The organism is Necropsobacter massiliensis (genome assembly GCF_000827595.2).
GTDB classification, from domain to species: domain Bacteria; phylum Pseudomonadota; class Gammaproteobacteria; order Enterobacterales; family Pasteurellaceae; genus Necropsobacter; species Necropsobacter massiliensis.
In genome coordinates this window covers 57139-172481 of record NZ_LN776189.1, presented here as the reverse complement: position 1 = coordinate 172481, position 115343 = coordinate 57139, and the positions used below count along the sequence as shown (strand labels likewise).

The 115343-nt window shown below is 47.6% G+C and carries 114 protein-coding genes and 3 pseudogenes; 48 read left to right on the top strand and 69 right to left on the bottom strand.

The genetic code is table 11. The features are described 5' to 3' along the window. Positions 1-37: 37 nt before the first annotated feature. The 25 genes from BN3349_RS09505 to ubiE all read right to left on the bottom strand — a co-directional run bounded on the left by BN3349_RS09505 (position 38) and on the right by ubiE (position 23452). Entirely contained in the window at positions 38-565 is a 528-nt protein-coding gene (locus tag BN3349_RS09505) for a DUF1523 family protein (protein ID WP_040977056.1), read from the bottom strand. A gap of 36 nt (positions 566-601) precedes the next feature. Continuing rightward, positions 602-1384 (bottom strand): TatD family hydrolase, encoded by a 783-nt coding sequence (locus BN3349_RS09500; RefSeq protein WP_040977054.1) that lies wholly within the window; start codon positions 1382-1384, stop codon positions 602-604. A 71-nt stretch (positions 1385-1455) separates the two neighbouring features. Continuing rightward, positions 1456-2439: a DNA polymerase III subunit delta' gene (locus tag BN3349_RS09495; protein WP_040977053.1), complete on the bottom strand. Its 984-nt coding sequence runs from the start codon at positions 2437-2439 to the stop codon at positions 1456-1458. A gap of 1 nt (position 2440) precedes the next feature. After that, positions 2441-3073: a dTMP kinase gene (gene tmk, locus BN3349_RS09490; RefSeq protein WP_040977051.1), complete on the bottom strand. Its 633-nt coding sequence runs from the start codon at positions 3071-3073 to the stop codon at positions 2441-2443. A gap of 11 nt (positions 3074-3084) precedes the next feature. Continuing rightward, positions 3085-4125: an endolytic transglycosylase MltG gene (mltG, locus tag BN3349_RS09485; protein ID WP_040977050.1), complete on the bottom strand. Its 1041-nt coding sequence runs from the start codon at positions 4123-4125 to the stop codon at positions 3085-3087. 133 nt (positions 4126-4258) lie between these two features. Next, the gene (gene serA / locus BN3349_RS09480) at positions 4259-5491 is read right to left on the bottom strand and encodes a phosphoglycerate dehydrogenase (protein ID WP_040977048.1); all 1233 of its coding nucleotides are present in this window, start codon (positions 5489-5491) and stop codon (positions 4259-4261) included. Positions 5492-5516: 25 nt separating this feature from the next. After that, positions 5517-6176 (bottom strand): ribose-5-phosphate isomerase RpiA, encoded by a 660-nt coding sequence (gene rpiA / locus BN3349_RS09475; protein ID WP_040977047.1) that lies wholly within the window; start codon positions 6174-6176, stop codon positions 5517-5519. Positions 6177-6277: 101 nt separating this feature from the next. Beyond that, on the bottom strand, positions 6278-7426 hold the full coding sequence (gene hemW, locus BN3349_RS09470) for a radical SAM family heme chaperone HemW (RefSeq protein ID WP_040977046.1): 1149 nt from the start codon (positions 7424-7426) through the stop codon (positions 6278-6280). Next, the gene (rdgB, locus tag BN3349_RS09465; RefSeq protein ID WP_040977044.1) at positions 7426-8022 is read right to left on the bottom strand and encodes an RdgB/HAM1 family non-canonical purine NTP pyrophosphatase; all 597 of its coding nucleotides are present in this window, start codon (positions 8020-8022) and stop codon (positions 7426-7428) included. Before rdgB ends, hemW begins: the two co-directional genes overlap by 1 nt. A gap of 108 nt (positions 8023-8130) precedes the next feature. After that, positions 8131-8454, bottom strand: a complete 324-nt coding sequence (locus BN3349_RS09460; protein ID WP_040977043.1) for a ComEA family DNA-binding protein — start codon at positions 8452-8454, stop codon at positions 8131-8133. Positions 8455-8691: 237 nt separating this feature from the next. Then, on the bottom strand, positions 8692-9636 hold the full coding sequence (gene ispH / locus BN3349_RS09455) for a 4-hydroxy-3-methylbut-2-enyl diphosphate reductase (protein WP_040977042.1): 945 nt from the start codon (positions 9634-9636) through the stop codon (positions 8692-8694). Further along, positions 9633-10136, bottom strand: a complete 504-nt coding sequence (gene lspA, locus BN3349_RS09450; RefSeq protein ID WP_040977041.1) for a signal peptidase II — start codon at positions 10134-10136, stop codon at positions 9633-9635. The genes ispH and lspA overlap by 4 nt, the downstream gene beginning before the upstream one ends. A gap of 61 nt (positions 10137-10197) precedes the next feature. Beyond that, positions 10198-13005 carry an isoleucine--tRNA ligase gene (gene ileS / locus BN3349_RS09445; protein ID WP_040977040.1) on the bottom strand — a complete coding sequence of 936 codons (2808 nt, stop codon included), beginning with the start codon at positions 13003-13005 and terminating at the stop codon, positions 10198-10200. Positions 13006-13136: 131 nt separating this feature from the next. Continuing rightward, a complete protein-coding gene (locus tag BN3349_RS09440) occupies positions 13137-14012 on the bottom strand; it encodes a DMT family transporter (RefSeq protein ID WP_040977039.1) in 876 nt (291 codons plus the stop codon). Next, a complete protein-coding gene (gene ribF, locus BN3349_RS09435) occupies positions 14000-14953 on the bottom strand; it encodes a bifunctional riboflavin kinase/FAD synthetase (protein WP_040977037.1) in 954 nt (317 codons plus the stop codon). The genes BN3349_RS09440 and ribF overlap by 13 nt, the downstream gene beginning before the upstream one ends. Before the next feature lie 99 nt (positions 14954-15052). Further along, positions 15053-15613 carry a manganese efflux pump MntP gene (locus tag BN3349_RS09430; protein ID WP_040977196.1) on the bottom strand — a complete coding sequence of 187 codons (561 nt, stop codon included), beginning with the start codon at positions 15611-15613 and terminating at the stop codon, positions 15053-15055. A gap of 113 nt (positions 15614-15726) precedes the next feature. Beyond that, positions 15727-17082, bottom strand: a complete 1356-nt coding sequence (mnmE, locus tag BN3349_RS09425) for a tRNA uridine-5-carboxymethylaminomethyl(34) synthesis GTPase MnmE (protein WP_040977036.1) — start codon at positions 17080-17082, stop codon at positions 15727-15729. 119 nt (positions 17083-17201) lie between these two features. Continuing rightward, a complete protein-coding gene (locus BN3349_RS09420) occupies positions 17202-17570 on the bottom strand; it encodes a DUF4870 family protein (protein WP_040977035.1) in 369 nt (122 codons plus the stop codon). Positions 17571-17579: 9 nt separating this feature from the next. After that, positions 17580-18602 carry a porphobilinogen synthase gene (hemB, locus tag BN3349_RS09415; RefSeq protein ID WP_040977034.1) on the bottom strand — a complete coding sequence of 341 codons (1023 nt, stop codon included), beginning with the start codon at positions 18600-18602 and terminating at the stop codon, positions 17580-17582. A gap of 56 nt (positions 18603-18658) precedes the next feature. Continuing rightward, complete coding sequence (tatC, locus tag BN3349_RS09410; protein WP_040977033.1) at positions 18659-19411, bottom strand: twin-arginine translocase subunit TatC; 753 nt, start codon at positions 19409-19411, stop codon at positions 18659-18661. 6 nt (positions 19412-19417) lie between these two features. Further along, on the bottom strand, positions 19418-19957 hold the full coding sequence (tatB, locus tag BN3349_RS09405) for a Sec-independent protein translocase protein TatB (protein WP_040977031.1): 540 nt from the start codon (positions 19955-19957) through the stop codon (positions 19418-19420). Positions 19958-19960: 3 nt separating this feature from the next. Next, a complete protein-coding gene (gene tatA, locus BN3349_RS09400; protein ID WP_032109274.1) occupies positions 19961-20191 on the bottom strand; it encodes a Sec-independent protein translocase subunit TatA in 231 nt (76 codons plus the stop codon). A 102-nt stretch (positions 20192-20293) separates the two neighbouring features. Then, positions 20294-21931 (bottom strand): ubiquinone biosynthesis regulatory protein kinase UbiB, encoded by a 1638-nt coding sequence (gene ubiB / locus BN3349_RS09395; RefSeq protein WP_040977030.1) that lies wholly within the window; start codon positions 21929-21931, stop codon positions 20294-20296. 86 nt (positions 21932-22017) lie between these two features. Next, positions 22018-22635 carry a ubiquinone biosynthesis accessory factor UbiJ gene (locus tag BN3349_RS09390; RefSeq protein ID WP_245853786.1) on the bottom strand — a complete coding sequence of 206 codons (618 nt, stop codon included), beginning with the start codon at positions 22633-22635 and terminating at the stop codon, positions 22018-22020. A gap of 28 nt (positions 22636-22663) precedes the next feature. Beyond that, a complete protein-coding gene (gene ubiE / locus BN3349_RS09385) occupies positions 22664-23452 on the bottom strand; it encodes a bifunctional demethylmenaquinone methyltransferase/2-methoxy-6-polyprenyl-1,4-benzoquinol methylase UbiE (protein ID WP_040977028.1) in 789 nt (262 codons plus the stop codon). Positions 23453-23849: 397 nt separating this feature from the next. On the opposite strand from ubiE, the gene BN3349_RS09380 reads away from it, so the two are divergent. The 5 genes from BN3349_RS09380 (at position 23850) to BN3349_RS09360 (ending at position 30928) form a co-directional block, all read left to right on the top strand. Then, positions 23850-25400: an ABC transporter substrate-binding protein gene (locus BN3349_RS09380; RefSeq protein WP_370738139.1), complete on the top strand. Its 1551-nt coding sequence runs from the start codon at positions 23850-23852 to the stop codon at positions 25398-25400. A 168-nt stretch (positions 25401-25568) separates the two neighbouring features. Further along, positions 25569-26522, top strand: a complete 954-nt coding sequence (locus BN3349_RS09375; protein ID WP_040977026.1) for an ABC transporter permease — start codon at positions 25569-25571, stop codon at positions 26520-26522. Then, positions 26522-28477, top strand: a complete 1956-nt coding sequence (locus BN3349_RS09370) for a dipeptide/oligopeptide/nickel ABC transporter permease/ATP-binding protein (protein WP_040977025.1) — start codon at positions 26522-26524, stop codon at positions 28475-28477. The genes BN3349_RS09375 and BN3349_RS09370 overlap by 1 nt, the downstream gene beginning before the upstream one ends. A 3-nt stretch (positions 28478-28480) precedes the next feature. After that, on the top strand, positions 28481-29287 hold the full coding sequence (locus BN3349_RS09365; protein WP_040977024.1) for an ABC transporter ATP-binding protein: 807 nt from the start codon (positions 28481-28483) through the stop codon (positions 29285-29287). 48 nt (positions 29288-29335) lie between these two features. Continuing rightward, positions 29336-30928: an FAD-binding protein gene (locus BN3349_RS09360; RefSeq protein WP_040977023.1), complete on the top strand. Its 1593-nt coding sequence runs from the start codon at positions 29336-29338 to the stop codon at positions 30926-30928. Positions 30929-30997: 69 nt separating this feature from the next. On the opposite strand, the gene BN3349_RS09355 is transcribed toward BN3349_RS09360, so the two are convergent. The 3 genes from BN3349_RS09355 to BN3349_RS09345 all read right to left on the bottom strand — a co-directional run bounded on the left by BN3349_RS09355 (position 30998) and on the right by BN3349_RS09345 (position 34038). Beyond that, complete coding sequence (locus tag BN3349_RS09355) at positions 30998-32386, bottom strand: DASS family sodium-coupled anion symporter (RefSeq protein WP_040977194.1); 1389 nt, start codon at positions 32384-32386, stop codon at positions 30998-31000. A gap of 192 nt (positions 32387-32578) precedes the next feature. Continuing rightward, entirely contained in the window at positions 32579-33079 is a 501-nt protein-coding gene (gene rraA / locus BN3349_RS09350) for a ribonuclease E activity regulator RraA (RefSeq protein ID WP_040977022.1), read from the bottom strand. Between the two features lie 53 nt (positions 33080-33132). After that, complete coding sequence (locus tag BN3349_RS09345) at positions 33133-34038, bottom strand: 1,4-dihydroxy-2-naphthoate polyprenyltransferase (RefSeq protein ID WP_040977021.1); 906 nt, start codon at positions 34036-34038, stop codon at positions 33133-33135. Positions 34039-34146: 108 nt separating this feature from the next. On the opposite strand from BN3349_RS09345, the gene tsaA reads away from it, so the two are divergent. Then, positions 34147-34902, top strand: a complete 756-nt coding sequence (tsaA, locus tag BN3349_RS09340) for a tRNA (N6-threonylcarbamoyladenosine(37)-N6)-methyltransferase TrmO (protein WP_040977020.1) — start codon at positions 34147-34149, stop codon at positions 34900-34902. A gap of 146 nt (positions 34903-35048) precedes the next feature. Here the strand turns inward: tsaA and kdgR are convergent, their stop codons facing one another. Then, positions 35049-35840 carry a DNA-binding transcriptional regulator KdgR gene (kdgR, locus tag BN3349_RS09335; RefSeq protein ID WP_040977019.1) on the bottom strand — a complete coding sequence of 264 codons (792 nt, stop codon included), beginning with the start codon at positions 35838-35840 and terminating at the stop codon, positions 35049-35051. A 246-nt stretch (positions 35841-36086) separates the two neighbouring features. On the opposite strand from kdgR, the gene kduD reads away from it, so the two are divergent. The 8 genes from kduD (at position 36087) to BN3349_RS09295 (ending at position 45327) form a co-directional block, all read left to right on the top strand. Continuing rightward, a complete protein-coding gene (gene kduD / locus BN3349_RS09330; RefSeq protein ID WP_040977018.1) occupies positions 36087-36842 on the top strand; it encodes a 2-dehydro-3-deoxy-D-gluconate 5-dehydrogenase KduD in 756 nt (251 codons plus the stop codon). 54 nt (positions 36843-36896) lie between these two features. Continuing rightward, positions 36897-37538: an RpiB/LacA/LacB family sugar-phosphate isomerase gene (locus BN3349_RS09325; RefSeq protein WP_040977017.1), complete on the top strand. Its 642-nt coding sequence runs from the start codon at positions 36897-36899 to the stop codon at positions 37536-37538. Between the two features lie 60 nt (positions 37539-37598). Then, positions 37599-38540, top strand: coding sequence for a sugar kinase (locus BN3349_RS09320; protein ID WP_040977016.1), 942 nt, complete (start codon positions 37599-37601; stop codon positions 38538-38540). Positions 38541-38549: 9 nt separating this feature from the next. After that, a complete protein-coding gene (locus BN3349_RS09315) occupies positions 38550-39188 on the top strand; it encodes a bifunctional 4-hydroxy-2-oxoglutarate aldolase/2-dehydro-3-deoxy-phosphogluconate aldolase (protein WP_040977015.1) in 639 nt (212 codons plus the stop codon). 10 nt (positions 39189-39198) lie between these two features. Further along, a complete protein-coding gene (locus BN3349_RS09310; RefSeq protein ID WP_040977014.1) occupies positions 39199-39525 on the top strand; it encodes a cupin domain-containing protein in 327 nt (108 codons plus the stop codon). A gap of 373 nt (positions 39526-39898) precedes the next feature. After that, on the top strand, positions 39899-42115 hold the full coding sequence (locus BN3349_RS09305) for a right-handed parallel beta-helix repeat-containing protein (protein WP_040977013.1): 2217 nt from the start codon (positions 39899-39901) through the stop codon (positions 42113-42115). A gap of 234 nt (positions 42116-42349) precedes the next feature. Next, a complete protein-coding gene (locus BN3349_RS09300) occupies positions 42350-44086 on the top strand; it encodes a sodium:solute symporter family protein (protein ID WP_040977012.1) in 1737 nt (578 codons plus the stop codon). A gap of 77 nt (positions 44087-44163) precedes the next feature. Next, on the top strand, positions 44164-45327 hold the full coding sequence (locus tag BN3349_RS09295; protein ID WP_040977011.1) for an oligogalacturonate lyase family protein: 1164 nt from the start codon (positions 44164-44166) through the stop codon (positions 45325-45327). 614 nt (positions 45328-45941) lie between these two features. On the opposite strand, the gene clpB is transcribed toward BN3349_RS09295, so the two are convergent. After that, entirely contained in the window at positions 45942-48512 is a 2571-nt protein-coding gene (clpB, locus tag BN3349_RS09290; protein WP_040977010.1) for an ATP-dependent chaperone ClpB, read from the bottom strand. A gap of 229 nt (positions 48513-48741) precedes the next feature. Between clpB and dapF the strand changes: the two genes are divergently transcribed. The 4 genes from dapF to BN3349_RS09270 all read left to right on the top strand — a co-directional run bounded on the left by dapF (position 48742) and on the right by BN3349_RS09270 (position 52036). Then, positions 48742-49566: a diaminopimelate epimerase gene (gene dapF / locus BN3349_RS09285; RefSeq protein ID WP_040977009.1), complete on the top strand. Its 825-nt coding sequence runs from the start codon at positions 48742-48744 to the stop codon at positions 49564-49566. Between the two features lie 156 nt (positions 49567-49722). Beyond that, complete coding sequence (locus BN3349_RS09280; protein ID WP_101430492.1) at positions 49723-50424, top strand: DUF484 family protein; 702 nt, start codon at positions 49723-49725, stop codon at positions 50422-50424. Next, on the top strand, positions 50424-51311 hold the full coding sequence (gene xerC / locus BN3349_RS09275) for a tyrosine recombinase XerC (protein WP_040977008.1): 888 nt from the start codon (positions 50424-50426) through the stop codon (positions 51309-51311). The genes BN3349_RS09280 and xerC overlap by 1 nt, the downstream gene beginning before the upstream one ends. An 8-nt stretch (positions 51312-51319) precedes the next feature. Further along, positions 51320-52036 (top strand): HAD-IA family hydrolase, encoded by a 717-nt coding sequence (locus tag BN3349_RS09270; protein WP_040977007.1) that lies wholly within the window; start codon positions 51320-51322, stop codon positions 52034-52036. A 7-nt stretch (positions 52037-52043) separates the two neighbouring features. On the opposite strand, the gene folB is transcribed toward BN3349_RS09270, so the two are convergent. Continuing rightward, positions 52044-52400, bottom strand: a complete 357-nt coding sequence (folB, locus tag BN3349_RS09265) for a dihydroneopterin aldolase (protein ID WP_040977006.1) — start codon at positions 52398-52400, stop codon at positions 52044-52046. Between the two features lie 101 nt (positions 52401-52501). Here folB and plsY point away from each other — a divergent pair, with 101 nt between their 5' ends. Next, complete coding sequence (gene plsY / locus BN3349_RS09260; RefSeq protein ID WP_040977005.1) at positions 52502-53101, top strand: glycerol-3-phosphate 1-O-acyltransferase PlsY; 600 nt, start codon at positions 52502-52504, stop codon at positions 53099-53101. Between the two features lie 18 nt (positions 53102-53119). Here plsY and pgeF read toward each other — a convergent pair whose 3' ends face one another. Next, positions 53120-53860, bottom strand: coding sequence for a peptidoglycan editing factor PgeF (gene pgeF / locus BN3349_RS09255; RefSeq protein WP_040977004.1), 741 nt, complete (start codon positions 53858-53860; stop codon positions 53120-53122). 1 nt (position 53861) lies between these two features. Then, positions 53862-54836: a 23S rRNA pseudouridine(1911/1915/1917) synthase RluD gene (rluD, locus tag BN3349_RS09250; protein WP_040977003.1), complete on the bottom strand. Its 975-nt coding sequence runs from the start codon at positions 54834-54836 to the stop codon at positions 53862-53864. Positions 54837-54940: 104 nt separating this feature from the next. On the opposite strand from rluD, the gene bamD reads away from it, so the two are divergent. Continuing rightward, complete coding sequence (gene bamD, locus BN3349_RS09245; protein WP_040977002.1) at positions 54941-55732, top strand: outer membrane protein assembly factor BamD; 792 nt, start codon at positions 54941-54943, stop codon at positions 55730-55732. A gap of 352 nt (positions 55733-56084) precedes the next feature. Here bamD and yidC read toward each other — a convergent pair whose 3' ends face one another. Genes yidC through rpmH form a run of 4 tightly spaced genes read right to left on the bottom strand, consistent with a single transcriptional unit; the run spans position 56085 to position 58442 of the window. Then, positions 56085-57707, bottom strand: a complete 1623-nt coding sequence (gene yidC, locus BN3349_RS09240) for a membrane protein insertase YidC (protein ID WP_040977001.1) — start codon at positions 57705-57707, stop codon at positions 56085-56087. After that, positions 57707-57967 carry a membrane protein insertion efficiency factor YidD gene (gene yidD, locus BN3349_RS09235; protein ID WP_032109229.1) on the bottom strand — a complete coding sequence of 87 codons (261 nt, stop codon included), beginning with the start codon at positions 57965-57967 and terminating at the stop codon, positions 57707-57709. Before yidD ends, yidC begins: the two co-directional genes overlap by 1 nt. After that, a complete protein-coding gene (gene rnpA, locus BN3349_RS09230) occupies positions 57931-58290 on the bottom strand; it encodes a ribonuclease P protein component (protein ID WP_040977000.1) in 360 nt (119 codons plus the stop codon). Before rnpA ends, yidD begins: the two co-directional genes overlap by 37 nt. A gap of 17 nt (positions 58291-58307) precedes the next feature. Then, positions 58308-58442 carry a 50S ribosomal protein L34 gene (gene rpmH, locus BN3349_RS09225; protein ID WP_005539760.1) on the bottom strand — a complete coding sequence of 45 codons (135 nt, stop codon included), beginning with the start codon at positions 58440-58442 and terminating at the stop codon, positions 58308-58310. A gap of 359 nt (positions 58443-58801) precedes the next feature. Between rpmH and dnaA the strand changes: the two genes are divergently transcribed. From dnaA to BN3349_RS09170, 11 genes and pseudogenes are all read left to right on the top strand, one after another. Continuing rightward, complete coding sequence (gene dnaA / locus BN3349_RS09220) at positions 58802-60157, top strand: chromosomal replication initiator protein DnaA (protein ID WP_040976999.1); 1356 nt, start codon at positions 58802-58804, stop codon at positions 60155-60157. Positions 60158-60168: 11 nt separating this feature from the next. Then, positions 60169-61269 (top strand): DNA polymerase III subunit beta, encoded by a 1101-nt coding sequence (gene dnaN / locus BN3349_RS09215; RefSeq protein WP_040976998.1) that lies wholly within the window; start codon positions 60169-60171, stop codon positions 61267-61269. 8 nt (positions 61270-61277) lie between these two features. Continuing rightward, positions 61278-62357, top strand: a complete 1080-nt coding sequence (recF, locus tag BN3349_RS09210; RefSeq protein WP_040976997.1) for a DNA replication/repair protein RecF — start codon at positions 61278-61280, stop codon at positions 62355-62357. 126 nt (positions 62358-62483) lie between these two features. After that, positions 62484-63191: a 7-cyano-7-deazaguanine/7-aminomethyl-7-deazaguanine transporter gene (locus BN3349_RS09205; protein ID WP_040976996.1), complete on the top strand. Its 708-nt coding sequence runs from the start codon at positions 62484-62486 to the stop codon at positions 63189-63191. Between the two features lie 23 nt (positions 63192-63214). After that, the gene (locus BN3349_RS09200; protein WP_040976995.1) at positions 63215-64522 is read left to right on the top strand and encodes an MFS transporter; all 1308 of its coding nucleotides are present in this window, start codon (positions 63215-63217) and stop codon (positions 64520-64522) included. Positions 64523-64727: 205 nt separating this feature from the next. Further along, the gene (gene rbsD / locus BN3349_RS09195; protein ID WP_040976994.1) at positions 64728-65147 is read left to right on the top strand and encodes a D-ribose pyranase; all 420 of its coding nucleotides are present in this window, start codon (positions 64728-64730) and stop codon (positions 65145-65147) included. Positions 65148-65162: 15 nt separating this feature from the next. Continuing rightward, positions 65163-66659, top strand: a complete 1497-nt coding sequence (gene rbsA, locus BN3349_RS09190; protein WP_040976993.1) for a ribose ABC transporter ATP-binding protein RbsA — start codon at positions 65163-65165, stop codon at positions 66657-66659. A 12-nt stretch (positions 66660-66671) separates the two neighbouring features. Further along, positions 66672-67646: a ribose ABC transporter permease gene (gene rbsC, locus BN3349_RS09185; protein WP_040976992.1), complete on the top strand. Its 975-nt coding sequence runs from the start codon at positions 66672-66674 to the stop codon at positions 67644-67646. Positions 67647-67690: 44 nt separating this feature from the next. Next, positions 67691-68557, top strand: a pseudogene (rbsB, locus tag BN3349_RS09180) (ribose ABC transporter substrate-binding protein RbsB); the annotation flags it as partial. Positions 68558-68627: 70 nt separating this feature from the next. Further along, positions 68628-69548, top strand: coding sequence for a ribokinase (gene rbsK / locus BN3349_RS09175; protein WP_040976990.1), 921 nt, complete (start codon positions 68628-68630; stop codon positions 69546-69548). Between the two features lie 22 nt (positions 69549-69570). Beyond that, the gene (locus BN3349_RS09170) at positions 69571-70566 is read left to right on the top strand and encodes a substrate-binding domain-containing protein (RefSeq protein ID WP_040976989.1); all 996 of its coding nucleotides are present in this window, start codon (positions 69571-69573) and stop codon (positions 70564-70566) included. A gap of 16 nt (positions 70567-70582) precedes the next feature. Here the strand turns inward: BN3349_RS09170 and cpxA are convergent, their stop codons facing one another. The 4 genes from cpxA to yejK form a co-directional block, all read right to left on the bottom strand. Continuing rightward, positions 70583-71980 (bottom strand): envelope stress sensor histidine kinase CpxA, encoded by a 1398-nt coding sequence (gene cpxA / locus BN3349_RS09165; RefSeq protein ID WP_040976988.1) that lies wholly within the window; start codon positions 71978-71980, stop codon positions 70583-70585. 31 nt (positions 71981-72011) lie between these two features. Beyond that, positions 72012-72719, bottom strand: a complete 708-nt coding sequence (cpxR, locus tag BN3349_RS09160; protein WP_040976987.1) for an envelope stress response regulator transcription factor CpxR — start codon at positions 72717-72719, stop codon at positions 72012-72014. A 69-nt stretch (positions 72720-72788) separates the two neighbouring features. Then, a complete protein-coding gene (bamE, locus tag BN3349_RS09155; RefSeq protein WP_040976986.1) occupies positions 72789-73202 on the bottom strand; it encodes an outer membrane protein assembly factor BamE in 414 nt (137 codons plus the stop codon). A 65-nt stretch (positions 73203-73267) separates the two neighbouring features. Continuing rightward, a complete protein-coding gene (gene yejK / locus BN3349_RS09150; RefSeq protein ID WP_040976985.1) occupies positions 73268-74287 on the bottom strand; it encodes a nucleoid-associated protein YejK in 1020 nt (339 codons plus the stop codon). A gap of 165 nt (positions 74288-74452) precedes the next feature. On the opposite strand from yejK, the gene BN3349_RS09145 reads away from it, so the two are divergent. The 3 genes from BN3349_RS09145 (at position 74453) to BN3349_RS09135 (ending at position 77725) form a co-directional block, all read left to right on the top strand. After that, positions 74453-74674, top strand: a complete 222-nt coding sequence (locus BN3349_RS09145) for a YejL family protein (protein ID WP_032109212.1) — start codon at positions 74453-74455, stop codon at positions 74672-74674. Positions 74675-74679: 5 nt separating this feature from the next. Then, positions 74680-76431 carry a DUF3413 domain-containing protein gene (locus BN3349_RS09140; RefSeq protein WP_040976984.1) on the top strand — a complete coding sequence of 584 codons (1752 nt, stop codon included), beginning with the start codon at positions 74680-74682 and terminating at the stop codon, positions 76429-76431. A gap of 307 nt (positions 76432-76738) precedes the next feature. Beyond that, positions 76739-77725 carry an amidohydrolase family protein gene (locus BN3349_RS09135; protein WP_040976983.1) on the top strand — a complete coding sequence of 329 codons (987 nt, stop codon included), beginning with the start codon at positions 76739-76741 and terminating at the stop codon, positions 77723-77725. Positions 77726-77810: 85 nt separating this feature from the next. On the opposite strand, the gene yjjG is transcribed toward BN3349_RS09135, so the two are convergent. The 6 genes from yjjG to rph form a co-directional block, all read right to left on the bottom strand. Then, positions 77811-78482, bottom strand: coding sequence for a pyrimidine 5'-nucleotidase (yjjG, locus tag BN3349_RS09130; RefSeq protein WP_040976982.1), 672 nt, complete (start codon positions 78480-78482; stop codon positions 77811-77813). Next, positions 78479-79423, bottom strand: coding sequence for a tRNA dihydrouridine(16) synthase DusC (gene dusC / locus BN3349_RS09125; protein ID WP_040977191.1), 945 nt, complete (start codon positions 79421-79423; stop codon positions 78479-78481). Before dusC ends, yjjG begins: the two co-directional genes overlap by 4 nt. Before the next feature lie 5 nt (positions 79424-79428). Next, a complete protein-coding gene (locus BN3349_RS09120; RefSeq protein ID WP_040976981.1) occupies positions 79429-80040 on the bottom strand; it encodes a DUF2238 domain-containing protein in 612 nt (203 codons plus the stop codon). Continuing rightward, positions 80040-80918 carry a co-chaperone DjlA gene (djlA, locus tag BN3349_RS09115; protein ID WP_040976980.1) on the bottom strand — a complete coding sequence of 293 codons (879 nt, stop codon included), beginning with the start codon at positions 80916-80918 and terminating at the stop codon, positions 80040-80042. Before djlA ends, BN3349_RS09120 begins: the two co-directional genes overlap by 1 nt. 117 nt (positions 80919-81035) lie before the next feature. Beyond that, positions 81036-81680, bottom strand: coding sequence for an orotate phosphoribosyltransferase (pyrE, locus tag BN3349_RS09110; protein ID WP_040976979.1), 645 nt, complete (start codon positions 81678-81680; stop codon positions 81036-81038). Positions 81681-81686: 6 nt separating this feature from the next. Next, the gene (gene rph / locus BN3349_RS09105; protein WP_040976978.1) at positions 81687-82403 is read right to left on the bottom strand and encodes a ribonuclease PH; all 717 of its coding nucleotides are present in this window, start codon (positions 82401-82403) and stop codon (positions 81687-81689) included. Positions 82404-82654: 251 nt separating this feature from the next. On the opposite strand from rph, the gene BN3349_RS09100 reads away from it, so the two are divergent. Continuing rightward, positions 82655-83518, top strand: a complete 864-nt coding sequence (locus BN3349_RS09100) for a YicC/YloC family endoribonuclease (protein ID WP_040976977.1) — start codon at positions 82655-82657, stop codon at positions 83516-83518. A 9-nt stretch (positions 83519-83527) separates the two neighbouring features. Continuing rightward, a complete protein-coding gene (gene ygfZ, locus BN3349_RS09095) occupies positions 83528-84385 on the top strand; it encodes a CAF17-like 4Fe-4S cluster assembly/insertion protein YgfZ (protein WP_040976976.1) in 858 nt (285 codons plus the stop codon). Between the two features lie 37 nt (positions 84386-84422). Here ygfZ and murJ read toward each other — a convergent pair whose 3' ends face one another. Further along, positions 84423-85997, bottom strand: a complete 1575-nt coding sequence (murJ, locus tag BN3349_RS09090) for a murein biosynthesis integral membrane protein MurJ (RefSeq protein ID WP_040976975.1) — start codon at positions 85995-85997, stop codon at positions 84423-84425. 278 nt (positions 85998-86275) lie between these two features. On the opposite strand from murJ, the gene rpsT reads away from it, so the two are divergent. Then, a complete protein-coding gene (gene rpsT, locus BN3349_RS09080) occupies positions 86276-86539 on the top strand; it encodes a 30S ribosomal protein S20 (RefSeq protein WP_040976974.1) in 264 nt (87 codons plus the stop codon). 90 nt (positions 86540-86629) lie between these two features. Here the strand turns inward: rpsT and BN3349_RS09075 are convergent, their stop codons facing one another. Further along, positions 86630-87310, bottom strand: coding sequence for a YtjB family periplasmic protein (locus BN3349_RS09075; RefSeq protein ID WP_040976973.1), 681 nt, complete (start codon positions 87308-87310; stop codon positions 86630-86632). A 68-nt stretch (positions 87311-87378) separates the two neighbouring features. Here BN3349_RS09075 and serB point away from each other — a divergent pair, with 68 nt between their 5' ends. Next, entirely contained in the window at positions 87379-88332 is a 954-nt protein-coding gene (gene serB, locus BN3349_RS09070; RefSeq protein ID WP_040976972.1) for a phosphoserine phosphatase, read from the top strand. 8 nt (positions 88333-88340) lie between these two features. After that, on the top strand, positions 88341-88832 hold the full coding sequence (locus BN3349_RS09065; RefSeq protein ID WP_040976971.1) for a YajQ family cyclic di-GMP-binding protein: 492 nt from the start codon (positions 88341-88343) through the stop codon (positions 88830-88832). Between the two features lie 133 nt (positions 88833-88965). Here BN3349_RS09065 and BN3349_RS09060 read toward each other — a convergent pair whose 3' ends face one another. Next, complete coding sequence (locus BN3349_RS09060; RefSeq protein ID WP_040976970.1) at positions 88966-89586, bottom strand: endonuclease III domain-containing protein; 621 nt, start codon at positions 89584-89586, stop codon at positions 88966-88968. 323 nt (positions 89587-89909) lie between these two features. On the opposite strand from BN3349_RS09060, the gene BN3349_RS09055 reads away from it, so the two are divergent. Then, positions 89910-90740, top strand: coding sequence for an FkbM family methyltransferase (locus BN3349_RS09055; protein ID WP_040976969.1), 831 nt, complete (start codon positions 89910-89912; stop codon positions 90738-90740). 142 nt (positions 90741-90882) lie between these two features. Here BN3349_RS09055 and BN3349_RS09050 read toward each other — a convergent pair whose 3' ends face one another. Next, positions 90883-91773: a LysR family transcriptional regulator gene (locus tag BN3349_RS09050; RefSeq protein ID WP_040976968.1), complete on the bottom strand. Its 891-nt coding sequence runs from the start codon at positions 91771-91773 to the stop codon at positions 90883-90885. A 140-nt stretch (positions 91774-91913) separates the two neighbouring features. On the opposite strand from BN3349_RS09050, the gene BN3349_RS09045 reads away from it, so the two are divergent. Next, positions 91914-92573: an NAD(P)-dependent oxidoreductase gene (locus BN3349_RS09045; RefSeq protein ID WP_040976967.1), complete on the top strand. Its 660-nt coding sequence runs from the start codon at positions 91914-91916 to the stop codon at positions 92571-92573. Positions 92574-92691: 118 nt separating this feature from the next. Here the strand turns inward: BN3349_RS09045 and BN3349_RS09040 are convergent, their stop codons facing one another. Then, positions 92692-93540 carry an aldo/keto reductase gene (locus BN3349_RS09040; RefSeq protein WP_040976966.1) on the bottom strand — a complete coding sequence of 283 codons (849 nt, stop codon included), beginning with the start codon at positions 93538-93540 and terminating at the stop codon, positions 92692-92694. Positions 93541-93597: 57 nt separating this feature from the next. Continuing rightward, positions 93598-94413 carry an SDR family oxidoreductase gene (locus tag BN3349_RS09035; protein WP_040976965.1) on the bottom strand — a complete coding sequence of 272 codons (816 nt, stop codon included), beginning with the start codon at positions 94411-94413 and terminating at the stop codon, positions 93598-93600. Positions 94414-94532: 119 nt separating this feature from the next. Here BN3349_RS09035 and BN3349_RS09030 point away from each other — a divergent pair, with 119 nt between their 5' ends. Then, a complete protein-coding gene (locus BN3349_RS09030; RefSeq protein WP_040976964.1) occupies positions 94533-95408 on the top strand; it encodes a LysR family transcriptional regulator in 876 nt (291 codons plus the stop codon). A 61-nt stretch (positions 95409-95469) separates the two neighbouring features. Here BN3349_RS09030 and BN3349_RS09025 read toward each other — a convergent pair whose 3' ends face one another. From BN3349_RS09025 to BN3349_RS08995, 7 genes and pseudogenes are all read right to left on the bottom strand, one after another. Next, entirely contained in the window at positions 95470-96078 is a 609-nt protein-coding gene (locus BN3349_RS09025; protein ID WP_040976963.1) for an FMN-dependent NADH-azoreductase, read from the bottom strand. Between the two features lie 12 nt (positions 96079-96090). Further along, the gene (locus BN3349_RS09020; RefSeq protein ID WP_040976962.1) at positions 96091-96999 is read right to left on the bottom strand and encodes a nuclear transport factor 2 family protein; all 909 of its coding nucleotides are present in this window, start codon (positions 96997-96999) and stop codon (positions 96091-96093) included. Between the two features lie 86 nt (positions 97000-97085). After that, positions 97086-98138, bottom strand: coding sequence for a TIGR03571 family LLM class oxidoreductase (locus tag BN3349_RS09015; protein ID WP_082024906.1), 1053 nt, complete (start codon positions 98136-98138; stop codon positions 97086-97088). A gap of 254 nt (positions 98139-98392) precedes the next feature. Further along, positions 98393-98856, bottom strand: a pseudogene (gene tnpA, locus BN3349_RS09010) (IS200/IS605 family transposase). A 195-nt stretch (positions 98857-99051) separates the two neighbouring features. After that, positions 99052-99705, bottom strand: a complete 654-nt coding sequence (locus BN3349_RS09005; RefSeq protein WP_040976961.1) for an NAD(P)H-binding protein — start codon at positions 99703-99705, stop codon at positions 99052-99054. 30 nt (positions 99706-99735) lie between these two features. Further along, complete coding sequence (locus tag BN3349_RS09000; protein WP_040976960.1) at positions 99736-100572, bottom strand: isocitrate lyase/PEP mutase family protein; 837 nt, start codon at positions 100570-100572, stop codon at positions 99736-99738. A 90-nt stretch (positions 100573-100662) separates the two neighbouring features. Continuing rightward, the gene (locus BN3349_RS08995; RefSeq protein ID WP_040976959.1) at positions 100663-101112 is read right to left on the bottom strand and encodes a winged helix-turn-helix transcriptional regulator; all 450 of its coding nucleotides are present in this window, start codon (positions 101110-101112) and stop codon (positions 100663-100665) included. A gap of 168 nt (positions 101113-101280) precedes the next feature. Here BN3349_RS08995 and BN3349_RS08990 point away from each other — a divergent pair, with 168 nt between their 5' ends. Then, positions 101281-102063, top strand: coding sequence for an SDR family NAD(P)-dependent oxidoreductase (locus BN3349_RS08990; protein WP_040976958.1), 783 nt, complete (start codon positions 101281-101283; stop codon positions 102061-102063). A 14-nt stretch (positions 102064-102077) separates the two neighbouring features. Then, a complete protein-coding gene (locus tag BN3349_RS08985) occupies positions 102078-102497 on the top strand; it encodes a tautomerase family protein (RefSeq protein ID WP_040976957.1) in 420 nt (139 codons plus the stop codon). 209 nt (positions 102498-102706) lie between these two features. On the opposite strand, the gene BN3349_RS08980 is transcribed toward BN3349_RS08985, so the two are convergent. Next, entirely contained in the window at positions 102707-103276 is a 570-nt protein-coding gene (locus tag BN3349_RS08980; protein ID WP_061363642.1) for a TetR/AcrR family transcriptional regulator, read from the bottom strand. Between the two features lie 233 nt (positions 103277-103509). On the opposite strand from BN3349_RS08980, the gene BN3349_RS08975 reads away from it, so the two are divergent. Together BN3349_RS08975 and BN3349_RS08970 are read left to right on the top strand one after the other, a co-directional pair. Beyond that, positions 103510-104109 (top strand): hypothetical protein, encoded by a 600-nt coding sequence (locus BN3349_RS08975; protein ID WP_218971815.1) that lies wholly within the window; start codon positions 103510-103512, stop codon positions 104107-104109. A 10-nt stretch (positions 104110-104119) separates the two neighbouring features. Then, positions 104120-105193 carry a lipocalin-like domain-containing protein gene (locus tag BN3349_RS08970; RefSeq protein WP_040976955.1) on the top strand — a complete coding sequence of 358 codons (1074 nt, stop codon included), beginning with the start codon at positions 104120-104122 and terminating at the stop codon, positions 105191-105193. 97 nt (positions 105194-105290) lie between these two features. Here BN3349_RS08970 and BN3349_RS12250 read toward each other — a convergent pair whose 3' ends face one another. Beyond that, positions 105291-105746, bottom strand: a complete 456-nt coding sequence (locus BN3349_RS12250; protein WP_245853784.1) for a DUF5655 domain-containing protein — start codon at positions 105744-105746, stop codon at positions 105291-105293. After that, positions 105704-107269: pseudogene (locus tag BN3349_RS08965) on the bottom strand (DUF262 domain-containing protein). Before BN3349_RS08965 ends, BN3349_RS12250 begins: the two are co-directional and overlap by 43 nt. A gap of 514 nt (positions 107270-107783) precedes the next feature. Between BN3349_RS08965 and BN3349_RS08960 the strand changes: the two are divergent. Then, complete coding sequence (locus BN3349_RS08960) at positions 107784-108443, top strand: HXXEE domain-containing protein (protein ID WP_040976954.1); 660 nt, start codon at positions 107784-107786, stop codon at positions 108441-108443. 10 nt (positions 108444-108453) lie between these two features. Next, complete coding sequence (locus BN3349_RS08955; RefSeq protein ID WP_048736409.1) at positions 108454-109119, top strand: HXXEE domain-containing protein; 666 nt, start codon at positions 108454-108456, stop codon at positions 109117-109119. A gap of 110 nt (positions 109120-109229) precedes the next feature. Here BN3349_RS08955 and BN3349_RS08950 read toward each other — a convergent pair whose 3' ends face one another. The 6 genes from BN3349_RS08950 to BN3349_RS08925 all read right to left on the bottom strand — a co-directional run bounded on the left by BN3349_RS08950 (position 109230) and on the right by BN3349_RS08925 (position 115160). Then, positions 109230-109472, bottom strand: a complete 243-nt coding sequence (locus BN3349_RS08950; RefSeq protein ID WP_052461935.1) for a Rossmann-fold NAD(P)-binding domain-containing protein — start codon at positions 109470-109472, stop codon at positions 109230-109232. Then, positions 109473-109733 (bottom strand): SDR family NAD(P)-dependent oxidoreductase, encoded by a 261-nt coding sequence (locus tag BN3349_RS08945; RefSeq protein WP_052461934.1) that lies wholly within the window; start codon positions 109731-109733, stop codon positions 109473-109475. A gap of 11 nt (positions 109734-109744) precedes the next feature. Beyond that, positions 109745-110053: a helix-turn-helix domain-containing protein gene (locus BN3349_RS08940; RefSeq protein ID WP_082024909.1), complete on the bottom strand. Its 309-nt coding sequence runs from the start codon at positions 110051-110053 to the stop codon at positions 109745-109747. Positions 110054-110286: 233 nt separating this feature from the next. Then, positions 110287-111936 carry a UvrD-helicase domain-containing protein gene (locus BN3349_RS08935; protein ID WP_040976953.1) on the bottom strand — a complete coding sequence of 550 codons (1650 nt, stop codon included), beginning with the start codon at positions 111934-111936 and terminating at the stop codon, positions 110287-110289. Further along, positions 111933-113861, bottom strand: a complete 1929-nt coding sequence (locus BN3349_RS08930; protein ID WP_040976952.1) for an ATP-dependent nuclease — start codon at positions 113859-113861, stop codon at positions 111933-111935. The genes BN3349_RS08935 and BN3349_RS08930 overlap by 4 nt, the downstream gene beginning before the upstream one ends. 78 nt (positions 113862-113939) lie before the next feature. After that, positions 113940-115160, bottom strand: coding sequence for an ATP-binding protein (locus tag BN3349_RS08925; protein WP_040976951.1), 1221 nt, complete (start codon positions 115158-115160; stop codon positions 113940-113942). Between the last annotated feature and the right edge of the window lie 183 nt (positions 115161-115343).

The following is a 115343-nucleotide window of genomic DNA, read 5'->3' as shown; positions in this document are numbered from 1 at the left end:
CCAATTGAAATCGCGCATATCGCGCGTTGTACTGAAATTATTTTTCGCTGTCAAACCAGCCGCGCACAAATTGTACGGAGAAAAACAGCGTAATCAGCAGGAAGAAATAGAAAATATACGCCAAAATCGGGTGCGAGGCGCCCTCGTCCAAGGTCACTTCCTTAATAGAAGTGGCATTGCGGAACTCATCCAACATGACTATCCGCCAGCCGTAATATTTCACCTGCACCAATTTATGCTCCACCGAAAAACTCTGCGCTTTCGCCTGCAAATCCGCTGAACCGAATTTAAAATAAAACGGAAATCCCCAGCGGGTATCTTCGTTGCGGTAAACCATCACTTTGCTTTCATTCGGCTTCTGAGTATAAATATAATACACATCACGAGTCGGTCCGTCCGCCGGATTGGATTTGGTAATCGGCCCGTCTTTGTCCACCCGTTTCACTTCAACGCCGGTCACACGGGTGATTTCATAATGCGGCATCACATAACTGATCACCGCAAATAAAAATCCATGAAAGGCAAAAATGGCGATAAGGAAAAAATACTTTAACAATTTTCTCATGCGACTTTCCTTCATTTATCAACTATTAGCGCTAATTTATTGTACATTAATTTTAAATAAACGCTCGAAATTTCGTGTGGTAATCTGCGCAAACTGCTCGACGTCCATACCTTTTAGCGCTGCCACATATTCGCACACTTCGCGCACATAGGCAGGTTGATTTTGCTTGCCACGATAAGGCACCGGCGCAAGATACGGGCTGTCAGTTTCCACCAGTAGACGATCCAACGGCACTTGGCGCACCACTTCGCGCAACGCCTGCGCATTCTTAAAGGTAATAATCCCCGATATGGAAATATAAAACCCCATATCCAGTGCCCGTTTCGCCATCTCCCAGCTTTCAGTAAAACAGTGCAAAACACCACCGCACTGTTGCGCCTGATGTTCTTGCAGTAGGGCAAGGGTATCTTCCCGTGCGCAACGCGTATGCACAATCAGCGGTTTATTCAGTTGATTTGCGATTTGAATCTGTTGCGCAAACACCGCCTGCTGTAAGGTTTTATTCTGTTCGCTGTAATAATAATCCAGTCCAGTTTCGCCGATTGCCACCACTTTTTTATCCGCTGCCAAACGCAGCAGCCGCGCAGAATCGAAAGGTTCGTCATCCAGATCGAGCGGATGTACGCCGCACGCCAGCGAAACGTTCGCAAAAGACTGAAGCTGCGCATACATTTGTTCAAACCGGCTTAAGGTTACGCCGACCGCAAGCAGATGTTTCACCTCGCGCTGCTTTGCTTTTTCCACCACATCAGCGATATCGGCATGCAAATTTTCATAATCCAGCGCATCCAAATGACAATGACTATCTACGATAAACACATTGATTCCTTATTTATTATTGACGTTAAATATTATCCGTTGCGGACAAACCGCAGCCGCTGATTTCGGCTTTAGGCTTCAAATACTTCGGTGATTAAACGGGTGAGCCCATCCAGTAGGATCAGTTCCTGATTTACACCGTTAATCCGCAACAAATCGAACCGCACTTGCTGCACAATTTCGTTGGCTTTCAGCAAACCAAGGGCGCTTTGCTGTGCGCTAAACTGTTCAATGCCGCGCACCAGATCGGCATTAATCCAGCCCTGATGTACGCCCAGTTTCGCCTTTAAGCTGTCGGATAAAAACGATGCCAGCCAGTCCAACTGCTGAAAAACCAGTTCTTTATCAAAATGCGCTAATAATTCCAGCGGCGAACGGCGGGTATAAAACAGCCAAAATCGGCGCAAGAAATCTTTACGCTGCGCCAACCATCCTTGCTGCAACGCCGCCAGCGCCGTTAACGGGCGCCCATAATTAATGCGCAGTGCGGTGCAAATATCCTCACTTGGAGCCGAACACTGCGCCTGTAGCCAATGCAGTGCCGTTTCCTCTGCTGGCAGCGGAATCAACCATGTTTGACAACGGCTGTGAATCGTGGCTAACAACGGTGCGGACAGCGCCGCCAGCAACAAAAAATAAGTATTCGGACGCGGTTCTTCCAACGTTTTTAACAGGGCGTTCGCTGCCGCGTCGGTTAACCGTTCCGCCGCAGCGATATACACCACTTTATTGCCCTGTTGCTGAGCATGCTGGGTGATTTTTTCATTGACGTCGCGCACCTGCTCAATACTGATGTCTTTATTATCCAGCGGCGCCAAAGTATAAAAATCCGGGTGATTGCTCGCCGCGAACAAGCGACAGCTGTGACACTGCCCACAACGCTGTAACGCCTGCGGATTCCGACACAGCAGCCAAGCGGCAATATCATTGATCAGACGTTCCGTTCCCAGCCCCGGTTCGGAGCGGAACAGCAGCGCATGATGGCCATGACCTTGCTGAAAAGTGCTGATAATCTCGGCGTAACGTTCGCCAAGCCACGGATAATCTACGGACATATTATTGATTGTGTTCCACAAAATTTCTGACTGCCGCCTGAATATCTGCGCCGACTTGCGCAAGATCCCGCCCGGCATCAATCATCACGACTTTCGGATTTGCCTGCACTAATTCTAAATAACGCGCTCTGGTACGATGAAAAAAATCCAATTGCTGCCGCTCAATTCGATCCAGCTCGCCGCGCCCTTTGGCACGCGCCAGCCCGACGGCAGGGTCAATATCCAGATACAGGGTAAAATCCGGTTCAAAATCCTGCAATACGGTGTGCTTTAAAGTTTGTAATAGCCTTTGATCAATTTGACGACCGCCACCCTGATAAGCCTGCGAAGATAAGTCATGCCGGTCGCCGATCACCCACTTACCCTGCGCCAGAGCTGGTTTAATCACATTTTCTACCAGCTGAATACGGGCAGCATACAGCATCAGCAATTCCGCTTTATCGGTTATCGGTTCCTCACTTTCATACTTAATCAGCTGGCGCAGTTTTTCCGCCAACGGCGTGCCGCCCGGCTCACGGGTAAACACTAAATCCGTTACGCCTTCGGCATGCAAAGTTTGCACTACGGTTTGCAGTGCGGTAGTTTTGCCTGCGCCTTCCAGCCCCTCAACCACAATAAATTTCCCCGATTTCATACATCACCCTGTTATTTCTGTCCCTGCTGAGTACGATACCAGCGCAAATATTCCTGCACCGCGCGATGATGTTCTGTCAACGTGCGACTGAATTTATGCCCGCCGCTACCGTCCGCCACAAAATATAAAAAATCATGTTTTTCCGGCTGCGCTACCGCCATTAAAGCACTTTCACTCGGCATGGCGATCGGCGTCGGCGGCAATCCGTCAATCACATAGGTATTGTAAGGCGTTGCCTGTTCCAAATCCTTACGCCGGATATTGCCCGTATAATGCTCGCCCATGCCGTAAATCACGGTCGGATCCGTCTGTAATTTCATATTATTATTCAAGCGGTTAACAAATACGCCAGCGATTTTGCCACGCTCGGTGGTCAATGCGGTTTCCTTTTCCACAATGGACGCTAAAATCAGCATCTGGTACGGATTTTCCAGCGGCAAGGCGTTATCTCGCTGCGCCCAAGCCTGCGCCAAGCGTTTTTTCATTTGCGCCGCAGCACGTTGCAACAGCTCAAGATCGGAAGAACCGGGGGTATAGTGATAAGTATCGGGATACAGCCAACCTTCGATTTTCGCTGGCGCCGCAAAATCCTGCGGCAGTGCCAGCAGGTGATAAATCTCCGCTTCGTTTTTTCCCTGTAGGGTTTGCGCTAAGTGCGGTGCGTTTTCCAGTTTTTTTCGCCAGCTTTTAAAGGTATCTCCTTCAATAAATTGAACACTGAACTGCGCCTCTTTGCCCGCATTCAGCACCTGTAATAAGTCGGCGACGGTATGCACGCCGTTTAATGAATAAGTTCCCGCTTTGACTTTATTCAGCTGCGGCTGTAGTTTCAGCAACCAAGGCAGCAGACGCGCATCTTGCAGCAAGCCTTGTTGTTCCAACAATGCCGCCAGTTTAGTGCCGGTTACACCGCGTTCAACGGTCAAGAGCTGATCCGAATGTGCCACCTGCACCGGTTGTGCGGCAAAGCCTAACAGCTGTCGATACCCCCACCACGCACTACCGCTGGCAAGCATCAGCAAAATCAAAAGAACAGAAAAACATTTCTTCATACAAACAGTTAACCACCGATAAAAATTATCGGCAAGTGTAACACAGGACAACAAAAAAGTGCGGTCAATTTTTTACTAAAAAATCAACCGCACTTTGCTGAAAAACGGCGGCTAATCAAAACCGCCGAACAGATTAGAACAGCACGCGAGCGCGAATAGTACCGTCAATTGCGCGTAATTGCTGGAGCAATTCACTGCTGTCATCGGTTTCTACGTCAATGACCACATAACCGATTTTCGAATCGGTCTGCAAATATTGTGCCGCCACGTTAATATTGGCATCCACAAATAATTGGTTGATTTTATTCAAAATACCCGGGCGATTTTCATGAATATGCAGCAACCGTTTGGCGGTACGATGCTCCGGTAAAGACACTTCCGGAAAATTCACCGCCGATAAAGTGGAACCATTGTCAGAATATTTGACGAATTTGGTCGCCACCTCAGTACCGATATTTTCCTGTGCTTCCGCCGTGGAACCGCCGATATGTGGGGTCAACAGAACATTGTCAAATTCACGCAACGGCGAAACGAATTCTTCATTAATCGACGCCGGTTCCTGCGGGAATACGTCAATGGCGGCACCGCGAATGCGACCTTCTTTCAACGCCTGCGCCAGCGCATCAATATCCACCACCGTGCCGCGTGCCGCATTGATAAAAATACAATCCTGTTTGAGCTGTGCGATACGCTCCGCGCTCATTAAATTCTTGGTTGAGGCATTTTCCGGCACGTGCAGCGAGATCACATCGCAGCCGGACAACAGCTCTTCCAACGTACTCACCTGCTGCGCATTACCAAGCGGTAATTTGGTTTCCAGATCATAGAAAAAGACGTTCATGCCCAGCGATTCAGCAACGATACTCAGCTGCGAACCGATATGTCCGTAGCCTACGATCCCCAGTTTTTTGCCGCGCACTTCGTGCGAACCAACGGCGGATTTGTTCCATAACCCGCGGTGTACTTCCGCATTCGCCTGCGGGATATTGCGCATCAACAGCAAAATTTCACCCAGCACCAGCTCGGCAACCGAACGGGTATTGGAAAATGGCGCATTAAACACTGGAATACCGCGCGCTTTTGCCGCCTCCAAATCCACCTGATTGGTACCGATACAAAAACAACCGATGGCAATCAGCTTACCGGCATGTTCCAAAATTTCGGCGGTCAGATGCGTGCGCGAGCGCAGCCCGACGAAATGTGCATCTTTAATCGCCTCTTTCAGTTCTTCCGGCGCCAGCGCTTTTTTATGATATTCGATATTGGTGTAACCCGCCGCATGCAATACGTCCAACGCGTTCTGGTGTACGCCTTCCAAAAGTAAAAACTTAATTTTTGATTTATCCAGCGATACTTTTGCTGTCATGTTTGCTCTCCGTAATGATTTATGATTATTCAATGATTTCAGTACCGTCGGGAGTGCCGACAATAATAATATCCGCCGCGCGCAGGGCGAAAATCCCGTTAGTGACCACGCCGGCGACATTATTCAAGGTTTTTTCCATTTCCACCGGGTTCATAATTTTAAAATTATATACGTCTAAAATCACATTACCGTTATCGGTCACAACGCCTTCGCGATATTCCGGCAAACCGCCCAGCGCAACCAATTTGCGCGCTACTTGCGAACGCGCCATCGGAATCACTTCCACCGGCAGGGCGAATGTAGAGCCTAACACATCTACCCGTTTGCTGCTATCCACGATGCAGATGAATTTTTTTGCTAATGCAGCCACAATTTTTTCACGTGTCAGCGCCGCGCCGCCGCCTTTAATCATCATTTTCTGCGGATTCACCTCATCGGCGCCGTCCACATAAATATCCAAACTTGACACATCGTTGGCACTGAACACTTCAATGCCTTGCTTTCTCAATAATTCTTCCGAATGTTTCGACGCCGCCACCGCGCCTTTAATCTGGTTTTTCAGCGTACCGAGCGCTTCAATAAAACAGTTTACCGTCGAACCGCTGCCAACGCCGACAATGGTATCCGCTTTTACATAGGCTAACGCTGCCTGCGCCGCCTGTTTTTTCATGGTTAATTGATCCATATTCTTTCCTTTATGCAGACGGGGAAACTCAATCGCCGCCTGACGTAAACGTTTGCCTGTAACCGCCATACTTTAATGCTATTGGACCGGATACACAAGCCCTATTCCGGTAAAAACAGCGTTAGCAACTCGTTTAAAAACAACTTGCCGTGCTCAGTCACCTGCCAAGTGCGGTCGGTTTCCGTGATATATTGCCGTGCCAGCGCTAAATCGGTTGGTTGTTGCACCGCACTTAACGGCAGCGCGGTAAGTTGTTCAAACGCCGCTTTCGGCACCGGTTCCAGCAGACGGAAACGATTCATAAAAAACTCAAAAGGGCGCTCCGCCGCCGCTACCGCTTTTTCTTCATACAGATAATCACCGCGCAAATAGCCACGCGGGTGTTTGGTTTTGCAAAAGCGGATAATCTCGCCGTCGGCGGCACTCAGCTTGCCGTGCGCGCCGCAACCGAGCGCCAGATAATCACCGAAACGCCAATAATTAAGATTATGCTGGCACTGATAGCCCGCTTTGGCATAGGCGGAAGTTTCATATTGTTGATATCCCGCCTGCGTCAATAAACGATGTCCCTGCTCAAAGATCGACCACAGCTCATCGTCATCAGGCAATGTCGGCGGTCGTGAAGCAAACAGGGTATTGGGTTCAATCGTCAGCTGATACCAAGACAAATGCGGCGGCGCTAATGCAATCGCCTGATGCAGATCTGCAAGCGCCTGTGCCGTGCTCTGTGCCGGCAGCCCGTGCATCAGATCCAGATTAAACGATTTCAGCCCGCAAACTTTGGCAAAACCGACCGCACTTTTAGCTTCGTCGGCATTGTGAATCCGCCCGAGGCTGCGCAATTTTTCATCGTTAAAACTTTGCACGCCCATGGAAATGCGGTTTACCCCGGCCTCGGCATAGCCGATAAAACGCTGGGCTTCCGCCGTACCGGGGTTGGCTTCCAGCGTTATTTCAATTTCCGCTTCAAAAGGAATGCGCTGTCGGATACGGTGTAATAAAAATGCAATCCCCTCGGCGGAAAACAGGCTCGGCGTACCGCCACCGATAAAAATGGAATGCAGCGCCCGATCATTAATGTAATGACGGTATCGCACCAGATCCTGCTCCAAATCCGCCAGCAGGTGATGCAGATAATCCCGCTCGGGAACGGCGCCTTTCTGTGCATGCGAATTAAAATCGCAGTAAGGGCATTTTTGCACGCACCACGGAATATGAATATACAGGCTGAGAGGCGGCGGTATCAGCATTATTTCAAACGCTCTTGCAGCACCGCCAGCGCTCTGGCACGATGAGAAATGCGTTTTTTCTCGGCGCGTTCTAACTCGCCGAAGGTACAGTTTTTGTCCGGATAGAAAAACAGGCTGTCATAGCCAAAACCATTGCTGCCGCGTTCTTCAAAGGTGATGCTACCTACGCATTCTCCCTCGGCGATAATCGGCGACGGATCGGTTTCGTGCATCAACATGACAATACAACTGACAAATTTCGCCTGCCGTTTTTCTGCCGGAATCTGCGCCAAATTTTCCAGCAATTTACGCCGGTTTGCATCATCGGCATTCTCGCCGTCCACTCCGGCATAACGGGCGGAGTATAACCCCGGCTCACCGCCCAGCGCCGCAACCACCAGCCCGCTGTCATCGGCAATTGCTGGCAAACCAGACATCTTCGCTGCATGGCGCGCTTTTAAAATGGCATTTTCGACAAAGGTCAGACCGGTTTCCGGCGGACTTTCAATCGCCAAATCGGACTGCGCCACCACTTCAAAGCCGAAGTCCGCCAGCACATCCGCCATTTCTTTTACTTTGCCCGGATTGCCGGTGGCAAGCACGATTTTCTGTTTCATGTTCACTCCTTGAATGGGTTGGAATCGCGTTTAATTATACGCTGAAAATAACAAAAGCCGAATACCTAACGGTTTCGGCTTGGCAAAATAAGGTTACGGATTTGCGGACTAATTCAATCTGATGCGCGCTCTGTTTTTATCCAACGTCGCTTTACCGATCCCCTGCACCTCCAGTAATTGCTCAAGAGCGGTAAAATTACCGTGCTTTTCGCGATACTCAACCACCGCCTGCGCTTTTTTCGCGCCGATACCAAGCAGGGATTTTTCAATCTCTTCCGCACTCGCCGCGTTGATATTCAGCTTATCGCCGACTACAACCTCCGCGCTCGGCTGCTCGTCTTGCGCATTTTTAGCCGGTTGGGCAAAGGCGGTTGTGCCGCACAGGGCGATGAATAAAAAGAATGCGCTGAAAAGCGCGTTAACTGTTTTCATAATCTGTCCTTTTGTCTAGTTAAGCGGTCGTTGGATTTAATCCAACGGGCATTACTGTGTACGAAAAGACAAAAACTGACAACTTAACGACCGCACTTTTACGATCCGGATCGCAAAGTGAATAAAAAGTGCGGTTAAAAATGGCAAAGTTTTTAAGCCTGCTGCAACCACTATAAACCGACAAGCCAATGCTGCCGAAACCGTGCCACCATAAGTGCTTAACGTGGCGCCGCTCCATTATTCAACCGGGCTTATGCGCAATTCTCTCGGCACTTCAAACACGGTATTTTCCTCGCAACCCTGCAATTCCTCCACCGTTTCCACGCCCAATGCCTTTAAGCGGGCGACAACGGATTGTACCAGTACTTCCGGTGCCGAAGCGCCCGCAGTAACCCCGATTACTTTCACGTTATCCAGCCATTGCGGTTCAATATCATCAGCATCGTCAATCAGTTTTGCGCTCACCCCCATACGCGAAGCCAGCTCCGCCAGACGGTTGGAATTGGAAGAATTTTTTGAGCCGACCACAATAACCAGATCCGACTGTTTCGCCAGCTCGCGCACCGCCTGCTGGCGATTGGTGGTGGCATAACAAATATCATTCTTGCGCGGTCCCTGAATTGCCGGATATTTTTGTTTCAGCGCTTCGATCACCTCGCTGGTGTCATCAATAGACAGCGTGGTTTGGGTCATAAAGGTGATGTCATCCTCCTTACGCAGCGACAATTTGGCGATATCTTCGACATTTTCCACCAGATAAATGCCGCCCTCGCGGTTATCATACTGACCCATGGTACCTTCCACTTCCGGATGCCCCTCATGTCCGATCAGAATCGCTTGCGTTCCTTTGCGACTGGCGCGCGCCACCTGCATATGCACTTTAGTAACCAGCGGACAGGTGGCGTCGAACACTTTCAGTTCACGATTTTTGGCTTCCTGACGCACCGCTTGTGATACGCCGTGCGCGGAAAAAATTACAATCGCCCCGTCCGGCACTTCGTTTAATTCTTCCACAAAAATCGCGCCGCGCTGACGTAATCCGTTCACTACAAAACGGTTATGCACCACTTCGTGCCGCACATAAATCGGCGCACCGTGAATTTCCAGCGCCAGTTCCACAATACTGATCGCACGATCCACGCCGGCACAAAAACCGCGCGGATTAGCTAAGATAATTTTCATGCCCCTTTACTCTTTTTCGTTGCTTTATCGCCCGGTTTAAAGGCGTCCAGCGCCAGTAGTCCAGCACCCACGCAAATGGCGATGTCCGCCACGTTAAACACCGGATAATGCCAGTCCCGCCAGTAAAAATCGAGAAAATCCACCACAAAACCATGATAGGCGCGATCCGCCATATTCGCCAGCGCGCCACCGATAATCAGCGCATAGGCGCTATTTTGCAAGGTTTGTCGCCGGCTGTTTTGATACAGAAAATACACCAGCATTGCCGAAATCGCCAGCGCCAACAGAATAAAAAAATACTGCTGCCAGCCGGAATGGTCGGCTAAAAAACTGAACGCCGCCCCCGGGTTGCGCACATACGTTAGATTAAATACCGGCAAAATATTCACACTTTCGTATAATTCGAAACGGCTGACAACCAGATATTTGGTCGCCAGATCAAGGATAAAGGCGATGCAACTCAGCCATAAAAATGAAAGTCCGGTTTTGTTATTGGACATAAAAATTCCTAGTTACGAAAAGTGCGGTCAAATTAACCGCACTTTTTGACGTTAATACAGATTAAGCGAATTGTCTAACTTCGCCCTGCCCTTCTACATTTTCTACGCAGCGCGAACACAGAGACGCGTCGTCTTTGCTGTCAGAATAATGCCAGCAGCGCGGGCATTTATGGTTAGTGGAACGCACCACTTTCACCGCCAGTCCTTTCAGCTCGCCTTCCGCCACATCAGCTTGCGCCAGCGGTTTGACCTCCGCTTTCGAGGTAATCAGCACGAAGCGCAGTTCATCTTGCAATTGCGCCAATAACGCGGCATAGCGTTCATCGGCATAAATCGTCAGCTCCGCTTCCAGCGCCGCACCGATAATTTTCTCGTTACGCGCCTGTTCCAATACGCGGTTAATTTCATCCCGCACGGTTAAAATCTGCTGCCAGTATTGGTCACCCATGACTTCGTGTTCATCCAGCGCAAAAAGCCCGTCATAGAATTCTTCGGTAAACACGAATTCACCGCGCTCGCCCGGAATGTAGTGCCAGATTTCATCGGCGGTAAAGGATAAAATCGGCGCAATCCAGCGCACCAACGCTTCGGCGATATGCCACAGTGCGGTTTGACAACTGCGACGGGCAAGACTGTCCGCTTTGGTGGTATATTGACGGTCTTTGATAATATCCAGATAGAAAGAACCCATTTCAATCGAACAGAACTTCATTAAGCGCTGCACTACGGCATGGAACTGGTAATTATCGTAAGCGTCTTTAATTTCATTCTGCGCCCGCAATGCACAATCTACCGCCCAACGATCCAGTGAAATCATTGCTTCCGGTTTCACCATATCGCGTTTCGGATCAAATCCATTCAGGTTTGCCAACAGAAAACGGGCGGTATTACGGATACGACGGTAAGCGTCCGCCGCGCGGTTTAAGATATTATGGGATACCGCAATTTCACCGGTGTAATCGGTGGACGCCACCCATAAACGCAAAATATCCGCTCCGTTTTTGTTCCACACTTCGCTCGGCAAAATAGTATTACCAAGGGATTTGGACATTTTGCGCCCTTTTTCATCTACCGTGAAACCATGTGTTAATACCTGATGATACGGCGCTTTGCCCTCGGTTGCGGTGGACAGCATCAGCGAGGACATAAACCAGCCGCGATGCTGGTCGGAACCTTCAAGATACATATCCGCCGACAGCCCGCGAAATTCCGGGCGCTGTGCCACAACGGAAGCATAAGTGGAGCCGGAATCAAACCATACATCCAGCGTATCCGGCACCTTGTGATAAGTGTTGGCGTCTTCGCCCAGCAGCTCGGCGGGATCCAGATCCCACCATGCCTGAATGCCCTCTTTTTCCACCCGTTTCGCCACTTCTTCCAATAATTCCAACGTGCGCGGATGCAGTTCTTCCGTTTCGTTATGCACGAACATGGTCATCGGCACGCCCCAAGTACGTTGACGGGAAATACACCAGTCCGGACGGTTTGCCACCATGGTATCGATCCGCGCTTCACCCCAGCTCGGGATCCAGCGAACTTGCTTAATTTCGCTTAATGCCTGTCGGCGCAAACCTTTTGTTTCCATTCCGATAAACCATTGCGGTGTTGCACGGAAAATAATCGGGGTTTTATGCCGCCAGCAATGCGGGTAACTGTGCTTAATGCGTTCCAGTTTCATTAACGCACCGGTTTCGCGCATTTTTTCGATCACCAAATCATTGGCTTCAAACACGCCTTTACCGGCAAAAAACGGCGTAGTAGAAATAAATTTGCCGTCGTTGCCGACCAGCCCCGCCATTTCCAGATGATATTTCTGCGAGACAATGTAGTCGTCCAGACCGTGATCCGGTGCGGTATGCACCAGACCAGTACCGCCGTCGGTAGTAACGTGATCGCCGAAAATAAACGGCACGTTGAATTCATAGAACGGATGATTAAAGCGCAACAATTCAAGCTCGGCACCTTTTGTCGTCCCCAACACCTCAACCTGCTCAACACCGACAGCTTTTTGCACATCTTCAACCAGCGCCTGTGCCAAAATCACCCGTTCGTCACCGAACTGCACCAGCTGATAATCCAATTCTGGATTAATCGCAATGGCACGGTTGGACGGTAAGGTCCAAGGGGTTGTGGTCCAGATTACCGCTGAAATTTGTCCGTGACCTTTGCCCTGTGCGTTAAATTTGTCTTCCACCGCGGTCGGATCCACTGCACTAAAGCGCACATAAATTGACGGCGAAACCTTGTCTTCATATTCCACTTCCGCTTCCGCCAGCGACGAACCGCAGTCCAGACACCAGTGTACCGGTTTCGAACCTTTATACAAATGCCCGTTGGCGATTACTTTGCCCAGCGTGCGAATAATGCTGGCTTCCGTGTCGAAATTCATGGTCAGGTAAGGATTATCCCAGTCACCCAGCACGCCCATGCGGATAAAATCGGCTTTTTGCCCTTCAACCTGTTCTTTAGCATAGGCGCGACAGGCTTTACGAAACTCGGCGGCGGACACTTTTTCATTCGGTTTGCCGACAATGCCTTCCACTTTCAATTCAATCGGTAGACCGTGACAGTCCCAGCCCGGCACATAAGGCGTATCGAAACCCAGTGCGGTTTTTGATTTCAAAATAATGTCTTTCAGAATTTTATTTACTGCATGACCAAGATGAAGGGTACCGTTCGCATAGGGCGGGCCGTCGTGCAAAATAAAGGTTTTCTTGCCCTTCGATGCCGCCCGGATTTTCTGATACAGTTTTTTCTCATACCAGTTTTTCAACATATCCGGCTCACGTTTCGCCAAATCACCACGCATAGGAAAGCCGGTTTCCGGCAGGTTCAGCGTGCTTTTGTAATCTACAGTTTCATTCGACATTTGTTTATTCCAGGTTGTAAATATTAAAAAATAATCTGCCTATAACACGCAGACGAATTTCAGCATTATACGCATAAATGTGGCAAGATTAAAGGCTGAATTCAGCCACGGAAAGGGAGCGGAACACGGACTTAAGCCGCTTTGCGACGCAGTCTTTTAACCAACATCGGCAGACTGACGGATAAAAAGGTCGTCGCCATCACCAACGCCATACCGATACCGCTGACCAACGAAAAACTTTCGCCCAGCACCAATACCGCCAGCAACACACCGAACACCGGTTCAAGCGTAATCAAAATACCGGACACATTGGCGCTCACCTGCTGCAACCCTTTATTAAACAGCAGCATCGCAAACCAGGTGCAGGCAACGGCAAGATACAGCACAGCGGCAATGCCGTTGAACGTCGGTGTAATTTGCCAATCTCGAGTAAACAATAAAGTAAACGGCAAGCATAGCAACGCACCGAGCACCAGAATGCAGTTAGTGTAAACCCGCGGCTCGATTTCCTTCATCACGCTTTTGCCTAAATACAGACAAAGGGCGAAAATCACCTCTGCCACCAGCACCAGAAAACAGCCCCAGAGGCTGATTTCACCCTCTTCTCCACCACCTAAAACCACCAAAGCAATGCCGATAAACGCCAGCGTGCTTAACAGCCAATCAATAGGTTTAGCCGCTTGACCGAAGCATAAGCGACCGATAAATACCACCAGCAACGGCTCCATCCCCACAATGGTGCTGGCACTGGCGGCCGAGGTATAATACAAGCCGATAAACTGTAAATTAAGCACCAACGGCAAATTCATCATCGCCAGCAGCCATACTTTAAGCCGTAAATGCGGCGGCACGCGGTGGTAATTGCGTTTAAACAGCGGTAATAACAGCAACGCGGAAATCAGCAGCCGAATCTGTACGGTAAGCGCCGGATCAAAGGTTTCGTAGGAGAATTTACCGGCGATTAACGAACTCGCCCAAATGGTTACCGCCGCAATCAGATACCACATAGCTCGTCTCTATGGGCAAAAAATGCGCGCGCAATCTCTACATCGCGCTTAATCTGTTGCTGTAGGCGCGCAAAGGAAGGAAACTTGATTTCATTGCGCAGCTTATAACAAAACTCAACCTGCACGTTCTGACCGTATAAATCACGGTCGAAATCAAAAATATGCACTTCCAGCAATTGTTTCACGCCGTTGATGGTCGGACGTTTGCCGATATTCGCCACGCCGCAGAAAATCTGTTCGTTTTTCAACCGCACTTTTACTGCATAAACGCCCTTCACCGGATTAACCTGACGATGCAGGCTGATATTGGCAGTGGGAAAACCGATTGTGCGCCCCAGTTTATTACCGTGAATCACGCGACCGAAAATCCGATACGGCTTACCGAGCAATTTTTCCGCCGCCATCAAATCGTCATCTGCCAGCGCCTGGCGGATTGCGGTACTGCTGATGCGCTGATTATCCAGCTGAAAACTGCGGTTATCTTCCACGCTAAAACCAAACTGCGCACCGGCACGCTGTAGCAGGGCAAAATCTCCCGCGCGCCCGGCACCGAAGCGAAAATCGTCACCAATGCTGAGAAATTTCACATTTAAGCGCGCCACCAGCCAATCGGCAATAAACTGCCGTGCGGGCAACGCGGCAAAAGTGCGGTCGAATTTTACACAGAAAACGTAATCCACCCCGACCTGCGTCAGATAATACAGCTTATCGCGCAATCGCATTAAACGCGCCGGCGCCTGTTGTGCCAGAAAATACTCGCTCGGCTGCGGTTCAAACAGCATTACGACCACCGGCAATGCCAAGGCGTTGGCTTTGTCGCGCAGATGACGCAATACCGCCTGATGCCCCAAATGAACACCGTCGAAATTACCGATAGTCAGCGCGCAGCCCTGTTGTCGTAAAATTGCCGGAAGATTGTGAATACCGCGAATGAGGCGCATGAGTTGGTCCGTATAAAATTGAAATAATGGCAGATTATACGCATAAATCGGGCAAGATCAAAGGCGGGGTCGTCCGTCCGATAAAATCAGACGGCGCCATTAAAACACATGATGTTCAAACAGAATTTTGATTGCAATCGCAATCAGCATCGCGCCGCCCAGCAATTCGGTTTTATTTTTCAGTTTACCGCCCAGCAGATGCCCGCCTTTCACTCCGATAATCGACAGCAGCATGGTAATCAAACCGATAATCGCAATGGCGCTGACAATATCCACCGCCAAAAAGGCAAAAGACACGCCCACCGCCAGTGCATCGATGCTGGTTGCCACCCCGAGCGCCAACAAGGATTTACAGCTGAAATTATCGTCACAGGGCGTTTCCTGTTTTGCGCTGAAACCATTTTTCAGCATATTGACGCCGATAATCATCAGCAACACAAACGAAACCCAGTGGTCGACTTCCCGAATGGATTCACTGAACTGAACGCCCAGCAAAAAGCCAAGCAAGGGCATACCGGCCTGAAACAAACCGAAATAAATTCCGGTTTTCAGCGCATTGCGCCATTGAAAAGAAGATGAAGACAGACCTTTGCAAACCGACACGGCGAAAGCGTCCATTGACAGCCCGAAAGCTATCACCCACAGTGCATAAAAACTCATAAACAAACAAATACAACAAAATAAAGGAACTGAATTATAGAACAAAAATCCGTTGATTTTGTTTAACCAGATCAAAAAACCGAATAATCGGGCGTATCAAATACGCCCTGATGCTATTTTCCGATACAAAATGAACTGAAAATATTGCCCAGCAAGTCATCGGAGGTAAACTGACCGGTAATCTCGCCAAGGTGCGTCTGCACAATGCGCAGCTCTTCCGCCAACAATTCGCCGGCATGAAATTCAACCAGCTGAACCAGCCCCGCGCGTAAATGCTCCGATGCCTGCCGTAAGGCTTCCAAATGGCGACGACGAGCAAGAAAACCGCCTTCCGAGCCGGTCTGATAGCCCATAGATTGCTTCAAATGGTCGCGCAGCAAATCAATGCCCTGCCGAGTTTTCGCCGATAAGCAAATGACGCTATAGCCGTCCTGTTCGCTGATTCCTTCACGTTCACCGCTTAAATCCGCTTTATTGCGCACCACCGTCAGCGGAATATCCTTCGGTAATTTCGCCAGAAATTCCGACCGCACTTGAGCCGGATCCTGACTGCTATCCGTACTGTCTTGCATCAATAAGATCCGATCCGCCTGTGCAATTTCATCCCACGCGCGGCTGATACCAATGCGTTCCACTTCGTCGGTGGCATCACGCAAACCAGCGGTGTCAATAATATGCAACGGCATACCGTCAATATGAATATGCTCACGCAACACATCGCGCGTGGTACCGGCAATATCGGTAACAATTGCCGCTTCCCGCCCGGCAAGCGCATTGAGTAGGCTGGATTTGCCAGCATTCGGGCGCCCGGCAATCACCACTTTCATGCCCTCGCGCAACAATGCCCCCTGTTTTGCCTCCGCGCTGACGCCATCCAGCTGAGCGATAATATCGCGCAGCTGTCCTTCTATTTTGCCGTCCGCCAGAAAATCAATCTCCTCATCGGGAAAATCAATCGCGGCTTCCACATAAGTACGCAAATAAATCACGGCATCCACCAGCTGATTCACCTTGCGCGAAAATTCACCTTGCAGGGATTTCAACGCCGAACGCGCCGCCTGCTCCGAGCTGGCGTCGATTAAATCGGCAATGGCTTCTGCCTGCGCCAGATCGAGCTTATCATTTAAAAATGCCTGTTCGGAAAACTCGCCCGGGCGCGCCAATCGCACGCCGTCAATTTGCAAAATGCGTTTCAGCAACAGATCAAGCACCACCTGACCGCCATGTCCTTGTAATTCCAGCACATCTTCGCCGGTAAAGGAATGCGGTGCTTTAAAATATAAGGCGATGCCTTGATCAAGCACGCTACCGTCCGCCTGTTTAAACGGTAAATAATCTGCCATCCGCACTTTCGGGCATTTTCCCAGCACTTGCCGCGCCACTTCCGCCGCCAGCGGACCGGACACGCGCAAAATCCCGATCCCGCCGCGTCCGATAGGGGTCGCTTGTGCCACGATTGTTTCTTTCATAAATTCTTTCCTAAATTTAACCGCACTTTTTTAACGCAAGAAAAGTGCGGTGCATATTTTGCGAAAAACGCTAACCTATTGATAAACTATAAAAATTCATGCTCATAGCAGGTGGATTTTTACTTAATAAACCAGCCGGTAGTCGTTACCGTTTGTCGATCCAACAATTTGATAAAGCCGTAAATAATGCGGAACAGAAACCAGATCCAGACAGCAAGCAAAATGAGCTTGCCAACTGCGATAATCAGCAAGATCGATCCCAGCACTACGCCGGCAACAAATCCCCAGAATGTGCGGATCAGATAAGTCAAATGAGCGTAGTAAACCGAGCCCCACACCTCGTTGCGTTTGACATAAGCCAATATCACACCGACAATCGGCAGCAGAGGAATAAAAACGCCGCCAGCAAATGCCAAATAGGTGATCAGCATATAGTTTTTATCTTTTTCCGGAAACAGCGTGGACAGATCGATTTCATTTTTACGCATAAGCCATCCTTATCTGTTTTTACCTTCCTCATACAACCATTCTGCCACTTGTTTGGCAAAATAAGTCAGGATGCCATCGGCACCGGCACGCTTAAAGCATAACAATCCTTCCATAATACATGCTCTTTCCTTTAACCAGCCGTTTTGAATAGCCGCCATATGCATGGCGTATTCACCGGAAACCTGATAAGCGAACGTCGGCACACCGAAATAGTTTTTCACGCGATATACCATATCTAGATACGGCATGCCCGGTTTGACCATTACCATGTCCGCGCCTTCCCGAATATCTAGCGCCACTTCCTGCAAGCCTTCATCGCCGTTTGCCGGATCTAGCTGATAAGTTTTCTTATTTCCGCCTTTCAAATTGGAGGAAGAACCGACCGCATCGCGGAACGGACCGTAATAATCGGAGGCATATTTTGCTGAATAAGCCATAATCTGTGTATTGATAAAACCGTGCTGCTCAAGTGCGGTGCGAATTTTGCCAATTCTACCGTCCATCATGTCGCTCGGCGCAACGATATCCGCACCGGCCGCCGCATGCGACAGCGCCTGCTTAATCAGTACATCAGTGGTCGTGTCGTTCAGCACATAGCCCGTTTCGTCAATAATACCGTCTTGCCCGTGCACGGTATAAGGATCCAGCGCCACATCGGTTAGCACGCCTAATTCAGGATAGCGGGCTTTTAACGCTTTCACGGCGCGCTGTACCAAACCGTCCGGATTATAGGCTTCCTCCGCACCGAGCGATTTATGCTCCTGCCCGACCACCGGAAACAGGGCGATCACCGGCACGCCGTATTTCACCAGCAATCCCGCTTCAATCAGCAACTGATCCACTGTTAAACGCTCTACTCTCGGCATGGAAGGAACCGCCTCGCGCCGATTCTCTCCTTCGATAATAAATACCGGGTAAATCAGATCATCGACCGTTAATTTATTTTCCGCCATTAAACGACGGCTGAAATCATGTTTACGCATGCGACGCAAACGACGGGCGGGAAATCCGCCGATAATTTGTTCTGTCATAATCTTATCCTCTAAAACAAAAGGGGCCTGCGCCCCTCGAATCAATCTTACATTGCTTATACCGATGCGCCATCATCGCCCGCATCCTGGTCTTTCGGTTGATAAAAACGTGCGAACAGCAAGCCGACTTCAAATAACAAACACATCGGCACCGCCAATAATGTCTGGGAAAAAATATCCGGCGGCGTAAGCAGCATGCCGATAACAAACGCGCTGACAATAATATAAGGTCGTTTGGTTTTTAAATCCGCCACCGTCGTTACGCCGGTCCAACATAGCAATATAATCGCCACCGGCACCTCAAAACAAACGCCGAAAGCCAGAAAAATAGTCAATACAAAATCCAGATAACTGCTGATATCGGTAGCAATCGCCACGCCCTCCGGCGCGGTTTTGGTCAAAAAACCGAATACCAGCGGAAAGACTACATAATATGCAAAAGCTACGCCGAGATAAAATAATAAAGTGCTGGAAAACAACAGCGGATAAACCAGTTTTTTTTCGTTCTGATATAATGCCGGCGCGATAAACGCCCAGAGTTGATAGAGCAAAAAAGGCACCGATACAAAGATGGCAACCACACCGGTCAATTTAAGCGGGGTGAAAAACGGTGTGGCAATATTGGTGGCAATCATGCTCATGCCGGCGGGCATCACATCCAACAGCGGCGCCGCCACAAAATTATAAATATCATTGGCAAAATAAACCAATGCCAGAAAAATCACCGCCACAAAAACGACGCAGCGCAACAAGCGGTTGCGCAGCTCAATCAGGTGGCTGATTAAAGGTTGAGTTTCTTCAACACTCATAACAAGTTAACTCGCTGATTTATTCTTTTCCGTTGGCGTAACATTGGCAAGCGTATCCTCTTCGGGATAATAATTCGCCATCCGGGTTATTGGATCATCCTGCTCCGCCAATTCGGCAAGCTCCGCTGGCGAAAGATCATCTTGTCGTTCGGCACCTTGCGTATTCCGTTCACTGTCGTCGGCGGCTTTTTCAACGGAATCTTTCAGCTCCCGAATCTGTTGTTGAAAATCGGTATTGGTTGCTGCGGCTTTTTTCTCCAGATCCGCTTTCATTTTTTGCGCCGACGCTCTCAGTTCTTCCACGGTTTTGCCGAGCTCCGGCGATAATTGCTGAAGATTGAGGTGCTCGGCTTTTTTAATACTGTCCTGCAACTCTTGTAATTTTAACTCCTGATTCAGCTCATTTTGCACATTCGCCGCCATACCGCGAATTGTCCGCACCCAACCCATTACGGTACGGATTGCTACCGGCAAACGCTGCGGTCCCAGTACCACCAGCCCGACAATCAGAATTAAAACTAATTCGGAAAAACCAATATCAAACACGGATTATGCCTGTTCCTTTTCTTTTACATTGTCAGTTTGCGCTTTTTTTTCGGCGTCATCACTGATTTTTTTAAATTCGGCATCTTTCGGTTCATCTTTCATCGCATCCTTGAACCCTTTTACCGCCGTACCTAAATCAGAACCGATATTACGCAGTTTTTTCGTGCCGAAAAACACTAATACAATCAGCAAAACAATCAATAATTGCCAAATACTTACACCACCAAGACCCATTTTTCATCTCCTATGGAATCAATTTATAAAACCACCGCTGACTATAACTGTTTTGCCTTATCTGAACAATAGTCAATTAAGATTATTTTTAAAATTGTGCGGCTACGGCAAGAGAAAGCCAACTAACCAAATCAGCAGACCGAATATCAATAATAGTCCGCTTAAGCCAACGGGCAGTGCACTGAATTGCCACAACGTGCCAATAAAAATAATCCCGCCGCTGAACAAGGCAAACGCCTTTTTAGCCCAGCGCTGCTGTCGACCCAGCTTGAGATTTATCTCACGCAACTGTTCGCTGATTAATCGCTGTTGCCGTAAAGCGCCGATCAGCATTTCCGGAAATTCCGGCAAGTGTTCTTGCAAATAAGGTAACTTTCCCACCATGCGTTTAGCCAAGTTTTTTACGCCCATTTGCTCATTCAGCCAATCCTGCAAAAACGGTTTCGCGGTATCCCATAAATCCAGCTGCGGATATAACTGGCGCCCCAGCCCCTCGATATAAAGCAACGTTTTCTGCAACAACACCAGCTGCGGCTGTACCTGCATATTAAATTCACGCGCCACATTAAACAGATTAAGCAGCACCTGAGCGAAAGAAATCTCTGATAACGGTTTGGCGAAAATCGGTTCGCACACCTCACGAAAGGCTTGTTCAAATGCGTCAATGTCGGTATCGCGCGGCGTCCAGCCGGCATCCACGTGCATTTGCGCCACACGGCGGTAATCACGATTGAAAAACGCCACGAAACTTTCCGCCAAATAGCGTTTGTCATTGTCATTCAGTTTTCCTACGATACCGCAGTCAATCCCGATATATTGCGGATCCGCCGGATGCTGCGGGTTAACGAAAATATTGCCGGGGTGCATATCGGCGTGAAAAAAGCTGTCGCGGAAAACCTGTGTGAAAAACACCTGCACGCCGCGTTCCGCCAGTAATTTCATATCCGTGCCATTACGCTCTAACGCCTCAATATCCGATACCGGAATGCCGTAAATACGTTCCATCACAATCACATTCTGATGGCAGAACTGCGGATACATCTGCGGAATATACAACATGGGGCTATCAATAAAATTATTGCGCAGACGAACGGCATTCGCCATTTCCGTACGCAAATCCAGCTCGTCTCGCAATGTCTTCTCATATTCGCGAATCACTTCCACCGCGCGCAAACGATAGCCTTCCGCCGACAAACGTGGAATCCAGCCCGCCAACTTATACATCCAGCTTAAATCCGCCTCGATTTGCGGCTGAATGTCCGGACGCAGCACCTTAATCACCACATCTTTGCCGGCGGCCTCTTGCTGGGCATTGAATTTTGCCGTATGAACCTGCGCGATAGACGCCGATGCCAGCGCGTTTTCGTCAAATTCCGCAAACCAAGTTTCAAGTTTCGCCCCCAATGCCCGTTCGATTTGCGCGCGAGCGGTCTGTCCGTTGAAAGGCGCGACCTGATCCTGCAACAACGCCAGTTCATCGGCAATATCCGGCGGAAACAAATCGCGCCGAGTGGACAGCATTTGCCCCAGTTTAATCCACACCGGTCCAAGCTCTTGCAACGCCAGACGCAGGCGCAGCCCAAACGCTTGATGCGGATGTCGATTGCGCAGCCAAAACAACGTATTGCGCCAGCAACGAAGCGGGCGGGTATAGCGATTATGCGGCAAAATGTCATCAATGCCGTAATGCAGAAAGGTTTTGACGATGGTGTATAATCGTTTGATGTCTTTTAATTTCATTCGCTCAAATCATCGCTGCGAAATTTGCCTTCGCGCGGTTATAACAAAAATATCATGACGGCGAGAACATGATGCCAAATGGCATATTATTTTACATAATCCGCCAACTTGCGCTCAAAAAGTGCGGTCTGTTTTTCCAGTGTTTTTACCTGTTCACAAAAATCTGCGACGGCTAAACTCGGTGCCAGCACCGCCCATTCCTCGCTTAAACGTTCGCCCCAATAACGTTGACTTTGTGCACTTTTGCGCTTAATTGCCGTACTGAAAACGCGCCAAAAATTGACCGCACTATGCGCCACCACGTCTCCCACATAAGGGGAAATCAGTTCGGCGGGATCGTTTTCCAGCCGTTCAAGCAAACCGGCAAAATCCTGTAACACTTGCAAGTCGCCTTGCAGCCGAATGGATTGCGCGTTAATACATGCGCTGAGCTGTGATTTTTTCGGTATGTTAAACAATAAGTTGGCGGCGATTTCTACGGCGCAATCCGGCTCGTCATCATATTGGTGCAGCAGGTCGATGCGTTGGGCGGAAAACACAACATAAAGCGGCAAGCCGATTTTCTGCAAGCGCAACGCCAACACCTTACCGTTTAATTTGCGCAAATAAGCTTCACCGCCGTCGGCACGCCGCAACAGATAATTCAGTAGCGTTTCCAAACCGCCGTTAAACAGCTGAGGCAGCATTAATTGCGTTTTTAACATGTCAAAATCCGGCAGCATATCATCCGTCCTAAAATTTATAACCGCGATGCAGCGCCACAATGCCGGCACTCAGATTGTAGTAGCTTACTTGCTCAAAGCCCGCCTCGCTCATCATCGTTTTCAGCACGTTCTGCGCCGGGTGCATGCGGATCGATTCCGCCAAATAGCGATAACTGTCGCCGTCGTTAACCACCACTTCGCCGATTTTCGGCAGAATATTAAAGGAATAGAAATTATAAATTTTACTCAACGGATCCAAAATCGGTTTGGAAAATTCCAGCACCAGTAAACGACCGCCCGGTTTTAACACCCGAAACATAGAACGCAGCGCTTTTTCTTTATCGGTCACATTGCGCAAACCGAAACTGATAATCACGCAATCGAACGTATTGTCGGGAAACGGCAATGCCTCGGCATTCGCCTGTACGTAATGAATATTGCCCACCACACCGAGATTACGCAGCTTTTCGCGCCCGACTTCCAGCATGGAAGAATTGATGTCCGCCAAAATAACCTCGCCTGCCTCGCCGACAATGCGCGAAAACTTGGCGGAAAAATCGCCCGTGCCGCCAGCAAGGTCCAGCACTTTATGCCCTTTACGCACGCCGCTGCAATCAATGCTAAAACGCTTCCAGAGCCGGTGAATGCCGAACGATAACAGATCATTCATTAAATCGTATTTTCCCGCTACGGAATGAAAAACATTCGCCACCATTTTCTGTTTGTCAGACTTGGCGACCGTTTTAAAGCCGAAATGCGTTGTTTCTTGCGCGTCGGAAAAGTGCGGTGGATTTTGCTTGAGATTTTCGGTGTGCATAAAGATTATCCGTAAAATAAAGATGAACCTTAGGATAACAAAAAACGCTAACATTTTCTTTGTTATTTTCGCCCAACGATAAAAATCGCGATAACGCTAAAATCCCGTCGATATTCTCAATCGGCTTGTCTAAGCGACTGATTTTCGTGATAGAAGTCACAAATATAAATTATCCTTCCGATATCTTCTTGACAGCGTTACACAACATATTATGATAAAAACAATTCATTTCATGTTTAAATATTGATAAATTCACTTCATTTTTTACAACGCTGAAATGAACCCACGGTTGTTTAGAGCATGTTATTTCTGATGTCGGTTACTCATTGGAAATTTAGTTATCACTAAAGGAGCGTTTATGACAAATCATATTGAAAATGAATCTCGCCGTAATTTTATGAAAGTACTTGCCGGCGTCGGCGCCGGAATTGCGTTTAGCGGTACCTTGGGTTCATTCGCACCGAAAGCTTTCGCGGCAGCACCTGCGGCTGGCAGCGTTATTCAGGCGGGTATCGCCTATCCGCTTTCCACCGGTTTCGACCCTGCGACTTCCAGCGGTGCTTCGGCAATGGCGGCTAATCTGCATATTTTCGAAGGTTTGGTAGATCTGCATCCAGCCACCCGCCAGCCTTATCTGGCACTGGCGGCAAAAGAACCGGAACAGGTGGACGAAACCACCTGGCGCATTACCCTGCGTGACGGGGCAACATTCCACGACGGCAAACCGGTTACGACAGAAGATGTGGTGTATTCCTACGAACGCGTGCTGGATCCAGCGAAAAATTCTTTATTCGCCCAGTTCATTCCGTTTATTGAATCGGTCAAAGCGGTAGATGACAAAGTGGTCGAATTCAAACTCAAATACCCGTTTGCCATTTTGAAATTACGTCTGGGTATTGTAAAAATCGTCCCGAAACATATTATCGAATCCGTCGGACAAACCGCGTTTGACGCCAACCCGGTCGGTTCCGGTCCGTATAAATTCGTGTCTGCGGTAAAAGATGACCGTATCGTTTTTGAAGCGTTCAACGCATATAACGGTCCTTATCCGGCGCGCGTAGAAAAAATGAACTGGTTCTTGCTTTCCGATGATGCTGCCCGTGTCACCGCACAGGAATCCGGTCGTACCCAGGCAATGGAAAGCGTACCGTATCTAGATTCCGAACGCTTAAAACGTAAAGGCACGGTCGAATCGGTACAATCTTTCGGTTTGCTGTTTTTAATGTTTAACTGCAAAAAAGCCCCGTTTGACAATCCGAAAGTACGTCAGGCTCTGCACTATGCGTTGGATACGCAGAAACTGATTGATGTGGTATTCCTCGGCAATGCGGAAGCCGCAACTTCTTATGTACAAACGACGCATCCGGATTACGTGAAAGCCGCCACTCAATATGGCTATGACGAGAAAAAAGCCGTTGCGTTATTAAAAGAAGCCGGCGTTGACAGCCTGAGTTTCCAGCTGTTGTCCACCGATCACTCTTGGGTGAAAGAATGTGCGCCACTGGTATTGGAATCTTGGAATAAACTGCCGGGCGTGAAAGTCACCTTACAACACCTGCAATCCGGCGCATTATACGGCGGTCATGTGGATAAAGGCGCTTATGAAGTTGTTATGGCGCCGGGCGATCCTTCCGTATTCAGTAACGATCTGGATTTATTGCTGAGCTGGTGGTATCGCGGCGACGTCTGGCCGAAAAAACGCTTCGGCTGGTCAGACACCCCAGAATATGCGCAGGTACAGGAGTTGCTTGATACAGCGATTAAAGCCAAAGCGCCCGGCGAGGCAAAAGAGGCTTGGGAAAAAGCGATTAATATTATCGCCGAGCAAGTACCGCTTTATCCGATTGTGCACCGCAAATTGCCTACCGCATGGAACGACAAAACCCTGGACGGCTTCCAACCGTTACCGACAACAGGTATGTCATTCCTTGGCGTAGGTCGTAAATAGCCATAGGCTGAAAACCCGCCTCGACCGAATGAGGCGGGAAATTTTGGGCATCTTCCTCAACTGTTTCAACGGCGGCACAATTAATCAAATAATTAATCAACCCGCCGTTTTTATACAATTTATTTATACAAGCTATCCTACGAACCGTTCTTGTAGTTGGAGAAAAAAATGGAAATCGTACTTCGTTTGTTATTACGCCGTTTAATGGCATTACCGATAATGATGCTCGGTGTAAGTGCATTAGTTTTTATTATTCTGCAATTCACCCCCGGTGATCCGGCTACCGTCGCGCTGGGTGAAAGCGCCAGTGAAGCAGCGAAACAACTTTACCGCGAACAACACGGCCTCAACGATCCGATTATCGTTCAATATATCCGTTTTATCGGCAACGCAATTCAATTCGATTTCGGCATGACAACACCGCCGGAACAACCGATTACCTCGCTTATCGCAAAATCTTTTCCGCTCACATTACAGCTCACCTTTATCGGTGTCTTTTTGGCAGCTGTGGTTTCATTCACCTTAGGGGTTATCGCAGCCCTTTATCGTGACAGCTGGGTTGACCAAATTATCCGGTTACTTTCTGTGGCGGCGGTCGCAACCCCTTCTTTCTGGCTGGGTATTTTATTAATTCAATGGTTTGCACTGGAACTGGACTGGTTTCCGTCGGGCGGTTTTATTCCGTTCAGTGAAGATCCAAGCGGCTATCTCCGTTCAATGACGCTGCCCTCGCTCGCCTTGGCAGTGCCGGTCTGCGCCTCGTTAATTCGTGTGGTACGCACCACCATGGTGGAAGAAATGGACAAAGACTACGTGCGCACCGCAATCGGCAACGGCGTACCTTATGCAACGGTTATTCGTCATAACGTCTTGCGCAATGCGCTGATTACCCCGGTTACCGTACTGGGTTTACGCGTAGGTTACTTGCTCGGCGGTGCGGTGGTAATCGAACAAATTTTCGACCTACCGGGAATGGGTAAATTGATTTTTAACGGTATCGTGAACCATGACTTACATTTAGTACAAGGTGTGGTACTGACAATCGCATTTACCTTCGTATTGGTCAATATCATTGTTGATATTCTGTATCTTATCATCAATCCAAAAATTCGGAGTTTATAATGTTTCGTCAAGGATTAGCAGATCGACTTGCTTCGGGCGGTGCAAGATTCAAAGCATTATCGACCGCCTCCAAAATTGCGCTGATTTTTATTCTGTTTGTCGCATTAATCGCCATTTTTGCGCCTTGGGTCGCACCTTATGATCCGCTGCAAACATTACGTCCGGTACAGGCTCCCGGCAGCGAATACCTGTTCGGTACCGACCGGCTAGGGCGCGATATTTTTTCCCGGCTGGTTTATGGCGCGCAAACCTCGCTATTTATCGGTCTGGGTGCGGTCGGCACGGCAATTGTATTCGGCAGTATTTTAGGGGCGACAGCGGCAACCGCCAATAAATTCGGCAACGAAGTTATTATGCGCTTAATGGATATTTTAATGGCATTTCCGGGCATTGCGTTGGCTGCCGTGTTGCTTGCCACGTTCGGTAACACTGTACCAGTTATCATTTTGACGATTGCCGTCGTTTATACACCGCAGCTTGCCCGCGTAGTACGCGCTAACGTCGTATCGCAATGGGAGGAGGATTACATCCGCGCCGAACGCGTAATTGGCGGCAGCCGCACTTATATCTTACTGAAACACGTAGTTCGTAATACCGCCGCACCGGTGCTGGTTTTCGCCACTGTGATGGTTGCCGATGCCATTGTGCTGGAAGCCTCGTTGTCTTTCCTCGGCGCCGGCGTGCAACCGCCGCATCCGTCTTGGGGCAATGTATTGTCCGAAGGACGTAATCTGGTTTTGAGCGGTTTTTGGTGGGCGACAACCTTCGCCGGTCTAATGATTTTATTAACCGTGCTATCGCTGAATATTTTATCCGAAGGCTTAACCGACGCTTTAGTCAACCCGAAACTGAAACGCAGCCCGACCGTTGCCAAATCCGATGTATCAAAACCGCTGTCAACCGACGTACAGGAAGCCATGGCAGAAGGCTTGGCATTAAAACGTTACCTGCTCAAATTACAGAATAAAGAGGCATCCCGCACCGATCGCATGCAACTCAACCCTAATGCGAAACCGATTCTTCAGGTGAAAAATCTGTCTATTCGCTTTCCGAACCGTTACGGTGAAACGCCGTTGGTGGACAATATCAGCTTCACCGTACACGAAGGTGAAACCATGGGGTTAGTCGGCGAATCCGGCTGCGGTAAATCGATCTCGGCATTTTCGATCATGGGATTATTACCGAAAACCGCCAAAATCAGCGGAGAAATCTTATTTACCGATCGTGCCGGCAATCAACATGATCTGTTAAAAACCGATAAGCTCAATGAATTACGCGGACATGAAATTTCCATGATTTATCAGGATGCCTTAAGCGCCTTAAACCCGTCCATGCGGATTAAGGATCAAATGGCGCAGCTGATTAGCCGCGGCGGCAAACAAAGTGCCGAAACCTTATTGCAATGGGTAAAACTGGATCCGGAAAAAACCTTAAACCGCTATCCGCACGAATTATCCGGCGGTCAAAGACAGCGGGTATTGATTGCGATGGCGCTGGCTCGCGAACCGAAGTTACTGATTGCCGATGAACCGACTACGGCATTGGACGTTACCGTACAGGCGGAAGTGATTAAACTGCTCAATGAACTACGCGAAAAACTTGGTTTCGCGATGGTCTTCGTCAGCCACGATTTAGCTTTAGTGGCACAAATCGCACACCATATCACGGTGATGTATGCCGGTCAGGTGGTGGAAGCGGCACCGACAACACCGCTGCTGATGAACCCAACTCATGAATACACGCGCGGTCTGCTCGGTTCTGTGCTGTCCACCGAATGCCGGGCAGAACGCCTGTACCAGATTCCGGGCAGCGTACCATCGCCGTTTGATTTCTCAGACGGAGATCGTTTCGCCAGCCGTTCGTTACGACCGGACGCCAATCCGCACCAACAGTTAAAACTTGTCCCAGTCGGGGATCACCCTAAACATATCTGGGCATCTCATTCGGAGGAGTAAACAATGAGCATGAAAGTCATAAAAACGCAACCGATTATTGAACTGGAAGAAATTGTAGTACAGTTTCCTTCTCGCGACGGTACATTGTTGAACCCGAAAAAATTCACTGCCGTAGGCGGCGTCAGCCTCAATATTCACGCAGGCGAAACCGTCGGGCTGGTCGGTCAGTCGGGATGCGGAAAATCCACACTGGCAAATGTGATTATCGGACTGCAAAAGCCGACTTCCGGTGTGGTTAAATTCAACGGATTGCAAATGAAATACGGCAGCGCAGAAGCCCGTAAACAGTTCGGACGTCAAGTTTCGGTCATCTTTCAGGATCCCGCCACGGCACTGAATCCAAGAATGCGAGTGTTGGATATTTTAAAAGATCCAATGGATATTCATCATGTGCTGAAACCCCACGAACGGGAAAAACGGGTTTACGAACTGCTTTCACGGGTTGGCTTGCCACGTTCGGCAGCATTAGTCGAACCCACCCGCTTATCCGGCGGTCAGAAACAACGAGTGGCAATCGCCCGTGCGCTGGCGCTTAGCCCCAAGCTGATTGTCGCGGACGAACCGACATCGGCATTGGATGTGTCGGTGCGCGCGCAGGTGCTGAACCTACTGGCTGATCTAAAAAAAGAATTAAACCTCGCCATGGTATTTATCTCGCACGACTTACAAACGGTCCGTCAGGTTTCCGACCGGATTATCGTGATGAACGGCGGCTTGATCGTTGAGCAAGGCGACGCATCACGCGTGTTTGATCAGCCGCAGCAGGAATATACCAGAATTCTGCTAAATGCGGCGCCGTCTCTGTTGTAACGCCTCAATACGCGGTGAGACAATCTGCCTCACCGCCCATTTTTGCCTATGCACAAGATTAACGTTAACCAATTCATTGAAACCGATGTGCTGATTATCGGTGGTGGAATCGCCGGTCTAGCCTGCTGCGTAGAAGCCGGACGCCAACACCTGCGCTCGATCTTAGTTTGTAAAACTGTCATCGGCGGTGGTGCCAGTTATTTTCCGCTAAAAGCCACCTTAGGTGTTCAGGTCAGCGGCGGCAAAGAGGATGAAGTCCGCTTTCAGGAAGAGATCAACCGTGTCGGTCACGGTTTAAGTGATCCGCATATCGTCCGTGCTTATATTGAAGAATCGGCACAGTCGATCGAATTACTCAACCGAATCGGCTTTCGACCGCGCAAACGCAGTGATAACCGACCGGCCTGTTTCGCCCGCTACAGCCGTCCGATCTATCTGATTGATCAATGGCGAGATGCGGCAGCTCGGGCGCAACGGATTATCGCCAATCAAACAAACACCGAGCAATACGAACATACGACTCTGCTGCATATCGTCTGCCAACATAATCAGGTACAGGGCGCCATTTTGGGGCAGCAAAAGTGCGGTCGAATTTTTTATATTTTCTGCCGTACCCGAAATATTATTTTAGCCTCGGGCGGAATTGCCGGCTTATATCAAGATAATCTCTATCCGGCAGACATTATCGGTTCGGCGCATTATATCGCCAAGCAGGCCGGCGCAAGTCTGGTTAATCTTGAGTTTATTCAGTTTATTCCGTCTTTCACTGAGCCGAAATATAAAGTGCTGTTCGGTGAACACACATTGAAATATGTCACCAGCGTCACGGATCGGCGCGGGCGCAACTTATTTGCGCACCTGCATCCGCAGCAATTCCGAGCCATGATGAACGCGCGTAGCGATTATGCGCCGTTCAGTATGGATTTTCCCGGCGTAGAATTTGATCTCAGCATGATGCGGCACCTGCTGGCGCATCCGGAAGAAAAAGGCGTTTACCTGCATTATTCGCCCGCGCTGTATCAGGACAAAACGGAATTCTATCAGGTTTATCTGCAATGGCTGGAGCGAGAAGTCGGTATCAATCTGTGTCGGGATAACATCGCTATCCGCCCTTTCGCCCACAGTTGCAACGGCGGAATTAAAATCAATCAATACGCGCAAAGCGAGGTGAACGGTTTATTTGCCGTAGGCGAAGCGGCGTCCTGTATTGAGGGCGCCAACCGTCTGGGCGGAAATTCCGTCGGCGGCAGTCTGGTATTTGCCAAAAGAGCGGTGCAAAAAATCAAACAAAATCAAGCGCTCAATATCGTCGAAAGCACCGTTAATGTCGCCGAACAAATACAGGCGTATTTCGCCGCACTGGACAATCCAAATGGCAATCCTGCCCTTTCCGCCTCCACCGTGCTTGCAACTATACGCGAAAATATGACGCGATTTGCCAATGTTTATCGCACTCAAAGCAATTTAGCCTTGCTTGCAACAACACTTGAGGAACTGGAAAAACATTACTGTCCGCTGCACTATGCCGATTCGCAGGGCATTGACATTTACAACGCGCTGAAAACCGCACAAGAAGTCGTTCGCCAGATGCGCTGTCGGACACTCAGCCTCGGTGCTCACCAAATCGCAACGAATTGCTGACACTCGACATTTCGGCACAAAAAAATAGCGAAGTATGCTTCGCTATTTCACCAATCAATAGGTAATTAACTAAAACCAGAACAGGTAAGCGGTTGTAGCAATAACCAGCACGCATAAAATATTCAACACCACGCCGGCGCGTACCATTTCTCGCTGCCGCACCTCGCCGGTACCGAATACAATCGCGTTCGGTGGTGTTGCCACCGGCAGCATAAAGGCACAAGACGCCCCCAAACCGATAATCAGGGCTAAGCCCAGTTCCGGCATACCTAACGATTGTGCAATGGAAATAAAGATCGGCACCAACAACGCGGCACTTGCGGTATTGGAGGTAAATTCAGTTAAGAAAATGATAAATGCCGCCACCAGCAATCCGATAAGATAGAAATGACCGCCTTCAATCATAAATACAATGCCGTCAGCCAAAATTTTGCTTGCACCAGAATCTCTTAATACCGCACTTAAGGTTAAACCACCGCCGAACAACATCAATACGCCCCAATCGGTATTTTCCTGGAGCTGTTTCCAAGATGCCACGCCGGTGACACAAATAACCACGGCGGCGAGCAGCGCCACAACGCTGTCAAAACTGCCGATCTTTTTCGTCATACCGAGCAGAGAAGACAACAGCGGGTTAATTTGACTGCTAAACACCCAACAAGCGGCGATAATAGCGAAAATCACCAGCGTGATAATCCGCGGTTTAGTCATTTCGATTTTTTCAAAACTTTGTTCAAAACGAATATTCAGTTTCGGTTTGAAGACCAGATACAGCGTACCGATCATTACCGGCATCAAAATAATCGCAACCGGCAGCCCATACCACAACCAATCGGAGAAGGTTAATTTCAGCTGAGAAGCCACAATCGCATTTGGCGGGCTGCCAACCAGCGTCCCCATGCCGCCGATACTGGCGCTGTAGGCGATACCCAACAGCACAAACACATAAGTATTATGATTGCGGGTTTTATCTATTTGGCTCAAAATGCCCATTGCCAGCGGTAACATCATCGCCGCCGTTGCGGTATTACTCATCCACATTGATAAAAATGCGGTTATCGAAAACAGATAAATTACCGCCACAAATAACTTGCCCTTTGCCAACGCCATAATTTTGTTGGCGATCATGCGATCAAGTCTCTGAATATGCAGCGCCGTGGCGAGCGCAAAGCCACCGAAAAATAAAAAGATCGTCGGATCTGCGAAGGCGACCAGCGCATCTTTGGTCGCCACCAGCCCAAGTCCGATAGCCAACAACGGCACCAACAACGCGGTAACGGTAACATGCAACGCTTCCGTCAGCCATAACACCGCAATAAAGACGAGTAAAGCTAATCCCTTATTCGCTTTCGGATCAAACGGTAATACATTCAGTAAAATAATAAACAACACAATATCGACTAAAAAAATAATCGCACTTTTATTTGATGCTGTTTTTGTCGGTGAAGTCGAACTCATAATAATATCCTCAAACGAATAAACACGGATAAAAACCTTGTCCTGCAATAGCAGACGATATGACGTTATCAACTTGTTAAAAAAAAGCAATGATTTTTTTATGGTTTTTTGAACTTCATCAGAAAAAATCATAAAAAATACGGCTGATCAAGCAGACCAGCCGTATTTTATCAAATGGAAACACTGTCAATGTTATTCTTCTTCTGCGTCTTCAAGTTCCAGTGGTTCCTGAGACAGGATAATACCGGTCAAATCCGCATAAACATAATCTTCTGGGAAGAAAGTGACGCCGCCGAAATTGACTGGCACATCCGCCTCACCCACCGTATTATCATCCGCGCCCACCGGAATCGGCGCCAACGCCTGAATACCGATATCAATATTTTCCAGCTGCTGTAACTGGCGAACGGCACCGTACACAATAATGCCCTCCCAGCCGTTATCCGCCGCCAGACGTGCCAGCTCGGCGTCAATCAATGCCCGGCGTACCGCACCGCCGCCGTCAATCAGCAACACCCGGCCTTCACCGTTCTCTTCTAAAATCTCGGCAATCAGTCCGTTGCTTTCAAAACATTTTACTGTCGTCACTTTGCCATAAAACGAACTTAAACCGCCAAAGCTTGAAAAAACAGGTTCGACGACATCAATCTGATCAAGATAAATATCGCACAGTTCCGAAGTATCAATATACATAAGAGTACCCTTTAATGTAAGCTGAAAAATCACCCGCTAGTATATGCGCTTTCTTATCCCGCAAGCAAGCCGAAACTGAACAACAAATTGGTCAGCAGCGCAAATAACGACATCTGCGCCAACATCGGACGCAACCGATGTGGTTCCCTGTTACGATAAACAAACCAAGCATGTCGGATTAACAAAGGAAACGCACATATGAAGACGAAGCTGAACCAATGGTGAAAATGCAGCACGGCAAACAGCAAATAGCACAGCGCCGCAACCAATAATAACGCGCAATGATAAAGCCGTCCTCGATAAGCGCCCAGCCGCACCACCAAAGTATTTTTTCCGGCTTTGCGATCCTGTTCAATATCGCGCAAATTATTAATGTTCAGCACGGCAGTGGCAAGCAGCCCAGTTGCCGCCGCCGGTAAAAAAATCGCCGCTTGCAGGCTGTGGGTCTGCAAATAATAGCAGCCCGCCACCCCCAGTAAACCAAAAAAAATAAACACCGAAATATCGCCTAAGCCCAAATAACCGTAAGGCTTTTCGCCCACAGTGTAGGTTATCGCGGCAATAATCGCCACGCCGCCCAATAGCCCAAAAGTCATCAAATCCGTTAGGTTTCGATAGGCGACAGCAAGCAACACGGTACCGCTTACGAGACTGGCCGCGACTACCGCCAACAGTCCCGTTTTAAGCTGAGAAGCACTGATTAGTCCATGCTGAATGCCGCGTAACGGTCCGATACGCTCGGCTGTATCCGAACCTTTCTGATGATCGCCATAATCATTGGCGAAATTTGATAACACTTGCAATAATAATGTCGTCAACAGGCACAACAACGTAATGCGCCAGCTGAACGCTCCGCTATGATAGGCTAGCGCCGCGCCCATAATAATTGATGCCGCGGCAAGAGGCAGGGTTTTCGGTCTTGCCGTTTCTATCCACATTTTCAATGTGTCTTTTGTCATAATTCTCACTTAACTTCAGAAAAAAGTCTTTTTTTCACCGCACTTTGCGTACAATAATGGCATATTCTACAAGTTTATCGCGTGCTTTTTAACTATTTTGAGGAAAATATGTCGGATTTATCCCTGCAATTACAGCCGGTTGCTATTATCCACAGCCCATACAAAGAAAAATTTTCAGTGCCCCGCCAACCTGATCTGATCGAAGACGGTATCGGTATTGTCGAACTGCTGCCGCCCTATAATCAGCCTGAGGCAGTACGCGGATTAGAACAATTTTCGCACATCTGGCTGATCTTCCGCTTTGATAGAATCCCCGCCGGGAAATGGCAGCCGACAGTACGTCCGCCCCGATTAGGCGGCAATCGACGCATTGGTGTATTTGCCTCGCGCGCCACGCACCGCCCGAATCCGCTGGGTCTGTCCAAAGCGCGACTGCATCGTATCGAATGCCGTGACGGTAAAGTGCTGCTGCATCTCGGCGCCGTCGATTTAGTGGACGGCACCCCGATTTTTGACATCAAACCCTACATTGCCTATGCCGACAGCGAACCTGCCGCACAATGCAGCTTCGCGCAACACAAACCACAAGGGTTATTGCAGGTTGAATTCACAGCGCACGCATACCATACCGCGCAAAAACTGGAAAAAAACCGACCGCACTTTATCCGCTTTATCCGTCAGGTTATCCAGCAGGATCCCCGCCCCGCCTACCATCAAGGTAAAATCAGTGAACGAATTTACGGCATTGCCTTATATGAATTCAACATTCGCTGGCGGATTAAAAAAAGTGCGGTGGATATTGCGGAAGTTTTGGACATTCAGCCATTGACCCCAAAGGTTTCACTGAATATACAAACCGAATAAATTGGTATATCTGATCATAACACGGCCAGTACCGCAATCTTTACCGGTTCTAAGCCGATTAAACAATAACCCCATAATAAAATCATGAGGTTACTTCATGTATGTGACTGACGTTCAGCGCGAGGCAGCCATTAAGTGGCGTGTCGCTAATCGGCAATCGGCGGATAATTGTGATAGCCTAGTTGCTCAGAGACTTTCTTGCCCGCCTGTTGCAGCAAACCGACCAAATACGGCAGTTGCTCTTCTTTAAAACGGATAGTCGGCAGGGAAATCGAAATGCCAGCAATAATATGCCCGAAGCGGTTATACACCGGCGCCGCAATACATCTTAAGCCCGGTTCCTGCTCTTCATTATCTTCCGCATAATGCTGTTGCCGTACTTTATCCAGTTCCTGTGCAAGCTGCTCAATGTTTTCCAGCGTTTTTTCGGTGTGTTTAATGAAAGCGACGTCTTTCAATATCTCTCTAACCTCCGCCTCGCTATAGTCGGACAGCAGCACTTTTCCGATCGCTGTGCTGTATAACGGGTTACGTCGCCCAATACGGGAGTGCATTCTTAAGCTGTAATTAGAATCAATCTTGTGCAAATAAATGATTTCATTGCCCTCCAGCATCCCTAAATGCAACGTCTCATTGGTTTGCTTGGCAATATAGGCCATTTCCTTGTTGGCTAATGTGATTAAATCCACATATTCTAAGGATTTCGCCCCGACCTCAAACAGCTTTAAGGTTAAACGGTATTTATCCGTTTCTCCCTCCTGAGATACAAAACCCAGCGTTTTCATTGTCTGTAAAAAACGATAGGTCGTACTTTTAGACATCATTAAGCGCTGCGCCAAGTCAGTAATGCCGATTTCTTTCTGTTCAGCCAATGCTTCAATAATACCGAACACTTTTAATACTGAAGATACTGCTTCCGGTTGCGTTTCTTTTTCCATGGTGATCCATATGTTATCTGTTTATGATTAAACGAAATTCTCTTGTAATAGCGCAAATAATAGCATAAAAGTTTTCTTTTAGAAAAAAACTTACGCTATCTCAAATTTAGATATAAAAAATGAAATAATGTTTCATATTTATTGTAATATATTTTTATTCTATGTATAATGCGGTTCATACAGCACAGAGAGTAACGCTGCTATTTTATTTCAATCCAACACATTCAGGTCTCAAGGAGATGTTATATGAACTTATTTGATCTCACCGGAAAAGTCGCCGTAGTGACAGGTTGCAACACAGGTCTCGGTCAAGGCATGGCGCTGGGTCTGGCGCAAGCCGGCTGTGATATCGTCGGGATTAATCTGGTCGAACCGCTAGAAACCAAACAAAAAATCGAAGCCGCGGGGCGCAAATTCGTCAATCTTGAAGCCAATCTAATGAAACAAGAAGGACTTGCCGAGATCATCGAAAAAGCCGTTGCCGTATTCGGTAAAATTGATATTTTAGTCAACAACGCTGGGATTATCCGTCGCGAAGATGCCATTGATTTCAGCGAACAGAACTGGGATGACGTCATTAATATCAACTTAAAAACCGTGTTCTTTCTGTCTCAACTGGCGGCAAAACAATTCATCAAACAAGGTCATGGCGGTAAAATCATCAATGTTGCCTCTATGCTGTCATTTCAAGGCGGCATTCGGGTGCCGTCCTACACCGCATCAAAAAGCGCCGTGATGGGCATTACCCGCGCCATGGCAAATGAATGGGCAAAATATCATATTAATGTGAATGCCGTTGCGCCGGGCTATATGGCCACCGACAACACTGCCGCCTTACGCGCCGACGAAGCCCGTAGCAAAGAAATTTTAGACCGTATCCCAGCAGGCCGCTGGGGAACGCCAAACGATTTAGTCGGCCCTTGTGTATTCTTAGCCTCGGCAGCCAGCGATTATGTCAACGGTTATAGCGTTGCAGTTGACGGCGGCTGGCTGGCAAGATAGTCACAACGCCGTGCCAGAGTATTTTTTAACTTAATTGATAAAAGGTGTATGACGATGAAAATTGCATTAATGATGGAAAACAGCCAAGCAGCTAAAAACGCTGTGGTACTGAAAGAATTAAAAACCGTGGTCGATCCAAAAGGCTATGCAGTGTTTAATGTAGGCATGTCCGATGAAAACGATCACCACCTGACTTACATTCACCTAGGCATTATGGCTAGCATCCTGCTTAATTCCAAAGCGGTGGATTTTGTAGTGACCGGTTGCGGCACCGGACAAGGCGCGATGATGTCGCTCAATATCCACCCCGGCGTGGTGTGCGGCTATTGTTTGGATCCGACTGATGCGTTCCTGTTTTGTCAGATCAATAACGGCAATGCACTGGCATTAGCCTTCGCCAAAGGTTTCGGCTGGGGAGCGGAATTAAACCTGCGCTATATGTTTGAAAAAGCCTTTACCGGCGTACGCGGCGAGGGCTATCCGGCAGAACGCAAGGAACCGCAGATTCGCAACGCCGGTATTTTGGATCAAGTGAAAAGAGCGGTGGTAAAAGACAATTATTTGGATACGCTGCGCGCAATCGATCCGGAACTGGTGAAAACTGCCGTCAGCGGCGAACGCTTCCAGCAATGTTTCTTTGCCAACTGTCAGGACAAAGCAATCGAACAATTCGTCCGCGACATTTTGGCGAGCTAATCAATCCGCAATAAACCCGCTTATATCAAACAGGCGGGTTTATTCACACGGGAGCAGGCAATGAAAAAAATAGCGATAATCGGCGAATGTATGATTGAGCTGAACGGCGAACCGTTCGGCACTATGCGCCAGACTTACGGCGGCGATACACTGAATACGGCGACGTATTTAGCCCGTATCAGCCCAACGCAACAGCTTGACATCCGATATGTCTCGGCGCTGGGTACGGACAAACTCAGTCAAGGTATGCTCGAGCACTGGCAGGCGGATAATATCAACACGGCTCTGGTACTGCGCGATGGGCAGCGGCAGCCGGGTTTATATTTGATTCAGCTTGATCCACAGGGCGAACGCACCTTTTTATATTGGCGCAACCAATCCGCCGCCCGCTATTTATTGCAACATCAAGACTACCCGCAAATTTCGGCGCAACTGGAAAAGGTCGATATGATTTATCTGAGCGGCATTTCGCTGGCAATTTTGCCGCCGCCGGATCGCATCACCCTTATCAATCGGCTTAAACAGCTTGCGCAACAAGGTGTTGAAATCGCTTTTGACAGCAATTATCGCCCGAATTTATGGGCGTCTTTGGCGGAAACGCAGCAAATTTACACCGCACTTTTCCCCGCCGTCAGTCTGGCATTAGTCACCTTTGATGACGAACAGGCCGTCTGGCAGGATGAACATCCGCAACACACGGTGCGCCGCTTGAAAAATGCCGGAGTAAACAGCGTGGTGGTGAAACAAGGAAAGTGCGGTGCGTTTTTCAGCAGTTTTAACGGTGAAGAACAACAAATCCATACCGACGCGGTTGCTAATGTGGTAGATACCACCTCGGCAGGCGATGCGTTCAACGCCGGCTTTTTAAACGGCTATCTGCAAAATAAACCGCTTGCTCACTGCTGCCGACAAGGCAATGCGCTGGCAGGCGTGGTGATTCAGCATAAAGGTGCGATTATCGACAGCGCCGCCACCGCACATTTTATTGACGAATTTAATTAGGAATAGATTATGAGTTATAGCACAGCACAAATTATCGACACACTGGCGCAATTAAAAGTGGTGCCGGTGATCGCACTGGACAATGCGGCTGATATTCTGCCTCTTGCCGAAACCTTGGCAACCAACGGGTTGCCGGTAGTGGAAATCACGTTTCGTTCCGCCGCGGCGGAAGAGGCTATTGGTCTGCTGCGCCGCCATAATCCGGCTATTTTGATTGCGGCAGGCACAGTGCTGACGCCAGATCAGGTGGTGCGCGCCCAACATGCCGGCGCTGATTGTATCGTCACACCGGGCTTTAACCCGCGGATCGTGCAATTATGTCAGGCACTGAATATTCCCGTTACGCCGGGCGTCAATAACCCTATGGCGATTGAAGCGGCGCTGGAAATGGGGATTCGTGCGGTAAAATTTTTCCCGGCGGAGGCCAGTGGCGGTGTGAAAATGATCAAAGCGTTACTCGGTCCTTATGCGCAATTGCAGATCATGCCGACCGGCGGTATCGGCATCCACAATATCCGAGATTATCTCGCCGTTCCTAATGTCATTGCCTGCGGCGGTTCTTGGTTTGTGGAAAAATCCCTGATCGCGGCAAAAAACTGGGATGAAATCGGACGCCTGGTGCGCGAAGTAGTAAATGTAGTGAAATAAGGAAAGAAACATGACGTTTGTGTATAACAACGATATTCCTCTTGAGGATCTTGGCGGCGGTGTTAAACGCAAAGTGCTGGCTTACAGTGAGCACATTATGGCGGTGGAAGTGCATTTTGAACAAGGTGCCGTTGGCGCAATGCACAATCATCCGCACGAACAATTAACCTATGTGTTGTCCGGCAGCTTTGAATTTACTATCGGTGACGAAACGAAGATGGTCAATGCCGGAGATGTATTATATAAAGCGCCGAACGTGATGCACGGCTGTGTCTGCCGGCAAGCCGGCGTCTTATTAGACACCTTCACGCCGATGAGAAAGGATTTTCTTAAATAGCTTTGACACTGCATTTCTCTTTTCATTGAACTGAAGATGACAGCATAAAAAATCTCAACCCCAATATTATTCACGCCTTTTCCCCAACACAGGCGACTTTCGGGCAGTATTCGACTGCCCTTTTTTACACAACCAACCAATAAAAATAAAACATTGTTTTGATTTTAAGATAACGATCACAGTTTTCGTGTTTTCGCTGTGCTACATTGCCCATCGTCGATCCCATGATTAAAGGTTGTCGAAGCTATTTTCACATATTGCAATGATGACGTGCATACCACATCGTCAAACAACACTGCCGCACAGAAAATCCGTTGTTTTCTGCGAGGCGAATACATTAGGCGCATTTGTTTGAACACGCAGGAGAATCTCTATGCTCACAAAAAAACTGACCGCTCTTTTTTATTTAACGTTATGTTCGGCGTCTGCTATTGCCGCGCCCTTGAATCCGAAGGATTTGATATGGAAAAGTATCACTTTCGGTCAATCTACCGATTTAAACTTCGGTTCGACCATTTTGCCGGAAAAAGTCGGCATCAACCACACCACCGTTGACGGCATGCCGGTGCAAGAGGGCGCGCTTGCGCCCCGCTTTAGCATTGAAAGTCGTGGCGGCAAGCTGGCTAATTCGCATGAAGGCGTCACCTATTACTACACCGAACTGCCGATTAATACCAATTTTGTGATTGCGGCGGATGTGTATCTGGAGCAACTCGGTCCGGAAACCGGCGCTAAGCCGAATCGTCAGGAAGGTGCTGGCATTATGGTACGCGATATTATCGGCAAACCGAGAGCAGTGCCGCAGCCAGTCGGTTACGAAGAATTCCCCGCCGCGTCCAATATGGTAATGAATTTATTGCGCAGCAATGCCAGAGAACATAACGGCAAAGTGAATATCAACGCGTCTTATCGCGAAGGCATTAACGATCCTTGGGGTACCGCGGGCAATCGACTGGTACGCGAAGATTATGCAGAAGGTATTGATTTTAAAGAGCGGAAATTACATTTAACAGTGGAGAAAAACGATCGGGGGTTTGTGCTTACTTACCGTCAGGGAGACAAAGAATATAAAAAAGTATTGGATCACGTCAATCCCGGCATTCTTGCTAACCAGAACGCTCAAACCCAATATCTCGGCTTTTTCGCCGCCCGCAATGCCAAAATTACGGTGGAAAATGTGAATTTACAACTATACGACGGCAAACCGGTTAAACCGGTCGCATTTACGCCGAAAACATTGCCGTTAGTGGTCAGTATCGAATCCGCACATAAAACCGCCGCCAAAGATTATATCTTCCAAGCGCGCGCGAATTATGACGGTCAATTTATACTGAATCAAAAGGGTAAACCCGCGTTTCGGTCGGCGCTGATCAAAGCCGGGGAATTTATGACCTATAAAATGAAATTAATCGCCGCACACACCGAGCTGAACGTACAATTCATACCGGAAGAAAAGCTGAAAGAAAAAGGCTTTGCAACAACCTTCAATATCGAATACTCTCAGTTAACACAGCCTGATTTATTATATGTCGCGCCGAAAGGTACGGCGGATGGCGACGGTTCTCAACAAAAACCATTGGATTTAAACACCGCACTTCAGCTATTGCCGCCAGGCGGCACCATTCAGTTACAGCCGGGCGAATACCCTGCGGTTGAAATCAGTGCCGAAAGCAGCGGTTTAAAAGGCGCATTAAAAACACTGCAAGGCTCCCAAGATCAGGTAAAATTCGTTGGCGAAGTACGACACAACGCTAGTTTCTGGAACGTGAAGGATATTGAAGTGGAGGGCGCCAGTTTAATCATACAGGGCAGCTACAATAATTTCAGCAATATCGTCACCCACGGTGCACCGGATACCGGTTTTCAAATTACCTCGGCGGAAAAAATCGGCAGACCGCTGTGGGCCCGCGACAATATCGTTAGCGACAGTATCAGCTTTAATAATATGGACGATTCACAAATTAACGCCGATGGTTTTGCCGCCAAAATGCGAGTGGGCGACGGTAATACCTTTATCCGTTGTATTTCGCACCATAATATTGACGACGGTTGGGATCTGTTCAATAAAGTGGAAGACGGTCCGAACGGCGTGGTCACCATTAAAGATTCTGTCGCCTTTATGAACGGGCAAACCTTGCAAGTCAAAAGCAAAAGCGCCTCCATCGGCAACGGCTTTAAACTGGGTGGCGAAGGCATTCCGGTACCCCATGTGATTACCCACAGTCTTGCGTTTCGCAACAATATGGACGGTTTTACCGACAACTTTAATCCCGGTACGTTCACCGTCGCGAACAATGTGGCAATCGACAACAAACGCTTTAATTTTCTGTTCAGAAAGAGTCCGTATGAGAACGGCCCTAAGCAAGGCAACTTTACACACAACCGCTCTTTCCGCTTTCATCAGGAAAGCCGATATCCGGATGTGGTCAACGGCGATGTGTTAACCGACAATGTGTTTTTAACAACCACTGACATGACGCAAGCAGACACTGATGTCATAACAAAATTGCAGGCATTAACCCAGATAGAGTTTTCCGAAAATAACGATGGTCTGCAAGAGGTGAAAAAAATTCAGCAATTATTGCGTTAACACATTGACTTGTTTCGATAAAATCACAGGGCATCGGATTCGCTGCCCTGCTTTAGTTTTTGGGATGAAGCGGTCAGACAGAGAAACAAATATCAAATTTAAAAAATACAAAACCAAAATTCTATAAAAATAAAACAATGTTTTGAATAATAGATATTGATCACATTTTTTTGTTTCCCGATATGCTAGATTTAACGCCGGTAATAAGACATGACTTATTGGAGGCGTTATTCTATGATTACGGATTATTTAGTGATAACCGGCTATTTCTGCATCATTGTGGCAATCAGCTTAGTGTTTAAAAAAATGGCAAGCAACAGCACCAGCGATTACTTTCGTGGCGGCGGCAGAATGTTGTGGTGGATGGTCGGCGGTACCGCATTTATGACTCAATTCTCCGCCTGGACGTTCACCGGTGCAGCCGGCAAAGCCTTTACTGATGGTTTGTCGGTGATTGCCGTATTCGTCGGTAATATGGTCGCTTATGTATTCGCTTATTTCTATTTCGCCAAACGATTCCGCCAAATGCGCGTCGATACACCGACCGAAGCCGTCGGACGTCGTTTCGGTTCGACTAATGAGCAATTCTTCACTTGGGTAATTATCCCGCTCAGCGTGATCAATGCCGGTGTATGGTTGAACGGTTTGTCCGTCTTTGCCTCCGCGGTATTTGACGCCGATATTACTGTCACCATCTATGTCACTGGGATTTCTGTCTTATTAGTGTCCTTGCTAAGCGGAGCATGGGGCGTGGTGGCATCGGACTTCGTACAAATGCTGGTAGTTGCTGTTATTTCCGTTGCCTGCGCAGTGGTCGGTTTAGTGGTTGTCGGCGGGCCAAGTGAAATTATCGAAAAATTCCCGGGCGGTTTTGTATCTGGACCGAATATGAATTATCCGTTGATTCTTGTGTGCACCTTCCTGTTTTTTATCGTAAAACAATTACAAAGTATCAATAACATGCAGGAATCTTATCGTTTCTTAAACGCCAAAGATTCTAAAAACGCCAGCAAAGCAGCAATCTTTGCCTTGCTGTTAATGTTGTTCGGAACGATCATCTGGTTTATCCCGCCTTGGGTAACCGCAATCATTTATCCTGACGCTGCACAGGCTTATCCGGAATTGGGCAAAAAAGCCTCCGATGCAGTTTATCTGGTATTCGCACGCAACGTTATGCCGCTTGGCACCGTCGGTTTGTTAATGGCGGGCTTATTCGCCGCCACCATGTCATCCATGGACTCCGCCTTAAACCGCAACTCCGGCGTATTCGTGCGCAGCTTTTATGCACCGATTGTGCGGAAAGGCAAAGCCGACGATACAGAATTATTACGCGCAGGTCAGATTGTGTGCATTGTGAACGGTATTTTGGTTATCTTAATGGCACAATTTTTCAACTCTTTAAAACATTTAAGTTTGTTTGATCTGATGATGCAAGTGGCAACTTTGTTGCAATCCCCGATTCTGGTGCCGTTATTCTTAGGAATTATAATCCGCAAAACTCCGAAATGGGCGCCGTGGGCGACTGTTGTATTCGGTATGTTCGTTTCGTGGTCTGTGGTTAACCTATTCACGCCGGAATATGTGGCGAGCTGGTTTGGGGTAGAAGACTTAACTAAACGCGAAATTTCCGAACTCAAAGTCATTATCACCATTGCCGCACATTTGTTCTTTACCGCCGGCTTCTTCTGCTTAACCATGCTGTTCTACAAAGAAGAAAAAGACGATAACAAAGCAAACAGAATCGCTTTCTTTAAAGACGTGGATACCGAATGTATCGCCGTTGAAGGTCAGGATGAAATCGACCGCGCTCAACGCAAAAAACTCAGTACATTGGTTTTAATCATGGCAGCGGGTTTATTATTAATGGTACTGATTCCGAACCCAATGTGGGGCAGAATGCTGTTCGCCTGTTGTTCTTTGGCAATATTCGCCGTCGGTTACGGCTTAAAACGCAGTGCGGAGCTAAAATAACTTTCACTTACAACAATAAATGGGCGTAGGCTCATTTATTGTTTTTCCGGATAATGAGCAACATTGAGGATATATTTATGGCTAAAGGAAAGAAAATTCAGTTACGGTTCGAATCGTTTATCGATTCGGATACCCAAACCAAAGTGACCCGTTTAACCCCGCAAGACATCACTTGCCACCGCAATTATTTCTATCAAAAATGCTTCACCAAAGACGGCGGCAAATTGCTGTTTGCCGGTGATTTCGACGGCAATCGCAATTATTATTTGTTAGATATGCAAACGCAAATCGCAACCCAGCTAACCGAAGGAAAAGGCGATAATACGTTCGGCGGCTTTATCGCCAATGATGATCAAGCCTTTTTCTATGTAAAAAACGAATCCAGTTTACGCAAAGTGAATTTGCACACGTTGGAAGAAAAAGTCATTTATACCGTGGATGAAAACTGGAAAGGTTACGGCACATGGGTAGCTAATTCCGATTGCACGAAATTAGTCGGTATCGAAATTCTAAAATCTTGCTGGCAGCCACTGACCGATTGGGATAAATTCAAAGCGTTTTATCACACCAAGCCTACTTGCCGCTTAATTAAAGTGGATATTTTAACCGGCGAGCTGGAGGTGGTGCATCAGGAAAACGGCTGGCTGGGTCATCCGACTTATCGCCCGTTTGACGACAGCATTATCGGCTTCTGCCACGAAGGTCCGCACGATTTGGTGGATGCGCGCATGTGGTTTATCAACGCAGACGGCAGCAACGTCAGAAAAGCTAAAGTACAGCAGCTAGGGGAATCCTGTACCCACGAATTCTGGGTGCCGGACGGTTCAAAGATGATTTACGTATCCTACTTTAAAGGGCAAACTGAACGCGTTATTTACAGTGTGGATCCGATGACATTGGAAAATACCCGCTTAATTACCATGCCGCCCTGCTCGCACTTAATGAGTAATTTCAACGGCAAGCTGTTGGTCGGCGATGGTTGCGATTCGCCAGTGGATGTAGACGACAGCGACAGCTACAACATCGAAAACGATCCGTTCCTGTATTTATTCAATATAGAAAAACAGCGTATCGTGAAACTGGCGAAACACAATTCTTCATGGAAAGTGTTGGACGGCGACCGCCAAATTACTCACCCGCATCCGTCTTTTACGCCGGATGATAGTGCGGTGCTATTCGGCAGTGACGCCGGGGGCAAACCGGCCATTTATCTGGCGGATATTCGCCACGTCGCAGATTAACCGCCTGTTCTCCGGCAAATAAAAGCAAAATCTTAACTCAAGAACCGGTTAAATATTTTACCGCAAATCAATAAAAAAACGACCGCACTTTAATCCGCATCTGAAAGTCGAACATCGCAAGTGGCTGATTAAGATGCGGATTTTTATGGGCAAACGTATTCCATTGCATTTCAACGCAACAGCATGAAATACAGCGTGGAAAAACATTGGGGCTTTCGTAGCCATATATCAACAATGCACGGATTGATTGTGAATCAAAAAATGAGAAATATGATAAACAAAATAATTTATTGCTCACAGATGATTAACAAAACAGTTTGTTTATCTGACGGTATTGGATTTTGTGTTTACTTTTCCTGTGTTGCGTAACAGCCATTTATCGAAAAAAACGGGCATTTCCACAGCCAGCGCCAACCGATTTACCAACGCTTTACAAGATAAAGGTATTGCAAACAGAATGAGATTGTTGCGACAGTGTTATTTTTAAGACATAAAAGTGCGGTCATTTTCGCCAACATTTTCAAAACGCCAGCTAAATCCGCACCTTAATAAGTTGGGCATTTAGCCCAACCTTTGGGGTGCAGATCAAAGTGCGGTCGGATTTTTAACTATTTTTATTGAGTTGCGACCACTTTCCCTTCAACAACATCAATATTCACGGTTTTACCCGGCAGTAATTTACCCGATAGAATTTGCTGTGCCAATGGATTTTCCACTTCCTGCTGAATCATACGTTTCAGCGGTCTTGCGCCGTAAATCGGGTCATAACCGATTTCTGCAATGAAATCCAGTGCCGCGTCGCTAAATTGCAATGCGTAGCCATGGGTTTCCATGCGTTTGACCAGCCGTTGTAACTGAATCGTCGCAATGGCGCGGATATTTTCTTTGCCTAGCGGGTGGAACACTACGGTTTCATCAATACGATTGATAAATTCCGGACGGAAGTGTTTGCTCACCACCGACATCACGATTTCTTTCATGCCGTCATAACCGAGGTCGCGGTTTTCCTGAATTAGATCGGAACCCAGGTTTGAGGTCATAATCACAACGGTATTGCGGAAATCCACGGTGCGCCCCTGACCGTCGGTTAAACGACCATCATCCAGCACTTGCAATAAAATGTTAAACACATCATGATGCGCCTTTTCCACTTCGTCGAGCAAAATCACGGAATACGGACGGCGACGTACCGCTTCGGTCAGATAGCCGCCTTCTTCATAGCCCACATAGCCCGGAGGCGCCCCCACTAAACGGGAAACACTGTGTTTTTCCATGAATTCGGACATATCAATACGCACCATGGCATTTTCGTCGTCAAACATAAAATTCGCTAGCGTTTTGCACAGTTCGGTTTTCCCAACCCCGGTCGGTCCTAAAAACAGGAACGAACCGATCGGACGATTTGGGTCGGACAACCCTGCTCGGCTGCGGCGAATCGCATTTGCCACCGCCACTACGGCTTCATCCTGACCGACAACCCGTTTGTGCAGTTCATCTTCCATACGCAGCAATTTTTCTTTCTCGCCTTCCATCATACGGGCAACCGGAATACCGGTGGCGCGGGAAAGCACTTCGGCAATTTCCTCATCGGTAACGCGATAGCGCAATAAGGTCATTTCCTTGCCTTCTGAACTTTCCGCCTGCGCCAGTTGTTTTTCCAACTCAGGAATACGACCATATTGTAATTCGGACATTTTGTTCAAATCACCGGCACGGCGCGCCTGCTCCATCTGTGTGCGGGCGTTTTCCAGTTCCGCTTTAATGTGCTGCGCCCCGGAAAGCGCGGCTTTTTCACTTTTCCACACCTCTTCCAATTCGGCATATTCGCGTTCTTTTTCCGCCAATTCCTGTTCCAGCATTTCCAACCGTTTGTGGCTGGCATCGTCATCTTCTTTTTGCAACGCTTGCTGTTCCAGTTTTAACTGAATAATCCGGCGATCCAGCCGATCCAGCGGCTGCGGTTTGGAATCAATTTCCATTCGAATCGAACTTGCCGCTTCATCAATTAAGTCAATGGCTTTATCCGGCAACTGACGATCACTGATATAACGGTGCGATAACGTTGCCGCCGCCACAATTGCCGGGTCGGTAATCTGTACATGGTGGTGAATTTCATAGCGTTCTTTCAATCCGCGCAAAATCGCAATGGTGTCTTCAACGCTAGGTTCATCCACAAACACCTTCTGAAAACGCCGTTCCAGCGCGGCATCTTTTTCAATATACTGACGATATTCATCTAACGTCGTTGCGCCCACGCAATGCAATTCGCCACGTGCCAAAGACGGTTTCAGCAAATTGCCCGCATCCATGGCACCGTCGGTTTTACCGGCGCCGACCATGGTATGAATTTCATCAATAAATAAAATAATGCGCCCTTCTTCTTTCGCCAGTTCGTTTAATACGGCTTTTAGACGTTCTTCAAATTCACCGCGGTATTTCGCCCCGGCAATTAGCGCGCCCATATCCAACGACAGCACTCGTTTGTTCTTTAATCCTTCCGGCACTTCGCCGTTCACAATACGCTGTGCCAGCCCTTCGACAATAGCGGTTTTCCCCACGCCAGGTTCACCGATAAGTACCGGATTGTTTTTAGTACGCCGTTGCAGCACTTGAATGGTGCGGCGGATCTCTTCATCACGCCCAATCACCGGATCCAGCTTGCCGCTTTCCGCTCTTGCAGTTAAATCAATGGTATATTTTTCCAATGCCTGACGGCTGTCTTCTGCATTCTGATCGTTCACCTGTTGTCCTCCGCGTATTTGCTCAATCGCCTGCTGCAAACGTTCTTTTTTTACACCGCACTTACGTAAAATATCGCTTAAACTGCCTTTATCTTCCAATGCCGCCAATAAAAACAACTCGGAAGAAATAAATTTATCCTGTTTTTGCTGCGCAAGTTTATCGCACAGATTCAGCAAATTCAGCAAGGCGCGCGAAATCTGCACATCGCCGCCGTTGCCGGAAACCTGCGGCAAGCGGTTAAGCTCGGCGTGTAATTCATTGCGCAACAACCCGACATTAACGCCAGCGGCGGTTAAAATCGGCGCAACCGAACCGTCTTGCTGATTTAGCAGCGCCGTCATTAAATGCACCGGTTCAATAAACTGGTTATCCTTGCCCAATGCCAGCGACTGCGCTTCCGCCAGCGCCTGCTGAAATTTAGTGGTAAATTTTTCAATATTCATAAAATCCTCCGTCTGATGCCATGCTGTCGATACAGATGTGTCATCCATGCCATCTAAGTAATACCTAATCGGCGGAATTCAAGAGAAAATGTAAAATATTTTTAAATAAAATCTATTAAAGCTAAAAATTTGATAGGGATCACTTAACAGAAAAGCAATGATTATTTACTCACTATGACTTGCTGATTATAATGCGTGACAGTATCGACGAATTTTTAAGGACGGAAACATGCAGTTTTCCAAAATGCACGGGCTAGGAAATGATTTTGTGGTGGTGGATGCGGTAACCCAAAACGTTTACTTCCCGACTGAAACTATCAAAAAACTGGCGGACCGCCACCGCGGTATCGGTTTTGACCAACTCTTAATTGTCGAGCCGCCTTATGATCCTGAACTGGATTTCCATTACCGCATTTTTAACGCTGACGGCAGTGAGGTGGCGCAATGCGGCAACGGCGCGCGCTGTTTCGCCCGTTTTGTCAGCTTAAAAGGGCTAACCAATAAAAAAGACATTGCAGTCAGCACGGCGAAGGGCAAAATGCTGCTGAGTCTGAAAGAAGACGGCATGATCCGGGTCAATATGGGCGAACCAGTGTGGGAACCGGCTAAAATTCCGTTCAACGCCAATAAATTCGAGAAAAATTATATTCTGCGCACGTCGGTGCAAACTGTGCTGTGCGGCGCGGTTTCGATGGGCAATCCGCATTGCGTGGTGCAGGTTGAGGATATTACGACCGCTAACGTCGCTCAGCTCGGACCGCTGCTGGAAAATCACGAACGTTTTCCGGAACGGGTGAACGCCGGTTTTATGCAGATCATCAATCGCAATCATATCAAGCTGCGGGTACATGAACGCGGTGCCGGGGAAACCCAAGCCTGTGGCAGTGGCGCCTGTGCGGCGGCGGCGGTAGGTATCATGCAAGGGCTGCTGGATCAGCACGTGCAAGTGGATTTGCCGGGCGGCAGTCTGCTTATCGAATGGCGCGGTGAAGGGCATCCGCTGTATATGACCGGCGATGCCACTCATGTGTATGACGGTGTGATAAAACTGTAAAAACGTGCCGAAAATCCACCGCACTTTCAGCACCGGCGACAAAGCAAGAAAAATCGCACAATGAATTTGTGCGTTATTCGTTTTTGTTTTGCCCGCATTTGTCGCACCATCACATCACAACCGCCGGCGCAGAAACCGCTAGCTAATAAGGTGAGCATTATGAATCATTCACTGACAGAACAACAAGTTGCCGAGTATCTTGAACAGCACCCCGACTTTTTTGCCGCTCATTTGGATCTGCTTGACAGCATGCGGGTAAACCACCGACAACAAGGTACGATTTCATTAATCGAAGCGCAACTCGCCCGCCAACGCGAACAGATAAAAGCGCTGGAAACCGAACTGGCATTTTTCGGCAAACTGGCAAATCAACAACAGGATATTTTTTTAGCCTTAATGCCGCTACAACAACAGCTGTCTGCCTGTCATCAACTGAACGACGGCATTACCTCCCTCAATCGCTGGGCGCAGAAATGGGAGCTGCAACAAGCGAAAATTTTGCTGTTTACCGACAGCTGGCACAAACACGCCGATATCGGTGAGCAATACTGGCTGGATCGCAAAGCCTTTGAGCTAATCCGTTTGGAACGTTTCGGTCTGCGCCATTTTTATCTCGGACCACTGAGCGGCAGAGAAAAAAGCCTGTTATTTCTGCCGGAAGAATTTCCTATCGGTTCGGTGGCATGCTGCCTGTTGGACGTCAAAACTGGACTAAAACCGACCGCACTGTTACTGTTCAGCGCGCATGATCAACAGCATTTTCACAATGGGCAGGATACAACCTTTCTCAAACATCTGGTGGATATCGTCACATTACATCTACAGCGTTGGCTGTCGAATTATGCGGAGAATCTATAATGCAGGCGTCGCTGCAACAATACTGGAATTATCTGCGCATTGAACGCCAAGTCAGTCCGCACACGCTGAATAATTATCAGCGCCAACTGACACGCATCGTCGAGATATTACAGCACAACGACATTCATGCGTGGCGGCAGGTAACGCCAAGTGTCGTGCGTTTTATTCTGGCGCAAAGCCGCAAAGACGGGCTGCATGAAAAAAGCCTCGCCCTGCGTTTATCGGCGCTGCGGCGCTTTCTGAACTATCTGGTGGTTCAGGGCGAATTGCAAGTAAATCCCGCGGTCGGCATTTCCGCCCCGAAACAGGCAAAACACCTACCGAAAAATATTGATGCGGAACAGGTGCAACAGTTACTTGCCAACGACAGCAAAGAACCGATTGATCTGCGCGATAAAGCGATAATTGAATTGATGTATAGCTCCGGTCTGCGTCTGTCGGAATTACAAGGGCTGAATCTGAACAGTCTCAACACCCGGGTACGCGAACTGCGGGTTATCGGAAAAGGCAACAAAGAACGGATTTTACCCTTCGGACGTTATGCCCTGCACGCCGTGCAGCAATGGCTGAAAGTGCGGTCGTTATTTAACCCGAAAGATGACGCCCTATTCGTCAGCGCGCTGGGCAATCGGATGTCACAGCGCGCCATTCAGAAACGTCTGGAAATCTGGGGGCTGCGACAAGGGCTGAACAGTCATTTAAATCCGCACAAGCTGCGTCATTCTTTTGCCACGCACATGCTGGAAAACAGCTCGGATCTGCGCGCAGTACAAGAATTACTGGGGCACAGCAATCTGTCCACCACTCAAATTTACACTCATTTAGATTTTCAACATTTGGCACAGGTTTATGATGCGGCGCACCCGCGCGCCAAACGAAAAAAATAGGAAACGGCATGAAATTCTACCGCACTTTACAACCGTTTAAGGTGATAACCTTTGATCTGGACGATACCTTGTATGACAATTCGACTGTCATTCGTCTGGCTGAACAGCGCTGTATCGACACCCTGCGCGACAGCAGTGCGCTGACGCAGCTCGGTGCTGACCTTTGGTTTGAGTGGAAAGCCCGAATTGCTCGCCGGCATCCACGCCTAAGTGAAGATGTCACTGCGTGGCGGCTGGAAACCATGCGCGCATTGCTGACAGCGCACGGCAAAAGTGCGGTGGAAATTAAGCGAATTTCCGAGCAAACCATTCAGGAATTTCTGCAATGGCGACACAAAATTACGATCCCGCCACAAAATATGGCGCTGCTGACGCAACTGTCGCGGCACTACAAACTGGCAGCAATCAGCAACGGTAATGTGGATCCCGCGCGTATCGGTCTGACTCAATTTGCCTTGATCCTGCGCGGCGGCTTACAAGGGCGAGCAAAACCGCACGCGGATTTATTTCGTCAGACCGCGGCGTATTTTGCGCTGCCACCGCAGCAAATTCTGCATGTTGGCGACAGTCTGCTGACCGATATACAAGGCGCGATGCAGGCAGGTTGTCAGTCGGTATGGCTGAATCTGTCGGGCGACAGAATAAATGCGTTTGCCGAATGCCGGCTGCTTCCGTCGGTAGAAATTCATGATTTAACTGAGCTGTGCGCGATAACGCGCAGCTGATCCGACGCTACAACGCGCCCTGCTCAATAATAATACCGACACTGCGCGCCTGTGCGACCGCTTTTGGCTTATGCAACGTTAACCGCAACCACGGAATCCCGAATCGCTGTCGAAGCTGTGTCGCCACTTCATAAGCCACCCGTTCAATAAGCAAAAACGGTTTGGATTGTACATACTCAATCACAAATTCACTCACTTCGGCATAATTCAGACACAGTGCCACATTATCCGTTTCCGCCGCCGCTCGGCAATCCCATGCCATTTCGATATCAAAGACCAGCTGCTGTTTGATTTGCTGTTCCCAGTCATACACCCCGATTTGTGCATAAACACTTAATCCTTCAATAAAAATGCGATCGATCAATTTGTCCCTCGGTTCAGTGAAATTCTATTAGGCTTATGCTATCAACTTTATGTACAATAGACGAACAAAATTTTTTCATTTATCTACATTGGAGATTGCCGATGAGCGTTTTCGCCCTCTGTTATATGTTGTTCGCCTATTTATTAGGCTCAATTTCCAGTGCAATCTTACTCTGTCGTTTATTCGGATTGCCGGATCCGCGCGACGCCGGGTCGCACAATCCCGGCGCAACCAATGTGTTGCGTATCGGGGGGCGCTGGATTGCGCTCAGCGTGCTGATCTTTGATATGTTGAAAGGTATGCTGCCGGTGTGGCTGGGCTATTATTTGGGGCTTAGCCATTTTGAACTGGGCATGGTCGCGCTGGGCGCCTGTTTAGGGCATATTTTTCCAGTATTTTTCAAATTCAAAGGCGGCAAAGGGGTGGCAACCGCATTCGGCGCCATTGCACCGATTGCGTGGTCCGTCGCGGGTTCCATGCTCGGTACTTGGCTGCTGATATTTTTAATCAGCGGTTATTCTTCCCTCAGCGCAGTGGTTACCGCATTGCTGGTGCCTTTTTATGTGTGGTGGTTTAAACCGGAATTCACTTTTCCCGTGGCATTGGTCTGCTGTCTGTTGATTTATCGCCATCACGATAATATTCAGCGCTTATGGCGCGGGCAGGAAGATAAGGTGTGGCATAAACTACGAAAAAAATAACCGCACTTTGCAGCAATGTTATTGTTCCGTAAACCAAATCAACGATGCCATCCGCCCCGTTTGCTTATCCCGGCGGAAAGAAAAGAAATCTTTTGACTGCCGATAAGTACAATGCTCGCCGCCGCTGATGCGCGTGACGCCGGCACGGTTTAAGCGCTGGGCGGCAAGGCGATATAAATCGCACAGATATTTCCCCGCCGCGCGAGGATCCGCCACAAATGCCGCGGCAGCATCAGCGTCACGCGCAATAAACTGCGCCACCACCTCATCGCCCACCTGAAAACAGTCCGGTCCGATAGCCGGTCCTAACCAAGCGAAAATTTCATCCCGCGGACATTGAAATCGCTCGACGGTTTTTTCCAGCACACCGTCGCATAATCCTCGCCAGCCGGCATGAGCGGCGGCGACTTCAGTGCCGGATTGGTTACACAACAAGACCGGCAAGCAATCGGCGGTCATCACCAAACAAACCTGATTCGGCTGCGCGCTGTAGGCGGCGTCTGCGGGCGGCATTACACCCGCATAAGGCAAGCTAATCACATGCGTACCATGCACCTGATTGAGAAATACCGGCGATTGCGGCAACCCGAAACGCTCGGTCAGTAAAGTGCGGTTAATTTCGACCGCACTTTTATCATCGCCGACATGATCCCCCAGATTAAAGCTATGGTAAGGCGCGCGGCTGACTCCGCCCCGCCGCATCGTAGCAAAAGCTTGAATATTGGCGGGCGCCGCCCAGTTCGGTTTAAGCGCATCCATATTAATAATCCAACTCCGCCTTATGTTCCAAATAATCCGCTTTGAGGGCGTCAATTAACGCCACAAAATCCGCTGGCAGCGGCGCATGCCATTCCATCAGTTCTCCACTGATCGGGTGAGTTAAACGCAGCATTATGGCGTGCAACGCCTGACGTTTGAATTCACGTAGTACTGTCAGTAATGCCTCACCAGCATCCTTTGGCGGGCGCGGACGACCGCCGTAAGTCTGATCGCCCAGCAACGGGTGGGCAATATGCGCCATATGCACGCGAATTTGGTGCGTTCTGCCGGTTTCCAGGCGCAGGCGTAAGCGGGTGTAGTTGCGGAAACGTTCCATAATACGATAATGGGTAACGGCAGGTTTGCCGAGCGGATGCACCGCCATTTGAGTGCGTTTGGCCGGGTGTCGCGCCATCGGTTGATCGACCGTTCCCCCCTGGGTCATGACGCCGTATGCCACCGCTTCGTACTCACGGGTAATTTTGCGTTTTTGCAGCTCCCGCACCAGTTTAGTTTGCGCGGGAACGGTTTTTGCCACCACCATTAGACCGGTGGTGTCTTTATCCAAACGGTGTACAATACCGGCGCGCGGCACTTCGGCAATCTGCGGATAATGATACAACAGCGCATTTAATACGGTGCCGGTGGGATTGCCGGCACCGGGATGCACCACAAATTCCTTCGGCTTATTAAGCACCAGAATATGTTCGTCTTCATACACAATGTTGAGCGGAAGATTTTCCGCTTCGAAACGGTTTTCCTCTTCCGTTTCCGCCTGCACCTCAATACATTCACCGCCATAGACTTTGCTGCGCGGCACATTGACAATCGCACCGTTTACCGATACGCGATTGTTTTCTATCCACGTTTTTAGCCGCGAACGCGAATAATCCGGGAACATTTCCGCTACAGTCTGGTCTAATCGTTGTCCCATTTGGTGCGGCTGTACCTCGGCCGACAAAGTAACTTGTGCCATAAATAAAAAAATCCGTTAATAGTTTGCTTATTTAGCGATGTTCTATAAAATACCGGATTATTGTAACTCATTTATCATTGCTCGTAAAAAATAAGGATTAATCAATGCGTAAAATAAAAACATTCACTCTCGTCGCATTAACCGTACTGGCTGTAGCCGCTTGTTCCGGCTCGAAAAAAGACGTGGAAGACGGAACCGAACAAGAACTTTACGCGAAAAGCCAGACCTATTTACAAGACGGTAATTATTCTCAGGCGATCCGTTATCTGGAAGCCGTTAAAAACCGTTATCCGGGCATGGGCTATGGCGAACAAACCCAGCTCAATCTGATCTATGCGTATTATAAATCACAGGATTACACCAAAGCGTTGGTTGCCGCGGATCGTTTTATCCAGCAATATCCTAACAGCCAATATCTTGATTACGTGCTTTATATGGCAGGGCTAATTAACTTTGCCTCGGGCGAAAATTTCTTTCAGGATTTCTTCGGCGTAGATCGCGCCACCCGCGAAAGCACCTCCATCAAAGCAGCATTCGCAAATTTTCAGGCATTAGTTCAACATTATCCGAACAGCGCCTATACGGCGGACGCCATCGCGCGCATGGCCTATATTAAAGCCAGCCTTGCCCGTCATGAACTGGCGATTGCCAAATTCTATGCCAAACGTAACGCGCACGTCGCCGTCGCCAACCGTGTAGTGGGGATGCTCCAGCAATATCCGGACACCCAAGCCACACACGATGCCCTACCGTTAATGAAAGAAGCCTATGAGAAAATGAACCTGACTCAGCTGGCAAACCAAACTGAAACCCTTATTCGAGCCAATCAGGGCAAACACTTCGCCGAGGTAGAAAAACCGGCGGAACCGGAACTGCGGGTACCGCAAGCTCAATAGACACTTGACAAAAAATGCGCTGATTTTTGATCCGCACCCCAAAAGTTGAAGACGACAATCAACTGATTAGGGTGCGGTTTTTTTATGCGTAAAATTACATAAGCACATTGAACGCTCCTCTTCCTCACTTTATTTTGAATGAAAAAATAACTATCAGGAAAACCACCTGAATTTATCAAGCCGCTCCCAATCCAATATATTGATAAGAACAGAGTTGAACTATCTGAGCGCCATTTAAGCCGTAGCCATCAGCGCCGGATTCAATGCGCGTAAAAAACCACCTAGCAGGTGGTTTTTAGTCGGTCATAAAAGAAAAGGTCTCCGTAGAAACCTTTTCACTGTTTGTGGTTAGTTATTTCGCGCGGGAATGTAATCCTTTTTTCTCCAGCCCACGGTAAATCAGCTGCTGCTGAACAATGGTGATCAGGTTAGATACCAACCAGTATAATACCAGACCTGCTGGGAAGAACAGGAAGAACACCATAAAAATCAGCGGCATAAATGTCATGACTTTCTGCTGCATCGGATCCGCAACCGGAGTCGGTGACATTTTCTGCAACAAGAACATGGACGCGCCCATTAAGATCGGCAGAATATAATATGGATCCTGCGCGGATAAATCCTGAATCCAGCCGAAGAACGGCGCATGACGCAATTCCACCGCTTCCATAAATGTCCAGTACAAGGCGATGAAAATCGGCATTTGCAGCAGAATCGGTAAACAGCCGCCCAGCGGGTTTACTTTTTCTTCTTTATACAATTTCATCATTTCCTGACTCATCCGCTGGCGATCCTCGCCGAAACGCTCGCGCATTTCCTGTAGTTTCGGCTGTAGCATACGCATTTTCGCCATTGAAGTATATTGCGCTTTGGTCAGCGGGTATAAAATCGCTTTCACCACCAGCGTCACGCCGATAATTGCCAGTCCCCAGTTATGCACCAGACTTTGAATCAGCGTCAGCAACTTAAATAGCGGTTTGGCGATAAACCATGCCCAGCCGTAATCAACCGTTAAATCCAGATGATTCGCCACTTCCGCCATTTGATTTTGTAACTTAGGACCGGTCCAGAGTTTGCTAGTAATAGTTTCGCTACCGCCAGCAGGTACTGAAACTACCGGTCCACGATAACCGATAGAACCGATATTGTTGGCTTTGTCGGTCAAAGTGTATAACCGATTATCCGCATCCTGATTCGGGATCCAAGCAGAAACGAAATAATGCTGCAACACCGCTACCCAGCCGGCTTTGGTATCTATCGCCAGATTGGCTTTTTGCATATCATCGAAACTGTATTTTTTATAATTGGTTTCGGAAGAAGAATAAGCGCCGCCGGTATATGTCGGCATTGCCATGCTGCCGGAGCTTTCCACTAAAGTGTGACGCAGCTGACCGTAAGGCTCCACCTCAATTGCACTGCCGCTTTGGTTATTGATTTCGTAATTTACCGCCACATCATATTCACCGCGTTTTAATACGAAAACTTTACGGTATGTTACGCCGTTTTTCTCAAAAGTCAGCGGCACGCGTAATTCGTCCTGACCGTCCGCCAGACTGAACTGCTCGCCTTCCACTTGGTAATCGGCACGACCCGCTTTGCTGTCGATACCGTCTTTGCCGATTAAGCCGCTTTGTGCGATATAAATATGTTCTGGCGTATTGCGTAACAATACAAAAGGCGTGTCAGAGTGTAATTCCGCATCGTATTTCAACAACTCGGAACCGATCACATCACCGCCCAGCGTATCCACCTGTAGGCGGAACACATCATTTTGCAAAGTAATGATTTTACCTTTAACCTGCGAATCGCCGGCAATGGCGGAAACCGATGAGGCGGAGGCCGCCGGCATATCGGCGGTTTTGGCTTGTTCAGTCGCAACGGGCTTCGGCGAATGATAATCAATCTGCCATTGCTGATAAACAAGAAAAGAAATAAAGAGTAGTGCTAGCACCAAAAGGCTACGTCTTGAATCCATTATTCGTTCTCTTTTTTGTTATTAATTTTCGGCGGTACGGGATCGTATCCGCCGGCGTTCAAAGGATGACATTTTAATATACGTTTTACGCTAAGCCAACTACCTTTTACTGCGCCGTGCGTTTTTAATGCCTCCACCGCGTAACAGGAACAAGTCGGCGTAAAACGGCAACGCGGCCCGATCATCGGGCTGATGACAATCTGATAAAAACGGACGACTCCGATCAGGATTTTTGAGCCAAACGAATGTGACGCTGCCATAATTTATCCAAAGTCAAAAACAACGCGCGGTTATCCAGTTTACCGATGCCTTGTTTCGCCACAATCACAAAATCATACGCTGGCAGCTGATGCTGTCGCAAACGGAAACTTTCACGGCAAATCCGCTTGATACGATTACGGTCATGGGCGCGTTTTAAATGCTTTTTCGCGACCGTCAGCCCCAGACGACAGAAAGACAAATGATTAGGACGGGCAAGAATAGTAATTTCAGGAGTACTCGCACGCAGCGGTTGTTGGAAAACGTATTTGAATTGAACGGGAGTCAGCAAACGCAGCTCCCGCGGAAAGTTTAGCGTAATCACACCGATAAAATCAGTGATTATGCGGATAAACTCTTACGACCTTTAGCACGGCGACGGGCCAGAACCTGACGACCGTTCTTGGTTGCCATACGCGCACGGAAACCGTGAGTACGGCTGCGTTTTAATACGGAAGGTTGGAATGTACGTTTCATAACTATAATCTACCTAAATCAAAATTGTTTAATCATTGCCTTTGACGTTTAGATAGCCAAAAACAGAGATACTTGAAACAAGGGTTACTAAAATAAGGAACGGAATTGTAATCTGAAATTCGGCGTTCGTCAAATCAGAATAGGCGAAAGCGAAGAATAAATCTTCATTTTCTCCGTTATCAAGCATAAAAGCGCGGGGAATTATACGTTTTTTGCAAAAAATCTCAAGCGAGGTTTTTCGATTTTTTTGCGCCTTTCCTGAAGATCTTTGCCGGCGTTTATTGTAAAATTAGGCGAATTCGCACCGCACTTTTTTCGCGGACCATTCTAATTTTTTGATTTATAAAGATAATATAACAATGAAACCTAATCTATCGTCACTTTGGCAAGATTGCCTTTTACAATTACAGGAGCAAATTTCGGCAACGGATTTCAGCACTTGGCTGCGTCCGCTGCAAGCGGATATCGTCGCTGAAAATACGATGGTCCTTTATGCCTCGAATGTTTTTGTAAAAAACTGGGTGGAAACGCATTATCTTGAACAGATCACCAAACTGGCGCAACAGTTTGCGCAAAACGGCACGTTTATCGTTAAAGTGCAAGAAGGCACCAAGCCCGTTGCCAAACCGACCGCCAAGCCCGTGCCGACACCTGAAGCGCCAGTGGCAGAAAACGATGCGCCGGCGTCATATCGTTCCAATTTGAACGGCAAACACGTGTTCGACAACTTCGTCGAAGGTAAATCGAACCAACTAGCGCGCGCGGTGGCGCAGAAAGTGGCGAACAATCCCGGTGAGCAAAGCGCCAACCCACTGTTTCTATACGGCGGCACCGGGCTGGGCAAAACCCACTTGTTGCACGCGGTCGGTAATGGCATCGTGGCGGGTAATCCGAATGCGCGAGTCATTTACATCCACGCCGAACGCTTTATGCAGGAATATGTGAAAGCATTAAAAGCGGATCGGATGGAAAACTTTAAAAAATTCTACCGCACTTTAGATGCGCTGCTGATCGATGATATTCAGTTTTTCGCCGGCAAAGACGGCACGCAGGAAGAATTTTTCCATATTTTCAACTCATTATTTGAAAGCAGCCGGCAGATTATTTTAACCTCCGATCGTTATCCGAAAGAAATTGAAAAGATTGAAGACCGTCTTAAATCCCGTTTCGGCTGGGGCTTAAGCATCGCAATCGAACCGCCCGAGCTGGAAACCCGAGTCGCGATTCTGCTGAAAAAGGCGGAAGAAAAGCATATGTACCTGCCGGAAGAAGTGGCGCTGTTTATCGGTCAGAAGCTGCGCACCAACGTGCGTGAGTTGGAAGGCGCGCTTAATCGCGTACATGCCAATGCGGAGTTCACCGGCAAAGCGATTACTATTGATTTTGTGCGCGAAACGCTGAAAGATATGTTGGCGTTGCAGGACAAACTGGTTACGGTGGAAAATATTCAGAAAGTGGTGGCGGAATACTACCGAATTAAAGTGGCGGATCTCAAATCCAAAAACCGCTCCCGTTCGGTAGCGCGTCCACGCCAGCTGGCAATGGCGCTGTCAAAAGAGCTGACCAACCGCAGCCTGCCGGAAATCGGAAAAGGATTTGGCGACCGCGATCACACCACGGTGCTACATGCCTGTCGCACCATCGCGGCACTGCGCGAACAAGACAGCAACATTCAGGAAGACTGGTCTAATTTAATCCGCACATTATCGGCATAAGGGGCTGAACCATGCAATTTACCGTTTCAAGAGAGAATCTGTTAAAACCATTACAGCAAGTTTGCGGCGTACTTAGCAGCCGTCCCAATATTCCCGTGTTAAGCAACGTATTATTGCAGATCGACGGCAACCGCTTAACCATTACCGGCACAGATTTGGAAGTGGAACTGTCCACCCAGACGCAGCTTGCCGAGGTCAATCAAGACGGACGTGTGACCATACCAGCCAAAAAATTTTTGGATATTTGCCGCAGCTTTCCCGACGGCTCAGATATTGTGGTCAGTTTCGAGGAAGAACGCGCGCTGGTGCGCTGTGGGCGCAGCAAATTCAATCTTGCCACGTTGCCAGCGGACGAATATCCGAACCTCGCCGATTGGCAGTCGGAAGTGGAATTCAGCCTCGATCAAGGCACGTTACGCCGTTTAATTGAAGCCACACAGTTTTCCATGGCAAATCAGGACGCCCGTTATTTTCTCAACGGCATGAAATTCGAAACCGAAGGCAATCTGCTGCGCACGGTGGCAACCGACGGACACCGTCTGGCGGTCTGTACCATTGCGCTGGAACAGGAATTACAGGCTCATTCAGTTATCGTACCGCGTAAGGGCGTACTGGAGCTGGCTCGCCTGTTGGATGCGGCGGAACAACCGGCACATTTGCAGATCGGCACTAATAATCTGCGTATTGATTTAGGCAATGTGATTTTCACCTCGAAACTGATTGACGGCCGTTTCCCTGATTACCGCCGCGTATTACCGCGTAATGCGCAACGGATTATGGTCGGCAACTGGGAAAACTTAAAGCAGGCATTTGCCCGCGCCGCCATTTTATCTAACGATAAAGTGCGCACGGTACGTTTGCAGTTAAGCGAAAATCAGCTGACGATTACCGCCACCAACCCCGAACATGAAATCGCAGAAGAAATCATTGATGTATCTTACAGCGGTGAAGAAATGGAAGTGGGCTTTAACGTCAGCTATATTTTAGATGTATTGAATGCGCTGAAATGCAGCCAGGTACGCATGCGCCTGACCGACGCCTCATCCAGCTGTCTGATTGAAGATGTAGACGATGCCAGCGCGGAATATGTCATCATGCCGATGCGCTTATAATCCGATTTATGGCAATCTCCCGTCTTATCATCGAAAATTTCCGTAATTTAACTGCCGTTGATCTTGAGTTTGATCACGGCTTTAACTTTTTGGCGGGCAATAACGGCAGCGGAAAAACCAGTCTGTTGGAAGCGATTTTCTATCTGGCGCACGGACGCTCCTTTAAAAGTGCGGTGGCAAATCGCATTATTGCTTACCACCAACCGCACTTTACTCTGCATGGACGAATTCAGGAGCGCCAGCATCAGTGGTCGGTGGGATTGCAGAAACTGCGCCAAGGCAACACACTGATAAAAATCAATGGTGAGGACGCAACTAAAATTTCCGATCTTGCGCATCTGCTGCCGATGCAGATTATTACTCCGGAAGGATTATCGTTGTTAAACGGCGGCCCGGCTTACCGACGCGCGTTTTTAGATTGGGGACTGTTTCATCATCACCCTGCTTTCCATGCTGCATGGAGCAAGTTAAACCGCTTATTAAAACAGCGTAATGCCGCCTTACAGCAAGTCAGCAATTATCAACAGTTGAAAATCTGGGATACCGAACTGACCGCACTGGCGCATCAGGTCAGCCACTGGCGTGCCGCTTACGCCGAGGCGCTTCGTCCGGAAATCGAACGCACCTGCCGTTTATTTTTGCCCGAATTGGAGATTGTCGTCAGCTTTCATCAAGGTTGGGAAAAAGACACCGACTACGGCGAGCTGCTGGCGCGTAACTTCGCGCGCGATCAAGCGCTCGGCTATACCGTATCCGGTCCGCAGAAAGCCGATTTCCGTTTTAGAGCCAATGGACTGCCGGCGGAAGATATTCTCTCGCGCGGTCAGTTGAAATTACTGATGTGCGCGCTGCGGCTAGCACAAGGCGAACATTTAACCACCGAGAAAGCGCGTCACTGTATCTTTTTAATCGACGATTTTGCCTCTGAGCTGGATCAAACCAAGCGGGAATTGCTCGCCGAACGGTTGCGCTACAACGGTTCACAGGTTTTCGTCAGCGCCATTACCCAGCAACAACTTACGCAAATGCAGCCACAAAAGCACCGCACTTTTCAGCTAGAAAACGGCGAAATCCGTTTAGTCGGCTGAAATAGCCGCGACGAACTTGCATTATTTTTTCAATTCAGTATCATTTTCCGCCTTGCTTCAGCAAGAAAGCATATCGTCATTCTGGGTTCCCTCACCCCAACACATGTAATAAAAAGGTAACAATCCATGAAAAATACCCTTGCGATCCTTAATGATCGACAGAAACGCCGCGCTTTAGCCGTGCTGAGTTTCTTCCATATTTTTATTATCGCCGCCAGTAATTATCTGGTGCAAATTCCCTTTGAAATACATCTTCCATTCCGTGCGCTCGGTGCCGCCGAAGACTTTTCCTTTCACAGTACCTGGGGCACGCTGACCTTTCCGTTTATTTTTCTTGCCACCGATCTGACGGTGCGGATTTTCGGAGCGAAAGACGCACGGCAGATTATTTTTATCGTCATGTTGCCGGCGCTATTGATAAGCTATCTGATTTCAACCCTGTTTTCCGATTCGCAATATCAGGGCGTTGAAGCGCTATATACGTTCAACGTTTTTGTCTTCCGCATTGCCTTTGCCAGCTTTGCTGCATATGTTTGCGGTCAGCTGCTGGACGTGCTGGTTTTCAACCGCCTGCGCCAGTTAAAAACGTGGTGGATAGCGCCAAGCAGCTCGATGATTTTCGGCTCCATGGCGGATACCTTTTTGTTTTTTGCCGTCGCCTTTTATGCTAGCAGCGACCCGTTTATGGCGCAGCATTGGACCGAACTCGGTCTGGTCGATTATCTGTTCAAGTTATTGATCGGTATTGTTTTATTCGTTCCGGCTTACGGCGTGGCATTAAATTTCATTTTACGCAAACTGCAACTGTTATCCCCCGCTGCGCAAACGGCATAAATATGATCGCATAAGGAAAAATGATGACTCTCAGAGAAAAGATTGATCAAAACCCAATGGGTGCATATCAGTGGGGTATCGTGATGATGGCGGCCATTATGAATGTACTGGACGGCTTTGACGTGTTAGCACTGGCGTTCACCGCCACCGCCATCCGCCATGAATTCGGTTTATCCGGCACGGAACTCGGCTATTTGCTCAGCGCAGGCTTATTCGGTATGGCTGCCGGTTCGCTGTTTTTAGCGCCGCTGGCAGATAAAATCGGACGCCGTCCGTTACTGCTGCTTTCAGTCACGCTTTCCGCACTCGGAATGCTCGGTTCGGCGTTTGCATCGCAACATCAGCTGCTTGGCATCTGGCGCGTGCTCACCGGGCTTGGTGTGGGCGGAATTCTGGTCGGCACCAATGTAATTACCAGTGAATATTCCTCACGCAAATGGCGCAGTTTTGCCATCAGTATCTACGCGGCGGGCTTTGGTATCGGCGCGGTGCTGGGCGGCATGTTCGCCGTGATGCTGCAAACGGAATACGGTTGGCGTTCGGTATTTCTGGCCGGTGCCGTATTGACCGGTTTATGCTTTATTGTATTGCTGCTGTGGCTGCCGGAATCTATCGACTATCTGCTCAGCAAACAGCCGGCGGGCGCTGAACAACGCCTAAACCGCATAGCCGTCAAAATGGGATTGGCAGGAAATTGGACGCTGCCGCCCAAAACGGCAAAAACTGAACACAAATTGCCACTTACCCGCTTATTCGGCGCGCAATACCGTCGTCCGACATTGCTGATCTGGATTGCATTTTTCGCCATTATGTTCAGTTTTTATTTTGTCAGTTCATGGACGCCGGCATTGTTAAAAGAGGCCGGCATGACGACCGAACAAAGCGTCAGCGTGGGGATGATGATTGCCCTAGGCGGAACCTGCGGTGCGCTGCTATACGGTTTGCTGGCAAGTCGCTGGTTGGCACGCAGCGTGCTGATTCTGTTTACCATCGCCTCCGCCTGCGCGGTGATCGTTTTCATTCTGTCGGCTTCCGTATTGTGGCTGGCGATGACTTTCGGCATCTTGCTGGGCGCGCTGATGAACGGTTGTATCAGCGGGCTTTATACCCTCAATCCGAGCATTTATGCCGCCGATATCCGCAGCACTGGGGTCGGTTGGGCAATCGGTATCGGTCGTATCGGCGCCATTCTCGCCCCGACAGTAGCAGGTCTGCTGCTCGATAGCGGCTGGGATAAACAGAATTTATATATCGGTGTAGCGCTCGTTTTATTATTCTCCACCGCCGCATTATTGGCATTGCGTACCAAAAGCGCGCTGACCGCACTTTAATCCTTTCATTACGCGGGCGGACAGTGTCGCCGCCCGACGTTTGTTTTCCCATCCGAGCGATGTATTTTTTCTTTGATCCCGATCACAGATTTAAAAACACCCGTTTTCTTTCCGCATTTTTTTCTTTTACACTCTGTTCACAAATTTTATCGAAACGTTTCGATGTACAAAAAAGAAACGTTTTCTCCATGAGGCAGAGATTAAAATGAAAAAAACCATGCTTTTAAATGCACCGCTGTCACAGGTGATTGCCACGCTGGGACATACTGACAGTATAACCGTCGGCGATGCGGGACTACCGATTCCCGCCAGTAGCCTGCGTATCGATCTGGCATTGACTCGCGGCGTGCCGGATTTTTTAACCACGGTAGACGGCATCATTAGCGAAATGTTTGTGGAGCGGGCTGTGATGGCGGAGGAAATCAAACAAAAAAATCCGCAAATTCACACCGCACTTTTAACTCGTCTGCAACAGCTGGAAAACCAACAAGGCAATCGCATTGAGCTGGAGTATGTGCCACATCAGACCTTTAAACAACGGACGCACGGCAGCAAAGCGATAGTACGCAGCGGTGAATGTTCACCTTACGCTAATGTGATTTTATATTCCGGTGTGCCTTTTTAACTGTGGAGAGTTGCCATGGAACAACAAACTTTGTTGAAAATCAGCGGGATTGACAAATCCTTCCCCGGCGTCAACGCGCTGAGCAATGCTTGCCTGTCGGTTTATGCTGGGCGAGCGATGGCGCTGATGGGGGAAAACGGTGCCGGTAAATCCACACTGATGAAAGTGCTGACCGGCATTTACAGCAAAGACAACGGCACCATCGACTATCTCGGGCAGACGGTGAGTTTTAGCGGACCGAAGCATTCGCAAGAAGCGGGGATCAGCATTATTCATCAGGAACTGAATCTGGTCGGTAATCTAACCATTGCGGAGAATATTTTTCTCGGCAGGGAATTTACTACGCCTTGGGGCGCAATCGACTGGCACAAAATGTATCGCGAGGCAGATAAACTGCTTGCCCGCCTGAATGTGCCGCACAGCAGCCATCGACTTTGCGGCGAACTGTCTATCGGCGAACAGCAAATGGTGGAGATCGCCAAAGCGCTGAGTTTCAGCGCACAGGTCATCATTATGGATGAACCGACCGATGCGCTAACCGATACGGAAACGGCGGCGCTGTTTAAGGTTATCCGCGAACTGAAAGCGGAAAATCGCGGTATCGTCTATATTTCGCACCGCATCAAAGAGATCTTTGCGATCTGCGACGATGTGACGGTGCTGCGCGACGGTCAGTTTATCGGTGAAAGTGCGGTGGCGGATTTAAGCGAAGATCGTCTGATTGAAATGATGGTTGGGCGCAAGCTGGAGGAGCAATATCCGTATCTTAAACAGGATAAAGGCGATGTGCGTCTGAGCGTACACAACTTGAGTGGCAGCGGCGTGCATAATGTCAGCTTTTGCTTACACGGCGGCGAAATTCTCGGCATTTCAGGGCTAATGGGCGCCGGACGAACAGAGTTAATGAAAGTGCTGTACGGTGCATTACCAAAAACCGGCGGTCAAGTGCGGTTAAATAATCGCGAGATTTCGGCTGACTGCCCACAGGACGGCTTAAACCACGGCATTGTGTATATTTCCGAAGATCGCAAAGGGGACGGGCTGGTGCTGGGCATGTCGGTGAAAGAAAATATGTCGCTGACCGCACTGGATCATTTTTCTCGCGCGGGCAGTATTCAGCACAACGCCGAACAGCGGGCGGTGGATGATTTTATCCGCCTGTTTAATATCAAAACGCCGGGGCGCGATCAACCAATCGGGTTACTTTCCGGCGGTAATCAGCAAAAAGTGGCGATTGCCAAAGGGTTAATGACCCAACCGCAAGTGCTGATTTTAGACGAACCGACGCGCGGCGTGGATGTCGGCGCCAAAAAAGAAATCTATCAGCTAATCAACAAGTTCAAACAACAGGGGCTGAGCATTATTCTGGTTTCTTCCGATATGCCGGAAGTGCTGGGCATGAGCGATCGAATTCTGGTCATGCACGACGGGCGGATCAGCGCGGAATTCAGCCGCGCAGACGCCACGCAGGAAAAACTACTCGCCGCCGCAATTGGTAAGCCGGTGGCATAACAAGGGGATATTATGACTTCACAACCGCAACACACGCGTTTTCAAATCGGTGCATTTTTACTCGAACAACGCTCGATCATTGCATTATTACTGCTGATTATCATTGTTTCGCTGATTAATCCCGATTTTTTCTCAATAGATAATATTTTAAATATCCTGCGTCAGACTTCGGTCAACGCGATTATCGCCGTCGGCATGACCTTTGTGATCCTGATTGCCGGCATTGATTTATCCGTCGGTTCGATCCTCGCCTTAACCGGTGCGTTCGCCGCTTCCATGATCGGCGCCGAATTACCGGTGCTGCTGGTCATCCCCGCCGTTTTGCTGTGCGGTACGCTGCTCGGTGCGCTCAGCGGTGTGATTGTCGCCAAAGGGAAAGTGCAGGCGTTTATTGCCACGCTAGTCACCATGACGCTGTTGCGCGGCGTTACCATGGTATATACCGACGGGCGCCCAATCAGCACCGGTTTTTCCGATGCGGCAGACAGTTTCGCTTATTTAGGCAGCGGCTATCTATTTGCTATTCCGTTGCCGATCTGGTTAATGGCACTGGTCTTTGCCGCTGCGTGGTATATTCTCAAGCACATGAAAATTGGGCGTTATATTTATGCCCTGGGCGGCAACGAAGCCGCTACCCAATTGTCCGGTATTAACGTCACTAAGGTGAAAGTCTTTGTGTTTGCCGTCAGCGGTCTGCTGTCTGCACTAGCCGGGCTGATCGTTACCTCACGCCTTTCCTCGGCGCAGCCTACCGCTGGCGTGTCTTACGAGTTAGATGCCATTGCCGCCGTCGTGGTCGGCGGTACCAGCCTGATGGGCGGGAAAGGGCGGGTGATGGGTACGCTAATCGGCGCATTGATTATCGGATTTTTAAATAACGCATTAAATTTATTAGATATTTCATCTTATTATCAGATGATCGCAAAAGCCTTGGTTATTCTCGTGGCCGTACTGGCGGATAACTATTTAGGCAGCAAAAAAGCATAACCCTTCCATTCTTGCTTAAAGGAGATTACATTATGAAATAATTCACCAAATTAACTTCGGCAATGATGTTAAGCCTTGCCTTCGGCGGTGCGGCAATCGCGCAGGATACCATCGCGCTGGCGGTGTCCACGCTGGATAATCCGTTTTTCGTCTCTCTGCGGGACGGTGCACAACAAAAAGCGGATGAGCTGGGTTATAAATTAGTGGTGCTGGATTCGCAAAACGATCCGGCCAAAGAGCTGTCCAATGTGGAAGATCTGACCGTGCGCGGGGCAAAAGTCTTATTAATCAATCCAACCGACAGCGAAGCGGTCAGCAACGCGGTGGCGATTGCAAACCGCAATAAACTTCCGGTGATTACGCTGGATCGCGGCGCAGCAAAAGGCGAGGTGGTCAGTCATATCGCCTCCGATAACGTTGCCGGCGGAAAAATGGCGGGCGATTTCATTGCGCAAAAACTGGGCAGCGGAGCAAAAGTGATCCAACTGGAGGGATTGGCCGGCACTTCTGCCGCACGTGAACGCGGCGAAGGCTTTAAACAGGCGATTGCAGCGCATCATTTTAGCGTGCTTGCCAGCCAACCGGCGGATTTTGATCGCACCAAAGGGTTGAATGTCATGGAAAATCTGCTGGCAAGTAAAGGTGAAGTGCAGGCAGTCTTTGCGCAAAATGATGAAATGGCGCTAGGCGCACTGCGTGCAATCACAGCGGCGAAAAAGCCGATTCTGGTGGTCGGTTTCGACGGCACGGACGACGGCATTAAAGCGGTGAAAAACGGCAAATTGGCCGCCACTATCGCACAGCAACCAGCGCTTATCGGCAGTCTGGGGGTGGAAACCGCCGACAAACTGTTAAAAGGCGAAAAAGTCGATGCCAACATTCCGGTGGCACTCAAAGTGATCGCGGAATAACGCGGCAATATGCTGCATCGGGGTGCGCAACAACCCGCCCCGATGAGCTGAATCAATATTCGGAGTTTTTATGGCTAACACACTTACCGTACTCGGCAGCATTAACGCCGATCACGTCATTTCCGTACCGCACTTTGCCCGCCCGGGCGAAACCCTAAGTGGGCGTGATTATCACATCGCTTACGGCGGTAAAGGCGCCAATCAGGCAGTCGCCGCAGCCCGTGCGGGAGCAACGGTGAATTTTATCGGCTGCATCGGCGATGATGCTATCGGTCGGGCAATGAAAAACGCCTTTGCCCAAGACGGTATCAATACCCATCCCATTGTTGAAATTGAAGATGTCATGACTGGCATCGCCATGATTCAGGTAACCGACAGCGGAGAAAACAGCATCGTTATTGCCGCCGGCGCCAATGCCCGTCTGGACGCAACCACGGTCAATACTTTCGCCCAAGAGATTATCAGCGCCGATTATCTGCTAATGCAGCTTGAAACGCCGTTAAGTGCGGTGCTAAAAGCCGCAGAATTAGCCGCTGCCAACCAGACCAAAGTGATTTTAAATCCGGCGCCGGCACAACCGTTACCCGACGCGCTGCTCAGCCGGGTGAACATCATTACGCCGAACGAAACGGAAGCGGAAATACTGACCGGTATTCGCGTCGTTGATGAACAAAGTGCGGTCGAATCCGCGCAAGTTTTGCATGCCAAGGGCATTGAAACCGTATTGATTACTTTGGGGGCAAAAGGTGTATACTTTAGTCAACAGGGAGAAGGTGAAATGATTGCCGGTTTTCGAGTCGATGCCACGGATACCACCGCGGCAGGTGATACCTTTAACGGAGCCTTTGTCACTGCGCTGTTAGAAGGTAAACCGATTAAACAGGCCATCCGCTTCGCACATGCGGCGGCGGCAATCAGCGTTACCCGTCAAGGTGCGCAACCGTCAATTCCGTATAGAGACGAAACGCTGGCATTTTTAGCCCGACAATAAATCGCACAAGAGGAGGGAACCTATGGCTACAATGAAAGATATCGCACGTCTTGCACAGGTTTCCACTTCCACCGTTTCCCACGTGATCAATAATTCCCGTTTCGTCAGCGATGAAATCCGCGACAAAGTTATGCGGGTGGTCGAGCAGCTGAATTACACTCCCTCGGCACTGGCGCGCAGCCTGAAAGTCAAACAAACTCAAACTATCGGTATGCTGGTCACCACCAGCGATAATCCGTTTTTTGCCGAAGTGGTCGCCCATGTCGAGCGCTACTGCAACCAGCACAATTATAATTTGATTCTGTGCAATACCGACGACGATGAAAGCCGGCTGGAGAAAAATCTCCAAACGCTGATGCAAAAACAGGTGGACGGTTTGCTGCTGATGTGTACGGAAAGCCGTTTTCGCGCCAAACCGCTCAATCTGACGGTACCCTGCGTGATTATGGACTGGTGGCCGACCGAGCTGAATGCAGATAAAATTCATGAAGATTCGCAACTGGGCGGCTATCTGGCGACCAAATGTCTGCTGCAACACGGGCATCGGCATATTGCGATCATCACCGGCAGCCTGAACAAGCAACTGGCGCGCAATCGTCTTGCCGGCTATCAGCAGGCGCTGGCGGAATTTAAGATAGCGCTACGGCAGGAATGGATCATTGAAAGTCACTTTAATTTCGACGGCGGGGTTCTCGGCATGGAAAAGCTGCTCAATCTGCCACACCGCCCGAGCGCGCTGTTTGCCAGCAGCGATAGCATTGCCCTCGGCGCCTACCAGACCCTCTGGCGCCATGGTTTATCCGTGCCGCGCGATATGTCTGTGATCGGTTATGACAATATCAATCTGGCGCAATATCTCGCGCCACCGCTCAGCACCATTCATCAACCGAAAGACCTGCTGGCACAATCTGCGGTGGATACACTGCTGCGGCGGATAAAAAATCCGGCGCAAAACTACCGCACTTTCACGCTACGACCGACGCTTATCCTGCGTCACTCCATTGCCGACGCCAAGTGATAAAGTGCGGTCGGTTTTATTTATGAATCCATAATGGCAGTTGAATTACCACGCGCAACCCGCCTAAGTGGCTCTGCATCGCCCGCACACTGCCTTGATGTTCTTTAATCACATTGGCGACAATCGCCAGTCCCAGTCCCGCTCCACCGGTTTCTCGGGTTCGCGCCTCATCAATGCGGTAAAACGGTTTGAAAATATTTTCATATTCTTTTGCCGGAATACCATCGCCGTCATCATCAATGGCAATAAACAAGGAATTATCTTTCAGAAAAATGGTCGCCTCAATGCGCGATTTAGTATATTTCATCGCATTTCTGACGATATTTTCCACCGCACTGCACAGCAATCCTTTATTGCCGTTAATAAAAAACTGTTTCGGGGTATAAATCAACTGGCGTACTTTAAATTTCAACTTGCGTTGTTCCGCTTCAAAGGTGCCGTCGTCAACAATATCCGACCACAGTTCCACAATCGGGAAAATATTGCGTAATAAATGGCTGTTAAGCTGCTGGCGGGACAACAGCAGTAAATTGTTAATCATTGCATCCAGTTGCTGCGCTTCCTTTTCGATACGGGCAACTTCCGTACCTTCACCAATCCGCCGCCGCAATAACGCCAACGCCAGCTGTAAACGGGTCAGCGGCGTTCTAAGCTCATGGGAAATGGACGACAACAATGATTGCTGACTGGAGAGTAAATCCTCCAGCGCTGCGGTCATGTGATTGAAACTCTGACCGACCTGACGCAATTCAACGGTGCCATAGATCTCCAGATTTTTATCGGTTTTAAAATTGCCCAGCGCCACCGCGTTTGAGGCACGCTGCAAATTACGCAACGGGCGACCGATACTGTGCGATAGCCACCACAATAATGGAGTTGATACACCCAAAATCACCAGAATTAGAATCAGCGGATGATCAAAAGCAAATGAAACGAATTCCCGCTGCGCTTCGACTTTACGCAAAAAATACAGGGTATAAGACACTTCCTCATCCGAAGTATTCACATACACCACAAAAGGACCGGCGATTTGCAGATCATAAAAACTTTTCTTTAACGGTTGCAGCGGATTTTTGGCATGATAAATAAATTGCTGGAGAGGTGCGGTTTCTTCTTTGCGAGCGCCGATAATATCCCCGTTCGGGTTGACTAAAACCGGATGTACGCCGTCGAATTTATCCGTCGGAAAAATCGGCGCGCCGGATAAAATATGAGAAAGATGGTTATTGCGGATAACGGAAGAAATTTCGCGGTGATAGGCTGCCACTTCATTGTTATTCAACTCGGAATAAAGACGTGCGTCGAAATACGGCAGGGAAAACGCCAGCCCGAATAGAATTAAAAAAGACAGCCAAAACAAGGCGAAAATACGTAAAGAAAGCGTATTAAAAAACGAAATTTTACTTAATTTCATAGATAAAACATATTATTTACATTTTAAGTTATTATTTTTCCGCTACCAATAAATAACCTCTACCGCGCAAAGTTTTAAACCAAGAGGTATCATCGTTTCTCGGCGGTAACTTCTTACGCAGATTGGACATGTGCATATCAATGGCGCGATCAAAAGGTGTCAACGGTTTTCCCAACACTTCCACACTGAGATATTCACGCGAAAGTATCCGCCCCGGATTGGAAATCAGAATCTGCAATAATGCGAACTCAGTTCCTGTCAATTCCAAATCCTGACCGTTAAACAGCACCTGTTGGCGTCCCGGATATAACGTCAGATTACAAAATTCAAACGAGCCGTTCTCATCTTGCGCTTTATGCGTCTCCCTCTCGCCCTGCGGAACGACAGTACGACGTAAAATCGCTTTAATGCGAGCAACCAGTTCTCTGTCGTTAAAGGGTTTCGGCAGATAATCATCGGCACCGAGCTCCAGCCCTAGTACGCGATCAATTTCCTCGCCGCGGGCGGTCAGCATCATTACCGGCACGCTAAACTTACGCCGAATCTGTTTTAAAGTTTCAATACCGTTCAATACTGGCATCATGACATCAAGCAGTACTAAATCATAGCTGGCATCCAGTTTATCTAACGCCTGCTGCCCATTATTCGCCACTTCGACCTCAAATCCTTCCAGCTTGAGCAATTCTGCCAGCAGTTCAACAAGTTCAACATCGTCATCAACTAATAAAAGCTTGGCCATAATCAGATTTCCTTATAGTCATTAGCCGTCTCAAAGCACAGCAATTGATACTGCCTTACATAAATCAGGTTATTTCCAGAACTGCCACCAGCTTTTGCTCTGCGCATCCGCCGTAGTAATAACGGCATTATTGATTTCCGGTTTCGCCTCGTCCGGCAGTGGCTTATCCAGATCTACTGCGGTAACAATGCCGTTGCGATCGAAATTAACGATAAAGGTATGTTGATCTGGCGCGGCGTAAGCTTTCTGCATCAGAAAAACATAATACCAAGTATTATTGCTGTAAGGGTCGATCAATACCGGCGTACCAAGCAGATACTGCACCTGTTGCGCGTTCATTCCCGGTTTAACCTGCGCGACCGTGGCGGCCTCCAAATAATTGCCTTGCGGCACATCAATACGGTAAACGATTTTATTCACGGCAGAACACGCAGTTAGGCTTAATGCCAATACCAGCGCAGGAATAACGGATTTCAATTGCATATTTTTACCTTTTTATAGTCTGCAAACAATGGTTGATAATACCTAAAGTTAATCGGATTGCCAAATTAATTCTGCGGTTTCAGCCGGCGCTCTAGCTGATCACGCAAATTAGGCGGTAACCCTTTGATTGTTAAGGTATCGGACGCCTCATCCCAGAAGATTCGGTGATCGATTAATTCCGCATCGAAACTGATTGTCACCCCTTTGCCGGAACCAGAAAATTTAGTCAGGCTTTTCAGCGTCGCGCGCAGCGGCGGAATGCTGGCTTCCAGCCCGTAATCCTGTTCAGCGGCAAAATCGGCAAAAGGCCGGTCTTTTAGAGTCGGAATATTGGCGGAAAGTTCCGTCAACTCAATTTCCTCCCCGTCATTCAGCTGACCTTTACAATAGTCAAATACTTGCTTTTTCACCGCCTGCGACTGCTCGGCGTTCAACTCGCCCTGCCGGCAATAATCACTGACCGCTTGCAACAGGCATTGATTCTGCACCTGCGGATTCAGCCCTTCGTCGGCGCCGAGAAAATCCATAAAGAAATCGCCGATCTTACGTCCGACCCGGCCCTTAATAAAAGTCAGATAACGGTTGGAATCGGCATCGGTTTGCAAATCAGTCAGATTAATCCGCCCAGCAATATCGAATTGCGTGATGTCAAGATATTGAGTACGGTGAATTTCCAATCGTTCATCCACCAGCATACTGGCGCGGCTGTCCAACAGCGCAATAAACAGGTAATCGGTGGCTAAAAAATTATAACGGCATAAAATCAGCGTGCCGCTATCAGCAAAGGCGTATTTGCCCAATTCCGCCGCCAGTAAGGATGCCGCCTGCTGGCTAAAAGATAAAAAATCGGTTTCCCCTTCCAGCAGCCGATTGAGTATCTGAGCAAAATTCGACGCCGCCTGAAATACGCCATATCCTTTCGCTTTATTCTGATAACCCTGATGCAGTTGCAACATCATCTGTTCTGCCTCCGCAGTTACCGGCAGCAACGCTTCCCGCAGCTGAAGGCTTAACCCGGTATTTTCATCTTCCGTCGTCGCCTTAACTAATTGATGCAATACGATTTGATTAACGCTGATAGTCATGTTTTAATCCGCTGTGTATAACAATAAATTTGCGCGATATTATAACCGCACTTTAATGAAAAATATGCTAGCATATACGAAATTATTCTTGAGAGAAAAAAACCGATTATCATTTGAACCGAATAACCGCTGATTTTCTCTCCGCCGCGACACTCAGGTTTCAGAATGGCAAAACAGTCAAAATATCAAGATAAACAAGTCGATGCAATCTTACAGGATATGATCGGCGTACTCGAAAAACATCAAGCGCCGGTCGAACTGTCGTTGGTGGTACTCGGTAACATGGTCACCAATTTACTGCGCAGCAGTGTCGGCACTCAGCAACGTACCGCGCTGGCACAAGCCTTTTCCGAGGCATTGCTGAATTCAGTCAAAAGCGACAAATAAACACTATGTTATGGATTAAAAACGGCAAACAATACCGCGAAGAAACCTCCCGCAAGATTTCTTGGGGGCATTGGTTTGTGTTTTTTAATATCTTATGGGCAATTGTGATAGGCTCGCGCTACGCGTTTATCATCGACTGGCCGGATACCCTGTTCGGCAAACTTTATTTTTTTATCAGCCTGCTCGGTCATTTCAGTTTTATCGTGTTCGCCGTCTATCTGCTGGTGGTGTTTCCGTTAAGTTTTATCATTAAAAACCACCGCACTTTTCGTGGACTGACTGTTATTCTGTCCACGCTCGGCATCACCTTTCTACTGCTTGATACGGAAGTTTTCTCGCGCTTTAACCTGCACCTTTCCTCCGTGGTCTGGAATCTGTTAGTCAATCCGGAAAACGGTGAACTGTCGCGAACATGGCAGATTTTCTTTGCCCCGATGCCGATTATTTTGCTGGCGCAAATGCTGTTTTCTCGTTGGTCATGGGAAAAGCTGCGCAGTTTGGAACGACAGAAATGGCTGAAAGGCGTCGGCTTCTTTTTTATCTGCACTTTTACCGCTACCCATTTAATTTATGCTTGGGCGGACGCCTACATTTACCGCCCGATTACCATGCAGAAATCCAATTTCCCGGTTTCTTACCCGATGACGGCACGTTCCTTTCTGGAAAAACACGGCTTGCTGGATAAAGCCCAATACAGTCAGACGCTGGAGCAGGAAGGTCGCCCGGAAGCGCCGAAAATCAACTACCCGAAACGGGCATTGACATTCAGCGAAAATCACGCCAAAAGCAATATTCTGCTGATCACCGTATCCGGTCTGCGCTACGATGCCGTCAACGCCGAAAATATGCCTAAATTGCACGCTTTCGCCGGGCAGTCCACCGAATATACCAATCATTACAGCACCGGCAATAACAACAATACCGGGCTGACCGGCTTATTTTACGGTTTGAACGCCAACTATACCGACAGTCTGCTCAGCAATAAAACCGAATCCGTGCTGATCGAACAATTACGTGACAAACACAGCGGCTACAGCCTTGGCTTGTTCTCATCCGACGGCTTCAAAGCCAGCTTATTCCGTCAGGCATTGTTTGCCGAAAGCCGGCTGGCGAAGAAAAAAACCGATAACCGCAGCGCCGCCAAACAGTTTATCCAATGGCACGAACAGATCACCCAGCGCAATACACCGTTCTTCGCCTATTTAACTCTGGCGTTGCCGCAGGGGCTAAGCTCAACCGCTTATGACCAAGCCTTGGGCCAACTGGATTCGCAGCTGGACGAAGTGCTGAATACGCTCAACCTTGACAACACGCTGGTGATGATTACGGCGGAACACGGTTATCATTTCAATCAGCTGGATGAAAAGCAGCAAACGCACTATTTCGCTCGCGATGAAATTCAAGTGCCGATGATCGTGCACTGGAAAGGATTGGCGCCGGGGAAAATCACTCGCTTAACCACCCACACCGACGTGCTTCCGGCACTAATGAAACACCTGTTTAAGGCGAACAATCCGATTTCCGATTATGCACAAGGAAAAGATCTGTTCGAGCCGTCCTCCAGCCGCGATTGGGTGCAGGCGGGTAACTACCGCTGGACGGTGGTGATTATGCCGGACGGCACGCAATACCAGATTGATCGGCGCGGAAACTATCAAAAATTTGACCGCACTTATCAAAAAGCCTCGTCGGCATCACCGCCGCTCGGACTGTTTTTGGATGTTTTTACCCGGGAAGGTGAGTTCTTTGATAAATAGTTCCGATTTAATGCGCGACCGATAGTTAGAACCGATTATATTTTTAATATCGAACCCCTTATACTATCGCCCGAGTATCCGGGGTTCGTCCGTCAGGTCCGTACCCTTATATCAGGACTGGATATAATGTTATTAATTAAAAATCCGAGAATTTTTCATAACATTGCAATCGACTTACTCAATGCACGCCAAAACGCATTGAACGCAATTCTCTTTTCACTTAATAACAAATCCCCTTGCATGTGGGATTTTTTTATATCTTCAGCCGCTGTCCGCCTGTTATCGCTTATATCGTCACGGAGTAATTATGAAAAACCATGTTCGTAGCTTTAAAACCTACATCAGAGATGAAATCATCAAAAAAGGCGGCTGGGTGAATTCCCATGCGCACGCTGATCGCGCATTTACCATGACTCCGGAAAAAATCGGCATCTATCACAGCAGCAATTTGCAACAAAAATGGGATCTGGTGGACGAGGTCAAACGCACTTCATCGGTGGATGATTATTATGCCCGTTTCTGTCAAGCGATCGAACTGATGATCGCCCAGGGTGTCACCGCATTCGGCACGTTTGTGGATATTGATCCTATCTGTGAAGACCGCGCGATTATCGCCGCCCACAAAGCTCGCGAAGTATATAAGCACGACATCACACTGAAATTCGCCAACCAGACGCTTAAAGGCGTGATTGAATCGACCGCAAGAAAATGGTTCGATATCGGTTCGGAAATGGTGGATATGATAGGCGGGCTGCCTTACCGTGATGAGCTGGATTATGGACGCGGGCTGGAAGCCATGGATATTCTGCTGGACAAAGCCAAATCCCTCGGCATTATGTGCCATGTGCATGTGGATCAATTCAATACGCCGCGCGAAAAAGAAACCGAACAGTTATGCGATAAAACCATTGAACACGGCATGCAGGGGCGAGTTGTCGCCATTCACGGTATTTCAATCGGCGCGCATTCCAAAGAATACCGCTATAAACTGTATGAAAAAATGCGTCAGGCGCAAATGATGATCATCGCCTGCCCGATGGCGTGGATTGACAGCAACCGCAAAGAAGATCTGATGCCATTCCACAATGCGCTGACGCCAGCGGACGAAATGATCCCGGAAGGCATTACCGTGGCCATCGGCACCGATAATATCTGCGATTACATGGTGCCGCTGTGCGAAGGTGATATGTGGCAGGAATTAAGCCTACTTGCCGCCGGCTGCCGCTTTCCCGATCTCGATGCAATGATCAATATCGCCAGCATCAACGGGCGCAAAGTCTTGGGTATCGATTAAATAAGTGAGCAGATAAAAGTGCGGTCGGATTTGCCGAATATTTCGCCTCGAAAACGCAGCAAAATTACACCGCACTTTTTTATCACTATGCGTTCACCACATCCGCCAGCTCGGCAAACCGATTAACCGTATAAGAAGGCATGATGTCCGTATCATTGTGCCGATGGTGCGCCAGCCAGCATGTATCCAGCCCAGCGTTAATTCCGCCCTGAATATCCGATTGCAGGGTATCGCCGACCATCAGCACTTCGCGTTTATCCTTGATCTGCGCCCGCTGCAAGCTATGCGCAAAAATCCGCGCGTCAGGTTTGGCAATGCCCACTTCTTCCGACACGGTAATAAATTCAAAGCAATCCTGCAAACCGGTGTTCTGTAGCCGCAGCTGCTGCATCAAGGTAAAACCGTTGGTAATAATCGCCAGCTTTGCATGCTGGCTTAATGCTTGCAGAGTTTCTCGCACGCCCTCCAACGGACGGCAAATATCAGCCATTGACAACAAATACGCGCGGTTTAACTCCGCCGCTGGTTTTCCGAGCCGCTTTCCCCACTGCTCAAAACGGGTGGTTTGCAACTGCTGCGCGCTGATTTCAGCGTTTTGATATTGCACCCACAGCGGTTTATTCAGCTGCTGAAATTCGTCAAAATCCGTCTGTTGAAAATCCACCCCATAATCGGTGAACATGCGTTTTAAGCCGACAAAGCCGTCGAAGGAAAATAGCGTTTCATCCGCATCAAAAAAAATCCATTGATATTTCATTCCGTTACCACCTGATACAATCTTTCGCGCAATTCCTCCGCCTGCGAACAGGTTTTAATCCGTTCAAATAAGGCGTCTGCCTCAGAATATGCCGCATTTAAATAGCGCAACCATTGTTTAATCCGCGCCACATGATAAAAACCGCTGTCATAAGGATTATACATATCGGCATAACGGCGCAATAGCGGCATCACGCCGGTTTGCCAGTCCAGTTTTTCCTGCTGAGCTTTAATAACCCGACTCAAATTTGGCAGGGTTAACGCGCCGCGTCCGACCATCACATCAACGCAACCGGTTTGCGCCATGCAGGCTTCCGCATCTTGCCGATTCCAGATTTCGCCGTTGGCGATCACCGGAATGGACAATTGACGGCGCACTTCGCCGATTTTCGCCCAATTAATCCGCTCGGCGCGATAACCGTCGGTTTTGGTACGCCCGTGAATGGCGATTTCCGTTGCACCGCCCTGTTGTACTGCATCGGCGATCTCAAAGGCTGCGCCGTCATGCGCCCAACCGAGGCGCACTTTAACGTTTACCGGCTGACTTGCTGGCAGCGCCTGGCGAATGGCGCGGGTCGCTTGATAAATCAACTCCGGCTGTTTTAATAACGCCGCCCCGCCGTGACTGCCGTTTACTGTTTTTGACGGACAACCGCAATTCAGATCTACGCCCCATGATCCGAGCGCAACCGCACGTCGCGCATTTTCCGCCAGCCAATGCGGATGCTGCCCAAGCAGCTGAACGCGCAGCGGCGTGCCAGACGGCGTTTTACCGCCGCATAATAATTCCGGGCATAAACGATAAAACACTTTCTCCGGCAATAATTGGTCCACCACGCGGACGAATTCGGAAATGCAGAGATCATAATCATTGACATCCGTCAACAGCTGACGAACCAAGGGATCCAATACGCCCTGCATCGGCGCTAATATCACACGCATCAGCATCAGACCGATTGATCAGGACGAATCAGATAAAAAAGCGCCAGCGCAGTAATCGCACCTAGCGTATCGGCGAGCATATCTTTCTGCGCATCCCACGGATCGCCCTGCGAACCGAGAAACGCAATTCCCTCGTCGCCACCCGCAAGCACGGCATATTGCCATTCGATTAATTCGTAGGCGGCGGCGACGGACATAATCAGAAACAGCGAAAACAGACCGGCGATAATCGACCCGGTCAGTTTGCGGCGCAATAAAAATTCAGCACAGGCAAAGCTGTAAAAGCCGATAACATAATGCGCCACCCGATCAAAATGATTGCGCGCCTCACCCAACCAAGGCGTCAGCATATCGTTTGCCCAACCAAACGGCACGCGTTCAAAGGTATAATGCGCGCCGATACTGTGCATAATCAGCCATAAGGACATCAGCGCATAAGCGGTGCGACTGAATTGAAAAGAGCGGTAAGTTAAAACTAACACGGCGAACACCGCAATAATCGGTAGAATTTCCGCATACCAGACCGAGCGGGAAAAAGGCGCAATGCCAGACCAGATGATCAACGCGCTAATAACAAACGCCAGCGCAAGCGGAAACCCATCAGCTCGTTTCAGCATTATTTCCAGCCTTTCGCTTTACAGATTAAATCGTATGCCGCCTGAATCTGCTGGGCTTTTTCCTTCGCCATTTCCAACATTTCTTTCGGTAAACCTTTTGCCACCAGCTTATCCGGGTGATTTTCATTCATCAAACGGCGGTACGCGCGTTTTACCGTATTGCGATCATCGCTGGCAGATACGCCCAGCACTTTATAGGCGTCATCCAGCGTCGGACCGCTGCTGTGCGGCTGTTGATAACCACGTTGTTGACGATAATCGCCCTGACTATAACCGCCTTGCTGCGAACTGCTGCGTTGTTCGTAATAAAATCCGCCGTTACGACTGAAATGACGCGCCGCCATTTCCGCCATCAGCAGTTGTTCAAACTGGAAACGCGACAGTCCCAGTTCTTCCGCCACCACATACAGCACCTCTTTTTCATTCTCGTGCAGGTGATCATCGGCAAACGCCGCTTTAACCTGCACCGATAAAAACATTCTGAGCAAATCCGCGCGTTGTCCACAGCCCAGACGAAACTCACGAATCACCTGACGAATCGGGAATCCTGCCTCTTTACCGCGATTAAACGCTTCCTGCGCCAGTTTGCGTCCGGCATCATCCAGATTCATCTGCTGCATTAAGTTGCTGGCGAGCGCAATATCATCTTCTGTGACTCGTCCTTTGGCTTTGCTTAAATGTCCTAATACCGCAAAAGTCGTCTGCATAAATAACGACTGCCGCGTCAGTTTATGGTTGAAAAAACTTGAATTCACGCTGCCGAGTTCATACAGTTTTTTATCCGCAATATGGCCCAAAATAACGCCGGCAATGGCACCGAATAAACCGCCAAATCGCCAGCCGATAATAAATCCCAGTAATTTCCCGATAAAATTCATTGATTGCTCCGTTAGATAGAAAGTGCGGTCGATTTTTCCGCGATTTCGGTCTCATTGCGACTATAGCGCAGCCGTTGCCGAAACGGCGTGAAAAAACACCGCACTTTTTATTTCATCTTATTTCACACCGTAACGCTCGCGATAAGCGCGTAACGCCGGTAAATGCTGACGATAGCGCTCGTCCTGCTCAATAAAACACATCAAATCGTCCAAATCGATGATCGACAGCACCTGACAATGATAATCACGTTCGACTTCCTGAATGGCGGAAAGTTCACCTTTGCCGCGTTCTTTGCGATTTAACGCAATCACCACCGCGCTGAGCTGCGCATGGTTTGCCGCAATGAGATCCATCGCCTCACGAATCGCCGTACCGGCGGTGATGACATCGTCCACCAGCAACACTCGTCCCTGCAACGGACTGCCGATCAAGTTGCCGCCTTCGCCGTGATCCTTCGCCTCTTTGCGGTTAAAGCATACCGGTTTATCCAACTGATACTGGTCGAACAACGCCACCGACACCGTGGTACCGATAGGAATGCCCTTATAGGCAGGGCCGAAAATCACGTCATACTGCAACCCTGCCGCCTGAATGGCAGCTGCATAAAAGCGCCCCAGACAGGCAAGATCTGCACCAGTATTAAATAATCCGGCATTAAAGAAATACGGACTGACTCTGCCAGATTTCAGGGTAAATTCACCAAATTTTAATACGTTACGACTTAAAGCGAAGTGAATAAATTCCTTTTTATAATCTTGCATGATAATTTACTCCGCCAACGCCTGACGCTGCGCGCTGAAAATCGCATCGCAGCCTTGTTTGGCTAAATCAAGTAACCGCAGCAATTCATCATGGCTGAACGGCTCCCCTTCTGCCGTACCCTGCACTTCAATCAACCGACCGTCGTCAGTCATCACCACATTCATATCCGTTTCCGCCGCGCTGTCTTCCACATATTCCAAATCGCACACCGCTTCGCCGTTGACAATGCCGACCGAAATTGCCGCCACCAGTCCTTTCAGCGGATTGGTTTTCAGCGTGCCGTTCGCCAGCAAACCGTTAATCGCATCAACTAACGCCACGCAGGCGCCGGTAATCGATGCGGTGCGAGTGCCGCCGTCGGCCTGAATCACATCACAATCCAGCGTAATTGAACGCTCACCGAGCGCGTTCAGATCCACCATTGCTCTTAACGAACGGGCGATCAAGCGCTGAATTTCCATCGTCCGCCCGCCCTGTTTGCCTTTTGCCGCTTCACGCGGCATACGACTGTGAGTCGAACGCGGCAGCATACCGTATTCCGCCGTCACCCAGCCCTGATTTTGCCCTTTCAGAAAACGCGGCACCGTATCTTCAACCGTCGCGGTGCAAATCACTTTGGTTTCGCCGAATTCCACCAGCACCGATCCTTCGGCGTGTTTAGTATAGTGACGGGTGATATGAATTGGACGGGGTTGATTAAAAGCTCGTTCATTCGGACGCATTAAAAATTCCTTCATTTTTGCTGATAAAAGTGCGGTCATTTTAACACGCAAACTGACATAAACGAAATTTAAAGGTAAAATAGTCCCACTCACGGCGAGATTGTCAATAATGTCGTCAAAGTTGCCTCGGCTTTATGATAATCACATGAAAAATTTATGCTTTTTCACGTTATCCGACTAACAGAAAACGCCATTCACAGGCAAATCCCGACGCCCAAATCAGCGCCAAACAACAAATTAAGGATAAGATTATGATTTACAGTATGACCGCCTTCGCCCGTCGTGAAATGAAACAGGACTGGGGCGACGCCGTATGGGAAATCCGTTCGGTGAATCAACGCTATCTGGAAAACTTCTTCCGCCTGCCGGAACCGTTCCGCGCGCTGGAAAACAGCCTGCGCGAAAAACTGCGCCGCAATCTGACCCGCGGCAAAATCGAATGTAGCCTACGCCTTGAGCAAAAACAACAAACGACGCGCGAACTAACGCTGAACAAGGCGCTTGCCGGTCAGGTAATTCAGTCGTTGCAATGGCTGAAACAACAAGCCGGTGAAGGCGAACTTAGCCTGACCGATGTGCTGCGTTATCCGGGCGTGGTGGAAGCGCCGGAACAGGATCTGGATGCGATCAGCCAGGAGTTGCTCGCCGGCTTTGATGTGTTGCTCAAGGATTTTATTGCAATGCGCGCGCGCGAAGGCGAAAAGCTAAAAGCGCTGCTTGAACAACGTCTTGATGCAATTTCCGTCGAAGCGGAGCGGGTACGCGCCGCCATGCCGGATATTCTACAGTGGCAGCGCGAACGCCTTCTACAACGCTTTGACGAACTCAGTTTGCAACCGGATCCGCAGCGACTGGAGCAGGAAATGGTGCTGCTGGCACAGCGTATCGATGTGGCGGAAGAGTTGGATCGTCTGCAACTGCACGTGAAAGAAACCCGCGCGATTTTGCACAAAGGCGGTGCGGTCGGGCGTAAATTGGATTTTATGATGCAGGAATTAAACCGCGAAAGTAATACGCTCGCCTCAAAATCCATCAATGCCGAGGTGACCAATTCCGCCGTGGAACTGAAAGTTTTGATCGAACAAATGCGTGAGCAAATTCAAAATCTGGAATAGGAGTGCAGCATGCTGATCAATCTGACACAATACGGCTTAATCTGTGCACAGGGCGCCGATGCGGAAAAATTTCTACAAGGACAGCTGACTTGCGATGTCAGCAAGCTGACAAACGGGCAATCCACCCTAACCGCACACTGTGATCCGAAAGGCAAAATGCATTCGCTGTTTCGCTTGATCCGTACCGGCGGGCAGCAATTTTATCTGTTAGTAAACAAATCGCTGCTGGCAAGCACGCTGGCGCATTTAAAAAAATATGCGGTGTTCTCCAACATCACCTTTAGCCAATTAGACTGGCGGATTGTGGGTATCGCCGGAGAAGATGCCGTTCGGCAATACGATGCGATTTCTGCGCAAATCAGCCTCGCCCTGCCGCAGCAGCCGACACGCTATCTGCTGTTGCAGCCTGCCGCCGATAATATCGAATACGACGCCCCCGCCGAATACTGGGATGTGGCGGATATCCAAGCCGGCATCCCGCTGTTCAGCCCGCCGGTTCAAAATCAGTTCATTCCACAAGCGCTGAATCTACAGCTGCTGGAACAGGCGATCTCCTTTACCAAAGGCTGTTATATCGGTCAGGAAACGGTTGCCCGCGCCAAATACCGCGGCGCCAATAAACGAGCAATGTTTACCTTCCGCGCGCTGACGGACAGCACGCCCGAGATCGGAGAAGAAATTGAAATGCAACTGGAAAACGGCTGGCGCAAAACCGGATTTATTCTAAGTGCGGTCAATTTTAACGGCGTTTTATGGTTGCAGGCAGTGTTAAACCACCAAACACCACCAGAGACGGCATTTCGACTGGCGCACAACGCAACCGCGCTCAACCTTTATCCGTTACCTTACGAATTAGCACAACACTGACATTTCCACGGATAATAGGCGCTCCCATATCCGCATATTATCCGCCGGAAACCAAATCGTTTTTGCGCACGCCAAGCAGCAGCAGCATCGCCGCGTAAATCAGCGCGGCACAGCCAATAAGCCAAAACAGCCAGTGCACCCGCTGTAAAAATGACATTGCCTGCCAGCTGTCCAATGCCGGGCTGTAATGCCACACCACGCCGCCCATCACCGCCGCCGCAAGCAAAACTTTCAAAAAAAACACCGCACTTTGTCGGCTAATGCGATAAACATCGGTTGTCGCCAACCCGCGGTATAACAAATAAGCATTCAAACTTGCCGACATCGCCGACGCCATCGCCAGCCCCACATAACTGAACGGAATCGCCAGCAGATTAAACGCCATATTGCTGAGCATCGCGATAATACCGATTTTCACCGGCGTTTTGGTATCCTGTCGCGCATAATAACCGTTAGCTAAAATCTTAATCAGCATAAAGCTCAACAGCCCCGCATTAAACGCCCACAAAGAATAAGACGCCGCTTGCACGTCATACAGCATAAACTGCCCGCGCATAAACAGCACCAGCAGCATCGGCTGCGCCAATACCGCAATGCCGATCATCGCCGGCACGCCGAGCAATAAAATCATGCGCACGCCCCAATCCATCGTCATGCGAAAATCCGCCGCGCTGCGTTGTGCATCGTCGCTACGGTTAACATGATGACGCGCTAGCGTCGGCAAAATCACGGTGGAAATCGCAATACCGAATAACCCGAGCGGAAATTCAAGCAGGCGGTCGGAATAATATAGCCAGCTGATCGAGCCGGTCATCAGAAAACTGGCGATAAACGTATCCAGCAATAAGTTGATCTGGCTGACCGACACCCCGAATAAGGCGGGAATCATCAGGGTGCGGATTTTCTTCACGCCCGCATCGTTCCACGCCCATTGAGGTCGCACCAACAGCCCGGCGCGTTTTAGAAACGGGATCTGAAAAAAAAATTGCAGCAGCCCGCCGATAAAAATCCCGATAGCCAATGCCAAATCCGGACTGCTGACACGGGGCGCGAGAAAAAGTGCGGTGCCAATCATCGCGATATTCAACAGCACCGGAGAGAAAGACATCACGCCAAAGCGCCCCAAGGTATTCAAAATGGCGCCGGACAGCGCGACAAAAGTGATAAACCATAAATATGGAAAGGTGATTTTCAGCAGCAGCGATGCCTGTTCAAATTTCACCGCATTCGGTCCGTCATGCAGCCAATCCATAAACCAGCCGGTGCCGAACACCGCAGCCACCAGCGGCGAAAAAATCATCGCAAGCAGCGTGACGACAGTGACCAAGCCGCCGAGCGTACCGGAAACCTTGGCAATAAATGCGCGAGTTTTGTCCATATCGCCGGATTGCTGATACTCTGCCAGCACTGGCACAAAAGCTTGTGAAAATGCGCCCTCGGCAAACAACCGACGCAAAAAATTCGGAATTCGGTTGGCAAATAAAAACACATCCGCCGCCACGCCCGCCCCGATAAGCTGAGCGGTGATCACATCGCGCACCAGCCCTAACACGCGCGACAGCAGGGTCATTGCACTGACGATCACACCGGATCGTAATAATCGTTTAGTCAAAATAATTCACTCTTTGGCAGAAATTTTGGCTTAATTGTATAGAAATTTTATTTTTACGCTATATTCCCGGGGAAAAAACTGTTAAAATTCGCCCCACATCGTTTAGGTGGGCTAAAGAAAGCGCATTTTCAGATAACGATGCTGACTTTCGGTAGTGTCTCACCGAATCCTCAAACTAAATTTTGCCAATTGTTTATTGACAATTGTATAGAAAAAAGGCATATTTTACGCCTTTATTTTTATTCCATAAACTAACAGAAATTTTCAGGAGTTTGACCTTGGCTAATATCAAGTCAGCTAAAAAACGTGCGGTTCAGTCAGAAAAACGCCGTCAGCACAATGCAAGTCAGCGCTCAATGATGCGTACTTACATCAAAAAAGTTTACGCAGCAGTCGCAGCAGGTGAAAAAGCAACAGCGGAAGCCGCATTCGTCGAAATGCAAAAAGTGGTCGATCGCATGGCGTCTAAAGGTTTAATCCACGCCAACAAAGCGGCAAATCACAAATCTAAATTGTCTGCACAAATCAAAAAATTAGCGTAATCGTTTTTTGGATTCAGAATAACATAAAACCGCACTTTGTTAAGTGCGGTTTTTTCTTGCTTTGAATATGTTACCAGCTAATACGGTGCGCTATTTGGCAAAACGCTTACGGCGCCGATGAAAATTCAGGCTGCCGCGACTTGACCTCGACGGTTTAACCGCCGGTTTCACTTCCTGTACCCGGCGGTGTGCGCGCCGATAATGGCTGAGAAAATAATGCACCGAACTGGCGGCTAAAACGCCCGCCAGAAAAACCACGATCAATTCGCCGTAAAGCTGATGAAAAATCCGATTGATTTTATTTTGGGTGGTCTGCCCATATTTCGTATCGAAAGTAATGCGTAAAAAACCTTCAATTCCGTTCGGTGAATAAATCGGTTCGACAATCTGCTGAGTGCCGATGTCTTTCTGTTGCGCGTCGCCCAGCCCCAACTGAGTGCGCAGCCCCTGCGAATCAGTGCTTTGCGCCAGCAATTTACCGTCGCTGCCGTAAACGGAAGCGTCCAGGACAAACGCCTCTTTGGCGAAATTATCCAGATTTTCCGTTAACCGCTCTGGTTTGGCATTATTCACCAATAGCATAGAAAACAGATTCGCCTGCTGGCGCACTAACAAATGAGACAAATTCGCCACTTGATTGATACTGGCTAACTGCGAACCGATTTTAAACTGCTTGACGCCGAATAAAATCACCGCCATAACCGCTACACAAAGCAGGATAATCGTGATTATCATACTGGTTTTAACCACTTTTTCTTTTATGATATGCAAGTTATCTTCCCCAAGGATCGGTAAATAAGCTAGAATTACGGCAACGCTGATAATTTACAGGATTTTTTATGCAAACACAAAATCTCGCCTCGATCAGGCAATATTATACCCGTTTTCCCACCGCACTGTTAAACCAGCATGGCGCCGTCACCGGCGACCACGCGTTTATTCTTTACGCTGGCAGGCTCAACCTGACCGAATTGCTCCGATTTCAAGCAAAGTGCGGTGAAAATTTTATCCTTTTTGATTGCTGGAATGTGCTGAATAACACTGTCGTGCTGCTGCAAGGCGAATGGCGCGCGCAATGGACGGAATACGCCCGTCAGCTGGAGTTGGACATCGCTCGACTGGATTTTCACGCTCGTTTACAACAGCCCGGCTTATTGGTTATGGATATGGATTCTACTGCGATCCAAATCGAATGTATTGATGAAATCGCAAAACTGGCGGGTAGCGGCGAACTGGTGGCGGAAATCACCGAACGCGCCATGCGCGGGGAACTGGATTTTGAACAAAGCCTGCGCCGTCGAGTTGCGACGCTGCAAGGCGCACCGGAAACCATTTTACAGCAAGTGCGCGAAAGCCTGCCGCTGATGCCCGGTTTAACAGAAACCGTGCGGCATTTACAACAGCATGGCTGGAAGATCGCCATTGCCTCAGGTGGCTTCACCTATTTTGCCGATCACTTAAAAACCAAACTGCAACTGGACTACGCCGTGTCCAATCAATTTGAGATTATCGACGGTCGGCTGACCGGCAAGGTAAAAGGTGATGTGATCGACGCACAATATAAAGCCCGCACCTTGGTGCAATTGGCGCAGCAGTTCCACATTGCACCGGAACATACTGTTGCTATCGGTGACGGCGCCAACGATCTAGCCATGATGGCGCAGGCAGATCTGGGCGTGGCATTCCATGCTAAGCCGAAAGTTCAACAACAGGCGCAAATTGTGGTAAACTTCGCCGATCTTAGCGCACTTTTATGTATTTTAAGTGCTAACGACAGAATCACTCGACACTAGGAGAACTTATGCCGTCATTTGATATTGTTTCCGAAATCACCGTGCACGAAGTGCGCAACGCCGTAGAAAACGCAAACCGCGATCTTGCTAACCGCTGGGATTTTCGCAATGTGCCCTCTTCAATTGAGCTAAACGAAAAAAGCGAAACCATCACTGTAGCCAGCGAGTCGGACTTTCAGGTGGAACAGCTCATTGATATTCTACGCAATGCCTGCATTAAACGCGGTATTGACTCCGCCTCGCTGGATATTCCCGAAGAATACGAACACAGCGGCAAAACCTACAGCAAAGCCATTAAGCTCAAGCAGGGAATTGAAACGGATATGGCGAAAAAAATCACCAAACTTGTCAAAGATGCCAAAATTAAGGTGCAAACCCAAATTCAAGGCGACCAAATTCGAGTAACCGGCAAATCTCGCGACGATCTGCAAGCGGTTATTCAGCTGGTCAAAAACGCCGAATTGGGACAACCGTTTCAGTTTAATAACTTTCGGGATTAATGTGCGGGATATTTTTGCATTAAGATAAAAATCGGCTTTCCCGCCGCGTTTGCAAGCGCGGCGATATCGCCCGCCGGTGCGGAACACATCCCCGCGCCGGTTGTTGCGCTAAGATTTTCGCTACCATTCTCGCCTATTCCAACAACCAGCTTTCGTCCAAATCCGGATTTTTACGGTAGCATTTGCCGTGTTCGTCAATCACGGCGTGCCATTCTTGCGCCGTGTTGAGGGAAATCTCCGCCATCAACGGCATCCATTCGGCACGCAAAGTTTCATAGCGTTCGGCACGGCTCAAACCGAGCCGATGACACAGACGCAGGGCATATTGATCCGCCACAAACACCTTTCGTTTGAAAATATACAGCAGCATCACATCGGCGGTTTCGGCTCCGACACCATGGAGCTTGAGCAAATCCTGCCGCAACTGTGCGGTCGGAACCTGTTCAAAGCAGGTAAAATCACCACCGTGCGCATCTAGCCATTCAATTAACCCTTTGATATAACGGCTTTTCTGTTTATAAAACCCGGCGGGTCGAATCCGCCTTTGCAACTCATCGGGCGATAAGGCAAGCAGGCGCGCCAAAGTGAGATGCTCGGTCAGATTATTGAGCGCTTTCTGGGCGTTGTTGGCGGTGGTTTGCTGAATCAGAATCATTGACACCAAATCAGCCAGCGGATTTGCTCCGTTCCACCAGTTTTGTTCTCCATAGCGCGCCATGAGTTTGTGCATGACGGCAAGACGTTGTTGTTTCATGGTGTTATTAAATCAGTGAGGTTGACATATTAGCTTCATTTATACCACGCGCATGCGCGTGACACCTACCGGACAATAGGGTACATCGCGTAACCATATTGTCGTCGTAAAGCGAAAAAACAATTTGATTCCATTTAAAAATAACCCAAAAAAATTCACCGCACTTTCAGAAATAGTTTGCCGCCCTAAAGTGCGGTGATTTTTCTTTACATGGTTAAATTGCCTCAAAAAGCGCAATAAATTGTGCAAAAAATCATAACAAATTGCACAAAAAAAAAACAATGTATACTTTGCCTTTATTTTGAATACACAAGGATAAATTTATGCGATTGTCATTACATCAATTGAAATGGGGGCTTTTTCATTTATTGGAAGGGGATTTTATCAGCCAATACGCGCGAACTTATGGTGAATGGTCGGAAATTGAAGTACAGTTTTTTCACAAAATACTGACTGAATCAAGCAATGTGATTGAAGTCGGCAGTAATATTGGTATGCACACCATTCCTATCGCGAAAAAAGCAACACAGGGGAAAATTTTTTGTTTTGAGCCGCAACGCATTATTTTCCAGCTTTTATGCAGTAACCTTATGCTCAATCAGCTTTCTCACGTCTATACTTACCAACAAGGTGTGAGCCATAAAAATGAACAAATTGAAATCGCCACCTCCGATTACAACACGCCATGGAATTACGGCTCTTTCTCACTCAACCAAGGTTTTAATACCGAAGGCAATTTCCAAGGCGTGATCAATAAAGAGAAAATTCAAATCATTACCCTTGATTCTCACCCTGAAATTCAACAATTAACTCATCTTGCTTTATTAAAAATTGATGCCGAAGGTTTTGATCTAAACGTATTAAAAGGAGCCAAACAAACTATTCAAACACATCAACCTGTGATATTTATTGAAGCGCATCCGCACCAAGCAAAAAAATTATTGGAATATTTAGCGCAATTAGACTATCGCTGCTATTGGTTTGTTTCTGCTCGTTACCAAGCCGACAATTATTTTCACCAACCGAAAAGCCTTGACGGACATGATTTTAACTTAGCCTGTTTTCCTAAAAATCAGCAATCCTGTTTGCCCGAACAGCTACGCGCCTCGCCAACGCATATTCCTGAACAATTTTCTGTCATTCAGAATTTATAAAATAACGAAAAAAACACCGCACTTTAATCTGTTCCCTAACTGGACTAAGCGACCAATTAATGCAAGGTGCGGATTTTTCGATTGCTTGTGCAAAGTAGGCGAAAACGGAAACAAGCAGCCTACCGTCTAAAGATAAACAACATCACCAATCTGCGCCTGCAAATCGTTCCAGCAAAAACGAAATCAACTTTTTCACCGCGAGTGGTTGCTTATGGCGGCTGGCATAGATTAAAAAAATCTGAAATTCGGGCAGCTGCCAATCGGTCAGCACTGCTTGAAGTTGCCCGGTTTTGATATAATCGCCAATCATATAACGCGGCAGCATTGCAATGCCGTTGTGGTTAAGCACGCTGCCGAGCAGAGCGTTGGCGTCGTTGGTGGTAAATTGACTGGTAAGTTCCAACACGATTTCCCGCTCATTTTGGCGAAAATGCCACGCGCGGCGATTTACGTTGGAATGGGCGAGATAGCGATGCCGCCGCAGATCGTCAGGTTGCATTGGCACACCGAATGTTGCCAAATAATCGGGGCTGGCAACAAGCAACGAATGGCAATCAGCAAGTTTGCGGGCAATCAAATTCGGATCAGGCTGATTGGTAACCCGCACAGCTAAATCGAAACGTTCGGCGAACAAATCGCTGATTCTGTCACTTAAATCCAACTGAATATGTAAACGGGGATAACTGGCGAGAAAATCGTTAATCGCAGGCACAAGTTGCAAGCTGCCGAAAGACGAATTACCGGTAAGGCGAATGGTGCCGCGTAAATCGCCTTGGCGCGCCACCATTTCCTGCTCCATTTCGGTAATGCTTGCGGCAATATTTCGGCAAAAAACAACTGCTTGTTCGCCCGCCTCGGTCAGCGACACCTTACGCGTGGAACGCTGAAACAAACGGCTGTTCAGCCATTCTTCCATTAACGCGACATAACGGCTAATCATCGGCTTGGAAATATCCAACGCCTCAGCGCTCGCCGTGAAACTGCCTGTCTCGGCGACACTTAAAAAGACCTTGATCGCAGTAAGTTTGTCCATTTTTACCTCCGCATTGTTTCTCAATACGAAACAATTATATTCCAAAATCGCGCTTTTTCCCTTTTTTTATTTCCGTATAATGCCCTCATCAACAGCAATAATGCTGAAACATTCATCAACGTAACGGAAGGAATTAAAAAATGAAAAATATCGCAGTAATTGGTGCAACAGGTTATGTAGGCAGTGCCGTGCTGGCGGAATTGGCAAGTCGCGGGCATAAGGTTACCGCTTTCGCACGCCATACCGACAAAGTCGCGAAAGTAGACAACGTTAACGCGGTAGCGACCGATGTGGAAGCGGCGGATTTTGCTGAAAAACTGCAAGGTTTTGATGCGGTAGTGAATGCGTTCAATGCCGGCTGGACAAACCCGAATATCGCGGCGGATTTTACTCGCGGTTCAAATGCCATTATCGCGGCGGCGAAAGCGGCGAACGTGCCGTATTTACTCATCGTCGGCGGAGCGGGCAGCCTTTATGTGGCACCAAATCTGCAATTGATCGACACACCGGATTTTCCGCAAGAAATTTTTGACGGCGCGAATGCCGCGCGCAATTTACTTAATGACTTGCGTGATCGGCGAGATGTAAATTGGGCATTTGTCAGCCCGCCGGCGTTGCTTGGCGCAGCAGGCGGCTACAGCGAAGAACGCACAGGCAAATATCGCTTAGGCGGCGAAGAATTGCTGATGGTAGGCAATGCGCCGGCAGGCATTAGCGTGGCAGATTTAGCGATTGCGATAGCCGATGACGCGGAGCAAACGGCACATTTGTTCCAACGCTTTACCGTGGCGGCTAAATAAGAGGCTGGTTAGCTTAACACCGACAAAAGTGCGGTTAAGATTTTCAGTGTTATATAATTTTCTTAACGTTACACTGAAAATTATCTTAAAATCCACCGCACTTTTAAGCTGTCCGAAATTACACGTCCAACGTTCTTGACGACAACCAACTAACAATATTCGGATCTCGGTGTGAGAAAAACGCACTTTGATTGGTATCTAACGCGCTAATCGTCAACATTTCATCGGAGTTTAATGCAAAATCAAAAATCGCGAAGTTTTCACGCATGCGTTCGATTTTGACCGATTTGGCAAGCGACACAACGCCACGTTGATTGAGCCAACGTAAAATCACTTGCACCACTGATTTGCCGTATTTTTTGGCGATTTGGTTTAATGCCGGGTGATTGAAAATATCATTGCGCCCTTCCGCAAAAGGCGCCCACGCTTCCGGCACAATGCTTTTTGAGCGCAAATACGGCACATCATACAAGCGCTGATAAAATGGATTGACTTCAATTTGGTTTACCGCCGGCACAATCTGATTAAACGCCACTAAATCCGCTACGCGGTCAGAGTGAAAATTGCTCACACCAATGGCACGAATTTTGCCTGCCTTGTATAATTCTTCCATTGCCCGCCACGCGCCGTGCACATCGCCAACGGGCTGATGAATCAGATACAAATCCACATAATCGGTTTGTAAACGATTTAAGCTGCGTTCAAACTGGGCTTTTGCCCCTTCGTAGCTGTTGCCTGAAAGCCACAATTTAGTGGTTAAAAAAATTTCTTTGCGGATAATGCCGCTTCGTTTAATGGCACTGCCGACTTCAACCTCGTTTTGATATGCCGCCGCAGTATCAATTAAACGATATCCCACGTCTAACGCGTTTAAAACCGCTTGTTCGCATTGGTCAGGGCTAACTTGATACACACCGAAACCGATGCTTGGCATAGATATGCCATTGTTTAACTCAATACTTTTCATTTTATTTTCCTGTGTTAAATGTTTTATTTGCATTTTCACGCTGAAATGACGCCCGATTTATGCCAACTTGCCCCACCAAAATTTTGCGGTTGCGCCGCCATCAATCAAAATATCGCTACCCGTGATGTAACTGCCGCGTTCCGACATCAATAGTTCGGCGAGATTAGCAATTTCATCAGGTGTGCCGCCGCGCCCAACAGGGGAACTGGCTAACATCTGGCGATAGAAATCTTTGTGAACACCATTAAGCTCATCGTTGGCAAGCGGCGTATGCACAATACCTGCGCTGATGCAGTTAATGCGTGCATCGCGTTTGCCCCATTCCACCGCTTCCATTTGCACGCGCAACGCATTGCCGCGTTTGGAAATTTGGTAAGCAGTCAAGCCATCTTTGGTATTTTTAATAAGCGGTAGCTCCAACAATTTCCCAACTGGCTGCGTTGCCAAAGCACAGTTTTCTTCTGTAGATAACGGAGGTAAACGATGCGAAGATTGCGAACCGATCACTACCGCCGAACCGCCTTTTGCAATAACAGCACGGAATTTCTCCAAAAGTAAAGCGTTGCCATACAAATCCACTTGGAAAATCTGCGCTGCACTCGCTTGCGATGCCGACATTCCGGCAGTATTGATTAACCCTTTGATTTCGCCAAGTGCGGTTGAAAATCGCACCAGATTCTGCAACGACTGTTCACTGGCAATATCGCATTGCACGCAATGCACATCAAACCCGGCGTTACGCAACTCTGCCGCCTGTTTTTCCGCATTTTCCAGACGCACATCCGCCAATACCAACGCTTTGCCCACTGCTACACGGCGGGCAATGGCAATTCCGATTGCTCCCGAACCCACTAATACAATAACTTCTTTCATTTTTGACTCCATGATTTAATAAAATACTTGCTTAAAACAATGAAAGTATTGTAAAGATTTAATCTGTTTAGATAAATAGGCTAAAATAGCAAACAGTGTTTAGAAAAACGGAACAATAAATGAAATTTGACGATTTATTTGCCTTTGTGAAAGTGGTTCAGGCCGGCAGTTTTACCCTTGCGGCACAACAGCTCGGCGTATCTAAATCTGCCTTGAGCCAAACTATCAGCAATTTGGAAAAGCGGCTGAACGTCCGTCTATTAAACCGCACTACACGCAATCTATCACCTACCAGCGCAGGTGAAAAATTGTTTGCCGACTGCGCCCCAACGTTCGCCACGCTACAAAACAGTGTGCGGGATTTAGGTTATTTTCAACACAATGCGGGCGGAACAATCCGTATCAATACCAGTGAATTTGTCGCCGAGTATGTTTTATATCCCAAATTAAAACCGCTTTTACTAGCAAATCCGTTGTTGCATATTGAATTTCAAATAGAAAATACCTTTGTGGATATTGTGGAAAAAGGCTTTGATATGGGGGTGCGGCTAGGCAATGCCGTACAACCACAGATGATTGCGGTAAAAATTTCCGAACCAATGTCAATGGCGGTAGTGGCAAGCCCCGCTTATTTGGCAAACCGCCCGGCAGTTCGAACAATCAACGATTTATCCGCACATCAGTTGATTGGCGCAAGGCTGTCTGCAGATCATCAACCTATCGAATGGGAATTCAGCCAAGGTGCGCAGATGATAGTCTATCATCCTAAATTACATTTTGCTGCCAACAGCCGTTTACGAACTCAAGCGGTTTTAGATGGTCTGGGTATCGCGTGGCTGCCTAAAGCCGGCGTAATCGAATTGTTGAAAAGCGGCGAAATGCAAGAACTGCTGTCTGAATGGGCAATCACTTACGATCCGCTTTATCTGTATTACCCCGATCGACACTATCATTCCAAGGCATTTGAAATGGTGCTAGAAGCCTTGAAAATATAGCCTGCCGTGTTGTCTAGTTTGCTATCCGCCACTATACGAAACTTTTGAGGCTGAATTGCCATTAATTCGCCAATACGGCATCAATTTCCCTCTGTGCTTTTTTCAGTACGGTTTCTTTCGGCAATATAGCGCTGCCTTCTGCACGCACCAAACGGCGAATTTCAAAACCCAATTTTTTAAACATGGCATCTAAATAAAAATGCGCAAATTCTAGCTCGGCAAATTCGCTATTGCCTGAAAAAATTGAACCGCTGGTTTGGATAAACAGCACTTCGCGTCCGTCATTCAAAAGTCCTGTCAACTTGCCGTCTTCGCTGTAGCGAAACGTTTCTCTCGGCACAAGCACGTTATCGAGATAGTCTTTGAGCTTGGCGGGAATGTTGTAATTAAACATCGGGTAAAGCATCACAATGCGTTTGTGCGCTTTAAACTGCGCCAAAAGTGCGGTGCGTTTTTCCGCAATTTTACGTTCATCTTCACTTAATTTAGTGCCGCTTTGCATTTTGAAAAATACACCCAACCCTTGCGTATCTAGCGCTGGTAAATCATGCATTTGATATAAATCCAATATTGATGCATCAGGCAGCCGTTGTGTTAGCGTCGCCAAAAGCTGCGATGAAATGGAGTTTTCACAGCGACAAGGCATGGCATTGATAATTAATGTCTGCATATTTAATCCTCATTACGGCGAATGCGTAAACCATTTTGGATGATACTCAAACCGTGTAAACCGCCATTTGCCGTCGGCTTGTTTTTCCAAACGGTTGTCGTAATACGCGGCGTAAAGTTCTTCGCCCGTTTCGGTATGCGTTTGCTCAGAAATAACCCGTCCGAGTAACATATCCGCCGCCGTATCGCCTTCAAAACGGGTTTCTAACGGGCGAGTGGCGTGATACAAATAACTTGCCGCAAAACGGAACGCCCGTAATTGTCCATACACATCACGCTTGCCTTGTTGCTTACCCATCGGCGTTAAATCGCTTTTCACATTGTCGGCGAACACATCCGCAAGCAAAGCAAAATCGCCGAAATCCAAGCCCCACGCATACTGTGCATACAGTTCTTCCACCTGTTCCTGTGCTTGTATCGGCGCAAACTCATTTTGTGGATATAACGCCCACGGGCTGTCCAATTCGCTAACAATCGGCAATGTTGGCTCATTCGGTTGCCAGCCTTGATGCACAAGGTGTACTGTTTTCCAATGTCCAGGTGCAATCGCGCCGTCAATAGCGTGCGTAGTGCGAATTTGTTCAACGCGCCATTCGTGCTCAATAAAACGCATATTCAGCACCGTGACGCCGTGAAAAGTAAACCGCCGTTGTACATTTTCCAGCGCACCGTACACATAGCCGCTCACCACCGCCGAATCACCCGAACCTGCCACATATAAATTCGTACTTTCAATTTTTAACTGAAAATCGCCCCGCCCTTTTTCCAGCACGCCCAACACCTCATCTCGTCCGCAAAAGTGCCCCGAAAAGCTGTGCAGTTGCACATTTTCTGCCAAAATATCCGTCGGCAGCCCCTTCGCCCATAAAGTTAAAAATTGTTGAAAAGTTTGCTTTAATTTATTCCGCGTTTGTTTAATCATTTTGTGAACCTTAGGATGAGCTTTCTCCCACCATCGTTATGTTTTTTTGTTCGGTAGAGCACAGTCCACCTACTTTATAATAATGTCTAACTATTTAATTTCACTAACACATTTTCCGATAAATCTTGAAGTGCGTCTGCCGCCGGACGTGCCGTCGGTTTTAAGTTCACCGTAACATGCGCTAAACCTTGTTCTTTTTGTTCTTGCCAGAATTCAAGCAAACCTTTTGAACCGCCGCGTAAATAAATGTTGTTGAATAAGCGAGCCGGTTCATTCGGATTTTCCGAAAGCTCCACAAAGTTGGCATAGCCGAATGGATGCCATGTATTGTCCTGATTGAGTTCTACAAGCGTCGCCACAATATTTTTCGTGTCTTTCGGATTCACCCCGTGCCAAATCCAACCGTCGGCGGTATTTGCCAACCAATCCAATTCTTGACGCGCCCGCCCGATAGCGACCATTGGCAATGCGGTTTTTACTTTTGGCGTAACATCAATATTGCCGATTAAATTGCCGTAATGCTTGCCTTCAAACACTGGGAAATTGTATGTTGCAGGATCGGTGAGCGTGCGGATCAAATTCCATGATTCACGGAAGCGTTCCGCGCGATTACCAAAATCCTTGTTGAACGCAGGATATTCCACCGGGCGATCACCGCTGGATAAGCCTAAAATAAAGCGTCCATTGGATAGCACATCCACGCTTGCCGAACCTTTGGCAATATGAATCGGTTCACGCAATGGCGACACGATGCCGGCCGTGCCCAGCGCAATCGTGTTAGTGCGAGCCGCCAAATAACCGAGGCTGACGAACGGATCCAAACCTTGTCCTACATCACCAAAATTCGGATCATAAAACGGCACATCACGCAGCCAAAGTGCCGCAAAGCCCAATTTCTCCGCCAGCTCCGCCACATCGCCCAAATCTTCCACATTCGGAATCGGTGTGTCCGCATAGCCCTTGAACGGGGCAATCAAGCCAATCGTCAATTTATCTTGTTGAAACACTTGCGAAAACGCCTTGTGCTTCGCCAAATGCACAGGCAACTCCGCCTTGCCGTTCGCCACTGCATTTTCGTTAAACAGTTTGCTATTGTCTTGCCCTAAAACAGAAAGGTTGGGTACGTTTAATTTAGCCATTTTGAAATCCTTATTTTGCAAATTTTTTGAAAAATATGACCGTTATTTTGCGGTCGTCTTGTTGGAGGGCATTATAGGCTTTTTGTTTGAAATGATAATTAGGGGAAAAAGCGAAAGCGTTTTGCGTTTTGTGCAAAAATAACAATCCGCACGTGAAACGTGCGGTTTTTAGGCAACCCTATAAGGGCCTAGTACTTCACATGCCCCTCAAGGGGCATGTGAAAAAAACTGACAACTGCACAATAACACTATGACTACCCCTTAAAGGGGTCCACATATTCTTTCTTCGATAAATTATCTTGAATCATATCTTCCTTTTTTGATTCCTGATGTATTCCTCCACCACCTTAGTATTTAAACCCACTGTACTCACATAGTAACCTTTTGCCCAAAAGTTTCTATTTCCATACTTATATTTTAGGTTAGCGTGTCTTTCAAAGATCATCAGCGCGGATTTACCTTTTAGATAACCCATAAAACCTGATACTGATATTTTAGGTGGGATTTTTAAGAGCATGTGGATATGATCCGGCATTGCATGAGCTTCTATTATCTCAACATTTTTGTAGTTACATAACTGTCTCAATATTTGCCCTATATCAGCTCTTAACTTTCCATAAATTGCTTTTCTTCTGTACTTCGGAATAAAGACGATGTGATACTTACAGTTCCATTTTGTGTGTGATAGACTTGAATCGTCATTGGTTTTACTTACCATGATAATCCTCCTATATGTTGAATTTTGGTTGTCAGCCTTGTTCATTATATAGCGAGGATTTTTTCTGTTCATCGCTTAAGCTATTTGGCTCCATACGCATAGCGTATGGTTTTTATAGCCAGACTTTGGCTGGCTATAAATAAAAAATGGGCGGATACCCCGCCCATGAAAAATGTCGTCAAAAATGACCACACTTTACCCCGCCAATTTCCGAATCTCCTCCGCCTCAATCACGTTGCGCGTATCGCCTGTGCGGACGGCGTTGAGCATGGCGTTGCCCAGTTGTACGCTGGTGAGCGAGGTTTTGCTGAACGCGTGGATAATCGGGAAGAACGGGGTCATAACACAATACGCCCAGCGGTAGAGCGCGGTTTTGGATTGTACGCCGATGGGTTGGATGACCATCGGGCGGAAGCTGTTGACGGCTTTAAACGGCAGTTTCGCCAGCGCGTTTTCCGTTTTGCCGCGCACCCGCGCCCACATCACATTGCCCGTTTCCGAGCTGTCCGCGCCTGCGCCCGACATATAAATAAAGTGCATGGACGGATTGCGTTCCACCAAGGTGCGGGCGATGTCCAGCGTGAAATCATAAGTAAAACGCGTGTAATCCGCCTCGCTCATACCGTTTGCCGTCGCGCCGATGCAGAAAAAGCAGGCATCGAAGCCTTGAATTTCCGCCAAAGCATCGGGTGCGGTGAAATCTTTTAAAATCAGTTGTTTGAGTTTGGGTTGCTCAGGCAGCGCGGAACGCCCGACCACCAACACTTCTTCCACGTCGTCTGAAACCAAAGCCTGCTTCAACGCCGCTTGCCCGACCATTCCTGTCGCGCCGAAAATGACGATTTTCATGGTTTTTCCTGTTGTTCTGATGAATGAAAATTATGCCTTCTGCCCAAAATACGCATTCGCTTCCGCATAGCTGAACGGCGTGTTGAGCAAGGCTTCAAACTCGCCTTGTTTCAGCGCATTGGCGGTTTGAATGATTTCCGCATAAATATGGCGGACAGGCGCAGAGCCGACACTCAAACGGCGCACGCCGAGCTGTTCAAGCTGTGCGGGGCTGCCGAACTGTTTGTTTAAAATGATGTTTATCGGCGCGTTGATTTTTTGGGTGAGCAGGGCGACGGTTTCAAGGGGAATTACGCCCGGCACAAACACGCAATCCGCGCCGAATTGACGGAAAGCGTTGCCGCGCTCAATGGCGATGTCCGCCCGCTCTGCTTCTTCGCCCACGTTCAGCCAATAGGCGCAAGTGCGGGCGTTGATGACGAAATCCACGCCCGTTTCGCGCTTCAATTCCACTAGGGCTGCGAGTTTTTCCTGCTGCAAGGCAAGTGAAGACAATCCGCCGCCTGCTTCGCCGTCCTCCAAGTTAAACCCGACCGCACCCGCCTGCAACAACTGACGGGCGTTTTCTTTCACGCTGTCAAAGGTTTCGCCGTAACCGCGCTCAAAATCCACCGACAACGGCACATCAATGCGGCGCGTGATTTTGCCGACCATCTCCAACAAATCCGCAAAAGTAATGTCTTCGCAGTCGGGGTAGCCCAAATCGTAGGCAATGCCCGCGCTGGACGTCGCCACCGCCTGAAAGCCCTGCTTGGCGAACACATAGGCACTGCCCACGTTCCAAACGTTCGGCAAAAGGAAAAGTTGCGGCTGTTGGTGCAGCGACTGAAAAAACGCCGCCCACGATTTTTGTTCAGTTGAATACATCTTAATCTCCTGTTTGGGCGGATATTTTACCGAAAGTGCGGTCGGATTTCGCCGAGATTTTGCAAACTGCCATGAAAAACCGACCGCACTTTATGTCGCCACTTTTTCCACTGTTATATCATCAAAGCCGATTTCTTCTCCCGTTTCCGAGTCCAACAATACCAAACGCACGGGGTTGCCGTTGCTTTTGCGGCGGAATTGTAGCGGCACGTTTTGCCAGCCGGACAAGTTCCATTTGACGCCTACTTTCGCCAACGCCGCCATCACCCACGCCAAATCCCAGCCTTGCGCGGTGAGATGGTATTCGTAGCGGGCAGGGTTTTCTTGATAGAGCGATTTTTCCACCAAGCCGTTTTGTTCCAACTGTTTTAAGCGCGCGCTTAAAGTAGCATGGGTGATGTTGCTTTCTTCGCGAAAATCGCTGTAACGGCTCACGCCCAGCATCAAGTCACGCACAATCAGTGCAGCCCATTTGTCGCCGAGAACACCGAGCACATCGGCAATCGGGCAGACCATATCTTCAAAATCATTTGATTTCATTATATTTTTCCTTTTTTTCTGTAATGATTGCCGAGTATTTTAACAAAAAATTTTAAAAAACTCTAATAATTAGAGTTTACAACTTCAATAATTAGAGTTATTATAGCGACACTTTCAGCGAAAAGGCTGGCAGACAATCAGATTTAATCACTTATCAAAGGAAATATTATGAGCAGTCAAACCGCTTTAATCACAGGTTCATCTTCAGGTATCGGTGCCGTTTATGCAGACCGCTTGGCACAACGCGGCTACCACTTAATTTTAGTGGCGCGCCGCCAAGACCGTTTGGACAGCCTTGCCGCCAAATTGCGCGCCAACTACGGCGTGGATGTGCAAGTCCACGCGGCGGATTTAAGCAGCGAACAAGGTCAAGCCGGCACCGCCGCGATGATTGAAAACCACCCGCAACTCAATTTATTGGTGAATTGTGCAGGCTTAGGCGCATTGGGCTTTGTGGGCAATATTTCGTGGGAAGAGATAGACAATATGGTGAAAGTGAACGTGCAAGCCTTATCGCGCTTGTCGCTCGCGGCAGCAAAACGCTTCAGCGCGGAAAAACAGGGCAAAATCGTCAACATCGGCTCGATTGTGGCGATGTATCCGGCGGCGGGCGCGGGCGCATACAGCGCGTCTAAAGCCTATGTGCTGAATTTCACCCGTGCCTTGCACGCCGAACTTGAACCGCAAGGTGCATTCGCCCAAGTAGTCATGCCCGGACCGGTAAAATCCGAATTTTTCGGCGACAAACCGTCCCCGTTCCCGGAACAATTATTTATGAGCGCCGAAACCTTGGTGGACACCGCATTAGCCGCCTTAGACCAAGGAGAAACCGTCTGTTACCCAAACTTACATGACATTGAAAAATGGCAACAATTTGAAGGCGCACGCGGTCAGTTGATGCAAGCCCTGACCCAAACCGGCGTACCGGCAGCCCGTTATTCAGCCCAATAAGAAGGAAAATTATTATGCCGATGTGGAAAATTTATCACCCTGAAAATGCGTTCAGCGAACAAGACAAAGCGGAAATCACCAACAAAATCACCGAGTTATACGCCGGCTTTTTACCGCGTTTTTATGTGAACGTGCTGTTTCATCCGCTCGCGCCGACCCAGCTTTACATCGGAGGCGAACCGACCACGGATTTCGTGCGGGTTACGATTAACCATATCGCCCGTTCGATTAAAGATGCCGAGACCCAGCAAAAATTTCTGGCGGCGTGTTCGCGGATTCTAAAACCCTATGTGGAAGACCGAGGCTACCGCTGGGAACTGCATATCGGCGAAACCCCGATTGAATTGTGGACGGTCAATGGTTTTAAACCGCCGATGCCCGGTACGGACGGCGAACGCAAATGGCGGGAAGAAAATCAGGCGTCAGCGTATTAACGCAGGTAATCGTAAGTTGAATTGCCAAACTGAACAAAACGGTTGAACGGTCTGAAATATCGGGCATCCAAGCTGCGCTGTCTGTGGTTTGGTATATTAAAAGGTCGTCTGAAAACCTGATTTCGCGTTTTCAGACGACCTTTCTTCTGCACAAAAAGTGCGGTCGTTTTTCGCCGAGATTCTGCAAACTGCCGCTAAAAATCCACCGCTTACCATTCAATCAAACGCATCATTTCCTTAAATTCTCCGATTATCTTCTTCGGTTCATAACCCCGCCCCTGCTCAAAATGGTATTTCGCACTCGCCAATAGCAGCGAAGCCAGCATTTCGCCTTGGAAATCAAAATCCTGCCGTCCGGTTCTCGTTTGGGCGTAGGCAATGAAACTGCGTTTAATCAAATTGTGCATATCACGATAGAGATGATGTCGCTTGGTTTCAATTTTCCATAACGCCAAAATCATCTCCCGTTGCTCGTAAAGTATCGGAAAAGCCGTGTTCATCAAGGTTTGCACGTCTTTTTCGCCTGAAAATCGCTCGGTCAAAACTGTCTGATATGTCGCCTTAAAATCCGCAATCATTTTGCCCGCCAAATCGCTTTTGCCTGAATAATATTTGTAAAAGGTGGCACGATTAACCATCGCCAGCTCTACAATATCTTGCACGGCAATTTGTTCAAATTCTTTTTCTTTCAATAGGTTAATCAACGCCTGCCTAATCATTTTGTGCGTGCGGATAACACGCAAGTCTTGTTTTTCGGTTGGTTGCATTTCGGGTAGCATAACAATTTCGCCTTTCTTTGCTGTTTTAACAATACAAATTTCAATTTTTGTATCGTTATCTTAACAAATAACGGTGTGATTGTTGGTATTTTTTTGCAAAAACAAGCGTTAAACTGACCGCACTTTGAAGCAATGAGGAAAGCAAAATGATTACCGTAACCAGCCAATCTCAACACGGTTTTGCCGATGATAACCGCATTAACGAATAGGAATTACACGCCGCCAAACGGGCATTGATGAATTTGCGAGAACGGTTGTATGGCGAACCGATGATGAAACTGCTTGCCGATCAAATCGCCCAAGCCGATGAATTACATAAGCAATATTTCGCCCAATCAAACGGCAAATGGTCGCAAACCGAAGTGATTATGACCGCACAAGGCGTAAAAGCGAGCGATATTCCCAGCGTGCTTGCCCAAGTGTTGGGCGGTACACAAGATGAAAATGCCCGCCGTGAAATGTGTTTGAAAATCGGTTTTCCTATGCACCCCGAGCATTACGCCGTGCCTGTGCCGATGAGCGTGGTGGAAACAATGGGCGGACTGCCTACGCTGACTTATATCGCCAAAGACGACAATCCGCCTGCATTTGTGCTTGCCGAAAAAGACGAGCAATACGCTTTTGCGTTCACAGGCAAAGGTACGTTGGCAGACGGCACGCCGCATTCGTATGTGTTACAGCAATTCAAAGACACGGCAGACGGTTTGCAAGCGAGCTTACGCATTTGGTATCCAGCCGCTTGTCCGCCTGAATATTTAGCCGAACACGCCGAACATTACACGGTGGAAAGCCGTAATTTATTTAGAATGATTGCGAAGCAGAAGGAACAATAAATTGAAATCAATGCGTTTAATGACCCCCCCGGCGGATTTTGAGAGATTCGGCATTAACCCTGAAAAAGTGGAACTTTGGGAAGGCGGCCGCCGTGTTGGCTCTGCATTGGGCGAAAACGAAGTGTGGTATTTTGACGGCAATTTTTCAGACGGCTCGAAATTTATGGTCGGCTTCCGCCCGAAAAATCCCTACGCCAATCATGATTTTGACGAGCCCAATGTCAACATCATGATTACCACGCCAAGCGGCGAACTGTTTCACGATTTCGTGTTTGCCGACAGCCAAGACAGTTTTTTCGGCAAAGAACAATGCGATGTAAAAATAGGCGGACACACCGCCAAAGGTGGTTGGCAAGCCTATCAACTGGAATTTAAAGCCGATAACGGCGTAGGATTGTCGTTGCATTACCAAGCCCTTACCGAGCCATTTCGTCAAGGCACAGGCTATATTGGCTTTGGCGAAAACGGCGAATTATTCCACACCGATTTAGCCGTACCCAAATCCAAAATTACAGGCGAGCTAACTGCTGGCGGCAAAACATGGCAAGTGGAAGGTTTTGGCTACCATGACCGCCAATGGATGAACACATCGCCGTTAGCCGTTTATCATCATTGGCTTTGGGGGCGTGCTTATTGCCGGCAACATACGGTTTACATTTATGATTTCGTGGGTGCGGAAGATTACGGCTTTAAACGTGTGCCAATGTTCGGCGTGTATGACGCAAGCGGTAAGCTGATTTTCCAAACCAACGGCAATATCGCTTTGGAAACCGAGCTCGAATTTGACGAACAAATGGGCAAAAGATTCCCTAAAACCAGCCGCTATGTGTTTGACAACGGCGATGCGGCGGTTAAATTGAATATCAAGTGGAAACAGCAGATTGAAGTCCGCCCGATGTATCAAAACGCCACGCCCGAACAAAAAGCCGAATATGACGCGATGGGCATCGAACCGAATTATGGCCGCTATTTTGCCGATGTATCGTTGGAAATCGTTGCAAACGGCAAAACCGTAGCAGACTGCGGCGAGATGATTTACGAATATGTGTATTTTGGTAAAGAAAACCCAAAGGCAGGCGTGTGATTTTCAGTCTGCCTGAATTGTGTGGATTTCGTGAGTTGTGAACGTACGCTTCCCCTTAAAAATCCACCATTTTTCCGCTTCAGACAACCTGAAAACATCAACTCAAGGTTTCGCTGCGTTGTTTTTCAAACGATTGACGGATTAAATTCATCACATCATCTAATTCGTTGATTTCGTTAATCGTTACACGCACATCGCCGTTGCCCCAAAGCCCTTTGTTCGTTACATCTTCACACAGATTTTTCGGGTCGTGGATTTCATCAAAACGCATATTCAGTATTAACTTTAACGCATTCGCTTGCGGAATAATGTCCACAAAATTGCTTTCCATTTTATAGGCAATATACAGCTTTTTAAATTCTTCGCTCACGCTTTCGTCTAATGCCAGAATATTTTGGCGCAAAACTTGGTATAAATCCGCTATTTTGCCCTGTGTGATATAAGCGTGATTGTCCAATTTTTCTATGCCCTTATCGCTTGCGGTGGTTAAAGCAGTGATTTCTTCTGCACTTAAATTCGGATACGCCCAGATTTTAACCGCTTGTCCTGCCAAACGTTTGGCGCGTTTTTCAATGCTTTCAGCGTTCCAATGTTCAATATGACGGAAATAGGACTGTTTGCCAAGCCCATATTTTTGCCGTCTTTATCTAAAATATGATGACGTTTGTCGGCGTAAGGCTTGTCGCTGTATTCGCTGTTGTAAGCGGTCAGCGTGAGATTTCCTAAAGTGTGTAGATATTGCTGTTGCACGGCTTGCTAGTTTTCGCCTAATTCCTGTTGCCATTCTTGGGATAAATGTGGATTTTGTGGCAAAACGTGTTCAATCGTGTACGTGCTGATGTCGGCTTTTTCTTTGCGGCTGTTGTTTTCCAATTTGTCCAGCAAATAGTAACGGCGCGCAAAATTGTACACATTGCGCGTGGTGAAATATTGCTCAAATCCTTCATCATTTGGGAAGGTGCGATAAGATTTCAACGCCAAAAATTCCACTAGCAAATAATTTGCTTGCGGTTTTTGCTTGAATAATTTAGCAAATTGGGCAAAGGTTTTGTTGAGAGAATTGGATGCATAACCACAAACGGCACGGCGGAAAACGTAACTTTCAATCATACGCACCACATTCAACAGTTCATCTGCCGACAATTTTGCTGTTTGGTAAGCGTGATACAAAACCAACAAAAGCGGATACGCCACATCAACATTCAATTCATTCAAATCTTCAAACGCGTGTTTCAATAAATGATTTTCGTCTTTAGCCCAACCAATCGTACAATAATATCGCGCATAAGTATGCAATTCTTTAACTAATTGCTCACTATTTAACGATTTTTCCTGTGCATACTTTTTAAACGCTTGATAAACATTTTGAATATTTGGAATATCGCCCGTTTGCGCGGTCAAATAATGGCGAACAAATGCGTCAAAATATTGTGTATAGGCTTCTTGCCCAAATAAATCTTCCATTTTGCGCCAATAATCACAATACAAACGCTTTTGCAACTTATCTTCCAAACCCATTAACAAATAATTACGGATTAAATCGGCTTGGCTTAACGCTAAACCTGTTGAGTTCATACTTTCAAAAATCAGTTGCGGATTATCAGTGCGGCGGTCAAGTGCCACATCTACAACCGTCAAGCGGTCTAAACCGCAACAAATTTGTGTGATTTTGTCGGCGTTTTTTGCGATAAGCTCTTGGAATAAACCGTAATTTTCTTGAATACGCACACTGTGTTTTTCAGGTAGAGGTGTGTTTTGCAGAATGGCTAATAAAGTCTCTTTGTCGCTTTCGGATAAAATCAATTTAAAGCGTTCTTCGCCGTCTTCTTCAGAATTGAATAAATAATGATTGCGTAATTTGTTGGGTGAAAAACCTTTTACAGGTTCGCCTAATTGATTTTTTTCAATAAAATCAGCCAATGCTGCGATAAACAGCGTACACGTTGTTAAGCGTTGCTGTCCGTCAATAACTAAATAGGCTTCTTGTTCACTCACGGTAGATAATGCACGCTCCACATACACCACCGAACCAAGAAAATAAGGTTTATTGTCTTCTTCATTTTCGCCTGCTTGCAAAACATCGTTCCATAATTGTGTGCATTCGGCTTCTGTCCACGAATAATTGCGTTAATAAATAGGGATAATAAATTGCGGTGCGCCTTTTAATACTTTTAGTAAATTAGCAGCATTGGCTTTCATATTTTTTTCCTTAACATTGGGTTATAAAATTAAATTTTGTGGAAGTCTATCAAAAAAATAGCAATAACAACTTAGCAAATCGTAAGAAATGAAAAATATTTCTGGTTGCCTGAAGGTTTGCGGTCATTTTCTGTTGCAAACACGTATTGCACCGTGTATCACGTGTTTATACCCCAAAAATCCCCTTGCAAATGACACGCAGGTCTTGTTTTCGTTTGTTTTTTGTATCCAACCGCCCTAACAATTTTCTACACATTTGCCAAGTTAAGCATACAAATTTTCCAATCTATATTGTTATCTTAGCGGATTAAGCCATATTGACGGTAGCGTCTTTTATTTACAACGACTAAACTTATCTCACTTTTAAACATAAATATTTATTGAATACATTATGAAAAAATTTTTCCATTTCTACCGCAACAACTGGTTTAGGCTAACTTTTCCCGTTTTTATTGCGATGTCGTTTTATATGATGTTTTGGGGCGTGCATTCGCTCACGCCGATTCAAATTATTCTGACGGCAAGTTTTATGTCGCTCTTGATTCACCAATTTGAAGAGTACGTTTTACCCGGCGGTGCACCTGTGATTATCAATTTGGCGACTTTCAACGAGCGTGAAAATTTCCTGCGTTATCCGGGTAATATGCATTCGTCAATGTGGGTGAATACGCTGGCGCATATCGCCTATATCGTGGCGATTTTCCGCCCTGATTGGACGTGGCTCGGCGTTGGCACGATGTGTTTTAACCTGTTTCAATTTGTCGGACACGGCATTCAGATGAATAAAGCCTTGAAAACGTGGTACAATCCCGGACTTGCCTCTGTGATTTTCCTATTTATCCCGATTTCGCTCTACTATTTTTATTTTGTCGCCCACCACGATTTTGTTTCAGGCTGGCATTGGGCGGCAGGCGTTGGTGGCTTTGTCGGCTTGCTGCTCATAACCACGATTGCGCCCGTGCAAATCTTGAAAGACAAAAACACGCCTTATCCGATCACCGATGAGCAATACGAAAAATTTAAGAAAATTAACGAGTTATGTAAACTTTAAGGAGCAAAAAATGCACTTTCTATTAAAAAACTGGTACAAAATCAGCCTGCCGATTGGCTTATTAATTATGTTATTCACCGCTTTAACGTGGCAACATTGGCACTTTTTGCAAGCGTTGGCGTTGCTGAATTTGGGTGTAATTTTTCTACATTTTTTTGAAGAATTTGGTTTTCCGGGTGGATTTCCAAAATTTGCCAACACGATGTTTGCGATGAAAAACAGCCCGCAGCCCGACCGCTATCCGCTCAATCAAATGTCGGCGTTGTGGATCAATTACGGCACGGCAATTTTTATGTATCTCACGCCTGTCTTTTTCCCCAACCAAATTTGGTTTGGCTTAATGCCGATTTTATTCGGCGGCGTGGCACAACTTTTGATACACGGCGTGGTAAACAACGTTATGCTCAAAACTTACTACAATTCAGGTTTAGCCACGACTTTATTCGGACACCTGCCGATTATGACTGCCTACATTTATTACATTGAAATCAATCACTTAGCACATTGGTATGACTATGCCATCGGTGCAGCGTTAATGGTGGCGTGGTATGTTGGCGTGGTGCGGATTCTCATCCCAAAAATCTGGCAACGTTTGGATTCGCCTTATCCGTTTATAAAAGAAGAAATGAACCGTTTTGATACATTGTATCCGCATTTGGGTAAAAATAAAGATTGAAGATTATTTAAACTGATATACCTAAGATGCCGTCTGAAAACCTGTTTTAGTTTTCAGACGACCTTTTTATGAACGCAAAAAGTGCGGTCATTTTTCCAAACGTTTTTCAATCAACTGTTCGGCATAAAGCCCGCTTTGCCTTCCATGACGACCGACACTGCCAATTCTTCCTGCTCTTGCAATGTCTGCAACTGCTTGGCATACGCCTGTTCCAAGGTGGCGTAAGTGTCGCTGCCGAGTGCGGTACGCAGGCGCGGGTTTGCCTGTTGGGTCAAATCGTACACCGCCGCCGCGATTTTTTGCGGGTCGCCCGAGATGTTGGCTTCGCCGTGTTCGGCAATGTAGGCGCGCATTTAGGCGACGGTCGTGCCTTGATAGGCTTCGCTTTCCGCCGTCCAGTTTAAATTGCCCATAAAATTGGTTTTCATCGAACCCGGCTCGACGATGACGGTTTTAATGCCGAAATCCGCGATTTCCTGCGAAAGGGCTTCGGCAAAGCCTTCCAAGCCGAATTTCGCTGCGTGGTACATCACGCCCGAGGCAAAGCCGACGCGATCGCCGATGCTGGTGATGAACACAATCACGCCCGATTTTTTCGCACGCAAAGCGGGCAAAAACGCTCGAGTTAAGTGAATCGGCGCATCAAATTCAAGTCCAATTGCTGCTGCACTTGTGCGTCGATCAGCTTTTTAGCGCCCCAGTTGGGGTACTTTAACTTCTCACTAATCAGCCAGTCGCAAATCCATTGCGGCATGGCATTGAGGCTATGATGAGGCCTGCGAGACAGCTCGCTTAAGCCCTCAAACCCCACTTGTTCGTGGCGTTTAATCCATTTATCTGCCGTCGGATGGCTTATGTTGAACTGCTGACATAGTTCGATTTTAGTGTAGCGTCGGCTTAGCCACGCTTGAATAAATTGTACACGCTGTTGCATAGCATTCGTCTCTAACCAAGCATCATCAATCTCCACGGGGATTTTGATGATAAGTTTACAAGTAAAATGTAAATGATGCCTTTGGGTTAGAATGTAAAGGATGTTATCAGGTTGTACCCCGTCGAAGGGGGTAGGACTGAAGAAATGGGAAAACACCGGAGAAAATGACCGCATTTTTGGGACGGGGATAAAGGAAAGGTCGTCTGAAAATTTTCAGACGACCTTTGAAAGAATTACAAATATTCCCAGTATTCAGCATGTTTATGTCTATCAGCATTCCATCTATTTGAATATTCTGGTGGTTTTTGTCTCTTTGAAGAGTAAGTTACAACTAATCGTTGTTTAGCACGTGATACACCAACAAAAAATGCACATCGTTCTTCATCAGGTTTTCCCCAAAATATTTCTTTTTCAACCGCCAACATAATGACAGAATGAAATTCTAATCCCTTACTTTTATGGATAGTTAAAATCCTAACAGCATGATTATCAGAAAACGATTTTAGTACCTTTATTAAATTTTCCTCTTTATTTAATGATTCAGCAATTTTAGCTCGGGTCATTGCTATTATTTCATTACGTCTTGATTCAGATTCATATTCTTGTGATAAGGCTATAATTGTTTCAGGACTTATTTTATTTAAAAAATCTTGAATTCTCTCCATCCAGTCAGAATATTTTTCGCTGTTTTTCTCCATGTTTTTAACTTTTCTTTTTTGTTCGGAAAAGAATTCTTGGAAATAAATTTTCTTACTAAATTCTAATTCTTCATCATCAATAAACGGCGTTAATTGCTCCTGCAAACGAGTCCATGCAGCAGACTCTTTTTCTCCGTAAAAACACAATAAATAATCAACCATTAATCTAGCTAATGGCTCAGCTGTAATGTCCTGCAATTGTTGTTCGTTTCTATATGGAATACCTTTTTTATCTAATTCTTGCATGATAGCAGCTGCATATATATCAGCTTGCTTGGAAACTAAGATCGCAATTTCAGATAAAGGAATTTTTTCTTCGGATTTCCAATTTTCAATAAGATCAGCTAATTTTATTGCTTCTTCTTTCTCATCACAGAACTCATAAGGAATAATTTCGCCATCGTTTCCAATAATCAAGTTATCAGGCATTATAGAACTTGGATCCATTATATTTATTATTTTATTTTGTAGTTTTAATAAGTTGGGCTTGGATCTAAAATTTCGATACATATTTAGTGCGGTGGCAGAAAAATCTTGAGAAAAAGTATTAAATATTCCTTCCAATGCACCCGCCCATCCCATAATTTTTTGCTTGGTATCACCAACAGCGGTTAGACGTGCAGAAGTTCCTTGAAATGCTAATTTTATTAAATCATATTGAAGATTAGTACAGTCTTGAAACTCATCTAAAAACACATCGGAATAAGTTTGTCTAATCGCATTTTTTGCAATATCAGAATGCTGCAAAATTTCAATCGCAAACGGAACTAGGTCATTAAAGGTAATTTGCTTGTTTGTAATTCTATGTTCACCTATAGAATAATCAGCATCCAGCGCATTATCGCCTGTCAAAACAACGCGAAAACGATCGATAATTCGTTTTGCAAAGGCATGAAACGTATAACTATCAAAACGTGTCGCTGGTTCATAACCACATCTTCGTTTAACACGCTCTTTTAAATTTGTACTTGCATCAACCTTAAAAGAAATAGCTAAAATTCTTTTAGGATAACGACAAACTCCTGTGCGGAAGAGAAAATCAGCCCGTTGCGCTAACATTTCTGTTTTTCCTGCCCCAGGTCCGGCCGTTAAGGCCAGACATTTTTTCGTTTCTTTTACAGCTCGCAATGCATTGGGTTCTAAGACCAATCCATCGGCCGGTTGCCATTGTTCAATTGAAATCATTCGGGTATCTCTTGTAATTTAGATTTTACGCAGTCAGCCAGACGAGACAGCGAAGCAGGCATGCTAGTTAATAATTCTTCATCTGTTAAATTTGCTAATGCTTGAATATGATTAACTGGCTTACTTCCTAATTTGAATAATTTATGATAGCTGGCAAAGAGTTTTCTTTCATCTTCGGTATATTGTTCTGGATTATGGTGGCTTTTACCAAGGACAGAACTTAGCAGATGTGAATCAGAGTCAGGTAATACCCCATTATCAATTAGATTGTATTTAGCAGGGAAAGCTTTAAGCATTGAGAAATCAAGATCCATTGGTTCAGAAAAAAATACCCCTCTATTTTCTAATGCAAAGAAAATATCTTGAGATTGCTGGTTTTGATCATTATAAAAATGATTTTCTCTTAGGAAACGTTGATCATCCCAATCGGGAATAGTATCTTCTTTGAGAAAGGCTAATTTTGAATATTTATTCATTTCCCTATTGACATACTTTATCCTCCCCCAACCACCACCAAATCTAGCAATATCCAAATCCAATAAAGTAATGTATGGTATTTCCAATTGAGAAAGCAATCTCCAAAAGTGATTAACATGCCGTCCGCCTAAAGGCGCTATCGTGATAGCGGAGGCATCAACCGGAATTTCTTTGGCATTTAAAATTCTTGGCAACACAATTTCCTCACTGTCTCCTTCGCCTAATATCACTAAACGTGAAAAATATATTTCAGGAAAAGCTTGAACAGCTTCTCGAACAAATTTATGCGCTTCGTCTTTTTTATCAGGTAAATGAATAGTTTTGATAAGTGTTGTTCTCGAATTATCTAAACGTAAATACCGAATATGTTCAGGCTCAACCCGACGCAATATCGTTGGTGCGTGAGTTGCAATAATAGCCTGAGCATCATTATTTTGAGTTATTTGTTTTAATGCTTCGATTACTCTTCCCAAATAATGTGGAGATAAACTATTTTCGGGTTCTTCTAAGGCAATTAAAGTGAAAATAGGAGGACGTAGTTTTTGAATGTCAAATGAATTATTCCCTTCCTCTAGTATAGCGTGGTAAATAGTTTGAGATGTTAAAACCAATGAAAGGTAGAGCATGGATTTTTGCCCATCACTTAATCGAGAAAAATCAACAATATTATTATCATGTCCAGGCGTAAATGAAACAGACATATGGCGCAAAATACTTTCCATTTCAGAATGGACAAAGGAAATTTTTGGTTCTTTAAAATAAGTTCCTTTATGCACAATACTCCAGATATTTTTTAGAGAATCACTAATAAACCTAATAGAGGAATTGTTTTCAAGAGAAGAATTAATTTGTTCAGTTAAAGCTTTTATATTCTCTCGTTCATTTTCCCAATTTATTGCTCTTAATAATCGGCCTAATAGGGCATTTGTATTGTAGGAAATGTGATCTGAAGGATTTCTTTGAGCGGGCAAATAATGTACCTGAATTGAATTTCTTTCAGATTTAGGAACTAATTTAGTATTTTTTCCTTCTTGATCTAATACATATTCAAATTTTTCTTCTATTTCACCTATATCATCCATTGTTGCACTTAGGCGATAACGTACGCATGGGGAATCATCTATATCTTCCATTCTCATGTGATTAAAGAAAGGTGGGACTGTCGAATTATCAGTATCTATTGATGTTTCTGGCAAAATAAAATCTGCTTCAATATATAGCTGTCTTTGTTCAGGAATTGAAGATTCATCTTGAGGAATATGAAAGTCAGAACTTTTGATTCTGCGCTGGTAGGGGTCAAAAGCAAATAATCGACATAATGCTTGTAGAACAGCAGTTTTGCCAGAACCATTAGGACCAATTAAATAGGTTATATCTTCAAAAGATAATTCTGTTGGATTATCTCCAAAACTTTGGAAGTTAGATATTCTCATTGAGTGTAATTTCATATATCCTCCGCTTATTTCAATAAACTATATTGAAAAATATTTGAATTGTGTCTAAAGCCTATAATTAAGGTATATAAATTATTCTTTCTTATCTTCAAGTATCTCCCCAATAAACCCCCTCAAACTCAAACACTTCACCCCTTCAAAACTGTTCCCGTCAAATTCGTCCATGGTAACGACGTATTTCGGGTAATTGTCCCCGATTTTCAGCAGGTTGCCGAATTCTCGCTCTAAGGTTTTTTCTTCGTTGATGGTCAGTGTTGCCTGTACATAAATCCGCTCGCCGTTTTTCTCGGCGACGAAGTCGATTTCCTGATTGTTCAAACCGCCGATTTTGACATTAAAACCGGCAATTTGCAGGTGGTTGAAAATGGTGTTTTCTAATAGTTTGCCGCGTTCTTGTACGCGGTAGCCGATAAGGGCGTTGCGTAGCCCCAAGTCTTCAAAATAATATTTTTCGCCAATTTCAAAAATACGTTTTCCTTCAATATCATAGCGTTGTACTTTGTGAATTAAAAAGGCATTGGCTAAATATTCTGCATAATTTTGTACTTGAGTTGAATTGGCGGAAATACGTTGAGATTTTAAATAATCGCTTATTTTTTTAGCGGAGAAAAGATTGCCAATATTGCTGGCAAAAAATTGCGTTAATTGTTCTAAAAACTGCACATTTCGCAAAGCATAACGGTTCACAATATCTCTTACCGCAATGGTGGAATAAATATTTCGTAAATATTCAAACACAATATGATCTTGCAAAGGCAAATCTTTAAGATAAGGCAAACCGCCATATTTTAAGAATTGCGACAAGGCTTTATCGCTATCTTCCAACTGCATAAATTGCAAAAATTCAGGATAAGAAAGGGAATGGACGTTAATTTCAATCGCCCTGCCGCTTAACGCCCCCGCAATGTCTTGCGATAGCAAATGGGCGTTGCTGCCCGTGCAATATAAATCCAATTCATCATCTAGTAGCAGCGAACGCAGGGCTTGTTCAAAATCGCTAATTTCTTGAATTTCATCAATAAAAATATAATTTTTTTGACCACTCTTTTTTGCTGCCAGCACAAAATCCGCCAAATCTTGTGCCGTTTTAAGGTGCGAAAAGGCTAAATCTTCTTTGTTGATATAAACAATATTCGCTTGGCTGTCTTGTGCCTGAATATCTTGCATAATTTGAAACAGCAAATAGCTCTTGCCCACGCGGCGTTGCCCAGTAAATACCTTAATCAAACGTTTGCCAATAAAAGAGCGGACGGCTTCTAAGTAGTGTTTTCGGATAATCAGATCTTTTTTCATTTCGTTTGCCAAATAAAAAATATAGCTGGAACTTTAACGAAAAATAAAAAAAGTTTCAACTATACTTGAAATATTTTTTGATTATTCGAAAAGTTTCCGTTATAGTTTAATTTTTTTACAAAACCGCCCAAAATCCAACCGCTTGCAGTGTCTATTTTTTGCGTTATAATTGTCGCTACTTTT

Coding starts and splice junctions, on each gene's coding strand:
- BN3349_RS09345 (WP_040977021.1), bottom strand. CDS start 34,038: ATGACAAAAGACACATTGAAAATGTGGATAGAAACGGCAAGACCGAAA.
- ubiE (WP_040977028.1), bottom strand. CDS start 23,452: ATGCACACCGAAAATCTCAAGCAAAATCCACCGCACTTTTCCGACGCG.
- BN3349_RS09100 (WP_040976977.1), top strand. CDS start 82,655: ATGATTTACAGTATGACCGCCTTCGCCCGTCGTGAAATGAAACAGGAC.
- BN3349_RS09305 (WP_040977013.1), top strand. CDS start 39,899: ATGCTCACAAAAAAACTGACCGCTCTTTTTTATTTAACGTTATGTTCG.
- BN3349_RS09060 (WP_040976970.1), bottom strand. CDS start 89,586: ATGAAACAACAACGTCTTGCCGTCATGCACAAACTCATGGCGCGCTAT.
- tmk (WP_040977051.1), bottom strand. CDS start 3,073: ATGAAATCGGGGAAATTTATTGTGGTTGAGGGGCTGGAAGGCGCAGGC.
- BN3349_RS09320 (WP_040977016.1), top strand. CDS start 37,599: ATGAAAAAAATAGCGATAATCGGCGAATGTATGATTGAGCTGAACGGC.
- ispH (WP_040977042.1), bottom strand. CDS start 9,636: ATGAAAATTATCTTAGCTAATCCGCGCGGTTTTTGTGCCGGCGTGGAT.
- BN3349_RS09300 (WP_040977012.1), top strand. CDS start 42,350: ATGATTACGGATTATTTAGTGATAACCGGCTATTTCTGCATCATTGTG.
- rpmH (WP_005539760.1), bottom strand. CDS start 58,442: ATGAAACGTACATTCCAACCTTCCGTATTAAAACGCAGCCGTACTCAC.
- hemB (WP_040977034.1), bottom strand. CDS start 18,602: ATGACAGAACAAATTATCGGCGGATTTCCCGCCCGTCGTTTGCGTCGC.
- tsaA (WP_040977020.1), top strand. CDS start 34,147: ATGTCGGATTTATCCCTGCAATTACAGCCGGTTGCTATTATCCACAGC.
- BN3349_RS08990 (WP_040976958.1), top strand. CDS start 101,281: ATGAGCAGTCAAACCGCTTTAATCACAGGTTCATCTTCAGGTATCGGT.
- rbsC (WP_040976992.1), top strand. CDS start 66,672: ATGACTTCACAACCGCAACACACGCGTTTTCAAATCGGTGCATTTTTA.
- kduD (WP_040977018.1), top strand. CDS start 36,087: ATGAACTTATTTGATCTCACCGGAAAAGTCGCCGTAGTGACAGGTTGC.
- rluD (WP_040977003.1), bottom strand. CDS start 54,836: ATGGCACAAGTTACTTTGTCGGCCGAGGTACAGCCGCACCAAATGGGA.
- BN3349_RS09015 (WP_082024906.1), bottom strand. CDS start 98,138: ATGGCTAAATTAAACGTACCCAACCTTTCTGTTTTAGGGCAAGACAAT.
- ubiB (WP_040977030.1), bottom strand. CDS start 21,931: ATGAAATTAAAAGACATCAAACGATTATACACCATCGTCAAAACCTTT.
- BN3349_RS09495 (WP_040977053.1), bottom strand. CDS start 2,439: ATGTCCGTAGATTATCCGTGGCTTGGCGAACGTTACGCCGAGATTATC.
- BN3349_RS08955 (WP_048736409.1), top strand. CDS start 108,454: ATGCACTTTCTATTAAAAAACTGGTACAAAATCAGCCTGCCGATTGGC.
- BN3349_RS09310 (WP_040977014.1), top strand. CDS start 39,199: ATGACGTTTGTGTATAACAACGATATTCCTCTTGAGGATCTTGGCGGC.
- BN3349_RS09360 (WP_040977023.1), top strand. CDS start 29,336: ATGCACAAGATTAACGTTAACCAATTCATTGAAACCGATGTGCTGATT.
- BN3349_RS09460 (WP_040977043.1), bottom strand. CDS start 8,454: ATGAAAACAGTTAACGCGCTTTTCAGCGCATTCTTTTTATTCATCGCC.
- BN3349_RS09430 (WP_040977196.1), bottom strand. CDS start 15,613: ATGAGTTTTTATGCACTGTGGGTGATAGCTTTCGGGCTGTCAATGGAC.
- BN3349_RS09200 (WP_040976995.1), top strand. CDS start 63,215: ATGACTCTCAGAGAAAAGATTGATCAAAACCCAATGGGTGCATATCAG.
- djlA (WP_040976980.1), bottom strand. CDS start 80,918: ATGAATTTTATCGGGAAATTACTGGGATTTATTATCGGCTGGCGATTT.
- BN3349_RS09380 (WP_370738139.1), top strand. CDS start 23,850: ATGAAAGTACTTGCCGGCGTCGGCGCCGGAATTGCGTTTAGCGGTACC.
- BN3349_RS08935 (WP_040976953.1), bottom strand. CDS start 111,936: ATGATTTCAATTGAACAATGGCAACCGGCCGATGGATTGGTCTTAGAA.
- BN3349_RS08930 (WP_040976952.1), bottom strand. CDS start 113,861: ATGAAATTACACTCAATGAGAATATCTAACTTCCAAAGTTTTGGAGAT.
- BN3349_RS09030 (WP_040976964.1), top strand. CDS start 94,533: ATGAAATTTGACGATTTATTTGCCTTTGTGAAAGTGGTTCAGGCCGGC.
- rdgB (WP_040977044.1), bottom strand. CDS start 8,022: ATGAAACAGAAAATCGTGCTTGCCACCGGCAATCCGGGCAAAGTAAAA.
- serB (WP_040976972.1), top strand. CDS start 87,379: ATGCAAACACAAAATCTCGCCTCGATCAGGCAATATTATACCCGTTTT.
- rraA (WP_040977022.1), bottom strand. CDS start 33,079: ATGTATATTGATACTTCGGAACTGTGCGATATTTATCTTGATCAGATT.
- BN3349_RS09140 (WP_040976984.1), top strand. CDS start 74,680: ATGTTATGGATTAAAAACGGCAAACAATACCGCGAAGAAACCTCCCGC.
- BN3349_RS09005 (WP_040976961.1), bottom strand. CDS start 99,705: ATGAAAATCGTCATTTTCGGCGCGACAGGAATGGTCGGGCAAGCGGCG.
- BN3349_RS08925 (WP_040976951.1), bottom strand. CDS start 115,160: ATGAAAAAAGATCTGATTATCCGAAAACACTACTTAGAAGCCGTCCGC.
- BN3349_RS09390 (WP_245853786.1), bottom strand. CDS start 22,635: ATGTTAAAAACGCAATTAATGCTGCCTCAGCTGTTTAACGGCGGTTTG.
- ygfZ (WP_040976976.1), top strand. CDS start 83,528: ATGCTGATCAATCTGACACAATACGGCTTAATCTGTGCACAGGGCGCC.
- BN3349_RS09040 (WP_040976966.1), bottom strand. CDS start 93,540: ATGAAAAGTATTGAGTTAAACAATGGCATATCTATGCCAAGCATCGGT.
- rbsA (WP_040976993.1), top strand. CDS start 65,163: ATGGAACAACAAACTTTGTTGAAAATCAGCGGGATTGACAAATCCTTC.
- BN3349_RS09035 (WP_040976965.1), bottom strand. CDS start 94,413: ATGAAAGAAGTTATTGTATTAGTGGGTTCGGGAGCAATCGGAATTGCC.
- dnaN (WP_040976998.1), top strand. CDS start 60,169: ATGCAATTTACCGTTTCAAGAGAGAATCTGTTAAAACCATTACAGCAA.
- dapF (WP_040977009.1), top strand. CDS start 48,742: ATGCAGTTTTCCAAAATGCACGGGCTAGGAAATGATTTTGTGGTGGTG.
- BN3349_RS09440 (WP_040977039.1), bottom strand. CDS start 14,012: ATGTGGTATCTGATTGCGGCGGTAACCATTTGGGCGAGTTCGTTAATC.
- BN3349_RS09370 (WP_040977025.1), top strand. CDS start 26,522: ATGTTTCGTCAAGGATTAGCAGATCGACTTGCTTCGGGCGGTGCAAGA.
- BN3349_RS08950 (WP_052461935.1), bottom strand. CDS start 109,472: ATGCGCGCCTACATTGCCGAACACGGCGAAGCCAACATCTCGGGCGAC.
- xerC (WP_040977008.1), top strand. CDS start 50,424: ATGCAGGCGTCGCTGCAACAATACTGGAATTATCTGCGCATTGAACGC.
- pgeF (WP_040977004.1), bottom strand. CDS start 53,860: ATGGATGCGCTTAAACCGAACTGGGCGGCGCCCGCCAATATTCAAGCT.
- BN3349_RS09355 (WP_040977194.1), bottom strand. CDS start 32,386: ATGAGTTCGACTTCACCGACAAAAACAGCATCAAATAAAAGTGCGATT.
- yidC (WP_040977001.1), bottom strand. CDS start 57,707: ATGGATTCAAGACGTAGCCTTTTGGTGCTAGCACTACTCTTTATTTCT.
- BN3349_RS09295 (WP_040977011.1), top strand. CDS start 44,164: ATGGCTAAAGGAAAGAAAATTCAGTTACGGTTCGAATCGTTTATCGAT.
- BN3349_RS09270 (WP_040977007.1), top strand. CDS start 51,320: ATGAAATTCTACCGCACTTTACAACCGTTTAAGGTGATAACCTTTGAT.
- cpxA (WP_040976988.1), bottom strand. CDS start 71,980: ATGAAATTAAGTAAAATTTCGTTTTTTAATACGCTTTCTTTACGTATT.
- mnmE (WP_040977036.1), bottom strand. CDS start 17,082: ATGAAAGAAACAATCGTGGCACAAGCGACCCCTATCGGACGCGGCGGG.
- yjjG (WP_040976982.1), bottom strand. CDS start 78,482: ATGAAATATCAATGGATTTTTTTTGATGCGGATGAAACGCTATTTTCC.
- BN3349_RS09045 (WP_040976967.1), top strand. CDS start 91,914: ATGAAAAATATCGCAGTAATTGGTGCAACAGGTTATGTAGGCAGTGCC.
- lspA (WP_040977041.1), bottom strand. CDS start 10,136: ATGTCCAATAACAAAACCGGACTTTCATTTTTATGGCTGAGTTGCATC.
- clpB (WP_040977010.1), bottom strand. CDS start 48,512: ATGAATATTGAAAAATTTACCACTAAATTTCAGCAGGCGCTGGCGGAA.
- dnaA (WP_040976999.1), top strand. CDS start 58,802: ATGAAACCTAATCTATCGTCACTTTGGCAAGATTGCCTTTTACAATTA.
- BN3349_RS09145 (WP_032109212.1), top strand. CDS start 74,453: ATGGCAAAACAGTCAAAATATCAAGATAAACAAGTCGATGCAATCTTA.
- BN3349_RS09505 (WP_040977056.1), bottom strand. CDS start 565: ATGAGAAAATTGTTAAAGTATTTTTTCCTTATCGCCATTTTTGCCTTT.
- yejK (WP_040976985.1), bottom strand. CDS start 74,287: ATGACTATCAGCGTTAATCAAATCGTATTGCATCAATTAGTTAAGGCG.
- rbsD (WP_040976994.1), top strand. CDS start 64,728: ATGAAAAAAACCATGCTTTTAAATGCACCGCTGTCACAGGTGATTGCC.
- BN3349_RS09325 (WP_040977017.1), top strand. CDS start 36,897: ATGAAAATTGCATTAATGATGGAAAACAGCCAAGCAGCTAAAAACGCT.
- rbsK (WP_040976990.1), top strand. CDS start 68,628: ATGGCTAACACACTTACCGTACTCGGCAGCATTAACGCCGATCACGTC.
- BN3349_RS09050 (WP_040976968.1), bottom strand. CDS start 91,773: ATGGACAAACTTACTGCGATCAAGGTCTTTTTAAGTGTCGCCGAGACA.
- rpiA (WP_040977047.1), bottom strand. CDS start 6,176: ATGGATCAATTAACCATGAAAAAACAGGCGGCGCAGGCAGCGTTAGCC.
- BN3349_RS08985 (WP_040976957.1), top strand. CDS start 102,078: ATGCCGATGTGGAAAATTTATCACCCTGAAAATGCGTTCAGCGAACAA.
- BN3349_RS09135 (WP_040976983.1), top strand. CDS start 76,739: ATGAAAAACCATGTTCGTAGCTTTAAAACCTACATCAGAGATGAAATC.
- BN3349_RS08995 (WP_040976959.1), bottom strand. CDS start 101,112: ATGAAATCAAATGATTTTGAAGATATGGTCTGCCCGATTGCCGATGTG.
- BN3349_RS09365 (WP_040977024.1), top strand. CDS start 28,481: ATGAGCATGAAAGTCATAAAAACGCAACCGATTATTGAACTGGAAGAA.
- BN3349_RS08940 (WP_082024909.1), bottom strand. CDS start 110,053: ATGCAACAGCGTGTACAATTTATTCAAGCGTGGCTAAGCCGACGCTAC.
- hemW (WP_040977046.1), bottom strand. CDS start 7,426: ATGCTGATACCGCCGCCTCTCAGCCTGTATATTCATATTCCGTGGTGC.
- tatA (WP_032109274.1), bottom strand. CDS start 20,191: ATGGGTCTTGGTGGTGTAAGTATTTGGCAATTATTGATTGTTTTGCTG.
- pyrE (WP_040976979.1), bottom strand. CDS start 81,680: ATGCAAGATTATAAAAAGGAATTTATTCACTTCGCTTTAAGTCGTAAC.
- bamE (WP_040976986.1), bottom strand. CDS start 73,202: ATGCAATTGAAATCCGTTATTCCTGCGCTGGTATTGGCATTAAGCCTA.
- tatC (WP_040977033.1), bottom strand. CDS start 19,411: ATGAGTGTTGAAGAAACTCAACCTTTAATCAGCCACCTGATTGAGCTG.
- BN3349_RS08960 (WP_040976954.1), top strand. CDS start 107,784: ATGAAAAAATTTTTCCATTTCTACCGCAACAACTGGTTTAGGCTAACT.
- BN3349_RS09420 (WP_040977035.1), bottom strand. CDS start 17,570: ATGCGTAAAAATGAAATCGATCTGTCCACGCTGTTTCCGGAAAAAGAT.
- BN3349_RS08980 (WP_061363642.1), bottom strand. CDS start 103,276: ATGCTACCCGAAATGCAACCAACCGAAAAACAAGACTTGCGTGTTATC.
- BN3349_RS09000 (WP_040976960.1), bottom strand. CDS start 100,572: ATGTATTCAACTGAACAAAAATCGTGGGCGGCGTTTTTTCAGTCGCTG.
- yidD (WP_032109229.1), bottom strand. CDS start 57,967: ATGGCAGCGTCACATTCGTTTGGCTCAAAAATCCTGATCGGAGTCGTC.
- BN3349_RS09055 (WP_040976969.1), top strand. CDS start 89,910: ATGCGATTGTCATTACATCAATTGAAATGGGGGCTTTTTCATTTATTG.
- plsY (WP_040977005.1), top strand. CDS start 52,502: ATGAGCGTTTTCGCCCTCTGTTATATGTTGTTCGCCTATTTATTAGGC.
- ileS (WP_040977040.1), bottom strand. CDS start 13,005: ATGTCGAATGAAACTGTAGATTACAAAAGCACGCTGAACCTGCCGGAA.
- BN3349_RS09065 (WP_040976971.1), top strand. CDS start 88,341: ATGCCGTCATTTGATATTGTTTCCGAAATCACCGTGCACGAAGTGCGC.
- cpxR (WP_040976987.1), bottom strand. CDS start 72,719: ATGGCCAAGCTTTTATTAGTTGATGACGATGTTGAACTTGTTGAACTG.
- BN3349_RS09120 (WP_040976981.1), bottom strand. CDS start 80,040: ATGCTGAAACGAGCTGATGGGTTTCCGCTTGCGCTGGCGTTTGTTATT.
- BN3349_RS09315 (WP_040977015.1), top strand. CDS start 38,550: ATGAGTTATAGCACAGCACAAATTATCGACACACTGGCGCAATTAAAA.
- kdgR (WP_040977019.1), bottom strand. CDS start 35,840: ATGGAAAAAGAAACGCAACCGGAAGCAGTATCTTCAGTATTAAAAGTG.
- BN3349_RS09205 (WP_040976996.1), top strand. CDS start 62,484: ATGAAAAATACCCTTGCGATCCTTAATGATCGACAGAAACGCCGCGCT.
- serA (WP_040977048.1), bottom strand. CDS start 5,491: ATGACAGCAAAAGTATCGCTGGATAAATCAAAAATTAAGTTTTTACTT.
- recF (WP_040976997.1), top strand. CDS start 61,278: ATGGCAATCTCCCGTCTTATCATCGAAAATTTCCGTAATTTAACTGCC.
- ribF (WP_040977037.1), bottom strand. CDS start 14,953: ATGCGCCTCATTCGCGGTATTCACAATCTTCCGGCAATTTTACGACAA.
- BN3349_RS09025 (WP_040976963.1), bottom strand. CDS start 96,078: ATGCAGACATTAATTATCAATGCCATGCCTTGTCGCTGTGAAAACTCC.
- BN3349_RS09020 (WP_040976962.1), bottom strand. CDS start 96,999: ATGATTAAACAAACGCGGAATAAATTAAAGCAAACTTTTCAACAATTT.
- bamD (WP_040977002.1), top strand. CDS start 54,941: ATGCGTAAAATAAAAACATTCACTCTCGTCGCATTAACCGTACTGGCT.
- BN3349_RS08970 (WP_040976955.1), top strand. CDS start 104,120: ATGCGTTTAATGACCCCCCCGGCGGATTTTGAGAGATTCGGCATTAAC.
- dusC (WP_040977191.1), bottom strand. CDS start 79,423: ATGCGTGTGATATTAGCGCCGATGCAGGGCGTATTGGATCCCTTGGTT.
- BN3349_RS09375 (WP_040977026.1), top strand. CDS start 25,569: ATGGAAATCGTACTTCGTTTGTTATTACGCCGTTTAATGGCATTACCG.
- rph (WP_040976978.1), bottom strand. CDS start 82,403: ATGCGTCCGAATGAACGAGCTTTTAATCAACCCCGTCCAATTCATATC.
- mltG (WP_040977050.1), bottom strand. CDS start 4,125: ATGAAGAAATGTTTTTCTGTTCTTTTGATTTTGCTGATGCTTGCCAGC.
- BN3349_RS09170 (WP_040976989.1), top strand. CDS start 69,571: ATGGCTACAATGAAAGATATCGCACGTCTTGCACAGGTTTCCACTTCC.